Below are 115,343 nucleotides of genomic sequence, written 5' to 3' on the forward strand. Positions count from 1 at the left end.
ACCAACTGAGCTAAGGGGGAAGCGTGTCTCTCAACGGGGCGAAATATTAATGACCGCTAGGCAAGGTGTCAACAATAAAAATCATTGAATTGTAAAAAAGCAGCTCGTTCGTTGAATTAATGCTCGATTTGCGCCTTTTTTAGCTGCCTTTAAGCGACTTCGACACTATGTGATGAGGCAAGGGGAGTATGTCCCTAATAGTGTCAAAATCACGAAACGTATAATTTTTGATGCTTGTGTCGTTATTTTGTTCGAAGCGAACTTTTTTTGCACTTTAACAGAGATCCGATTTGTCGTCGGTTCGAGATCCCGTGAAGATCCTGAAAATGATCGAATAACAATCCAGTATAATTGGAATTTATTGCACAAAAATTACCCAATATATACAGATTTATTGCATATAAATGTTCTAAAATATATAAATTTCTTAATTATCAGTTGTTTACTTGTTTTTTGGGGTCGTTGCTCCGAATTTGCAATATTTTGATATTGGTCTAGTCGCGCTGGATCTTTCCTAGAAAAGCGACTCGATCCCGATCGAATAGTTAGATGATCAGGTGCAAGGGGGCGATCCTTCAATCGGATCGCAAGCTAGGCCTTTATTTTTAAAGGCTGTGATAAGTTATCCACGGAATCTGTGGATAACATTGTTTATTAAACTTTAAAAAGTGCTACAACGCCATATATTCCGCGGCATAGCGACGATGCAAGCGTTTTGATGAAAAATAATTAGTTATTATATTTCAATGAGTTGTGAAATTTGCACCATACTGGAACGAGAAATGCACAATATGACGGATTTATTTCGTCCTCGCCCCATTGATGTGCAAAAAGTGACCCGAATCAAGCTCTGTTTTTCTAAAAAACCAACTTTTTCCTAAAAATGTTTGAGTTGGAGTGAAATACCCCAATAAAACAATTTTTAATGTGCTGCCTAGCACCCGCGAACTTAACCGGTTCACTCGTTTGTCGTTAAAAAACGATATCGTCGTGTAAAGCGCCGCTTTGGGCTAAACCCAGGTGGCAGTACTAAACGTAATACATAACAGCTGTTTTATCCGTACAGGCTGGATGTTTAATTAAGTGCATCATCCAAAGTGATCCATTAGAATACTCGCTTCCAAATGAGGTAAAGCAAACTATGTCCGCAGTTCGTCAATCAAATCCCGGTAGTGATATTCTCAATGGGTCAATCGTGGAAACGCTCAGACGTATGACCGTTCCTATGATTTTTGGCATGATCACTCTGATGAGTTTTAACTTAATCGACACTTTTTTTATCAGCTTACTCGGTACTGAGCCTCTCGCGGCGGTGAGTTTTACTTTCCCTGTTACTTTTACTGTTATTAGTCTTGCCATCGGGCTGGGTATTGGCACATCTGCGGTCATTGCAAAAGCCTTAGGTGCTAACAACATGGAAGAAGCTAAATTCGATGGCTTTGTTGCACTGCTGGTATCCGCGGTGATGGTGGCAATTTTATCAGCCATCGGTTACGCATCAATAGAGCCTATTTTTACCTTGCTGGGTGCCAGTGCGCAAACCATGCCTTATATCTATGACTATATTTCAATCTGGTTTGCGGGCGCTGTGTTTCTGATTATGCCCATGATTGGTAACTCTATCCTCAGAGCCAGCGGTGATACTAAAACGCCCAGTCTGATTATGGGTCTGGGCGGACTGATCAATGCCATTTTGGATCCCTTGCTGATTTTTGGCTATGGTCCATTTCCTGAGTTAGGTGTCAAAGGGGCGGCGATTGCCAGCGTAATTGCCTGGAGCGTAGGCGTCGTATTTATTTTATATTTGCTGGCAGTTAAAAAGCGCTTACTACAAATTAGCAGTCCGCAGCAAAGCATCACCCAGGCGACCAGTAAAATATTGAAGATTGGATTGCCAGCTGCAGGGGCTAACATGCTCACGCCAATAGCGATGGCTGTCATGACGGCTATCATTGCTACCTATGGTGCAGAAGCTGTGGCCGCTTTTGGTGTTGGCAGCCGTATCGAATCCATCGCCAGTTTGGTGGTGCTAGCATTGTCTATGACTCTGCCTCCTTTTGTCAGTCAAAATTTCGGTGCACAGAAATATCAGCGAGTTGAAGACGCATACCGTACCACCCTGAAGTTTGTTATGGCCTGGCAATTTGGCATCTATGTACTGCTCATAGCGGCTGCTCATTGGATAAGTCAGGCCTTTGGTGATGAGCCACAAGTCGTCGAAATTATTAAGCTATTTATCTACACCTTACCCTTAAGTTACGGCTTGCAAGGGGTCATTATCCTGACCAACTCATCATTCAATGCATTGCACAAGCCAATGCGTGCACTGGTATTAAGTGTGGTTAGGTTGTTTGTCTTCTATATACCCTGTGCCTATCTGGGGTCTCACTTTGCAGGAATTCAGGGGCTTTTTATCGGTGCTGCATTTGGTAATCTATTTACTGCCATATTGGCGTATAAATGGTTCACCAGTACGCTTTCGGCAATGCAGCAGTGCACACGACAGGAGGAAGTGGTATGAGTGATGTGTTTGACCTGGTTTCGGACTTTTCACCCAGCGGTGATCAGCCGACGGCAATAGCTCAGCTCTGTGATGGGCTAGAAGCGGGTCTGGCCCACCAGACTCTGCTGGGGGCAACCGGGACTGGTAAAACGTTTACCATGGCTAATATTATCCATACCCTGAATCGGCCTACCATCATCATGGCCCATAATAAAACACTAGCGGCGCAGTTATATGGTGAGATGAAAGAATTTTTCCCTAATAACGCGGTTGAATATTTTGTCTCTTACTATGATTATTACCAGCCAGAAGCTTATGTGGTGGCCAGTGATACCTTTATAGAGAAAGATGCGTCAATCAATGAGCACATCGAGCAGATGCGCTTGTCAGCGACAAAAGCTCTGCTGGAGCGTCGGGATACGATAATTGTTGCATCTGTCTCTGCCATTTATGGTTTGGGCGATCCAGATTCATATATGAAGATGATGTTGTTGCTTAAAGTGGGCGAAACCATGGAACAGCGCGCAATGCTCAGGCGTTTGGCTGAACTTCAGTACACTCGAAACGATATGGATTTTAGCCGCGGCACATATCGGGTCAGAGGCGAGGTAATTGATATCTTCCCCGCAGAATCAGACACCTATGCTATCAGAGTGGAAATGTTCGATGAAGAGATCGAACGCATTAGCATGTTTGATCCCCTCACCGGCGCGGTAGAAAAGCACTTAGTGCGGGCCACCATTTATCCCAAAACCCACTATGTTACACCGCGCGAAAAAATCCTTGATGCGATTGAAAAAATCAAATTAGAGCTCAAAGAGCGTCGCAATAAGTTGTTGACAGATAATCGCTTGATAGAAGAGCAAAGAGTCGCGCAGCGCACGCAATATGATATCGAAATGATGACCGAGCTGGGTTATTGCTCAGGCATCGAAAACTACAGCCGATACTTATCCGGGCGTGCACCTGGCGAGCCACCCCCGACATTGCTGGACTATTTGCCAGATGATGCTCTGATGATCATCGACGAATCTCATGTCACCGTTTCACAGATTGGCGCCATGTATAAGGGAGATCGCAGCCGCAAAGAGAACTTAGTTGAGTACGGATTCAGGCTACCTTCTGCCATGGATAACCGTCCACTGAAGTTTGAAGAGTTTGAAGCGATTGCACCACAGACGATTTATGTTTCTGCTACGCCGGGAGATTATGAACTCACTAGGTCCAGTGGTGAAGTCGCCGAGCAGGTGATCCGTCCTACAGGGCTGTTAGACCCTGAACTGGAAGTGCGCCCCGTTGCGACTCAGGTTGATGATCTCTTATCTGAAATCTATCGACGAGTCGAGCTCAAGGAGCGTGTTCTGGTCACAACACTGACCAAGCGCATGGCAGAAGACCTTACCGATTACCTCAATGATCATGATGTCCGGGTTCGTTATTTACATTCTGACATTGATACTGTCGAACGGATGGAAATTATCCGGGACCTGCGTAAAGGTGTATTTGACGTATTAGTTGGTATTAACTTACTGCGTGAGGGTCTGGATATGCCAGAGGTTTCACTGGTCGCGATTTTGGATGCGGATAAAGAGGGCTTCTTGCGCTCAACACGGTCACTGATTCAGACAATTGGTCGGGCCGCGCGACACATCAATGGTAAAGCCATCTTATATGGGGATTCGATCACCAAATCTATGCGTCAGGCAATTGATGAAACGGAGCGACGTCGGGCCATTCAACATGCTTACAATGAAAAGCATGGTTTAAAACCACAAGCCTTGGTGAAGAAAATCACTGATGTGATGGATCTGGGTGAAGAAGTCTCGGCAGAGCAGTCTAAAGCAATGCCGAAAGTGTCGAAAAAGACAGCACCTTCTAAGCAAACACATAGTGTCGCTGAATTGACTGAGCAGATAAAACAGCTAGAGTCTCAGATGATGCAACACGCACGTGAGCTGGAGTTCGAGAAGGCCGCTGCGATACGGGATGAAGTCCACCTGTTGCAGCAACAGTTGCTGAAAAGCTAATACATTAAAGCGCAGCAAGTGCTGCGCTTTTAACTGTTTTATTTAGAAACGGTAGCTGACACCTAAACCTAAGTTTGTTGTGTCCAGGTCACCCATATCCAGGTATTGAATACTGGCGTTAACCGACATCCCATTATCCCAATCGTATTGCCAGCCGGCTTCTGTCAGGAAGCTTATGCCATCTTCTTCAACCATGGTTTTGCCTTTGTAGCCAATTTCATAGTCGTAATAATGCGCGCCGAGCTTCGCATACAGATAATTATTATCAGTAAGCTGGTACTGACCTTTCACAGCCAAGACAAAGTTGTCATAGTCTAACTCGTTTGCACCAAGGCCAAACAAGGCTTTATCGTTGCGTGTACAAGTGAACTTATCATCGCTATCGTCCTTACATTCCCATTCATCCGCTTCCATACCTGTGTTGTAAGCAGCTTCCAGCGCCCAGGTCGAATCATATTGATAGTTGTAGTAAAAGTATACATGTGTAACACCATCACCATCCTGATCTGAGCTATTGTAAGAGGCACTGCCGCCAAATAGTTGTGCACCTATGCGGTGCTGTTCATCATGCTGTGCAGCCTGTGATGCAAAAGAGGCTGAAACTGCAAAAACCAGTGAGAGGAGAGATAAAGATTTCATTGCTGTCATTCCGTTTGATTAACTTGCTGACAAGTTTATTCAGACTCCTTGTGAGAGTCTGTTTGTGGGGTGTCATAAAGTGTAAGCGCTTGTATGATAGCTGTACGTACATATGGATCGGTTAGTCGGCACGGTGAAAACCACGGCTGATTTGTTGCAGATCTGCCTCCTTAACAGGGTTTGAGGGCGTATTGCTTCTGATCAGAACAATGTCTATCGCAGGTAAGGGGGGTAAACCCTGAACATTCAGGAGCGGAAGGCCCTCTGCGCTACTATGGGCCAGTGCGCCAATTGCTAACCCGGCTTTAACCAGAGCGCGTAATGCTGAGGCACTTTGGCAGTTTGCAATGACCTTAAATGTGCGCTCCTGCTTCATTAAACCCTCGATGGCGGCCTGATGGAAGCGACAGTCTCGTTGAAATACGGCGAGCGAAAAAGATGTTTCTGGATGCCAAGTGCCAACCCATACCCCTTGATCATGGTATAGGAATAATCCTTCCTCGGAGTCAGGGCTTCGAGTGATCACACCCAAATCCAGTTCACCCTGATCCAGCGCGTCTTTTATCCGATTGCTGGACATGCAGTGAATATCAAGCTCGAGGTTCTGCCATAGTTGATGCAGCTGAGCGGTGAGTGAAGGCAAAATGGTGTCAGCATAATCGTCAGGGCAACCCAGTCTGATAAGTGTAGGTCGCTCACTTTGACGCATATATGCCAGAGTATCATCGTGCAATCTAACCAATTGTTTTGCGTAACGCATTAAGGTATGCCCATCCTGTGTCAGGTGCAGCTTACGGCCTGATTTTTCAAACAGAGGCTTACCTACATCTTCCTGAAGTTTTTTCATCTGCATACTAATGGCTGATTGAGTACGGTGTAGCTGGTTAGCTGCACGAGTAAAGCTGTCGTTTTCGACGCAAGCGATAAAGCTTCGCAATGATTCTATGTCCATACCCATAAGATTTCTTGATGTTTGATATTAGAATTATCCGTTGGTTTCGGTTAATAAAGCAACTTAAAGTGGAAGCTGCAAAAATTATCGCTATCGAAATAAGGAAGACTATGAAGCTTTATATCGGCAACAAAAATTACTCTACCTGGTCTTTGAGGGCTTGGTTATTACTTGAAAAATCGGGTTTAAATTTCCAGGAAACCTTGTTAAAACTAGAGACAGACGCGTTTTATCAGGCCTTGTCTGGTGTTAGCCCAACCAACAAAGTACCGCTTCTTATTGATGGAGATGTGGTTGTCTGGGAGTCTCTGGCAATCTGCGAATACATCAACGAGACTTATCTTTCGGGGAGGGCCTGGCCTGCGAATCCTGAGCTACGTGCCCGTGCACGTTCACTCAGTAGTGAAATGCACAGCGGCTTTTTGGCGCTCAGATCGGAAATGCCAATGAATATTCGGGCGAAACGTCATGTGAACTTATCTGCGGCAGCGCAAAAAGACATAGAAAGGATTACACAAATTTGGCGAGAACAATTGCAGGAATTTGGCCAGCAGGGGGGTTGGCTATTTGGTGACTGGAGTATTGTCGACGCAATGTTTGCACCGGTTGTAATGCGATTTCTAACTTATGGCATTGAGCCTGGACCAGAAGCAAGTGCGTATATGGAAAAAGTACTTACTTGCCCTGCCATTCAGAGGTGGCGCGCAGACGCGCTGCTTGAGCAGGATATAGTACCAAGTGATGAAGCTGGCATTCCAAGTGACTAATGTAAGGCGCAGGTATTAATATCGGGGTTATCTGCATACTGTGTCCTTATTTGGGTAATATACTTATTGTTGTATGTTGATCAATAATGGATATGTCTAATGCTGACCCCAGTTACCTCCCATAATCAAACCATCTATCATAATCTGGCGCAGGCTTATGAGGCTGAATTTTCTCCTCTTACAGATAAAAGCCCTGGCCCTGACGGCGTATTTGCATTAGATACTTTGCTGGACGATAACGTGAGGGGATATTTATGTTATGTCAACAAAACCCCGGTAGGATTGGCAGCGATAGCGCAGCATCAGGAAAGAGAGTTTGAAGTTTGTGAGTTTTATATAGTACCTCGTTTTCGCAAAGCTGGGCTCGGCGCTCGGTTTGCTCGCGCTATCTGGGCGAACTCTCCGGGTCTGTGGACCATTAAGCAGATTGCTGGTGCCGACTATGCAACGCAATTCTGGCGTCGTGCAATTGCTCAAGCCGGCATAGAAGAGATGGAAGAAGACACCTACCATGACCCATACTGGGGCACAGTGATGCGCCAGCGATTCAGATACGATATGTCATCGTCTAACTGAGTTAGGCTGTCAGGCGCGTATCTGTGTCAGGATGTGCTGGCAGTCTGGCAGCGCCATAAAGTGTGGCACTGGGTAATCTGGGTGTGCCTCTTCAAGTGCCAGGACTGCCAGTGACCTAATATCGTCACTGATTACTTCACTGAGGTGAGCCTGAATGTTGAGCTGCGCCAGCAATTGCGTGATGTGTGTGATGAGATCTTGCGCTTGTCGTTCAACAGGGTAATCCAAAGAAGTCAGATTACAATAACGGGCTATCGTGGCCAACTGATGGTGTATTCTGCTCCCATACCAATGCAGAACTGGTAACAGCAATACTGCGTTTGCCAGGCCGTGTGGGGTGCCATATTTAGCTGTGAGCTGGTGTGAAATAGCATGTACATAGCCCACCGATGTTCGTGTAAATGCTTGTCCCGCTAAGAAAGAGGCATAGAGCAGCTTTTCTCTTGCTTGCAAGTTTTGACCATCAGAGTAAGCAATGGGCAGGTGGCAGAAGATAAGCTCACATGCCTCGAGTGCTTTGTCATTCGTCAGCTTAGTCGCATTTATGCTTAAGATGGCTTCGATGGCGTGAGTCAATGCATCGATAGCGGTAGTTGCCGTTATTCCGGCCGGCAAACTGGTTGTGAGTTGACTCAGCAGAACAGCGCGCTGTGGAACCAGACAAAAGTCTGCGGCAGCGAGCTTCTTACCCCTTTTTTCGTCATTGAACACAGCTGCAACCGTTGTTTCAGACCCCGTGCCAGCTGTGGTTGGTATTGCAATGTTAGGGGGCAGTGGTTTAAGCACCTTAAACAAACCCGAAAAGGCGTCAACGGAGCGTTTTGGCCGAGCAGTCCGAGCACCAATGAGCTTTGCCGCATCCAGTACCGAGCCACCCCCGACACTGATAATCGCCTTGCACTTATTTGAAAGGTAGGTTTGATAGCCTTGTTCTATGTTTTCTACCGTGGGGTTAGCCTGAACTTGATCATAAACGACAGGGCGCAGGTTTTGAGCCTCCAGTGCGGTAATGACGGGTGAAATGACGCTTAGCTCATTCAGGACTTTGTCTGTTACCAGCAAGACCTGAGCGTCATGTGGTAAAGTCAGATCTTGAATCGCGCTGTTAAGCCCCGTTAACCCTTGGTAAAGCTTTGGTGCCGGAATACCAATAAATCTGACAATGCATTTCAGTAAAAAGTGATAGCAGCGATAGAGTAGGCGCATAACCCGGATGGCTCAAGTGGTTTTTTATTGCACAAAAGCATAGCTGAAAGTGCCTGTGTAAGGCAAAGTTTTAGTGTGGCAGGTAGTTGAAATCGCGTTGCTATAGAAGGAGGGTGAGCCAGCGTGAGTGCTGGCTCATATGCAGAGAATTAAACAACTCCGCGTGGTAGGCGGCAGTCATGGTCCTTTTCTGCCAGCTCAATGATCCAGGCTTCTTCTGCGGTGTAGCCATCTTCATTTGCTTTGACAACCGTGAACGGGGCTGCTTTTTTAACCGCTGGCGCTGCTGCCTTGGTTGTTGCTTTTTTCTTTGGCGCAGGTTGTTCTGTCGCGGCTGCTCCTGAAGTTAGCTCTTCGGTTAAAGCTGCTACATCTGCCAGACGCATATTTTTACCACCGTCAATGCTGTACCAGCCTGGTTTAGTGGTGATCTCTGGCTTTTTGCCGTTTGCGGCTTCATATGCGGCTTCAAATGCACTTAAAACTTCAGTTTTATCTAGTTTACTCATCGTAAATCCCAGTCGTGTTATACGCGGATACGCAGGTTAAGATTAAACGATATTTATACCTATTTTTGAGTAATTTTTCAATTTTTTGCGTTTTTAAGCTCTGATTCATCGCAAATCAGTCCCTACTCAAGGGGGATATATCCAACTTTTGGATTAATTTATACCAATTTGCTTAATTAAGTGTTCTGTTTTGAGGCGAGAAAATAGGGTCGATAACACCGCTCTCGCGTCCTGCTATCGCTGAGGCACCTACATCCATACAGGCGAGGTAAAAATTTTGCTATTTAGTTGTCCTAAATAAGAAACTTTTAACGCCGTTAGCGCCCTATTTGCTCCTTCAAATTGACCCGGTGTTAAGTGAACTTGGTATTACAAAGCTTGTGGGTCAATCATTCGGCGCAGCGCTATCCATTGTCGTCCTATCAATTCATGGGCATAAGTCGTTACTGCGTTTAATACGGATGCACTGGCGATAAAGCGCCGAAAGCCCTGCGCATTGCCGTAACTGTAAAATTGTACAGGTGCAGCTATGGTATCCACTCCCTGTGCAGAGAATAAATCTTGTGCACGAGTCATGTGGCTGGCTGAGGTGACCAGGGCAACTTTACTGTCAACAAGTCTGGTTGCAAGCAATAAAGCCTCTTCGGCTGTATCCCTGGCCTTTGAGTTTTGAATTATTTTGTGCACAGGAATGCCAAGGGCAACTGCGGTATTGGCCATCATGGCGCTGCTTGTTGCTTTACCATGTCCGGCACCCGACACAATAAGCTGCGCATTTGGGTAAGCATGAAGTAGTCTGAGCCCTTCGGTCAGGCGAGAGAGCGCACAGCCTGATAGTTGCAGGTTGGCCGGCAATCGAGAGGCTGGCCTCACGCCACATCCCAGTACGACGACATAGTCTACATTTTGGTGCTTGTTCGTTAAAAATGGAGCTAACCTTTTCTCTGAAGGCGTTATAAGTACGTCTGCAAAGAAAGGGGTACTGATTGCCCATAAGCTGACAACTAACAGCCAGCTTACGAGGTAAGATTTGACATTTATCCTGGCGATAAACAGCAAGCACAGAGCAACTAACAGCAGGGTGATAGGCAAGGGCATCAGCAAAGACCCAATCACCTTTTTTACCTCAAACATAAAAATAGTCCGTTTATATTAGTCTGCTTAGTTTACCTTTATTCTCTCTCAAATACGTGGGTAATTCTGCTGATTTCTTGTTTAGCGATTTACGGATTGTTTGCAGGTATTCAGGAAATGGCGGTAAACCGGGTTATCCTTCATATTCTTTTTCATTGCAAGATACATGGGGCGATTCAAGCCTAATGCACCTAACGGTATAGACTTGATCAATCCCTGACTTTCATAGGGAGTAACTAACCAATCGGGTAGCGCCGCAACGCCCATACCGGCACTGACCAACTGAAATATCAGTAGCCCCTGGTCCACGGTTTTCAAAGTGCCGTCAAATCGGGCATTCTGGATGAAGTGTTTGAAGATATCCTGGCGCTCTTTAGGGATGGGGTAAGAAATAATGGTTTCGTCTTTCAGGTCGAGTGCGGTGACATAGGCTTTTTTCGCGAGCTCGTGATCAGGTGCGACAATGAGCTTCAGTTTAAAGTCAAAAATATGTGCATACTCTACGTGCTCAGGCTCGCGAATATCCGAGGTCAGGACCAGGTCTAGTTCATCACTGAGTAGTTCGGGGATCGCGTCGTAGCTAAAGCCGCGTTCATAATCCACCTTTATGTCTGGCCAGAAGTTATTGAACTCTTTAATGGTCGGCAGCAACCAGTGAAAACAGGCATGGCATTCAACACTGAGCCTCAACTGTGAGATAGGTTGATTGAGACTTTCTTTGAGACGGCACTTGGTGGCTTCGACCTTAGGTAAAACGTCATTCGCAAGTTCTAGTAAAAGCATGCCCTGTGGGGTAAAGCGAACGGGCTGCGTCTTGCGCTCAAACAATTGGCAATCCAGTTTGTTTTCCAGATCTTTGATTTGGTGAGAAAGTGCTGACTGAGTGAGGAATAACTCACGCGCTGTATTGACCAGTGATCCGGTTTCTTTCAGGGTCGCTATGGTTTTTAAGTGCTTTATATCTATCATCATCAACAAATCTCATTCTAAACGTGAGTAAAACTCAGATTACACCCATACTACGCTGTGAATCCAAGCTATTCAACGTCTAGACGTCTATAAATCCAGCAGCGATTGACTAAATATTTACAAAATTACTATAGCATTATTTTTGACAGCGTTGTCATTCTTTATTTGACTTTTTTTTAAAAAATTACAATTTAATTTTACTCAAGTTGATTTTGAGAAAGAATCAGTTGTGAAAATGAGGGCTGAGATGTGGGTTTTAGTCATCTAGACTGTCAAACGGTGTTTGGTGTGCTGATACGACATATTCACAGGCCTACGTGTAGTTCAAGCCGTATTTACTCATATATTTAAAACTATTTAGCGGGCAATCATTACAACATGAGTTGCAGAGCCTTTATGGCAGCTAATCGAGGATAATGAAATGCATTTATTTTGATCAATGACTTAGCCTGGGTCCGCTCTCGGAGTAGAGTTTACAGGACCAGTCTTACTGGGCGGTGAGTCACATAATCGATTTAACATGGAGCAAAGCATTGAGAGCCACACTGGCTTAATGTGTGTAAGCCAGTTACCCGATGCCCCCTCAGGGGGCATTTTTCGTTTTGGCCTTAATCTGCTCTGTCTGTAAAAAAGCCAGTGCCTGCGAAGCTTTAAGGGGGTGAGAAATTAAAAACCCTTGCCCATACTGACATGATTTTGTGCTCAGCAGCTGAAACTGTTGCAGAGTTTCTATGCCTTCTGCTACTACTTCCAGGTCCAGTGACTTGGCGAGCGACAAAATCGCGTCAACCAGCGGGTTTTCTTCATCTGTGAGTTGATTAATAAAACTCTTGTCGATTTTAAGTACATGAATAGGCAACTGGTGAAGGTAACCAAGGGCCGAATATCCGGTACCAAAGTCGTCGAGATACAGCTTCACGCCAAAGGGTGACAGACCATTAATTACTTTAGTCGCCAGGCTGAGGTTTTCAATCAGCCCGGATTCCGTGATTTCAAGGCTGAGTGCCCCATTACTCAGTTGGTAGGTACGGTATAAAGCTGCGATCTGCTCTACAAATTCCAAACTGGCAAAGTGACGCGAAGAGACATTGACGGTCAGGCTGATGTCCTGAAACCCGGCGCTCTGCCATTTCGCGACTTGTTTTGCTGCCAATTCAAGTAAGTGTAAATCGAGCTCAATAATCTGGCCTGTCTGCTCGGCGATGGGAATAAAGTCATCAGGTGTGACCAGGCCATTTTTAGGGTGATGCCAGCGAACCAGAGATTCGAAACTGACGACCTTAGGATGAGTGAGAGTGAAAATGGGCTGATAATAAAGCTCAAATTCTCCGTTTTTAATCCCATTTTGTAGGTCATTTTCTATGTCGGCCTGCTGTTTTAGCTTTTTTCGCATCTCATTATTGAAATAGCGGATCTGACTGCGCCCCGCTGATTTAGCTTCGTACATAGCGGCATCAGCCTGTTGCAGCAGGGTTATGGCGTTGTCAGAGTCGCTGGAGGTAAAGGCGACACCAATGCTGCTTGAAGCTTGCAGCAGGTGACCGTCGATATGAATGGGTTTCGCGATGGCTCCTGTGATGCGTTCCAAGGCAAGTTCGACTTGGTGTTTGTCACTAATATTTTCCATGAAGATGGCGAATTCATCACCTCCCAGACGTGCAAAGGTGTCCGTTTTGCGAATGCAGCCACGGATAAGATCAACAATGGCCACTAAAAAGTGATCGCCGACATCGTGCCCCAGCGCGTCATTGATGCTTTTAAAGCGATCCAGGTCAAGATATAACAAACAATGCTGGAGTGCGGACTGACTTCGCCCTAAAGATAAAATGGCATGTTTGATACGCTCCAGCATTAGGTAACGATTCGCCAGCCCGGTCAAGTCATCGTGTAGTGCTCTGTGCTCCAGTGCCTGGCGGGCAAGGCGTCGGTCGATAGCCATGCTGAGCTGACGGCTGATGTAGGTTAAAATAGCTTTATGGTGTTGGCTAAATGCCTGGTCGTTGTCATAGCTTTGCAGGACAACGACGCCCTGATACTGGTCATTGACGACAAAAGGAACACCGAGCCAGGAGCGCGGTGAGCGACCGACCATCTTAAAATTCTGCTGCTTAATATGCGTTAAAAACTGCTGGTGGTCACACAACAAGGGTTTTTGTTGTTTGATGATGTAATAAGAGGCAGTGTGTTTGATCTGCTCTTTGGAGACTTTTTGATGGGCACTGCACTTTACGCCTGCCTCAATCAGATAGTCGATCTCCAGAACGTCAAGCTGGGTGTCATATAGCCCGATAAAGCAGTTTTCCGCCGGTAATTGTGAACAAATGATGCTGTACAGCTCATCATAAAAAGCGTCTAAGTTGCGTGACTGGTATGTGATATTCGCGATTTTTAGCAAGCACTTTTCCAGTTGTTGTGCCTGATGCAGCTGATCTACAGTGGCTGTGAGGTGGTCCAGTGTTCGAACCTGATGAATTTTAGCACTGAGTAAGTGAGCAACTGTGGAGAGGATCTGTAAATGTCCCTGTGTGAAATAGTCCGGCTCAGGGTGCTCACAGTCAATTACGCCTAGTAACGTGTTTTCATAAACCAATGGCACACATAGCTCCGACAGCGCAGGTCGGGCGTCGGCTATGTACATAGGTTCAAGGGCAACGTTACCAGAGAGAAAAGGTTGCTTAGTACGGGCAACATGCCCCGTGATCCCAGCAGCGATAGGGATACGTTGCTGGCGTACTTCATGGACAATGTCTTTGTGTGCAACCCCCATACTGGCGACGACGTCCAGAAATTGATTCGCAGGGTCGCTCAGATAAATAACGCAATCAACAAACCCTAGTCGGCTTACTACCTGACTGGTGACATACTCAAAGAGTTCATCCAGGTGTGTGATCTGCAATAGCGATAATGAAAACTGGTTAATGATGCTTAACTGTTCGGTTTTTGATTCTAGTTTTGTTTCTGACAGTATTGGCATAGCATAGGCCTGATTACTTAATCTTCTACCATGTTAACGCTCTTAAATCATGCGTTACAGTCAATGTTGCAATTAAATTGCTATTCGCTGTAAACCTGATGACACTTTTACGACATTGTGGCTCCAAAGCGTGTCGGGTTGGACTGAAAAACTTTACTAACCTGCTGGCTCGGCCTATGATCGGGCAAATTCAGTAGTGGGAAAGAGCAATGACAAGTAAACAGACCTTAACAATCACTCGTCCAGACGACTGGCATGTGCATCTTCGTGATGGTGCGGTACTCGTTGACACTGTGCGCGACATCAGTCGCTACATGGGGCGCGCTATCATTATGCCTAACCTGGTGCCTCCGGCGACTTGTACGCAAAGCGCACTGGCTTATCGGGAGCGTATTCTTGCAGCACAACCGAAAGCGCAATTTGAGCCGCTGATGGTGTTGTATCTGACGGATAATACCAGCGCTGAAGAGATCCGAGCTGCAAAAGCCAGTGGACATATAGTTGCCGCAAAGCTTTACCCTGCTGGTGCAACTACCAATTCAGACTCCGGTGTGACTGACGTTGAAAATATTTACCCTATCCTTGAAGTGATGCAAGAAGTGGGTATGTTATTGCTCGTGCACGGTGAAGTGACGGATTCTTCGATCGATATTTTTGATCGTGAAAAGGTGTTTATTGATACAAAACTTAAAAAAGTCGTCGATGCGTTTCCCAAACTAAAAATCGTGCTAGAGCATATTACCACTCAGGATGCGGTTGAGTTTGTTGAGTCGGCACCGGATAATGTCGCAGCGACAATTACTGCTCACCACTTGCTATATAACCGCAATCATATGCTAGCAGGCGGTATCCGTCCCCATTACTACTGTTTGCCGATACTGAAGCGAAATACACATCAGCAAGCGCTATTGCGTGCCGCGACCAGTGGCAGTAAAAAGTTCTTTTTGGGTACGGATTCTGCGCCTCATGCCAAAGATAAAAAGGAAGCGGCTTGTGGATGTGCTGGTGCTTATACTGCCCATGCAGCCATTGAGCTGTATGCAGAAGCATTCGAAGAGGCTGACGCGCTGGATAAGCTAGAAGGTTTTGCGAGTCACTTTGGCCCGGATTTTTATGGCTTACCACGCAATACAGATACTATCACACTGGAAAAAACCAGCTGGCAAGTACCAGAGTCTTATCCACTGGGCGATACTCAGGTTGTGCCAATTAAGGCGGGTGCAAGCGTAGACTGGTTGGTCGTCGCTGAATAAACACGAGATCATATATGACAAGGCAGCCTCGGCTGCCTTTTTTGTACAATTTGATGCCGTGCGATTTAATCAAAAGTCAGGGGGGCGTTGCTTTTTGTAAAACGGTGTTCAAGGCTTCATCCATTTTTGCGATAAAATCAGTTTTGAAGGGATATTTTCCTTCGTACCCTTTTAAGTAACCGATATGGGCACTGCGGCTCAGGACTACACGGTCTTCGATAAATGATTTTGCTGATAATCCGGGTAATTGTTCCTGAAGATCACTAATTCCAATTAAAGTTGAGAGCCTGTCGTTAATGTAGCAGTCGATCCTTTTTTTAAATAGCTTGATGATGTTAGCGCGGGTGTTCTTGTTTTCCCAAACAACAATATGTCCGGTTTCTCTTGCTTGTTTGAGTGCATCGTCCAGGATAAGAAAGCCTGCATTCAAGCCGATATTAATCGGTGCCTTATCGCTATCACGCTGAGTGATATTTTGTAAAGTGACACCGGGGTTGCAAAACGCCACAACTTCTTCTTGTTTCAGCGCGACAGAGTAGGGCCAGATATAGGGGCGTGTGTCTAGATGAATATAAGGTGGCATCAGAGCGAATGCTTCACCATGTTCGAGGGCCGCAACGCCTCTTTTCCATGGAATGGGACGTAACTCAACCAAATACTCCTCTTTTATGAGCTTCGCGGCCTCCTGAATTAGGGTCGGGTATATCCCGACCAGTTTTCCATCCTGAACATAAGAATAAGGGGGGTAGCTGTCGTCAGCTAAAATAGTGACTGGGATCGGGCTTGCGGCACGTGCAAGGGCACTGGCAAAAAAACCACATAACACGAGCAATCGCACCGCGTGTGTATATACTGAATACTCGCGATACAGGTTCCTGCATTGTCTCGCTTTAACTACTTCTGACACAGCTATATGTCCAGCGGGAAATCTTATTCTAACTTTAGATAATATCTGTCCATATGCCAGTATTGGATTTACATACAGAATTATTCATGCAAGCTTTACAAAGTGTAAGGCGGCGTAATGTCATCATTATGGAGTAACGATTACACTCTCATGCCCAGCAGTGGGGTATGCCTCCTTCCCAGGATACCCGCTGTTGTAAGATTCGACGTCAGGACACTCAGATAGGCACAGGCATGGCACATCTTTTATTAGCACAAACCAATGATCACATCCTTCTTAAACCTGAGCACCGTTTTGGTCGGGCAGAGAGTGAGGTTGATACTCAGGTGTTAGGAATCGAAATATCGCGTCACCATGCTGTTATTGCATGGACAGGTCAGCATTGGGCGCTCAGAGATATCAGTAAAAATGGTGTGTTTGTGAACCAGCTCAAGATATCGCCCGATACAGATAGAGTGCTTAACTTGGGTGATGTGATCACTTTTTCAGACTTGCACCCTCACAGCTTTATTGTGAGTTGCTTAGCCCCTCCCGATTAAATCAGGCTGACGTCCTAAAGCGCGCGGCCCATGACGACAAATTGAAGCTCGGGGAATAAAATGCCAGCCTGGGGTGGTAGCAGCACCTCAAAGCGATGTGACCGCATAGCTGCGACCCGTGAAACCGGGCAATCTAACACGATATTACGACAGCCCAGTTCGTTAGCATGCATCAGGCGCGATTTAATCAGTTGATTTGCCAACCCTTGATTACGCCACTGCGTAGCGACGGCGAGCCGTCCCCAGGTTGCCAGTGGCGTGGCCAGTTGGTGACCCAGCGATTGGTAAAGTTGTTTTTCAGGTAAATGTGTCAGGTCAGTGCAAAGGTTCATTCTGGCTGTGGCGATGATATTTCCCTGATGCTCTGCCAGCCAGATATATGCCTCAATATCTGCGCGCTCGAGCCAGGAATCGGATGTTGAACAGTGGCTGATGGTATGGCCTTGCTCGCGCCATACTTTACTGCGAAACCGGCCCAGTCTATGCCTGTCTGTATCGCTAAGTTTGCCCGGTGCATAGCACTGCAGTGAATAGGCTTGCGGTTGTGGTTGGATGAAAGCTGTCATTATGATCCTTTATTGAGAGCAATGACTGCTCAATATTAGCCCATAAATAAAAACACGCTAGATTTTCTTCCAGTTTGAATTGACGAGAAAGTGGGGGAATGCAGGCGCAGTGTGCACCTGCAATGAAGGCTTTAGCTATGGTAGTTTTCGCAGGCCTCAAGTGTGTTCTCAATCAAGCTTGCGACTGTCATAGGACCCACACCACCAGGCACTGGCGTGATGAAGCTGGCGCGTTGCTCGGCTACATCATATTGTACATCGCCAACTAGCTTGCCAGATTCTAAACGGTTGATACCTACATCAATGACCATGGCGCCTTCTTTAATCCACTCACCCGGAATAAACTCTGGCTTGCCCACGGCAACAACTAACAGGTCCGCGCGTCTCACATGTGCTTCCAGATCCTGGGTAAATTTATGACAAACAGTCGTCGTGCAGCCTGCCAGCAACAACTCTAATGACATTGGGCGACCGACAATGTTCGATGCACCAACCACGACAGCATGCATGCCTTTATACCTGACACCGGTAGAGTCCAGTAACGTAATGATCCCTTTTGGAGTACAGGGGCGTAGTGCTGGCATACGTTGCGCCAGTCGTCCGACATTATAAGGGTGAAAACCATCAACATCTTTGTGAGGGTGGATACGTTCCAGCACTTTCTCGGCATCTAATCCATCAGGCAATGGCAACTGAACAAGGATACCATCAACATTTGGATCCTGGTTAAGCGTGTCCACCAACTCCAGTAATTGCGCTTCACTTGTGTCTGCGGGAAGATCATATGACTTAGATACGAAGCCTACTTCTTCACACGCCTTGCGCTTTGAGCCTACGTATACCTGGCTGGCGGGGTCCTGGCCAACGAGTACAACTGCGAGTCCTGGTGCTCTGAGCCCCTGATTGATCCGCGCTGCAACGCGGTTGGCTACGGTACTGCGAACTTGTTTCGCAATGACTTTACCGTCGATGATGTTTGCCGTCATGACTGACCTTTAAATTTAAGGGTTAATTACTTGAACGATTATAGAGTGTATTAAAGGGGGTACTCTATTATTGGGGTTCACTGAGTCATCTGTATCAGCGTGAGGGCTTGCTCAGGACTGAGTACCGAAAAACTTAGGAAGCCGCTACTATTTTCGCAAAAATCCCCCAAATAGCCAAGCTGGATCCGACGCTGGGCAACTTTATTGTCTCGGTGAAAGGCAAAATTGCTGAAAAACCAGTCGCCTTGTTATATAAATTAAACGTTTTGCAGTAAAAATAGTCAGTTGGCATGATTTCTAAAAAAAATGTTTGACCTCACCCAGGCAAATCACTATTATGCACCCCGTTGTCAACGAGGGGCTCGCAAGAGAAACTCAGAAAATAACACAATCGGCGATTAGCGCAGCTTGGTAGCGCACTTGGTTTGGGTCCAAGGGGTCGCAGGTTCAAATCCTGCATCGCCGACCACTTTACTCTCTAAGGGTAAAGTAAATCAACGAAAGTTGGTGGTATGCACGAAGAAGCATTCTTTGCGCCGCGCCCGTAGCTCAGTTGGATAGAGCAACGGCCTTCTAAGCCGTCGGTCGAAGGTTCGAATCCTTCCGGGTGCGCCATTTTATATCCACATTGTAGTGGCGGCTGTAGCTCAGTTGGTAGAGCCCCGGATTGTGATTCCGGTTGTCGCGAGTTCAAGCCTCGTCAGTCGCCCCATCTACAAAATCTATATGTTCGGCGATTAGCGCAGCTTGGTAGCGCACTTGGTTTGGGTCCAAGGGGTCGCAGGTTCAAATCCTGCATCGCCGACCATCTTCAAAAAGTTAAAATTCGGCGATTAGCGCAGCTTGGTAGCGCACTTGGTTTGGGTCCAAGGGGTCGCAGGTTCAAATCCTGCATCGCCGACCATCTCTTCTCTTCTTAAATTCATCCAAATATTGTTTTATCTCTTTATTTTTGCCCTTTGCTATATCAATTATTTGCTGTGATTACTCGACTCTCCCGTTTTATAGGTTATAATGCCGCGTCTATTATTTAACATAGCGCCCTGTCTGGGCAGGCAGCAAGTCTGACGGGGATCAGCACTGATTCTAAACATCAAATGTAGGGGTGTTTTTTGCGGTGGTCTGCTCAATCGAGATTGCGTAGATATGATGCTCTGCTGTCATCTGATCTGATAAAAAGTCGGCTTGTTTGTAAGGAAGGCGCGTAGTCGCCAAAAATGAAAATTGAGGTTATATCATGCAAGTTTCTGTTGAGACGACTCAAGGTCTTGAGCGCCGTCTGACTATCACAGTTCCAGCTGAGAACGTTGAGACTGAAGTAAAAAAACGCTTACAACAACTGGCTAAAACACAGCGTATCGACGGCTTCCGTCCGGGTAAAGTACCAGTATCTGTTATCAAAAAGCGCTACGGTGCAGCGGTAATGCAAGAAGTTGCAGGTGAACTGATGCAGCGTAACTACATCGAGGCGATTGTTTCTGAGAAGATCAATCCTGCTGGTGCACCTACTTTTGCTCCTAAATCATTAGAAGCAGGTAAGGACCTTGAATTTGATGCGACTTTTGAAGTTTATCCAGAAGTTGAACTGAAAGACCTTGAAAAGATTTCAGTTGAGAAGCCTGTTGTTGACGTGACTGAAGATGACTTGGCTAACATGCTGGAAACGCTGCGTAAACAGCACGCAAGCTGGACTGAAAGCGATGCTGCAGCGGGTGAAAAAGACCGTGTAACAATCGACTTCCTGGGCACTGTTGAAGGTGAAGAGTTCGAAGGCGGTAAAGCTGAAGACTTCCCACTAGAGCTAGGCCAAGGCCGCATGATCCCTGGTTTCGAAGATGGCATCATCGGTAAGAAAGCAGGCGAAGAAGTGGTTGCTGACGTGACTTTCCCTGAAGAGTACCACGCTGAAAACCTGAAAGGCAAAGCAGCACAGTTTAAAATCACTGTGAAGAAAGTTGAAGTTCAGGAACTGCCTGAATTGACTGACGAGTTTGCAACTAAGTTCGGTGTAGCTGAAGGTGGCGTTGACGCACTGAAAGAAGAAGTGAAGAAAAACATGACGCGTGAACTTGGTCAGGCTGTAAAAGCTCAGATCAAAGATCAAGCTATCAAAGGTCTGCTAGAGACTAACGAAGTTGACGTGCCTAAAGCACTGATCGACCAAGAAATTGACGCGCTACGTCAGCAAGCTGCACAGCGTTTCGGTGGCGATGCTAAGAACATGCCAGAGCTTCCGGCTGAGCTGTTCCACGAACAAGCAGTAACACGCGTTAAAACGGGTCTTCTGCTAGGTGAAGTGATCAAGGCGAACGACATTAAAGTAGACGATGCAAAAGTTGAAGAGTTAATCGAGACAGTTGCTTCTGCTTATGAAGATCCAAGTGAAGTTGTTGCTTACTATAAAGGCAACGACCAGCTAATGCAGCAAATGCGTAACGTTGCAATGGAAGAGCAGGCAGTAGATGCGATTCTGGCAGCTGCTCAGGTTGCTGATGTTGAGAAGTCTTTTGACGACATCATGAACCCACAACAGGCGGCTCAGTAAGCCCTTTTGATCTCGTCAAAGACGAAATTATTGACTTACTGTTAAGCTAACGTTTAAATGGCTCGTATTGCTCTGTGTTTTGCAGTGCTGCGAGCCATTTTTGTTTATTTGCTCAAAGCAACACGGTGGTGTGTATACTTTTGTTTATCAGCATCTCATGTATAAACTTATGTCTATAAACTCCCAGTCAATTGAGTAAACGAATTTCGCTTGTCTTCCCGATGAGACTGACAGGTGGCCAGGTTTTGCAGTGCACTTCCCTGTTTATAAGGAATCTATAAAATGAATGACGGTATGTTTGATCCTCTAAACGCTTTAGTCCCGATGGTTGTTGAACAAACAGCAAAAGGTGAGCGTTCGTATGACATCTATTCTCGTTTGCTTAAAGAGCGGATCATTTTCTTGACCGGTCAGGTTGAGGACCATATGGCAAACTTGATCGTTGCTCAGCTGCTGTTCTTGGAATCAGAAAGCCCCGAAAAAGACATCTACCTTTACATTAACTCTCCGGGTGGCTCTGTTACTGCGGGTATGTCTATCTATGATACGATGAATTTTATTAAGCCAGACGTTAGCACTGTGTGTGTAGGGCAAGCCGCAAGTATGGGCGCATTTTTGCTGTCTGGTGGCGCGAAAGGCAAGCGTTACTGCTTGCCAAATTCACGTGTGATGATCCACCAACCTCTTGGTGGCTTTCAGGGCCAGGCGTCCGACTTTGAAATTCATGCGAAAGAAATCCTGACGATCAAAGAAAAGCTTAATCGTCTGATGGCTGAGCATACGGGTCAGCCCTATGAGGTGGTTGCGAATGATACCGATCGTGACAACTTTATGAATGCAGAACAAGCCGTAGATTATGGCCTGGTTGATGCCGTTCACAGCAGCAGAAACATCAAGTAATCTATTTGGGTCAGGGGCAATCTGAGATTCGTTAGATAAATGCAACTGGCCCGGCTATGCTAAAGACAAATTTCTTTGGTATAGTTAAAATATGTATTGTGTTATCTAAATTGATAACTGACCAAATTTAAGAGGTAGCTGAATGTCAGACACTCCTACAGACGGCGACAAGAATAGTAAGCTCTTATACTGCTCATTTTGTGGTAAGAGCCAACATGAAGTACGCAAGTTGATCGCTGGTCCGTCAGTGTACATTTGTGATGAATGCGTCGAACTGTGTAACGACATCATTAGAGAAGAAATCAAGGATATAGCGCCGCAACATGATTCGTCTGATAAATTGCCGGTACCTAGAGAGATCCGTAATCACCTTGATGACTATGTAATCGGCCAGGAGCATGCTAAGAAAGTGCTTTCGGTTGCGGTATACAATCATTACAAGCGTCTAAAAAATCAGGGGCTGAAAGGTGATGTTGAACTAGGCAAGAGTAACATTTTGCTGATCGGCCCAACAGGTAGTGGTAAAACGCTCCTTGCAGAAACATTAGCTCGCTTGCTAGACGTCCCCTTCACTATGGCAGACGCTACCACGTTGACTGAAGCTGGCTATGTGGGTGAGGATGTTGAAAATATTATCCAAAAGCTCTTACAGAAATGTGACTACGATGTAGAGAAAGCACAACGTGGTATTGTCTATATCGATGAAATAGACAAAATTTCACGTAAGTCAGATAACCCGTCGATCACACGTGATGTTTCTGGTGAGGGTGTGCAACAAGCATTACTAAAATTGATCGAAGGTACGGTTGCATCCGTTCCACCGCAAGGTGGACGCAAACACCCTCAGCAAGAGTTTTTGCAAGTCGACACATCAAAAATCTTATTTATCTGTGGTGGGGCATTTGCTGGCCTGGACAAGGTGATTGAACAGCGCAGTCACACTAACACAGGGATCGGATTTGGTGCTCAGGTTAAATCTTCGGACAGTGAACGATCTTTGAGTGAAACCTTCAAAGATGTAGAGCCTGAAGACTTGGTCAAGTATGGCCTAATCCCTGAGTTCATTGGTCGATTACCTGTAGTTGCTACTTTAGCTGAGCTGGATGAAGACGCTCTGATCCAAATCCTCAATGAACCTAAAAATGCATTAACTAAACAGTACGGTGCGTTGTTCAAGATGGAAGGGGTCGAGCTTGAGTTCCGCGAAGATGCGCTCAAAGCAATTGCGCATAAGGCCATGGAAAGAAAAACGGGTGCTCGTGGATTACGTTCCATCGTGGAAGGTGTGCTACTTGACACCATGTACGAACTACCTTCGATAGAAGATGTGAGTAAAGTTGTGGTAGACGAAACCGTCATTAAAGGTGAGTCAGACCCAATTTTAATATACGAAAATAACAATCAGGATAAAGCAGCGTCGGAGTAACGGCCTCGTTTTATCGCAAAAGGAGCCTCAGGCTCCTTTTTTTGTCTACAGTTTGTTAGTACCAGCAATCTATAATACCAATTTTACTTAATACCTGTTCAATTTGACGGAGCAAATATGACGCTAACAGCGTTAAAAATTTCTCATTTAGAACAACTAAATAGCAAAATTTTTGCCTTGTTACCGAGCCTATTTTCTCGCCTCAAAATAGAACACTTAATTAAGCAAATTGGTATAAACTCAAACTAGAAATCGATACGGGTTGGTAGATAGGTTGAACTTTTTGAAGACAATCCCCATATACCACCCTAATCCTTGAAATTAATGAAGTGCGAAGAGAATATAATGACGCTTGAGAGAATGGATCGAGTCGAAATACCCGTATTGGCACTGCGTGATGTGGTCGTATACCCTCATATGGTGATCCCGCTGTTTGTAGGCAGAGAAAAATCAATAAAATGCCTCGAAGCTGCGATGGAAAATGACAAGCAAATTTTTTTAGTGGCACAAAAAGAGGCATCTATTGATGATCCCGACACTGATGATATTTATCAGGTCGGTACTGTCGCCACTGTCTTGCAATTACTAAAGCTGCCTGACGGTACGGTCAAAGTACTGGTAGAAGGCACTCAGCGAGCGAAAATTGAAAAGTTTCTGGTCACTGACGATTACTTTTTAGCAGAAGCGCAGTTTATTGCCTCCGAAAACATTGAAGGCCCGGAGCAGGATATCTTTATTCGCAGTGCCATTAGTCAGTTTGAAGGGTATGTAAAGCTCAATAAGAAAATTCCGCCAGAAGTACTGACTTCTGTTTCTGGTATTGATGAAACGGCACGCCTAGCAGATACCATGGCGGCCCACATGCCGATTAAAGTGCCGGAGAAACAAAAAGTACTGGAGCTTTACAACGTCACTGAACGTCTAGAGTACCTGATGGCACTGATGGAAGGTGAGATTGACCTGCTGCAGGTTGAGAAAAAAATCCGTTCGCGCGTCAAAAAGCAGATGGAAAAGTCTCAACGTGAGTACTATCTCAATGAGCAAATGAAAGCCATCCAAAAAGAGCTGGGTGAGCTCGATGATGTGCCAGACGAGTTTGAAGCATTGAAAAAACGCATTGCTGAAGCTCAGATGCCTAAAGAAGCGGAAGAAAAAGCGACTTCGGAGCTAAACAAGCTTAAGATGATGTCGCCGATGTCGGCTGAGGCGACTGTGGTACGTTCCTACATTGATACTTTGATAGGGGTGCCGTGGAAAAAACGTTCAAAGGTCAAAAAGGACCTTGCGAATGCGCAAAAAATCCTCGACGCAGACCACTATGGACTTGAGAAAGTCAAAGAGCGCATTATCGAATATCTGGCGGTTCAACAGCGCACCAATAAGTTGAAAGGACCTATTCTATGTTTAGTCGGTCCGCCAGGGGTAGGTAAAACCAGTTTGGGACAATCTATTGCTCGTTCAACGGGCCGTAAGTATGTGCGCATGGCACTGGGGGGCGTGCGCGATGAGGCTGAGATCCGAGGCCACAGACGTACCTACATTGGCTCTATGCCAGGTAAGCTGATCCAGAGTATGACCAAAGTGGGTGTAAAGAATCCATTGTTCTTGCTGGATGAAATCGACAAAATGTCTTCTGATATGCGTGGCGATCCAGCTTCAGCATTGCTCGAAGTACTGGATCCTGAACAAAACAGCAGCTTTGCCGATCACTATCTGGAAGTAGAGTATGACCTGTCTGACGTCATGTTTGTTGCTACATCCAATAGCTTTAATATTCCGGGGCCACTGCTTGACCGAATGGAAGTGATCCGCTTGTCAGGCTACACCGAAGACGAAAAGCTCAACATCTCTAAGCAGCATTTGATCCCGAAGCAAATCAAGCGTAACGGATTGAAGGAGCACGAGATTGAGATTGAAGATAGTGCCATTATTGATACTATCCGCTACTACACACGTGAAGCAGGCGTACGTAACCTGGAGCGTGAAATGTCAAAGCTGTGTCGCAAAGCGGTTAAGAGTATTCTGCTAAGTAAGTCTAAAGACAAAGTGGTGATCAATGCCGACAACCTGGAAAGCTATTTGGGTGTTCAACGCTTTGATTACGGTAAAGCTGAAGATGGCGACCGCGTTGGATTAGTGACCGGTCTGGCTTGGACAGAAGTGGGTGGCGATTTACTGACTATCGAGTGTGCAGCGGTGCCAGGTAAAGGCAAACTTGCTTATACCGGCTCGTTGGGCGATGTTATGCAAGAGTCGATTCAGGCTGCAACGACGGTTGTACGCAACCGTGCTGACAAGCTCAGAATTAATGACGACTTTTACGAGAAGCGTGATATCCATGTGCATGTGCCTGAAGGTGCGACACCCAAAGACGGGCCAAGTGCGGGGATCGCAATGGTGACAGCCCTGGTCTCAAGCCTGACTGGCAATCCCGTGCGTAGCGATGTGGCGATGACTGGCGAAATCACGTTGCGTGGTGAAGTGTTACCAATTGGTGGGTTAAAAGAAAAACTGTTGGCGGCACACCGAGGTGGCATCAAAACCGTTGTCATTCCTAAAAAGAACGAGCGCGATCTCAAAGAGATCCCGCAAAATGTTCTGGAAGGTCTTGAAATTCATCCGGTGAGCTGGATTGATGACGTTTTATCACTGGCACTTGCTCATCCGGTAGACAGTTTTACCATTGAGTCGCAAAAGTCGGCTGGGTAAAACAGAAAAAGTACATAAAAGTGCGTAAAAAGGGTTTTCAAATCTAAATGGTATGCTAACTTAAGCACTGTATTTAGCCTGGTAGCTCACAAACCCCCGTAGTTACTAGGCTTTGAGACATTAGATGAAATAGAGAATCGTCAGATTTCTCTGAGTTAACTACAAAAGTGATGTTAGTGGTAAGCCCTCATCGCTCTTGATAATAACAATGTAAGAGGATGATATTGTGAATAAATCTCAATTAATCGATCAAATCGCAGCTGATGCTGATATTTCTAAAGCGGCTGCTGGTCGTGCTCTGGATTCATTCATTGAGTCAGTAACTGGTGCGCTAAAAGACGGTGACTCAGTTGCCCTAGTCGGTTTTGGTACTTTCTCAGTACGCGAGCGTGCAGCACGTACTGGTCGTAACCCACAAACTGGCGCTGCAATCGAAATCGCTGCAGCTAACATCCCTTCTTTCAAAGCCGGTAAAGCTCTGAAAGACGCGGTAAACTAAGCAGATTCAGCTCAATCTGTCGAACTACCTATGTTAAGATAGTGTAATTGGACGAGATAAGCTTCAAGATAAAAAGCGTATCTGCTAAGATACGCTTTTTTTATACCATCTGGATGATGCCGCATATTGGTTTGTTCCATTCTGGACTGAGCTAATCATACCGTAGTGTCAGTGGCTTGCTGACAGGCCGCATGAATAAGCTTGCAATCGCAGCACTAATCCATATAAATAGGTACAGAGACAAGACAAGTACTGATGTGACACGCACAACAGACTTGGATATGCGATAAACCCAAAGTACTGAACGTGCTTTGACTTAGATAAGAGATAGAATAAATGCTAGAAAAGATTAGAGAAGGCTCACAAGGCCTGGCAGCCAAAATTATTCTTGGTGTGGTGATCTTGTCTTTTGCGTTGGCAGGGATCGGTGGTTACCTAGGTCAAACCACAGAGCAGGCCGTAGCAGAAGTCAATGGGGTAAAGATCACACAAATGGAATTCTCACGTGCCTTTGAAAACGAACGTGCGCGTCTGGAACGTCAGTTTGGTGAATATTTTACGCAAATCTCTGCTGATCCGGCATACATGGCTCAGGTCCGCAGTGGGGTCGTTGACCGCCTGGTACAACAAGAATTACAAAACCAGTTGGCGGTAGAGCTGGGGCTCAGAGTAAGCGATGAGCAAGTGAAGCAGGCAATTTTTGAGCTGCCTTACTTCCAGCTTGGCGGTGAGTTTAGCAACGACAGATATCTACAGCTGATCCGTCAGATGAACTTCCAACCGGATACTTTCCGTGAATATATGCGCGAAGAGATGACCCGTAATCAATTGGTTTCAGCTGTGGCTGGTTCTGATTTTGTGCTGGACAACGAGCTTAAGCACACCTTGGCCTTGCAGCAGCAGACCCGTGACATTGACTACATGACGCTGAGCAAAGACTCTGTGAAGCAGGACGTTGCTGTTACTGAGGAAGAGATCTCAGACTACTATCAGCTGAACCAGGAGCAATTCCAGGCGCCTGAGCAAATTGCATTGCAATATCTCGAGCTTAAATCTGAAGATATTACTCTGGATAAACCTATCACTGACGAAGAAGTGCGTGCGTACTATGAAGAAAACCAGGCACAGTATTTGGAAGAAGAGCGTCGTCGTGTGTCACACATTCTGATTGAGAGTGCTGAAGACGCTGACGCGGCGAAACAAAAAGCGGAGTCGCTTTACCAGCAGTTGCAAGGTGGTAAAGACTTTGCGGAGCTTGCATCTACTGAGTCAGATGATATTGCGTCTGCTGAAGTGGGCGGCGATCTGGATTGGATCGAGCGTGATATGATGGAACCTGAGTTTGAAGAGGCAGCATTTGCACTCGCAAACGTCGGAGATATCTCTCCGGTAGTAGAAACTGAATTTGGTTTCCATATCATTAAGCTGACAGACCTTCAGGCGCAGCAGTCTAAAGCATTCGAAGATGTAGCAGCAGACTTACGGGCAGAGTTAGAAAGCACAGCGAAGGCAAATGCCTTTTATGAGAAGCAATCGCAGATCGCTGAAATCGCTTTTGAAGTTGCAGACTCTCTTGAAGATGCAGCAGCTGTGGCTGACATTGAGCTGAAAAGCACTGAGCTGGTATCGCGCATGGCGTTGCCTGCACCGCTTAACGACCCGACAGTCGCGAATGCAATTTTTACTCCTGAGCTGATCGAAGACCGAGTAAACTCAGAAGTATTAGAAGCGGGTAACGAGCACATTGTTGTCGTGCGTGTGTTGGACCACAAGCCTGCAACAGTAAAGCCGCTTGAGGAAGTGACCGCACAGATCAAAACGCGTCTGGAGAATGAAAAGGCTTCAGAGCTTATCAAAGAGAAAGCGAAAACTTTATTTGCACAGCTGGAAGACGGCAAAGCACTGAGCGATATCGCGGCTGCGGAGTCTGCCGAGGTTAAAAGCGAAGCTGCGCTGAAGAGACAAAGCTTTGCAGTTGCTCCTGAGATTGTCCAGCAGGCATTTAAATTGGCACACCCTGAGAGTGACCAGACACTGCCTGCACTAGTTGAGCTAAATAGCGGTGACGCGGCACTGTTGGTACTGAAAGGCGTAACTACCGCTGCTGTTACAGGTGATGTTGAACCGCAACAGAAGCAGAACATTACGATGTCGGTCGTGAATAAGAACTTCCTGGCGCTATTGAATGCGCTGGAGTCTGACGCTGATGTGGTTCGCCCGACGCTTCAGTTCAGCGACGAAGTTCAATAATACAAGGTATTGAATAAAAAACGCCGGCATTGTCCGGCGTTTTTTTATGTCTGGATAATGCGTTAGTTGGTTTATACAGCCAGAAGCTTTTGCATGACTTTAGATTTGGGCGCGCGAAAGATAGACTCGCTGTTACCATACTCTACGCTTCTACCCCGGCTCAGTACGAGTAACTTGTCACTCATATGGCGTACCAGACTCAGGTGGTGGGTGATCAAAATGTAGCTGAGCCCGGAATCACGTTGTAACTCCAGCAACAGGTTGACGGTCTGAGCACGGACTGAGGGGTCGAGCGATGACAGCGCTTCATCTAACACCACGACTTTGGGGTCCAGAATTAATGCTCTGGCGAGTGCGACCCGCTGCAATTGTCCGCCACTGAACATATGCGGATAATAGTCATAGTGCTCGGAGAGCAACCCAACCCGAGATAGCGTGGCGACGATTTTTTTGTCACGCTGGTGTTTGGTCAGCTGAGTGTTCAATCTCAGACAGTCGTCCAGCATATCGCCAATAGTCAGGCCGGGGTTGAGTGAGCGAGTTGGATCCTGAAAGATAAGGCGAATATGGCGACAGTCATGGTTTTGCTGGCCGTTGTCTTCAATCATTTCACCGTTTAGTAAGATCTGCCCTGAGTCAGCATGTTCGGCGCCTGCCAGCACACGAGCCAGAGTACTTTTGCCAGACCCCGTTTCACCAATAACCGCCAGCGTTTCACCAGGAGCAACTGCGAAGGAAACGTCTTTAAGTACTTTGACGCGCTTTCTTTTGAACAGGCCAGCGCGCGTGTTAAAAGTCTTATTCAGTGATTGCACCTTTAACACGGGTTGCATTTTTTCTTCTCCTGGAGCAATGGAAAGTGACAGGCATAAGCATGACCGTGCGACTTAACCTGATCTGGTGTAACGACACACTCACGCTGTGCTTGGGGGCAACGAGGCCCCAGCCGGCAACCAATTGGTAAGTGTTGTAACGGTGGTATGGTGCCTTTAAGTGCAAAGAAAGACGCTTTGTGGCCAATCCCGTGGGCGTAGTCAGGCAGTGATTTCACAAGCGCCTGTGTATAGGGATGGTAGGGGTGACAAAATACTTTGGTTGTGGGCCCTGCTTCGACCATCTGGCCACAGTACAGTACATGCATGGCATGCGACCAGTCCGCGATCTCCTCCAGCTCATGGGTGATCATCAAAATTGACATATTTTTAAGCTGATTAAGACTTTTTAATAAGCGAAAAACCTGCGCCCGGGTAGTGGTTTCCAGAGCTGTAGTCGGCTCGTCGGCAATTAAGAGTTTGGGACTTCTGGCGATGGCCATAGCGATCATCACCTTCTGACAAACACCCTCAGAAAGCTCGTGGGGATAGCTGCTCGATACACGGCGGTGATCCCGGATCCCGACTTTGTGCAGCAAGGCTTTTACTTTTTCCCTGCGTTCACTGCGGCGACTAAAAAAGCCGCCTTTAAAACAGCTATCGGGCAGTGATTCTGCCACTTGCTCAAAAATTTTGGCAGTTGGATCCAGACTTCGGCTTGGTTCCTGATAGATCATGGCAATATCCCGGCTCACCAGTTTACGGCGTTTTTCCGGGCTCAGGCGCATCAGGTCTACCCCTTGCCAGTGCATTCGGTCAGCAGTTACGCGCCAACGGTTATTTAGAACCCCAACAATGGCTTTTGCTATCAAACTTTTGCCAGATCCTGATTCACCGACCAGGGCATGTACCTCACCCTCCTTAAGGCTCAGGCTAACTCTGTCAACAGCACGGATCACGCCATTGTCAGTAGGTAACTCGATGGTGAGATTTTTAATATCAAGTAACTGCATTAATCTGCCTTTCTCGCCTGCAATGCGTCGCGTAGACCGTCACCGACAAGGTTAGTCGCAAGCACGGATAAAAACAACAGTGCTCCGGGCAGACCCACAGTCCAGGGGGCCAGATAAATCAGCCCCAAGTTCTCTGCGAGCATTGCTCCCCACTCAGTGGTGGGGGGTTGGGCTCCGAGCTTCAAGAACCCCAGGGCCGCGATATCCAGAATGGCAGTCGACAGTGCCAGGGTGAAAATAACCACGATATGCTCATAAATATTAGGCAGCACACCTCGAATGATTAATTGCCAGCGGCTTGCGCCATCCAGTCTGAACGCACTGATGTAATCTTTATTAAGTTCTTCAACCACCAGATTACGGATTGAATGAATATACTGAGGTAGCAGCGCGAAAATAATCGCCCATACAGTATTAAACAGGCCGGGACCTAAGATGGCGATAATGATGATAGCCAGTAGCAGTGACGGAATGGCCAGGGTAATATCCAGCAGGTGGTTGAGCAAGCTAGACTTAAAGCCCTGACTACATCCAGCTAAGGTGCCCAGGACAACGCCCATCAGAGTCGTTAACAGCGCTGCGACGATTGATAGACCAAAGGTATAAGTGGCACCTCGCATAAGGCGAGACAAAACATCACGCCCCAAATCATCAGTACCCAGAATAAAGTTAACATTCCCCTCATCGTGCCACGAGGGGGGAAGTAATAAGGCATCGGCATGCTGCTGGTCAATACCATAAGGGGCCAACAATGGTGCCAACAGAGCTAACAGCGTCAATGCAATAAATAGCCACAGCCCAACGAGTGCCGGGTGGTTCGCTTTAAACTTACGCCACAGCCGGGATAGCGGAGAGCGGTTAGACTCCTCTGTAAAGAGATTAAACTTTGCCATGAGCCTGATTCCTGGCTAGCGGGTCAAGGAGTGTGTGGATCACATCTGCCAGCATATTCGCGAAAATAACAAAAAAAGAGACTGCCAGCAGACCGCCTTGAATGGCCGGATAGTCTCGCTGATAAATGCTCTCTATCATCCAGCGACCGATCCCTGGCCAGGAAAAAATCACTTCAGTTACCATCGCCAGCGTGATCAGCGTACTAAATTGCAGGCCTACTTGCTTGATCACCGGTAATAAAGCGTTGCGTAATGCATGGTCAAGGATCAACTGCCGACGGTTAAGGCCTTTGGCCCGCGCTGTTTTAATATAGTTTTGCTCCAGTACAGTGAGCATCGAGTCGCGGGTAAAGCGCACCAGAACTGTGGTAGGGTACATGGCCAATACTACCGTCGGCAGCGTCAGGTGATGCAGCGCATCTGCAAAGGCTTGCCCGCCATAGGGAAAGTCGTGCAGCCAGATGTCCAACAATATAAAGTTAGTGACAGGCGGTATTTCGTAGAGCAGACCAATACGACCTGACATTGGAAACCAGCCAAAACTGAGACAAAAGATCATGATCAGTAACAGCGCCAGCCAGAAGACCGGTATTGAAAAGCCAAGCAAAGTCAGCGAGCTGATCACTTTATCTGGCCACTTATTGTGATAAGCACTGGCAATCACTCCCGCGGGAATACCAAGGCATAGCGCGACAATCAATGCGTAGACACACAATTCTATGGTGGCCGGAAACAGCTGTTTTACATGACCGAATACCTCCTGGCCGGAAGATAAAGACAACCCCCAATCACCTTGAAAGAGGCGGATCAGAAAGGCCTGGTACTGGACCAGAAGACTGTCATCGATATGGTATTTCTGCTGCAAAATTTGTGTCTGGCTAAAATTGGCATTCAGTTCACCACTGAAGTTGGTGAGCAGATCTCCCGGAAACAGATAATTCAGTGCAAAGGTAAACGCAGTAAGCGCAAACAGCATGAATAGCAACAGGCTGAGGCGGCGAAGCAAAAAGTCTGCAAACATAATCAGTTTTTCCTCGCGTTAGCCAAAGAAATACCACCAAAAGGACGTAGCTCTATGCCCATCACACTGGTATTACTTGCCTGAAAACGCATACCATGCGCAATCGGTACCACGGGCAGCTCTGTAATTAACATTTGCTGAGCTTGCTGATAAAACTGTTTACGCTCCTGCAGATCACTGGTATCGAGTGCCTGAGTCAGTAATAAGTCGAACTCCGGGTTACACCAGTTTGCGGGGTTTTTACCACTGAATGTTGCCGTGCAGCTTAACAAGGGGCTGAAAAAGTTGTCCGGATCTGGCGTATCTGCTGCCCAGCCGAGCAGTACACTGTCGTGTTCGTGTTGGCCAACCCGCTCCAAAAAGGTGTTCCACTCGTACTCAACTATGGTCGCACGGATGCCAATTTCGCGCAGATCGCTCTGAATAAGTTCGGCCATTTTTCGTGCATTGGGATTATAAATTCGAGAAACCGGCATTGCCCACAAATCCATTTCAAAGCCATCTGGATACCCAGCCTGTGTCAAAAACTCTCGGGCACGCTCCGGGTCATAGCTGGGCATAGCCTGAGTTTGAAAAGCCCAGGATGAAGGTGGCAAAATCGAGCGAGCCTGGATCCCGTTGCCATAGAATACTGCTTTCATGATTTTCTGAAAATCGATACTGTGCGCCAGTGCCTTACGCACCAGAACATTATCAAAAGGTGGTTTCTCGGTGTTAAACGCCCAGTAACCAACATTCAGGTTGACGGCTTTATCAACTCGGATGTCCTTGCGCGCTGCCAGGGTTTCAAGTTGAGTAGCACTGGGGTGGGCTGTAATATCACACTCTTTAGTCAGCATTTTAGCGATGCGACTGGTATTGTTGGTGGTGATATCATACACCAGCTGATCCATGGCCAAGTCGTGCTTCCAGTAGCCTGGATGCTTGTGGTAGCGGATCAGGTTGTCACGCAAAAAACCCTTGTATTTGTAGGGACCTGTACCCACAGGCAAGATATCGAAATCTTGTTTGCGTTCCAGTTCGACCAGCTGCATAGCATACTCATGCGAAAGGATCACAGCAAAGTCTGTGGCGATGTTTGATAAAAAGCTACTTTCACTGCTGAACAGCTCAAATCGCACAGTATAATCATCTACTTTGACTATCTGGCGGATCAGCTGATCCATGCCCACACTTTGAAAATAAGGGTAATTTGCATCGCCCACAAAGTGGAATGGATTGTACACATCGAACAGGCGGTTAAAAGAAAACACCACGTCATCAGCGGTCATAGTGCGGGTCGGGGTAAAATAGTCTGTGGTGTGAAAAGTGACGCCTTTGCGCAGCGTAAAGGTGATTTGCTTGCCATCCTCACTGATTTCCCAGCTGGTTGCAAGCTCAGGACGGAACTCAGCCGTTAGGGGATCAATACTAATTAGCGTGTTATATAACTGGTTGGCGATAATATCGATAGTCGATCCGGTCGTAGTCACCTGCGGATTGAATGACACCGGGTTGGCTTCGGCGCAATAAACTATCCCCTGGATTTTGCGTTGGGCCTGTGCTGTGTTGTCACTACAGCCAGCGAGCAGTGCACTAAGCAGGGCTGTCATGGGTAATAGCCAGTAACTAGCTAAGTACCTGTACTGTTGCAGGGCGCTGGGCGTCTGGGTGGGTGGTTTGTCAGTTGCTCTGTTAGCCACGGCTAAGCCTCTTGTTGCGAGTCCAGTAGGTTGTACTTCTTCAGGTAACCACGCAGCTGATGATAGGTCAGCCCCAGATTCTGAGCGGTTTTTTTCTGGTTAAACTGGCTATGCTCTAGCGCATTGCGCAGCAGGTCTATTTCAAATTCATTAGAGAGTGACTTCAGGTCGCACGGAAACGAGGAGACAGCTGGTTTAGTTTGCGGCGTTTCTGCCATGGCAATGGGAGCTGTCGTAGTGGCCTGAGCCGATATATCTGCGGCTTTTTTGATTCTTTGTGTAGGTCTGTAGGGGCTGGCAAACGGGTCGAATACAATCTGGTGTACTGCCAATTGTTCGCTGCCATGACGATACAAACTTCGTTCTACCACATTTTTTAGTTCACGAATGTTGCCCGGCCAGGGGTAATCAAGTAGCAACTCTGTGGCACTACGAGTAAAACCACTGAATAAAGACCAGCCTAAATCACGGGCCATGTTAATAGCAAAGTGTTCGGCCAGCAGCAGGATATCTTCTTTACGTTCGCGCAATGGCGGCAACGTAATAACGTCAAAAGCTAAACGGTCGAGCAAGTCGTGGCGAAACTCGCCATTATCAGCAAGGGTTGGTAAGTCTTCATTGGTCGCGCAGACAAGCCGGGTATCTACTTTGACCGTTTGTTTCCCGCCAACTCGCTCAAATTCGCCATACTCTATGACCCGCAGGAGTTTTTCCTGCACCATGGCCGAGGTATTGGCCAGCTCATCAAGGAACAGGGTGCCGCCGTTGGCACGCTCAAAGCGACCTTCATGCCGTTTACTGGCGCCGGTGAATGCGCCACTTTCGTGACCAAACAGTTCGCTTTCCAGCAGGTTTTCGTTTAGTGCAGCACAGTTGAGCTTGACATAATTCTGGTCCCATCGCTCGGATAAATAGTGTAAACGGGCCGCGATTAACTCTTTACCGGTTCCCCGCTCACCGATGATTAGCACCGGCTTTTCCAGCGGAGCAAGCTGAGATACCTGATCCAAGACAGCAAGGAAGCTATCCGACTGGCCGAGTAAATTATCCTGTTGGCGAAACTGACTCATATTGCCTAACTCTTAGTATTTTTGACTAACATCTAGTGTATTTTAAAAAAAGATGAAGCGAAAGTATTTTTCTATTATTATAACTTGTTGATTTAAATAAATTAAATTTATCGAAAAGTTGGCAAGCTAATTGATATATCTAATCAGCAAACTAAATTACTAACCAAAGAGGTAATAGATTATGGGAATCTTTTCACGTTTTGCTGATATTGTTAATTCTAATATCAATGCGATTCTGGATAAAGCGGAAGATCCAGAAAAAATGGTCCGTTTGATCATTCAGGAAATGGAAGACACCTTAGTGGAAGTGCGCTCGACGTCGGCAAAAACGCTGGCAGAGAAAAAGGAGCTGGAGCGTCGCGTTGAGCAGTTACGTACTCAGGCAGATGACTGGCAGCAAAAAGCAGAACTGGCACTGACTAAAGACCGTGAAGACCTGGCACGTGCGGCCTTGCTTGAAAAGCAAAAAGCCACCGATGCGGCAGACAGCGTGACACAAGAGTTGGCACATGTTGAGTCGCATATTGAGAAGCTGCAACAGGAAGTCACCACATTGCAGGAAAAGTTGGCTGATGCAAAAGCGCGTCAAAAAGCCATTGTATTACGCCAGCGGTCAGCCGAGTCTCGTCTGGATGTCAAGAAGGCACTGGATAGCAGTAAAGTTGAAGATGCTCTGAATCGCTTTGAGCGTTATGAGAGCAAAATCGATGGTCTGGAATCTCAGGTTGAGTCTTACGACTTAGGCAAAAAATCATTGGCAGATGAAATTGCCGATCTGCAGAAGAATGAGAAAGTGGATGACGAACTTGCGGCATTGAAGAAAAAATTAGCCGATAAGTGAATTTGACTGCACCTGCTGTTAAGGTAGGTGCAATAATGAAAAGAACAACGTGCCCAGGTTAGACAGGAGAGGAATATGTTTGATGCAGAGATTTTAGTCGCCCCGATCATCATCTTTATGATTGTTGTGGCACCGCTATGGTTGATCCTGCACTATCGTAGCAAAAAGCAGGTCAGTCAGGGGCTGAGCGAGCATGAACACCGCCAGCTGGTAGAGTTGGCACACAAAGCAGAGAAAATGGCGCAACGCGTTGAAACGCTGGAGGCCCTGCTTGATCAAGAGTCACCAGAGTGGAGACGCAAAGTATGAGTAAACGTAGACGAGAATTATACCGTGACCCAAAAAGGGGCAAATTAGCGGGCGTGTGTGCGGGGCTGAGCGACTACTTTGATATGGAGCTATGGCTGGTCAGGATCTTGTTTGTAACTGCGGTACTGTTATCCGGTGGGCCGCTGTTTATTGTAGTCTACATCGCCTGTTGGTTTATTCTTGATAAAAAAGCAGAGACACCACAGGCGCCAGGTGCAGACAGCAACTACTCAAGTAAAGACGAAGATCCTGTGTCGGTAAAGTTTAAAGTCTGGCAAAAAGGCGAGCCGCCACGTCAGGCGCTGTTTGACCTGAAAGAGCGCTTAACGCGTCTTGATGGTCGTATCCAGCACATGGAAACGTATGTGACGTCGAGCGAGTACACGGTAAAACGCGAAATCAATAAATTATAGTAACTGACAGATACGCAAAGGGGCGCTGCCCGGGCGTCGGCAGCTCAGCCACCTTTGCTCACAGAATAAGGAATGTGTGCCTTTATGAGTGTATCGGGCCTCACTGCCAGAGCGCTGCAAAAATTACAGCAAACTACCCATAAAACCCTTACCCGAAGTCTGGACAGACATGTCAAACTGGCTGTAACTGGTTTCAGTGGTAGCGGTAAAACCGCTTTCATCACGGCTTTGGTAAAACACTTAACCACTCAGGCTACGGCACAAAACCTGCCTTTTTTGGAGGTAGTGCGAGAACAGCGCCTGGTAGCCTGCAAACAGGTGCCACAAAGTGCGCTGGATATTCCCAGTTTTGAATACCATAATGCGGTAAGTCATTTATTAGCTGATCCCCCCAGCTGGCCGCCTTCAACACAGCGGATCAATACGCTCACACTGGCATTGAAATTTCGATCCGGAAAAGGCGTCAGGCAGCATCTGAGCGAAACCCACACCGTCTATCTTGAACTGATTGATTATCCGGGTGAATGGTTAATGGATTTACCTATGCTCAATCAAAGTTTTGCTCAGTGGAGCGAGCAACAGCTCAGGAGGCTGGCTCAACCTGATTACGCGCAGGCAAGCGCGCCTTTTTTACAGCTACTGGCTCAATTTGATGCGCACGCAACGGTCAACGAAAGCGAGCTGGCGGCAATGGCAAGCGTTTACGCGGATGTCTTAAAGCAGCTCAAGGCTCAGACCCGGCTGGCGCAGTTGCAGCCCGGGCGTATGCTGATCCCCGGAGAGCTTGATGGTGCGCCGATTTTACAGTTTTTCCCATTAACCGCCCCGGGTAATACGGCGGAGCAGACTCAGTATCATCACCTTGAACAGCGCTTCGAGGCGTACAAAAAACAAGTGATCACGCCTTTTTATCGAGAGCACTTTTGCCGCTTTGACCGCCAGCTTGTACTGGTGGACTTGCTCAGTGCACTTAACGATGGCTATACCACGCTGACGGAAACGCAAAGTGCATTAAGTGATACGCTGGCAATGTTTCGTCATGGTAAAAGTGGGATCTTGTCACGGCTATTTCGTCCCAGCATAGATAAGGTGTTGTTTGCGGCGAACAAATGCGACAGTGTGGCGCTGGCCGATCAGGATAAATTGACACGTTTATTGCATTCTTTGCTCTTACCCAGCGAAAACGAATTAAAATTCTCAGGCGTAGAAATCGATACTATGGCAATTTCGTCGGTGAAAAGCACGCAGCCAAAGCAGGTGACCGAACAGGGGGAAACTTTATCCTGTGTTTATGGCAAGCCAGTCGGCGAATCGAATTATATCAGCTACCTGCCGCCGATCCCGCCAGAACATTTGCCTGGCGTGCAGCACTGGCCAAAACAAGGATACGAATTTTTGTCTTTTGAACCTTTCCCTGCCTACCAGGGGCAAATTGAGCATATACGTCTCGATCATGTATTACAGTTTTTATTGGGAGATAAACTTCAATGAGTGAGCCTGCCCAGTCACATCGCGGACGACGGATCCATGTTGAAGCGGCCCCCGAGGCGCCACAATCAACGACAGCTCCACAGGCCGAACAACAGGCGCGGCGCGTTGAACAAGGCGCAGAGCAGGCTGATATGAGCAAGTCTGATGGGCGTGAGCAAGCGCTTGATACTGAGTTGCAAGCGATCCCCTTGGAGCCTGTTGTACAACCGGCCCAATCTGGGCTGACCTGGCGTAAGTTATTGCTGCTGGGCCTGGCTGTTCTGATCCCGGTAGAAATGACCTTGACATTGCTCGATGCACTTAACCGCAGCTGGGTTTTGGCCGGATTATATGGACTGGTGATTGTCAGCGCACTGGTTGTGCTGGCTAAGTTCGGCTGGTCTGAAGTCCGCGCCCTTGGCAGGTTAAAAAAGCTCGAGCAGCAACGCGTCGGGGCACAAAGGTTGTTGAGCAGCAACCAAATTGGAGAGGCACAAACCTGGTTAAAGCCACTTCTGAAGCAACACGACCAGCAGCAGGTCAGCCAGTTTATGGCCACTATACAGCCTCATTTTACTGATAGGGAAGTACTGGCACTGTACGACAAAACCTTACTTCAGGATGTAGATGAGCGTGCCCGGACACTCATTGCGCAATTTGCCAGTACATCTGCCTTGATGGTGGCGATAAGCCCGATGGCCATTACAGATATGCTGGCCGTGTTGTGGAGAGGCGTTGTTTTAATAGAGAAGATCAGCCAGTTATACGGAATTAAACTGGGTTATCGCAGCCGCATTGAACTTTACCGTTTGCTGCTCAAGCAGATCATCTTTGTCGGGGCCAGTGAATTACTGAGCGATCTGGCAGCCACCAGCCTGGGTGCCGAATTGTTGGGTAAACTGTCAGCGCGTTCTGCGCAGGGGCTCAGTGCTGGCGTTTTCACCGCTCGACTGGGATACAAAGCCATGGCCTTATGTCGACCTATTCCCGCCAGTGCGCCTGCTTCTGGCTACTTATCACAGACGGCACGTAAACTGGCGAACCTGTTAATCCGTCAGTCTACTGACAGGTCCGATGAGAAAGCTAGAAGGTAGCGTGTAAATACTTACTTTTGTTTTTGCTCCTGAATCGTCTGAGTTTTGACTTATATCCTTCTGCCCTTTGACAACTTATGTGTACACTCGGGTTAATTTAACCGGCCCGGGTTAGCCATCTGCGCGTCCGGCACGCTTGTACATTGCGGTGTCTTGGAATATCTAATTGGTATTCGTCCGAATAACAAAAATAGGCAAGCAATGAAGAAGTTACATGATCAGACCAATTGTATTCATGGTCCACACCACTTTGATGATCCACATGGTGCCCTGACAGCACCTCTGTATCAGAGTTCGACGTTTAAGTTTAAGGATGCGGCGCAAGGCGCTGCGCGTTTTGCTGGAGAAGAAGCCGGCTATATTTATACCCGCCTTGGCAACCCGACCACCCGTGAGTTGGAAGAAAAGCTGGCGCAGCTCGAAGAAATGGAAGATGCTGCCGCTACGGCGACAGGCATGGGTGCAGTATCTGCCTCCGTGCTGAGTTTTTTACAGCAGGGCGATCATTTAATAGCTTCTAAAGCCCTGTATGGGTGTAGCTTTGCTTTGTTTGCACATATGTTACCTAAGTTCGGCATTGAGGTGACTTTTGTCGACATGACGGACCCGCAAGCACTGGCCGATGCGCTGCAGCCTAACAGTAAGATGTTGTTTGCCGAAACACCGATCAACCCTAATATGACGGTACTGGATTTAGCCATGCTGGGACAGTTTGCTCAGCAACACAAGTTGATCAGCGTGGTCGACAACACCTTTATGACCCCCTTACTGCAAAAGCCCAAACACTTTGGTATCGATATCGTGATCCACAGTGCGACCAAGTACCTCAATGGCCATGGTGACGTCGTAGCCGGTATTGTCTGTGGCAGTGCTGAACATATAGAAACAATCAAGCTCACCGTACTAAAAGACATCGGCGCAACTATCAGCCCACACGATGCCTGGCTTATCAACCGAGGTCTTAAAACCTTACATGTGCGCGTTGCAAGGCACTGTGAAAATGCGCAGAAGGTGGCCGAGTTTCTCGATAATCATCCTAAGGTCGACACCGTTTACTACCCTGGTTTGCCATCTCACCCTGGCTACCGTTTCCTCGGAGAGCAGATGAAAGGCGCCGGTGGTGTGATTGCATTCGAAATTAAAGGCGGGGTCAGTGAAGGCGAAAAGTTCATTAATGCGACTGAGCTGTGCACCCTGGCAGTAAGTTTGGGCGATCCAGAAACACTGATCCAGCATCCGGCATCTATGACACATTCGCCTTATACGCCTGAAGAGCGTCAGGCAGCCGGGATCTCGGATGGCCTGATCCGTATATCCGTTGGGCTTGAGGCCGTCGAAGATATCATCGAAGACCTGGATAAAGCGTTTTTGTGTATTTAAATGTTTACACTGAGTGTCCGTGTAAGGCTTTATTTATATAGGGTGTGTTATTTAGTGGTCAATGGTGTAAATCATGTTGTACAAAATTGACCTTTCTGGCCAGGCCGATTTCAGGCCTGGCTATTAAACTTTTCCTCACTTTTACATAGTATCCGGATAACACTTTGACGCGTTGTTTTTGTTCAAATGCGACGCATTACCAAGAAGGTTACTATGGCTAAATCGAGTAAATACACGTCTAAACAGCCCAACGAGCAGGGCCTGATCGAATGGACAGAAGAAGAAAATCAGATCTGGTCTGAACTGGTTGCCAGACAGCTTGAGTGCATCAAAGGCAAAGCGTGTGATGAATATCTCGAAGGCCTGCAAAAAATCAATTTACCCCACGACCGTATCCCGCAGCTACACGAGCTGAATGAGGTACTGGAGCGTGAAACGGGCTGGCAGGTCGCGCCAGTACCGGCACTAATCGATTTTGATGAGTTTTTCCGCCTGCTGGCTAACAAGCAGTTCCCGGTTGCGACTTTTATCCGCAGTCGCGAGGAATTTGATTACCTGCAGGAGCCGGATATCTTCCACGAAATATTTGGTCACTGTGCGATGCTGACCAACCCTGCATTTGCGGAGTTTACGCACAAGTACGGTCAACTGGGCTATGCCGCAGAGAAAAAAGACCGCGTATACCTGGCCCGTTTGTACTGGTTTACCGTTGAGTTTGGCTTGATGCAAACCAAAGACGGCCTGCGCATTTATGGCGGCGGGATCTTATCAAGCCCGGGTGAAACTCAGTACGTTTACAGTGGTGAGCCAGAGATCAACCCGTTAGAAGTACTTGATGTGCTTCGCACACCGTATCGAATTGATATTATGCAGCCTTTGTACTACACCATTAACGCCATTGACGATTTGTTTGATATCTCACAAATGGATATTATGGCGCAGGTACGTAAGGCCAAAGAACTGGGTCTGTTTGAGCCTAAGTTCCCACCTAAAAACAAACTAGCAAGTTAAGGATTTATTGATGTCTGATTTAAGTGCACAAAAATGTGAAGCGTGTCGTGCGGATGCGCCTAAAGTGTCAGATGCCGAATTAGCTGAACTGATCAAGCTGATCCCGGATTGGGTGCCAGAAGTACGTGACGGTATTATGCAGCTTGAGCGTGTTTATAAGTTTAAAAACTTTAAGCAAGCCATTGCATTCACCAATAAAGTGGGCGACATGGCAGAAGATGAAGGCCACCACCCGGGTCTGTTGACCGAGTGGGGCAAAGTGACAGTAACCTGGTGGAGCCACTCTATCAAAGGCCTGCACAAAAATGACTTTATCTGCGCGGCGAAAACAGACGAGATCTTTGCCGCACTGTAAGAGCAAGTTAAATTAAAAAAAGGCGCATCAGCGCCTTTTTTAATGCCTGTAGGATTGTTGAACCATACGAACACCCTCTTTACGTTCGCTAATGCGTAAGCGCTGGTCCCGATACGACTTGTGAATCTCGCTCTAAATGTTGCAGCTCATCAATTAATTCGAGCAACTCCGGCTCAATATAATCAAAGTCACGGGATTGTTTTAAAGCCGTTTCCAGCGTTTCGGCCAGGTTTTTGAGCGTCGGCACACCGGTATAACAGCAGGCGCCATGAAACTTGTGGATCACCGTCAGCAGCGTTTGGGTATCTTCCTGTTGCGCCGACTCATTCAGCTGGCTGAGGGTTTCGGGAACGCTTTGCAACAACATATCTAACATCTCCAGGGCTAGCTCTGGCTTATTGCCTGCGCGTTGCAGCGCAAGTTCCCAATCCAGTAAGTGGCTTTCAAATGGGGCAATGCTGGCGACCTGAGGCTGTTGTGCTTTTTGTTTCTCCGGCGGTAATGACGGACTGTAGTCGCAAATAATCTGGCGTAGCATGTCTTCATCTATGGGTTTCGTCATATAGCCGTTGAAGCCATCTTTGATCAATTGCTCCTTCTCGCCTGTCAGTGCGTGAGCTGTGACCGCAATGATTGGGGTATCGTCATTTAAGGAAGACTCTTTAATCATTCTACATGCGGTGATGCCATCCATAATCGGCATCTGAATATCCATAAAGATCAGGTCATACTTTTGCGATTTACATAAGCTAACGGCTTGTGCACCATTGTGTGCAGTATCAATGGTATCGACCTGCTCTTCAAGCAATGTATAAAGCAGCTTTAAATTGGCATCATTATCATCGGCTATCAGCACTTTGAGTGGCAGATGTGCTAAGTCTGTGTCGTCAATCGAGACACTTGGGTGATCTAAACGGTAAGGCGCCGCCAGCATATCGCACAGTTTACGGTGGTGCATAGGTTTGCTAATACAGGCATCGGCCCCGCTACCAATCAAGGATTCGCGCATATTATGAGAGATGGTATTAACCATCAGATACAGGTAGTCTGCCATTTCTCTGGCTTGGGTAATATAGGCCTTAACCGTTTGCATATCGTCTACGGTTGCCATGTTACCGATCAGACAGATGTCGTACTTAAACTCCTGATCCAGAGCTTCGAAGAATGCTTCTTCGTTCTTACAGCAAGTTACCTGCATAGCCCAATCTTCCAGCTGAGCCTGAACCGCATTACGGGTGTGCTCTTGCGGCTCAAAGTAAAGTACGCGCTTGTTTTCCAGGGGTTTGGTAGGCAGGTCGTCGTCAAACAAGCGGCTTGGCAGATTAAAAATAGCATTAAAGGTAAAACACGAACCATTACCCGGCGCAGAGTTTAGCGTAATGCGGCCACTCATGGCTTCCACGATATGCTTGGTGATGATCAAACCCAGACCTGTACCACCAAACTTACGGGTTATGCTGGAATCAGCCTGAGCAAACGGGGTAAACAGGGTGTCCTGCTTTTCCTGTGCAATGCCCAGTCCGGTATCACTGACTGAAATAAGCAGTGATGTCTGACTATCACCTTTTAATCTGTGGCTGATATCGACTTTAACCGAGCCCTTTTCGGTGAACTTGATGGCGTTACTGATCAGGTTGATCAGCACTTGTTTAAAGCGGGTGGGGTCGCCAACCAGGTTATCCGGTACCTGACGATTAATAGCAATCGACAGCTCAAGTTGCTTCTCATAAGCACTCGGAGCAAGCAGAGTCATCACTTCATTTACCGCATCCCTGAGTTGGAACTGAATACTCTCAAGTTCCATGGCACCGGCTTCCAGTTTGGAGAAATCCAGTATGTCACTGATGATGGTCAGTAAGCTGTTGGCCGATAATTCAATGGTATCCAGATAATCTTTTTGGTGCTTGTTAAGGGGCGTTTTATAGAGCTGTCGGGTGAAACCAATGACGCCATTTAGCGGTGTTCTTAATTCATGACTCATTTTGGCAAGGAAGTCTGACTTAACCCGGTTGGCGACCTGGGCTTCTTTTTTGGCGATATTAAGCTGAATGTTCTGGGTTTCGTATTGTTCAAGGGTTTCACGGTAGTCGCAGGTGGCCTGATCTATGTGCTTTTGCATTTCGTCGCGTTGCAACACCATTTTTTTACTAATGGTGATCAGCCCCTCTCGGAGTAAGTCAAACTCCCCTTGCATGGGCTGATCTACGCCAATTTTGGTTTTGCCCTCGAGCAGTTTATCTGTAGCCAGTAACAGGTGAGACAGGGGAGTAGAGAACATGCGACTGAGTCGGGTCGAAACAAAGGCACTGAGCAACAATGCCACCATAATAATTGCACCACTGAACAGCAGGGCTTGTTGCTGTCCAATGATTGCCTGATCTTTGCTGAGCTCAATCATAAGTACTGCGGTGGTGCGGGTATGGGCATTTTGCCAGTCAGCGGCAGGTTGCTGCTGTAGCTTAACTGGCGCAAAAATGATGTATCTGTCGAGATACTGCACGATTTCTGTGGCGTGTAACTCTGTTACGTTGCCGCGATAATGCAGTTGGTCAAAATCGTTGTGATAATTGCTGGTCAGCAGCAGTTGATTATCTTCATTGAACAGCGCGATGCTATTGACGAAGTTGCCATGTTGATTGTGGGTGGTGGTGATCACCCGGTGCAACCTGGCTTTATCTCGTTCTGCCAGGGGCTGCTCCACCGTCATTGCCAGGGTGTTGGCCAGGCTGGTGCCTTGTTGCTTGAGGATTTGTTCAAGCTCAACGTAGCGATTTATAGTAAAATAGCCGCCAAGTACCAAGCCGATTAACACCGTTGGGATCAGGGTCAACACTAATACGCTGTCGCGCAAACTCAATTTAGACATAAATTGGATGTAAAACAGTAAGTAGTCTGAGTCCTAGAGTATCGAGTTAACAGGTGTTTAGCAATCTTATAGGGGCGGCAATATGGCACAAATATTTCGTGCTGGAAAATCTTCTAAACAACGCAGTAAACAAGCAGAAACAGTTGAGCTGACAATCGACTCGCTGGATCATCAGGGGCGGGGCGTGTGCAGGCATCAGGGTAAAGTCGGCTTTGTGGGCGGCGCACTGGCCTCAGAGCGGGTTAAAGCACGTATCAAGGCACAAAAAAGTCGTGTTTTCGAAGCGTATACCCTGACAGTGCTTGAACCAAGTGAGGAGCGGGTTACGCCGTTTTGTGAATACTATCAGCAATGTGGCGGCTGTGCTTTACAACACCTGAATGCCAGTGCTCAGTTGGTGCACAAACAGCAGGCGGTTTCGGCCTTATTTGACAAATTCGCCAAAGTAACTGAGTTGCCCTGGCTACCACCACTGACAGGGCCTGAACGCCACTATCGCCGCGCCGGGCGCATTGCCTGCATCTATGACAAACAAAATAACCAGCTCAAACTGGGATTTCGTGCTGCCGGGTCAAAGAAGATTGTAGAAATTGATCACTGCGGGGTCATGGTCGATGTCTTTGCTGGTGGCTTTGAAGCATTACGGCAGAGTTTAAATGCGCATCCGGAGCTGCGTAGTGTCAGCCATATCCAGTTTTGTGCAGCGGATAATGGCGCATTTGTGTTGTTGCGTCATACCCGTTCAATCAGCGCTCAGGTGAAAGCACAATTTGCAGAGCGCCTTGCTGCTCAGAACTGGGAGTTTGTCTGGGATGATGGAAAGTCGCAGCCTGAGTATGCGTTATTACCTGCCTATGAAAGTGCCGGGGTGACGTTTGAGTTTAAACTCGATAACTTTATTCAGGTTAACCGCGATATCAATGAGCAAATGCTTCACAGGGCGTTAGAGTGGCTTGAACTTACTGGCGACGAACAAGTGTTGGACCTGTTCTGTGGAATTGGCAATTTCTCTTTATTGCTGGCAAAACATGCAAACCAAGTGGTCGCAGTCGAAGGGGTCGCAGCCTCGGTTGCAATGGCACGCCAAAATGCGCACACTAACCACATCGACACGGTTAGCTTTCATCAGTTCGACCTCACCCAGCCACTGACTGAAGCCGACTGGCTTCACTCGTCGCTGGATGTTTTAGTGCTGGACCCTTCACGTACCGGGGCATATGAGATATTACGTCAGTTACCATTGACGCAATTTAAACAGATTTTATATGTGTCCTGCGATCCGGTGACTATGGCCAGAGATGCAGCGCTGTTACTGGAAGCTGGCTTTGTGATCGATAAAGTGTGTTTAATGAATATGTTCCCGCACACTGGACATATAGAAACCATGGCGTTGTTTCAAAGGAGGTAGTCATATGGTTGCGACTCGCCAGTCTCATCAATCCGGTCTTCCGGCAGACTTTCATGCCCGGCTTGCACTGCTCAACTTATCGCAGGAAAAGCGAGACAGGCTGGATCAGGTCTATGCCTTGTGTCCGGAAGAAGAAGCGACAACGACCCTGGCCAAAGCCATAGAGATGGTAGAGATCCTGGCGGAACTGAATTTCGATTCAGAGTCACTGGCCGGCGCATTCCTGACGCCCTACTTTTTATCCGGCCAGGTTGAAATAGATGCGATAGAACAAGCACAAGGCGAAAATGTTGCCTTATTGCTCAGAGGGGTTGAGCAGATGGCCTCAATCAGCACCCTGGCACATCAGGGCAAAGGCAGCCTGCAAATAGACAAAATCCGGCGCATGTTATTGGCCATGGTGGAAGATGTTCGTGCTGTGGTGATCAAGCTGGCAGAGCAGATCTGTTACCTGCGGGCCGTTAAAAATGCCTCTGAGGAAGAGCGGGTGGTGGCAGCTAAAGCTACGGCCAACATTTTTGCGCCACTGGCGAACCGGCTGGGGATCGGACAGCTTAAGTGGGAGCTCGAAGATCTCTCATTTCGCTATTTACACCCAAAAACCTATAAGAGCATCGCAAAGCAGCTGTCGGATAAACGTCTTGATCGTGAAGCCTATATGACCAATATGGTCGACCTGGTCCAGAGTAAGCTCAAGGAAGCGGGTATTGAGGCAGAAGTGTATGGCCGTCCCAAACACATCTACAGCATCTATAAAAAAATGATGCAGAAGAATTATGAATTCGATCAGCTCTTTGATATCCGCGCGATGCGGGTGGTGGTCAATGAAATTCAGGACTGTTACGGCGCGCTGGGCATAGTGCACACCAACTGGCGTCATCTGCATAAAGAATTTGATGACTATGTTGCCACACCAAAGCAAAATGGTTATCAGTCTATCCATACTGTGGTGTTTGGTCCTGAAGGCAAAACCGTTGAGATCCAAATTCGCACCCAGGCCATGCATCAGGATGCCGAGCTGGGCGTGGCGGCGCACTGGATGTACAAAGAAGGGGCTCTGCCGGGCCGTGGTTCAGGGTATGAGCAAAAGATCAGCTGGCTGAGAAAACTGCTGCAATGGCAAGAAGAAGTGGTCGATGGCAGCGAGCTGGCCGAAGAGCTGAAAAACCAGGTTGTAGAAGACAGAGTGTATGTCTTTACCCCCAAAGGCGATATTTTTGATTTGCCATTGGGTGCTACGCCACTGGATTTTGCCTACTACATTCATTCCAATGTTGGCCATCGCTGCATCGGTGCAAAGGTATTTGGCAAAATCGTGCCCTTTACCCATAAATTATCGACCGGCGATCAGGTTGAGATTCTGACCCAGAAAAATCCCTCACCAAGTCGAGACTGGCTCAGCCCGTCACTGGGCTATGTGCACTCATCCAGAGCGCGCAGCAAGATCCATCATTGGTTTAAGCAACAAGACAGAGATAAAAACCTGCAGGCGGGTAAAGAGATCCTCGATGGTCACTTACAAAAGCTGGATTTAACTTACAAAGATCTGGATTCAGCCATTGAACGCTTTAACTTTAAAGAGCTCGATGACTTGATGGTGGCTATTGGGGCGGGAGATATCCGTATCAATCAGTTCCTGAATTATGTTCAGGACAAGCCAGACCCTGTGCCTAAGCTTAAAATGAGCACGCCGAAAAAGCACAAAGGCGATAGCAATGGCATTGTGGTTGAAGGCGTTGGCAACCTGATGAGCCATGTTGCCAAGTGTTGTCAGCCGGTTCCGGGGGATGAGATTGTGGGTTATATTACACAAGGGCGGGGCATTGCTGTGCATCGCGCCGATTGTGATTCCTTCGCACATATATGCGAGCAGCATCCTGAGCGGGAAATTGCGGTTAGCTGGTCAGATGAAGTACGCGCCTGTTATGCCGTGACCTTGCATATTGAGGCCAATGACCGCCACGGCCTGATCCGCGATATCAGCTCGGTACTGGCCAACGAAAAACTCAATGTGATGAATATGAACGTCAATACGCAGGATGATAAGCACATTGCCATTTTCACCATGAAACTCGAAGTGGGCGACTTATCCGCCATGAACCGCTTACTGACCAAGCTGATGCAAATAGAAGGCGTATTTGAAGCCCGGAGACAACACTGATTATGAGCGCCTCGTTGCAGCAATTACTCGAGATTATGGCGACCCTGCGCGACCCGCAAAAGGGTTGCGCCTGGGATCAACAGCAAACCTTTGAAACTATAGTGCCGCATACACTGGAAGAAGCCTATGAAGTGGCCGACAGCATAGAGCAGAAGGATTTTGTCGGGCTCAAAGATGAACTGGGCGATTTATTATTTCAGGTAATATTTTACGCGCAATTAGGCAAAGAAGCCGGGCTCTTCGAGTTTGATGACATAGTACAGGGGCTTAATGATAAGCTGGTGCGCCGTCATCCGCATGTCTTTGAGACACCGACCAGTACTTTGAGCGATGCAGAATTACATGCGCAGTGGCAGGCCATCAAAGATCAGGAGCGCGGTGCAGAGTCAGCCCGATTTGGCGACGATGTGCCTTTGAACCTGCCCGCTTTATCCCGCGCTGCGAAAATTCAAAAGCGCGCTGCTTCTTTAGGATTTGACTGGCCAAGTTATCATGGCGCAATGGATAAAGTTGCAGAGGAAGTGACGGAGGTACAGGAAGCACTGAGTGAAGATCTTTACTCGGAGCACAGTGCCGAAGAGCTGGGAGATTTGTTGTTTGCCACCGTGAATGTGGCGCGCCATATTAAACGCGATCCGGAGCAGTTGCTACGCCGCGCCAGTGACAAATTTATCGCCCGCTTTAGCGCCATCGAGGGCATTCTGGCGGAGCGGGATATTGCCTTGTCGGATGCCAGCTTGGTGCAAATGGATGAGGCCTGGGAAGAAGTCAAACGACGTCAGCGTTCAGGTGAGAATAATTAAAGGGGGTGATTTTTCGCTGGATTGCCCCTTGCGCTTTTGCTATACTATTGCCCCGTCTTGATTCTTATTTAAATTCCATTTTTCCTGATATTCTAGGGTTCGCATGAGTACAAAATTTATCTTCGTAACGGGCGGAGTTGTTTCCTCCTTGGGTAAAGGTATTGCAGCTGCTTCATTGGCTGCGATATTAGAAGCGCGTGGTTTAAACGTCACTATCCTTAAGCTGGATCCTTATATCAATGTTGACCCTGGCACAATGAGCCCGATCCAACATGGTGAAGTCTTTGTGACGGAAGACGGCGCAGAGACTGATCTGGACTTAGGTCACTACGAGCGTTTCATCCGCACCAAAATGACCAGCCGCAACAACTTCACGCAGGGTCGTGTTTTTGAAGATGTATTGCGTCGCGAGCGTAAAGGTGAATACCTGGGCGCGACCATTCAGGTGATCCCACACATCACGAACGACATTAAACGTCGTGTACTGGAAGGTGCTGAAGGCCATGATATCGCTATTGTGGAGATCGGTGGTACTGTAGGTGACATTGAGTCACAACCTTTCCTTGAAGCCATCCGTCAGCTGGGTACAGAGCTGGGCCGTGAGCATGCCTTATTTATGCACCTGACCTTAGTACCTTTCCTGGGCGCTGCGGGCGAAGTAAAAACCAAGCCAACTCAGCATTCAGTGAAAGAGCTGCGTTCAATTGGTATTCAGCCAGATATCCTGGTGTGTCGTTCAAACTGCAAACTGCCAGCTAACGAGCGTGCCAAGATTGCACTGTTCACCAACGTAGAAGAAAAAGCCGTAATCTCATTGCAAGATGTAGACAGCATCTACAAAATCCCGGCACTGCTTAAGTCACAAGAACTGGATGACCTGGTTTGTCGTCGTTTCTACCTGGATGTACCAGAAGCAGACTTGGCTGAGTGGGAACAGGTGTTATATCAGGAATCAAACCCAACAGGTGAAGTGACCATTGGTATGGTTGGTAAGTACATTGAATTGCCAGACGCCTACAAGTCAGTCAACGAAGCCCTTAAGCACGCAGGTCTGAAGAATCGAGTGACTGTAAACATCGAGTATGTCGATTCACAGGATATCGAGAGTAAAGGTACTGAACTACTTGACCACCTGGATGCGATTTTGGTGCCGGGCGGCTTTGGTAACCGGGGTGTTGAAGGTAAGATTTTGGCTGCCAAGTACGCACGTGAAAATAAAGTGCCTTACCTGGGGATCTGTTTGGGCATGCAGGTTGCGCTGATTGAATACGCGCGCAACGTGGCGGGCCTGGAAGGTGCTAACTCAACTGAGTTCGATGCTAAATCGCCTCATCCGGTTGTTGGTCTGATCACAGAGTGGTTGGATGCTGATGGTAACGTTGAGACCCGTACTGAAGAGTCAGACCTGGGTGGTACGATGCGTCTGGGTGCTCAGCTGTGTCACCTTAAAGAAGGCTCAAAAGTACGAGACGTGTACGGCAATGCAGAGATCACCGAACGTCACCGTCACCGCTATGAGGTAAACAATCATTACGTTGAGCGCCTTGAGCAGGCGGGTCTTGCATTCACGGGTCTGTCGGAAGACAAGAAACTGGTTGAGATCATTGAAAATAAAGATCACCCCTGGTTTATTGCTGCTCAGTTCCACCCTGAGTTTACTTCAACGCCACGTGACGGCCACCCTTTATTTGAAGGGTTCGTTGCAGCTGCGTTCAGCTATCAAAAAGCTGACTCTTAATAATGAAAAGCCGTGCCTCAGTGCACGGCTTTTTTAATCACCGTAATAACACAGCGTATTGCTATGTATCTGCATCAGCGGGTATATAGCAATGCGAAAGCAGACACACAACATACTCACCACTTTGGGAAAAGAGGAATCAAGATGTCAAAAATCGTAAAAGTGATTGGCCGTGAAGTTATGGACTCACGTGGTAACCCTACCGTTGAAGCCGATGTTCATTTAGAGTCGGGCGCATGGGGCCGCGCATGTGCACCATCTGGTGCATCAACAGGAACTCGCGAAGCACTTGAATTACGTGACGGTGATAAAGCTCGTTACCTGGGTAAAGGTGTACTGACCGCGGTAAACTATGTTAACAACGAAATCGCAGCAGCCCTGAACGGACACAATGCCCTGGAACAACGCGCAATTGACCAGCTGATGCTGGATTTAGACGGCACTGAAAACAAAGAAAAGCTCGGTGCAAATGCGATTCTGGCTGTGTCTTTAGCAACGGCTAAAGCGGCAGCACAAGAAAAAGGCGTTGCACTGTACGAGCACATTGCTGACATCAATGGCACAGCAGGCCAGTACTCTATGCCAGTACCTATGATGAACATCCTGAACGGCGGCGAGCACGCTGACAACAACGTTGATATCCAGGAGTTCATGGTTCAGCCAGTGGGCGCGAAAAGCTTCCGTGAAGCACTGCGCATGGGTGCAGAAATCTTCCACAGCCTGAAGAAAGTATTGAAATCACGTGGTCTTAATACTGCAGTAGGTGATGAAGGTGGTTTTGCACCAGACCTTAAATCAAACGAAGAAGCACTGGAAGTGATCGTTGAAGCGGTTGCCGCTGCTGGCTACGAAATGAACAAAGACGTCACGCTGGCACTGGACTGTGCAGCGTCTGAGTTCTACAAAGACGGCAAATACGACCTGCAGGGTGAAGGCAAAGCATTCGATTCTGAAGGGTTCGCTGGTTTCCTGGCTGACTTGGCGGCACGTTACCCAATCGTGTCTATCGAAGACGGTCTGGACGAAAGTGACTGGGCTGGCTGGAAGATCCTGACAGATAAGATCGGTGACAAAGTACAGCTGGTGGGTGATGACCTGTTCGTTACTAACACTAAGATCCTTAAGCGTGGTATCGATGAGCAGATCGGTAACTCAATCCTGATCAAGTTCAACCAAATTGGTTCACTGTCTGAAACTCTGGACGCAATCAAGATGGCACAGGATGCAGGTTTCACTGCGGTTATCTCTCACCGTTCAGGTGAAACAGAAGACGCAACCATCGCTGATTTAGCAGTGGGTACTGCGGCTGGCCAAATCAAGACTGGCTCACTGTGCCGCTCTGACCGTGTTGCTAAGTACAACCAGTTGCTACGCATCGAAGAAGCGCTGGGCGACAAGGCTATCTATAAAGGTCGTAGTGAGATCAAAGGTCAGTAATCCCTAGTACCTGACTGAAAAAGCCGCGTAATTTACGCGGCTTTTTTTGTGCTTGTTATTGTTGGTTTATTTACCCGACAAACTGCTCAGCCAGAATACCCTGGGTAAACTGCATTTTCAGGTAAAAACCGCGGGGCAGGGTTTTGATTAATTTGCCCTGAGGACCAATGGCATCGGTCAGGGCTTTACTGTTGGCCGCTTTTGGTCGGATCTGCATGACCTCGCCTAGCTTGCCACTGATCTCATCGATGCGGCCAAGTGCGATCAATTCTATCTGTTCTTCCCAGTCTCGCTGCAACTGGTATTCCTGCACTTTATTTGGCTGCCACAGAAAGCCCGTGCCGATTGTTCTATTTACAGGGGGAATATCTCGCTCAGCTAAAATAGGTAGCCACAATACGTGATTCAGTTTTTTCTTAACGGTGCTGTCCTGCCAGCGTAATCCAGTCAGGTTGGTCAGTGGTACCACAGACACATAAGTGGTTTCGAGCGGTTTTCCATTATACCCAATGGGTAAGGTTTTTAGCTCGACACCGATAAATTCAAAGTCGGGCACAGGTTTCGAGCCCGCACTGGCGCCAAGCACATATTCAATCAGCTGGCCTGGCCAGCCTTTTTCGCGGTTAAGATCCTCTGGGGTCTTAAAATGAAACTGCGCGGCTAATTCTCCCAGAGTTTGTCCGGCAATGGCATCAACACGAGTCATGAGTTCAGCAATTGAGCGTGGGGGAGTCGGTTTTTGCACAGTCTGGCTCTCTTTGTTTTGGTGGGGGTGTATGGTACCAAAATCAAATCATCGATGTGGATTAAAATATCTTTGTGTGTTTTTTGAACGTCTTCGTTGTGGGTTACTCTTTAAGCTGTGGCTTTATCGATTTAACTTATTAATGTTATGATTTATATGGTTTTTTTTAAATTGAAACAATAAGTATATGTTTTAAAAACAGCCATGCTTTGGATAAATACAAGCATATAAACATAATTATCCACAGATTCTGTGGAGAAAATACTAAATTTACCATCATATTGTGGATTTGTTTGTAAAATCATCATGAATCATTAAACTTATGCACAAGTTGTGGGTAAGTTGCGTAAAAGCAGGAATTAAATTTGCCCAGTGCCCTGAGTTGTGGAACAATCAAATTCATATAAAAAAGTATACGAGGCACTTAAGGTGATTGATGCCGAAGGATTTCGTGCCAATGTAGGTATTGTTATTTGTAACAATCAGGGGCAGGTATTTTGGGCGCGCCGCTATGGTCAGCATTCATGGCAGTTTCCACAAGGTGGTGTGGATGAAGGAGAAACGCCAGAACAAACCATGTACCGAGAACTGCATGAGGAAGTTGGGTTACGGCCAGAAGATGTAGAAATCGTTGCAAGCTCAAAACATTGGTTACGCTATAAATTGCCAAAGCGACTGATCCGCAAAGATTCGAGCCCAGTCTGTATTGGCCAGAAGCAAAAGTGGTTTCTACTGAAACTCAAGTGCAAAGATGAAGATGTAGACTTGATGCGTACTCATCACCCCGAGTTTGATGATTGGCGCTGGGTTAGCTATTGGTACCCTGTACGTCAGGTGGTCTCATTTAAACGCGATGTGTATCGTCGGGTAATGAAAGAGTTTGCGCCGTTTGCAATGCCGTTCAATCGCAAAGAGCATTCGCATAAAGATCACTGGCGTCGCCGTTAACAATAAATGAGCAGCATGTACCCGGGCAGCACAAAGGTTCGAAAAAACAGAAAGAGTAAATGAGCAGTACAGAGCGATTTCTACCAATTTAGGAGTCAGGTGTGTTAGCAACATTACGGACTATCGCAGAGGTGGTCTCACAGCAGGATAACCTCGAAACAGCTTTATCCCGCTTTGTGATGATGGTAAAGGAAGCAATGCACACAGAGTGTTGTTCCGTTTATTTTGCCGATTATAGTCAGGATAACTTTGTACTGATGGCCAGCGATGGCCTCAACCCAGATGTCGTCGGGCAATTTAGGGTTGGCTTCACCGAGGGGCTGGTTGGGCTGGTTGCTCAGCGAGAAGAGCCCATCAATATTGCTCATGCGCAAAGCCACCCCAGGTTTAAGCTGCATGCAGAAGTGCACGAGGAAGGCTACAATGCCTTCTTGTCTGTGCCGGTTGTGCACCAGCGCAAAGTATTGGGCGTGATCGTTGTTCAACAGCGTGAGGAGCGGGTCTTTAGTCACGACGAAGAGTCTTTTTTAATTACGCTGTCCGCACAGCTGGCCTCACAGCTTGCACAGGTTGAGTTGCAGTCGGTGCTCAAGCAGGATGCATCCAGCCACAAAACATCGGTACTTAAAGGCGTTGCAAGTGCGCCAGGTATTGCACTGGGTGAAGCCTTTGTGGTGATCCCCAAACTCGACTTTGCCAGTATTGAATCTCAGCAATGTGAACAAGTCCATCAGCAACGGCAATTATTCCAACAAGCGGTGGCTGCTACCCGACAAGAGTTTCATGTCCTAAAAAATACCCTCAGTGATTCATTGCCCAAAGAAGCTCTGGCTGTCTTTGAAGTGTATCAGCAACTACTGGATGCACGAAGCCTGGGGCAGCGTGTAGAGCAACAGCTGGAGCAAGGCTGGAATGCAAAATCAGCGTTAAAGCACGTGATTGTTGAGCTAGTGACACAATTTGAAGCTATGTCTGATCCATATATTCGGGAGCGGGCGGTTGATGTCAGAGATTTGGGACTGAGGGTATTACACCATCTGGTTAGCACTGAGAGCATGGTAAAAAGCTATCCGGACAATACCATCTTAATCGCCAATGAGCTGACACCGGCAATGCTGGCCGAAGTACCGAAAGACAAGCTCAAAGGGGTCATCAGCGTTCATGGCTCAGCAAATTCTCATGCCTCGATTCTGACTCGGGCAATGGGGATCCCAGCCATCTGGGGGATTGAAGATATTCCCTTGCTGCAATTCGATGGCAAAGACATGATCCTCGACGCCTATGCCGGCCGAGTCTATATTTCGCCTTCGGATGTGCTGCGCAATGAATACGCTGCACTGAAGCTCAAAGAAGGCCAGTTACACGATAAATTTGAAGCCGAGCATCATTTGTCTTCCGTTACCGCAGATGGTGAACGGATAAGTTTGTTGCTGAACGCGGGCCTGGATTTATCTACTGAACACCTCAGTGCCAGATACTGTGATGGTGTGGGTTTGTATCGGACTGAAGCCTGGTTTATGCAGCGAGGACAATTTCCTTCGCAGGCGGAGCAGGAGAGTTGGTATCGGGACGTACTGGCGCGTTATCACCCTGAACCTGTGATTATGCGCACGCTGGATATTGGCGGTGATAAAGTACTGGATTACTTTAATATCAGTGAAGACAACCCATTTTTAGGCTGGCGAGGGATCAGAGTGACTCTGGACCATCCAGAGTTATTTTTAGATCAGCTCAAAGCTATGCTTAAAGCCAATGCGGGATTAGGTAATTTGCGAATTATGTTGCCTATGGTCAGCCACACTGAGGAGGTTGATGAAGCACTGGCGCTGCTGGAGCAGGCATACTTTGAATTACAGGAAGAGTGGGCGGATCAGTTTTATACCATAGACAAGCCCGATATTGGCGTGATGTTGGAAGTGCCATCGAGTATCTTTTTACTGCCAGAGTGGGCAGAAAAGGTCGATTTTTGCTCCGTGGGTAGCAACGACCTGACCCAATATCTGTTGGCTGTTGACCGCGCTAATGCGCAGGTAGCGGAACTGTTTGAGCCCTATCACCCGAGTGTCTTGCGCGTGCTAAAAAAAATAGCCGATGATTGTCAGCAGTTGGAGCTGCCCTTTAGTCTATGCGGGGAGCTTGGGGGAGAGCCGGAAGGTGCTATTTTACTTGTTGCGATGGGATTTCGCCGCCTCAGTATGAACATTTCATCTTTAAACAAAATAAAATGGACATTACGCCGTCTGGCCGTCAAAGATATGGAAGCTTTATTGAATCAATGCCTCATGGCATCCAGTGCCAAGCAGGTTCATCGCCTGTTGCGTGAGTTTCTGATAGCGCATGGGCTGAGCGAGCTACTTTATACCAAAAGTGATACAGCCTGAACCGCGACTGGAGGCGCGTACGCAGATACGCTACTATAACGCGCCCATAATAATAAGAGTGTCTTTATGACAATCAGTGTGTTACTCATTCTATGCTGTGCCTTACTTGGCTGCGTTGTTGGCTTTCTCGCCGGGTTACTCGGTATTGGCGGAGGGTTGATCATTGTACCTGTATTGTCGGCAATTCTGTTGTACTTCGATGTGCTGGCCAGTGACCATGTGATTGTTGTTGCGATAGCGACTTCGCTGGCTTCAATCTTGTTTACCTCAACTTCTTCTGCGCTAGCACATCATCGCAATCATAATGTGCCCTGGGATATTGCCCCCTGGATAATGGCAGGCGTCGCGGTAGGGGCTTTGATCAGTGGCTTTATGGTCGCCCTTATCCCGGTGCAGTGGGTAAAATGGACGTTTGTCATTTCTGTGTTGCTAATTGCCGCTAAAATGGTATTCAGTTCACAATCAAATACCCCAGAAAAGCCGCGCAGTTTGCCGTCCGGCCCTGTTTTGGCAAGCATCACGACCTTAATGGGCGCATTGTCTGCCATGATTGGCATCGGCGGGGGCGTGTTAATTGTGCCGCTGCTCAGTTATTTTTCTGTCGATATGCGAAAAGCAATTGGCTGTGCCGCAGTTGGTGGCATCGTGATTGCGCTGTTTGGCTCCGTAGGTTACGTGGTCTCGGGTGGTCAGACATTGAAATTGACCGATGGATTTGCCGGTTTTGTGTATTTGCCGGCGTTATTTGGTATTGTGCTGACTTCTTGGTTTGTCGCTCCTATCGGGGCCAAAGCAACGCACTATCTGCCAGTGCCAGTGATTAAGAAAGTGTTCGCGTTACTGCTCGTGGTGATTGCGGGAAAAATGTTATTTTATTGAGGGAAAGCGATGGCTTTGCAGTTTCCAGAAATCGATCCAATCATATTCTCGATTGGACCCCTAAGTGTGCGCTGGTATGGCGTGATGTATTTAATCGGTTTTGCGTTTGCTATGTGGTGGGCAAACAAAGAGGCTGATAAGCCCAATTCTGGCTGGACTAAAGATGAGGTCAGTGATCTGCTGTTTTACGGTATGCTCGGCGTGATCCTGGGCGGGCGAATTGGCTATGTGTTGTTTTATCAGTTCAGCCACTTCCTCGAGAACCCAATGTATCTGCTGCGTATCGATCAGGGTGGCATGTCATTCCATGGTGGTGCGCTTGGTGTGATCGCGGGCATCTTTATTTTTGCCTGGCGGTTTAAGAAATCTCCGCTGGCTGTGGGCGACTTCGTCGTGCCCATGGTACCGGTTGGTTTACTTGCAGGACGTATAGGTAACTTTATCAATGGAGAGTTATGGGGTCGAGCAACGGATGTCCCATGGGCGGTTGTTTTCCCGACGGGCGGCCCGGTTGCCCGTCACCCATCGCAACTTTATGAGGCATTCCTGGAAGGGCTAGTGTTGTTTATCATGCTGATCTGGTACAGAAAGCAGTCACGGCCGGCCGGCAGCGTAGCAGGTTTGTTCCTGCTTGGATATGGTACTTTCCGTTTCATCGTTGAGTATTTCCGTGAACCGGATGCCCATATCGGTTTGTATGCCGGGATGATTTCTCAGGGGCAGATTTTGTCTTTACCTATGGTCATCGGTGGCCTGGGCCTGATGATCTGGAGCCACAAACGCACTGTGACAGCACGCGCTTAAACCACACCGGGACCCTAATCTTGGGGTCCCGTTTTACTTGCCAATAAATCCTGCCTTGAATTAGTTACCCGAGCCTGCGAACGTAGTATACTTTCGTGCTATACAAAGCCCTTGAGCAGGGTCAATAGTGAGATCATTGTGAGGAGTAAAGCATGAAAGTGTATTTGGAGTTATTGCGAGATGTATTAGAAAACGGCACCCAGAAAGGGGACCGCACTGGTACAGGGACGCGCTCCGTGTTTGGCCGTCAAATCCGCCATAACCTCAAAGATGGCTTTCCTTTGCTGACCACCAAAAAGCTACACTTCAAGAGTATTGCTAATGAGTTGATCTGGTTTCTTAAAGGCGACACCAATAAAACCTGGCTCAATGAAAACGGCGTTAAAATCTGGGATGAGTGGGCGCTGGAAGATGGTGAACTGGGTCCAATATACGGTAAACAGTGGACGGCCTGGCCGACCAAAGACGGTGGTGAAATTAACCAGATCGACTATGTGGTTGATACGTTAAAAAACAACCCCAATAGTCGTCGTATTCTATTCCATGGCTGGAACGTTGAGTACCTGCCGGACGAGTCGATGAGCCCGCAAGAGAATGTTGAGGCTGGTCGCATGGCCTTACCTCCGTGTCACTTGCTGTATCAGTTTTATGTCGCAGACGGTAAGTTATCCGGACAGTTATATATTCGCAGCTCAGATATTTTCCTGGGGCTGCCGTATAACATCGCCAGTTTGTCTTTGCTGGTGCATATGTTGGCGCAACAATGCGACCTTGAACCTGGCGAAGTGATTGTCAGCTTTGGCGATTTACATGCTTATTCAAACCACATGGAACAGATTGAGCAGCAATTACAACGTGAACCTAAGGGCCTGCCCACGTTAAACATTTTACGCAAGCCAGAATCTATTTATGACTATCGCTTTGAAGATTTTGCCATCGAAGGCTACAACGCCGATCCCAATATCAAAGCGCCTGTTGCTATTTGATCATAGGCTGTTCCAGGTAGGTAGTAGGCGGCCAGTGAAGGCCGCTTGTTGTAGAAGGAGAAAGACATATGTCTATCCATTATGAAGTGACTCAGCTATTGTCTTATCAGCGCGTTGGTAAGTGGACCGCGCTACTGGCCGCAGTCGGACTGTTGTCCGCGTGCAGCTCAAAGCCATCAGTCGACGAGGAGGCGGAAGCGCTTGCCAGGGCTGAGTTGATCAAAACTTACAATGAGCACAAAGCAGGTATTGAGCGTGTTGCCGCGATGGAGCAGGACTTGTCACAGTTACTGGCCTTATTGTCTTCTGCCAGTGATATCAAACCGATTGAAGAGAAAATTGCTCAGCCAGAGAAAGAGGTTGTCACTCATCAAGTGACACCGGACTCCGCCAGCAAGCAGTTCAATACACCAAGCGAAGGTTCCATTGTCGTACAGTTTGGTCGCCACCTTTTGAATACTCGGGCTCAGGCACAAAATGAACGGATCAGAGCGTCTTTGTCTCTCATACAAAGTTACTATCCAGAGATGTTCAGCTCTGTATCTGTATATTTACAAACGCCGGCTGTGAATGGCACTCAGTTTTACCTTTCCCAGGCTTGGGGGTTCATGTCTGTGCAAGAAAGTGTCGTATTTTGCCGTCTTATTCAAGCCAGTGGTCAACCTTGTAAATTGGTTAACTAGCTAAAAAACATTGAAATAATATTAAAGATTTTGTATTTAGGTACGATATAAAAGAAGTCTGAGTAGTGTTTTTATTCAAATTGAGCACCTTTCTACCCAAGGGCACTCGAATGAATTGATAAAATCATTATAAAGTCTTAGTTTTGCGTTCAGTGCAAAGCGCTGCACGTGTGGTTTGGCCGGATATGGAAGCGGCTATTTAATGAAAAGGATTAGCTGATGGAAAAGTTAATGAACAAGTACTCTCTACTCTCAATTCTGGCTGCAATGCCTTTACTGGCTGCAGCGCAGCCTGCGGAATTCAAAGCATCCGTAACAGTAAGAAATATCTTCACCTTTGAAAATGCCGAGCCACTTAGCTTCGGTACGATACGTGCCAGTGGCGACACGGGTGGTGTAGAAACGGCGACTCTGATTATCGCTGCAAACCCCAATACTGCGCCTCGGGCTGACTCAACCGATGTGACAAAAGCAGAGATTGCAATTCTGGAACCCGGTACGCCAGCGAAATTTACCGTTGAGGGTATTTCACCCTATGCGACGCTGACGATTACCGATCCAACAGAAACCGATGTTTTACCGAAAGATTTGCCGCCAACAACTCCCGGCTTTAAGCTAGGTACTTTCACCTACTATGTGACTTCAGGCACATCGCCAGCCCCGGCAACAACTACCGTACAGGCTGATGCTGACGGTAAAATTGCGTTTAATGTAGGTGCAACACTGACAACAACCAGTGCCGCTGCAGGAAACTATATTGACGGTGAGTACGAAGGTACGTTCAGTGTTGAGCTGAGCTACTAATCGGCTATGGCGGGTGATTGAATAGCCCGCCAGTTTCATATGAAGGCGCTTTTATTACTCGTCAGTTTGATAGGCAGTATGTGCTGTCAGGCGAGTATTATACTCAATGCTGACCTTAATTTTGGTACTGTTATTGTAGCAGACCCCAGTGTGGTCGGCACTGTAACTGTGTCACGGGGCGGCGGAACAAGCTCCTCAGGCAGTATTCATGTGGTCGAAAAAGGGCATCCAGCTGAGCTGATACTGGAATCCTTTCCCATTGGTGTCTATCTGAATATATCAACAGACATACTCGATGATGAGCTGGCGCATACTCAACTTATCAGCCAGGGCAAATTACGTGTAATACAGCTCCATCATTCTGCCAGGGTCTTCACCGATCGATATGGTCGCGCCCGGCTTGTGATAGGTGGCACATTGCAGAGCATGCCCAATGCAGGCAGCTACCTGGATGGGCAGTATGAGACAACCATCAGCGTCGAAGTAAGCTATTAAGTTATTTAGTAAGCACAGACTCATATTCATCGCCGTTAGAAGTAGAATAGGCAAAATCCAATGAAATATATTACTCACATCGTGCTGTTGGTGCTGTTGTTTTGTGCCGCGCAGTCTCAGGCTAACCTACTGATTTCACCCACCCGTGTCGTGTTTGATGAGCGCCAGCGAAATGCCAAAGTATTTCTGATCAACAATAGTCAGGAGTACAAAACTTACCGCCTGAGTTTTAAAGAAAAGCTGGCGCTGCCAGAGGGGGGGTATAAAGATGTGTCCGAGCAGGAAAACCCGAAACGTTTAAGTGGCTTGCTCAGAATGACACCCAAGCAGGTGCGCCTTGCACCAGGTGAGCGTCAGGTCGTAAAACTCGCTTTGCGCCGAAAAAAAGACATGGCTGCGGGTGAGTACCGCTCACATCTGTTCTTTCAGGCATTGCCTGAGAAAAAAGACTCTGCACAACAGGGAGTTGGGATCAGGCTTAACATGATCATGAGTTACAGTATTCCCGTGATTTACCGCCAATCGGCATCTGTGCCTCGTGTGACCATTGATGATGCCAAGGTGAGCCGTGGAGAAAGCGGTCGTTACGACACTGTTAGCCTGGCGCTGTCACGTCAGGGTGATGCAAGTACGTTTGGCCAGGTCAGTGTATTTTGGCGCGGGCACAGTAAAGCTAAGTGGAAAGAAGCCGCCATAGTGAGCAGTTACAGCATTTATCCTGAGGTCAGTCAGTCGCACTTACAGTTAAAACTGATAGACCCGAGCATAGTGCAGGGGGGGCGCTCAGGGGAATTAAAAGTCGTGTACACCGGCAGTGGCGAATATCAGGGACTGTCATTCGCAGAGCGCACTTTCTCTGTCACTTTACGCTGATCTCTGGCAATTAAATGGTGAGATTTGTTCTGACTCTGTTACTTGGGCTGGTGTTGGGAAGCGCCATGCCTGTCTACGGCGCTCAGCAGCAGGATCTCTCCAAGGCGCTCAGTACGCTGCAACGTATACAAGCTAAGCTAACACAGTCTAAAGCCAGCCTGACGGTCAGCAATCAGCCAAAACAAACAGGTATCCCGGAAGGGGAAGATTTGTTTTTGTCTGTATATGCCGACAATGTCTATCTGGGTGAAGTGTTTGCGGTCAAAAGCCAGCGAGATGCCAAAATTGAATTGCGCAGCTTATTTGCCGTACTGGATTTTGCCATCAGTGATGATGAAAAAGCCGATCATTTCTCTGGCTGGTATCTTAGCCCGGAACGCACTTTTTCATTTGATAGTGCGCAAGGGATGGTGCTGGTCAACGAACAGCAGTACGCTGTTGTGCAACAGGATGTATTACATACGCAGGGAGAGGTGTTTGTCGAGTCAGCCTTAATTGCTGATTGGTTTGGGCTCGATTTACAGTTCAATTATACAGATCAAAGGCTCAGTGTGCAGAGTCCTGAGCCATTGCCAGCACTCGAGCGTCAGGCTCGGGCGAATCGCCGTTTGGCCCAGCATCAAGGTCATGCAGCCTCCAGACTAACCTGGAAACCGAATGCTTATCAGATGTTATCGTCACCACTGATGGATGTTCAGTTTGGCTATCGTCGCGACAACAAAGAGGATACTAATTACTACTCTATGCTTGGGGCACATGACCTGGCGTTCTGGAATGTCGAGTATTTTGTTTCAGGCACCGACGGCGATGTTGTCGATCAGGGACGCCTCAAAGGCAAGCGCGAAGATGGAAAAGGCCGCCTGTTAGGCGAGCTTAAAGCCACCCAGGTTGAGGTAGGCGATATTCTCGCGACACACATTGGCGCCGGGCAACCCTCAGGACAAGGTGTCGGGGTGCGTGTTGCCGATAAGCCTCTGCATAATGAAACTCAGGAGCAAAGTGTACAGATCAGTGGTTCAGTTCAAGCTGGCTGGGACGTTGAACTGTATCATAATGGCCTGTTAGTCGCACAGCAGCTTCAGATCCAAACGGGTCGCTATGATTTTGACCGTATCCCCCTGTATTTTGGCAGCAATCAGTTTGAGTTGGTCAAATATGGTCCCCAGGGGCAAGTCGAGCGTGAACAGCGCAGCTATTTTGTGGAAGGGACTGGACTGGACAGCGGCCAGGGTTATTTTGATGTGTCAGTAACCGATGTGGGTGGATCGGTGTTTAACAATGACTCCGCACCAACGTCTCGTTCTGGTTGGCAGTTTGATGGCCGTTACGATCTCGGTATTTCCGAAGTTATGTCGGTATATGCGGGTATCTCACAGGCTTTGACGAATGAGCCGCAGACAGAGCGCGTCCTGACGGCTGGTGGTACGTTGAGTCTGTGGAAAAAAATGCTGCTAAATCTGGACTTATCCCACGACAGTGACGCTCAGCACCAGGCGCAACTCAGTGCCAGAACAGAGTGGGCCGGGCAGGCCATTAGTGCCAGCTGGCAAACACAACGACGGCAGCTCACGAGTGGACAAACGGGCGAAGAATACCGTCATAGTCAGGGTATGAATATGGTGATGTCGGGGTCGGTTGATGTATTTGATAAGCCACTGTCTTATCAGAATCAGATACAGTGGAATCGTACCGATCAGGACAACGAATACACAGTATTGACCAATCGGGTGGGTATGTCGTTTGGCCGTGTGAACATCAGCAATCAGCTGCAACGTCAATCCAGCAGTTCTTCTACAGAGCATGCAACCGCTGGTCAGCTGCGATTTCAAACCCGTTTAGGCCGCGTCTTTGGCCGGCTGATTTTAGACTATGACTTACATCCATACAGCGAGCTAACGGCATATGAAACAAGGTTCTACCGTAGCCTGAACGAGCAGTTCAATGTTGAGCTGAGCTTTCGGGAAACACTTGATACCGACTACCAAAAGAGTGAATTAGGACTGAACTGGCTGGGTGATAAAATACGCCTTAACAGTCAGTTGAGCTACGACAGTGATGATGAGTGGGAGCTGGGAGTCAATGGTCAGTTCAGTTTCGGGTATCACAACGAGAGCGAACAATTGTTAGTGAGTCAGCGGCGACTGGCGAGCAATGGGGCTGTACTGGTTAAAGTCTATCTGGATCATAATGCCAATGGGGTATTTGATGCGGATGACGAAGTGGTGCCTGATGTGCGGATCCGGGCGCTGCAAAATTATATGCAGGGCAAAACCGATGAGCAGGGGCTGGTTTTGCTCAGTGGTATGCCTGTTAACCAAAAAACAGACATGGTGATTGATACTCAGAGTCTAGAAATGCCTTTTGTTGTTCCCGCAAGCGAAGGGGTTGCAATCACGCCACGGCAAGGCTTTGTGGAGTATCTTGAATTTCCCCTCGTGAACACCAGCGAAATAGAAGGGGTTGTGTACCAACAAACGGACACCGATAATGCGCCCCTGCCTTATGCAGAAGTGACTTTGATTGATGAGCATGGACAGGAGGCTGCCAGAACAGAGGCGGCATACGATGGGTACTATGTATTTACGGGCGTTAAGCCTGGCCGCTATCAGGCAAAAGTGACAAGTGCTGCAAGGCGTGGTCTGACACATAGCGATCAGGTTGAGGTGGTCCTGTCGGAGCAGGGGGATGTGCTGGTTGAAGTCGATTTGCAGTTGGCACCACAGTCAACTAAAGCCGTCACAGTTCTTTCTGCCGGGCGTTTTACATCACTGGCAGTCTTAAAAACTTATGCGCTGTTGCTCCGTCAACGTCATAGTAGCCTGATATCAGAGCCTCCATTTTATGTTTTTGATGAAAAAGCCAAGTCCTATGTGTTGGGGATTGCGTTCATTTACCAGGGTGCAGATACCACACAGCTGCAGCAACGTTGCGAGTCATTGCAAAGCGCTGGCGTTCCCTGTCAGCTTGAAGACACAGAACTGAAGTTATAAGAGGAGTGAGCGATGAAGTTATATTCTTATCTGGTATGGCCCTTGCTGGTTGTGCTCAGTGGCTGTGCCAGTACAGGCCAGGATGAGCAGCGTCTTGCCCAACTTGAGCAGCAACTGGCTCAGTTGCATACCGACGTTGAACAAATCAAGCGCAGTGTCGAGCAGTGGCAGCAGGTTGCGCCTCAGGTCAGTGAATTGCTAAGTATTGAGCAGGATCTGAATTTACTGACCACACAGTTACAGCTGGCATTGGCACCACCGGCTCAGCCCTCCGGGGATGTTATGGTTGCAACAGTGGCAAAGTCACCCAGTATTGTTGAACAACCGCAGAGCAGTTATGGCGGTCTTGCTGTACAACCTGCATTTGGCGAAAACAAAGAAGCGACGACAGAAGCGCGTGATGTGAAAACAGAGTTACCTGCCAAAACAGACAAAGCAGAGTTTGCAGTTCAGCTGGCATCAACCAGAAAGCAAAGTCAGCTTAAAACGGTTCATCAGCGGCTGATCAAAAGTTATCCGCCGTTACAGGAACAACCGGTGAACGTTGAGCAAGTCGAAATTCGAGGGCAACGATACTTTCGCCTGAAACTCGGTGCGTTTGAAAATAAAGCGCAGGGTCAGGCACTGTGCGACAAGCTAAAACCATTTCACCCCCAGTGTCTGCTGAGTCATTACACAGACAATCCAATCACGTTATAGTGGCTATTATTAGCATTGTGGATCGCTTTTTGCATTTGTTTCGACAAATAGAAAGAGGTGATCATTATGCAATTTCCTGCTGTGATAGCCGCACTGGCCCTGTCGGTGCTGCTCAGTGGCTGCGCCGGAATCATGAAGACGCAGCAACAAAAGAAGGTGGAACAAACGCCACCCTTGCCGACATTGCATCAATACATGGGGCAACTTGCTGCCGCACTGGGGGAGCATAGCCGCCCATTGAAGCCCGGTGCTACGGTTGCCGTCACGAGTTTTTATCTGGCGGATCAACTTGGCAATGCCGTAGCAAGCAATCAGGGCAGTGGTCTCAGTACTCAGGTACAGGAAAGCTTGATCAGTTATGTGACGCAAATGGGCCTGGAAGTGGTGGAGTTTCGGCTCCAGCGCACTTTAACTTTGTCGGATAGTGCCGATAACTTATTAAACCGCGATATTGCCCTGCTGCGCGAGCGTCATAAATTTGACCTGGCTTTGACGGGCACCATCAGCGAAAGCCATAACCATTACACGATCAATGCCAGATTGATCACTATGCTTGATAGTCGCACTGCATCCGCTGCGACCATATCTGTGCCCAAAGCAGTTTTGTGGGGCAATGAAAAAGCCCAAATGCGAGATGGCAAGTTGCATCGCGGCCAGTATTAGTGGAGACAAAGATGAAAAAATCTGTGATAGCGCTTATGTTACCAACCCTGTCCCTGTTTGGGTGCGCACAACTGGGTATGACAAAGCATCAGGAAACGACGTCAGCGCCAGGTCAGTTCAATGCGTCGGAGCAGTTTCAGGCCCATCCAAGAGGCGTGCAACAAATGACAGTCTCGCAGCGCATGGCGGCTAAAAATGTGACTCACTATGTGCAGAAGCTGATGCAGGACATGGTGAGCAATGTTAAATACATTAATGATCAGACGCCTGTAGCCGTATCCAGCTTTGTCTTTCTGGATGAAGACTTTAATCATGCTACGTTATTGGGCAACCAGATTGCCGAAAGCTTTATTCATGAGCTGCACAACTTTGGTGTGCCGGTGATCGATTTTAAGACGACGGACTTTATGCGCGTCACCAAGCACGGGGATTTTATCTTCAGTCGTGACTTTTTAGAGCTCTCTGATGAGCTGCCATTTAAATACGTATTGGCAGGTACCTTGACCCATCATCAGGGTGGGATCTTAGTAAATGCCCGAATCGTGGGTATGCAAAGTAAAGTTGTGGTGGGTACTGCACAAGGGTTCCTGCCTCAGGCCGTCGTGAATGCGCTCAGAGATGGCGCGATCCATGAAGGGATCCGGTTACAACGAGCGGGTGAGTGATCATGAAAACACACATTCTGAGCGGGTTAACGGTGTCGGTGTTGCTGATAAGTGGCTGTCAGATGATGGGATCACAACCAGCCCCGCAGACAGTGACCACAACACCTATGGCACCTAAAGTGGCCAAATTTCGTGAAATAGAAGTGCTGTATGAAGCATTGGAGGAGCAGGCGCCTGACGCCGAACACCCTGTTGACCCTGGGTTTGTGAGCGAACGTCATCGAAAACAGGTGGCAAACTATGCCTCTCAGATAGCGCTGGAGTTGTCTGATTCATTACTGGGGGTTCACCCCCATTCTGTGGCTGTCACCAGCTTTGTCAGCTTTGACGATACGCTCAGAAGTAGCAATCAGCTGGGTAATCAACTGGCTGAAAACCTGATACACGCATTTCAAAAACTGGGCTATGCAGCCCTTGATTTCAAATCACAGCAACAGATCCAGGTGACCCGAGGTGGGGACTTTGTGTTTTCTCGGGACAGCAGGGCCTTACCCGGTAAACCGGATCCGAGTCACGTGCTGTCTGGTACTATGATCTATCGTGATCGAGGTGTGGAAGTCAATGCACGGTTACTGGATTTTGAAAGCCGATTGGTGGTTGCCAGCTGTATGGTAACTATTCCGTATTTTGTCTTGGATCCCGGTGCAACCGCATCACGTTGATCGTTGAGCGGCAAAGTGCTGGCCCTTTGCCGTTTCTCTCCTAGTGAATCCACCGTTTAAATTTTATTAAGAATCAATTGGTTGACCAATTAGCCGAAAACGCTTAGTATTTTTCAAAGCGATACGGCCTCTTAGTTAAATGGATATAACAGTCCCCTCCTAAGGGATAGTTGCAGGTTCGATTCCTGCAGGGGCCGCCAGCGTTTTTCTCTTATAAATCAATTCTGATATAGCAATCACACCTCAGTAGAAACGACCAAAAATGGTATAGGTAACCCAAATTATTGGTGGGATTATTAATCCTCACTGTGTGTTTTGTCGAAGTAGAGCGCTTACAGCGCAAAGTCTTCTTGTTTCTGCACCATGACTTCGACTAAATCATTGATCTGAATATTATTCAGCGGCCGCTCTGAGATGTTTTCTGCAATGGCATTTTGCGCATTGACCTGAATGATACGCACCTGGTTGAGGGTTTTGATACTTTGTGGGAAAAACTGATTGGTCGTGCCCTGCATATCTCGTCGATGAGAAATGGTGAGCAGTTGTCCTGCTTCAATGCCGTGATTACGGCCAAGATTAATCACCAACTTGCCTTGCTCGCGATGTAATATTTTACCTCTGCTGGGCAAGCATGATAGTGCAGAGTCCAGATCCTGCGCTACGCTGTTAAAGACGCTCTGGATCTGCTTGGCATAGTTGGTACGCCAAAAGGTATCGCTGTAGACATCAACAATCTTGGTTTTTTCAAAAGGCCAGACACCACTGACGGCATAGTGTTTTTGCCAGACCTTGTCACGGGTCAGGGCATCAAATGCAACAAAGTCGATTTTAAAGCTGCGCACGTATTCTTCATCCTGCCAGAATGCGTAGTCATCGTTGGTTTTATCTCCCGCTGCAATGTCGGTGATCTGGCTCATTAGCACATACTGACTGTTGCTGAGCGAGGTCAAAGAGTCAATCAGCTGTCCATCGTATTCAAAACGTTGGGTAAAAAACGGCCGCGCATTGATTGCATGATCCAGGTAAGGAATTGGCTTTACGGTGAGATTACGCTCTGCCAGTGTGTGATAAAGCCGCTCACTACTGGCTTTGGCGATGTCAAAAATTTGACCCAGTCTGGCCTGATGAGGCTGGATCAGCTGGCTTTGTGTAATGGTGACTTGTTTTGCAACCGCAGCCTGTGCGCACTGCTCCAGCTTGGGAAAAATATCCAGATGCAGCGTGACACTGACGATCCCATCTTGCTTTTGTTCGGAAACCAGGTTGATTTGCTGGATCTCGCCATGGCTTTTTATTTTGATTTGATCTTGCGTCAATACCCCGTCGGCCAGTGTGGTGACGCTAGATACTGTGGCGCCAGAGAAGATCAACGCCTGAGTAATAGCATCCTGTACGGCTTCCTGGCGTGCTTCGGCCAGATCTTCTGTGTGTGCATTGGCGTAGCCCGTTACCTCAAACCACTCTGCACTGGCCCCAAAGCTGGCGGTGGCCAGTAACACACTCATAATACGCGACAATTTCATGACTTTATTACCGAACTTTTAGCAAATCTCTGAAATAGCTGAGCAAGTCCCGTGCCAATGGTTTTGGCAAGGTTTGTGCATAAAGATTTGATACTTAATGATATGGCAAATGGGCCACACAGAGGAGTTACCCTATGAATCAGTTTAGAGCGCTTTGGCATCAACGGGTAGTCAGCCTGCTCAAGTCCTGTGTTATTGCAACGGCACTGGGTCTGGCGGGATGTAGCTCTATCATAGATAAGCATGTTGAATACAGCTATGTCAAACCCGACTCTTATCCTGTACTTAAAGCGGTTGGCTATGCCCCATTGAGCTCTCAGCCAGGCAGCAGTGACAGTGAAAAAATGCTGATGGCCATTAAGGTCTCAAAGCTTGAAGCCTATCGTGAGCTTGCTGAGCAGGTGTACGGTCACAGATTGAGCGCCAGCACCACAGTGCAGGGCGCAGTGGCACAGAATGATGGGCTACGCAGCCAGGTGCAGGGCTTGATCCGCGGTGCCAAGGTAATGAAAAGCTATGCGGTTGGGGATATTTATACCACAGAGCTGGAGCTGGATATGAAGCGGGTTCACGATTTGTATATCGGTGAAGTTAAACCACGCAAAGTTGAACGCGTCACGTATTACTGAGCGAGCTGACGGGTTAGGGCGGTAAATTATGTCCTTTGCTTTCATTGAGCCTTCAATTTATACTGTTTAAATATACACGTCACTTCAGCGATATTGAGGTGCAGAGTAAGGTTAATGGGAGATTTGTCGGTGCTTGATCCGAGAAATGAAGCGCAAAAGGTGCTTAAACGTTTGTGGTGTGACAGTCAGTTTCCGGTTGATCCTGTGACTATTTGTAAGTCGCTTGGTCTGGACGTTGTAGAAATGGCGCTACCAGATAAGGTGTCGGGTGCGCTGATCAAAGAGGCGGGTGCCGATCCGGTTATCGTGTTACATCAGGACGACCACCTAAATCGCAAGCGTTTTAGCTGTGCCCATGAGCTTGGCCATTATATTTCCCGTATTGAGTCTGACAATACAGACAAAGAATACGAATATATCGACCTCAGAGGCCCCAGCGCGTCTACCGGCGAAGACGAGGAAGAAGTGTTCGCCAACCAGTTTGCTGCCAACTTATTAATGCCCAATGAAGAAGTGAAAAAGCTTCATCGTAAGAAAATGGCCCACTTTGAAATGGCGCTGCATTTTGGCGTGTCTGTTGAAGCCCTCAAATATAAGCTCAATGCGCTGGAGCTGTTGTAATGACGCAAAACAGGGAAGATAGTAAGGCCGAGCAGTCATCGTTTGTTGCGCAAATTAAACATAACGTCAAAGAGAACAAATTCACCAATGTTGACCCCATGCAGGCGCAGAAGGTCAAAGATGCCGAGTCAGACCGTGGCCTGAAACAACGTTATGCTTTGTGGTTTATCGTTATTCTTGCCGTACAACTTTTGATTATGAACTTAGTGCTCGTACTGGTGGGTATGGATAAGTTGCATTTTGAAGAATGGACACTGAACTTATACATGGCGGGAACGCTGGCTGAGGTGTTCGGTGTGATCCTGGTGATCACCAAAAACCTGTTTCCCACCAAAGCCGAGTAGATTTAGCCTGAGCACTCAGGCTTTAAGATTTTTAACCAACTCACCCATATTTGAAACAACACTGCCATCTTGCCCATAGGTCATAGAGGTCGGTGCACCAATCAAAATATCTTTGAGTTCACGCACCGTGAGTTGTGCCTGGTGTGCTGCCTGTGCGTTAACGTCATTTTGTTTCTTGCAGCGATACAACAGGTCTTTAACTTGCTCGGTTAACGGGGTGATCTCATCATTGCTGAAGGTGCTTTGCGGGTACTTAGACAGGTCTTTATCTAGCTTTTGAAGCTGGTTGAGTGTATTGAGCTTAGTGCGTGCAATCTCTTTGAGGTTGTCGCCATTGCGAGAGGCAAGCGCCTCTAATTCATCGTCCAGAAGCTGGGTCAGAGCTTCCAGAAGATTAATCTGCGCTGTTAGCTGATGGGCACACAGTGCCGTTTGGTCGTCCACTTATACTCTATCCAAATAAATCGAACTCAAAGGCGGCAATATTTTTTGCCAGCTTTTCACTATCAACCTGATATTTGCCTTCAGCAATGGCTTTTTTCAGTTCTTCGACTTTTTTACTGTCGAAAGAGGGCGCCTGTTGCGCTTTTTCCTGAAGCCCTTTCAGTTGCTGTGCTTGTGGTGTCAGGCTCACTGAATCCGCTGCGGCTTTGACCTGAGTTTGTGGTTTAGCAGCGGTATTACTTGCTTCATTTCTTTGTAATTCAGCACGTTGTTGCTTTGCATTTGTTGCAACATTGTTCGGCTGATTTTGACCGTTAATGTTGTTTACCATGATGATGACCCGTTAGTTAAATTGCTTCAGCCTTTATATCGGCAAGCCTTTCGCTTACTTTAGCAAAAAAATCAGATTTTGACTGCTACTGAATCAACATCTTTCACCCGTGCAAGCACCGTTTTACCTGACCTCGCATTTTTGACTCGGATTTGCTCTCCTAAGTTCCCGTCCTGCAAGGCAATACCACTTGTTTTAATCATTAGTGTGCCATCACTGGCCAGAATTGTCACGTTATCCCCCTTGCAAATCATGCAAATCTGAAACATGCTGATTGGTTTACCCTGTTGAATACGGCGTTTGGTTTTGCTGCCAACGAGTAGCCTCATGTTGTCGATATTAGCCGCACGAACAAAGTGTTTGGGGCGCATTTCGATTGTTAAATCATCTGCAGTTAACAAAACGCCCTTGTCTAACATTCGGGTGCTGACTATCACAGGTAACAGTGTTTCGATTTTCACATGAACAAACTGAACCCAGGATTCAAGGTCTTCGCAGCGCACCATCACAGTAACCTGGCGATTAAAAGGCGGGCTGGACTTACTACTGACTTGCAATGGTTGCTGACACTGGCGCTGAGGCAGGCGAGTATCTAATGGCAAAGCTGACACCTGTTGTTGCTCTTCTGCCTGGGTTGGGGCCGGGAGCTGTTCCGAGATGAAATCTATTGCTATTTTTTCAATATCTTTTGACTCATAGGTTTGACCATAAGCAAATGACGTGGCTAAAAAATATGCCACTATGGGAAAGAAATAAGCGGATAATGTAATTTTTAACAAACTCATGATGTTTCGACTATGCTTATGGGGTGAAACAAGGTATAAAGATTTTGCGTGATTTGCCTCACCGCTTCAAGGGCGACTTTGAATGGTAGAGTACAAGCAAACATTGTTCCGATAAGCAGTTTTATAGCAGGAGAATGACATGGCAGGTATTTTGGACTCAGTAAACCAACGAACGCAGTTGGTGGGTCAAAACCGACTTGAACTTTTACTATTTCGCCTCAGAGGGCGTCAACGCTTTGGGATCAATGTATTCAAAGTAAGAGAAGTACTTCAGTGTCCACCCCTAACGGCGATGCCTAAATCTAACGCCTTTATCAGAGGGGTCGCACACATTCGCGGGCAAACCATTTCCGTTATCGACATGTCTCTGGCTGTCGGTGGACCCCCTATCGAAAATATTAAAGACTGCTTTATTATTATTGCCGAGTATAACCGTTCAGTGCAGGGCTTTTTGGTTGGTGCGGTTGAACGAATAGTGAATATGAACTGGGAAAAAATCATGCCTCCGCCTTCAGGCGCAGGGCGGTATTCCTATTTAACTGCGGTGACAGAGATCGAAAATGAGTTGGTGGAGATCCTCGACGTAGAGAAGATCCTCAATGAGATCTGCCCAATTAATACTGAAGTAAGTCAGGAGATCGTCGCCGACGGTGAAATGCAACGCGATCTGGGAGAGCGTATTGTGTTTATCGCCGATGACTCTGCGGTTGCCCGTAATCAGGTAAAGCGTGCGCTTGAGCCACTTGGTGTGCAAACTGAACTTGCCAAAAATGGTAAAGAAGCACTGCTTCGCTTAAAAGAAATCGCGGAGATGGATTGTCAGAATGATGTCACTGAGCGCGTAGGCCTGCTGATCTCAGATGTTGAAATGCCAGAAATGGACGGCTACACACTCACCGCTGAGATTAAAGCAGATCCTAAGCTGGCGCCTTTGCACGTTATTTTACATACTTCATTGAGTGGCGTCTTTAATCACGCAATGATCGAAAAGGTCGGTGCTGATGATTTTATTGCTAAATTTAACCCCGATGAATTGGCAACAGCCGTGAAAAAATGGGTTCATTGCGATTAATTAGTGGCGGTAATACTTTGGAAAATAAACACTTAGAACAAAGCGAGTATGATCAGTTTCGCACTTTCTTAGAGCAGCAGTGCGGTATTGTGCTGGGTGATAACAAGTTATATCTGGTTAAAAGCCGGCTTGCGCCTCTGATGTCTCGTTTTGGCGTTGACTCCTTGTCTGCTTTGGTGAGCAAGACTTTGAGTCCACATGAGCGGCAATTGCGTGCCGCTGTAGTTGATGCGATGACAACCAATGAAACCTTGTGGTTTCGGGATCAGTATCCATTTGAACTACTCAAGACCAAGATCTTTCCGGAATTTAAAGATCTGCGCCGACCCGTTAAGATTTGGTCGGCAGCAAGCTCGTCGGGTCAAGAGCCCTATTCTATTGCGATGTCTGCTAATGAATATCAAACGTCAAGCCCTGGCGCATTGAAGATGGGCGCGCAGATCGTTGGTACAGACATTTCAAACACTATGCTGGATATGTGTAAGAATGCAGAGTATGACGCGTTGGCATTAGCCCGGGGTTTGTCGCCAGAACGTAAAAAGAAGTTCTTTACCGACAGCGGCAACGGCATGGCGAAAGTGAATGAACCTATCCGCAGAATGGTTAACTTTCGACACTTAAACTTATTGGACTCTTATGCCTTATTAGGAAAATTTGACGTCATTTTTTGTCGTAATGTGCTGATTTATTTTTCGCCGGATGTGAAAGCCAAGATCATTAGCCAGTTTGCACAGGCGCTCAACCCGAAGGGATACCTGTTTCTTGGTGCGTCTGAGTCTATGGCGGGCCTGAATAATGACTTTGACATGCTGCGCTGTAACCCCGGTATCATATATCAGAAAAAAGCTTAGTAGCTGTTCAGGCCGCAATTCGCGGCCTGATTACTTTTGTGTCCTGCAACTTGGCAGCAGACTCTTCTCTGACTGGCGTAATCCCATTACGGCAAACAAATAAATCATTGAGTACATACCTCGTCAAAATAGTGAAACGCCTCGCCACCTGGACAGGTGGCTTTACGATAATTTCATGTAACCTTTCAGCTACCGCTATTTTTAATTACTAATTGAATGAATTGCTTGACCTCAACCTAGGTTGGGGGTTTATCTTTTACAGGCAAGGTTTTAACATTAAGTTAACTTGAAGGACGAAGGAAAGAGTATGACCATCCAAGACTACATTCAGTCATTAGCGCTCACACACAATCAGGTATCGTTTGAGCAGCTCGCAGAATTTCAAACTAAGCATCTTGATTTGTATAGCTTTTCTAGCATTAATGCGATGGGCGAAGAGATTTTGTCTCTGGATGTGGAGGCACTGCTAACGCGATTAATTGAAAATAAGCAGGGAGGTTACTGCTTTGAACACAATAAACTGGCTTATCTTGCCCTTGCCGAGCTGGGGTATGAAGTGCAGCCTCTGTTGGCAAGAGTGTTGGTGAACGGCCTGGAAGACAACCCCAGAACCCATCGCATCACCTTGGTTCACCTTGGAGAAGAGAGCTATCTGGTTGATGTCGGTTTTGGTTCCAAGTCACTCAGTGCCCCACTGCCAGTGTCAAAGTCTGGTTATGTTGACGTAGAGAGTTATCGCTACAAAATTATCCGATCGGCAGATACCATCCGTGTCGAAATTGTGCATCCGGAAGAAGTGGGCCTTTACAGCGCCGATTTAAGCAGGGTGACTGAAAAAGACTTTGAAGTTGTGCACTACTATAGCCATCAGCACCCGGACTCGTATTTTGCGAATAACCTGGTGCTGGCACGCATTACCAATGGCAAACGGTACACGCTACGCAATTTACTTTATGGTGAGTTACATGAAGCGAGTCAGATCAGCACACACATTGACGTGACGTCTGCGTCGCAACTGCAATCGATATTACAGCAGAAGTTCTTGTTGAACATCGAGATGGCGAAAGCCGAGCATCTGTACACACTGGCACAAGATAAAATGGCCATGTAAACGGGTTTGCAGGCTGCGACGCGCAAAGGTGTCGCAGGCCTTGAAAAATTAGTGGTTAAAGTGAATCAGTAACTTTTTTAACAGGCCAGCCAATTGCGCCCGCTCTTCAGGTGCAAGCGGTGAAAGCAGCTCTTCGCCTTTGGCAACATGTTCCGAAATCACTTCGTCGATCAGTGTTAATCCCTGCTCGGTAATAGCCACCATGACGCCGCGCCTGTCGTTGGGGTCGGGGTTTCGGGTGACTAAGCCCTTATTTTCCAGTTTATCGATACGGTTAGTCATGGAGCCAGAAGTCAGCATCAGTGTTTGCAAGAGCTGATTGGGTGTTAACGTGTAAGGTTTGCCTGAACGTCGTAATGTAGCAAGTACGTCGAATTCACCGCCATTGAGTCCAAAGCGGCTGAATACTGTATGTAGTTCCTTACTAAAAATTGCATCTGTTCTAATCAAACGGCCCATGACGGCCATAGGAGCAGGGTCTATATCTGGCCTTTCTTTATGCCACTGCGCCAGCACAGTATCGACTAAATCTCGTTTTTGCATAACCTGTACACATCGTTTTTTGGAATCATAAAAATACGTGGAAAGAAACTTGAAAGCAAGAATATCTGTTTGCATAGTCTCTATATAAAGGTAAGTCTTGTTGAACAAGCTGGTTTTGGATTTATTGCCATGGTTATACGAATGTTTCCTGGCATTATTAGATGGGTAAATTGTTAAACCTGCAGTCTTTAGGAGCCTCAGGGCACCTTCAGTACGGATGATCGAGCCTCTCAAGAAACAAAGTGACAGAGAGGCTTACTTTGTTTTACATCATATTAGCTTGAGAGGCTTTGTCCATCACCTTTAGAGAGATATTGTAATTGAAGTGGTGGCCGACAATTCGTCTTACGGGAAGCTGCTTACTTCTTACAAAATCTATGAATACTCCGGTATGGGCGGGCAGCACCTTTGTTAGCGTATTGTCAAATGGGATCTGCAGGAAATCGGCTTGATATATGAGCCCGCTTTCGTTGAAAAAAGCAAAGCTCTGTCGTTTCGAATGCGCATTTTCCAGCACGTAAAAACTGACCCCATCAATCGATTGTTCATGCTTTATCGTGTGAAATTTGAACGTATGTATCTGGTCTGAAAAAGGAGGGTATTCTTTTATTGCTTCGATGGTGTATGCATCGGCACGGATCAAGGCGCCGATCTTGGCATAAGATCCCAGACCTGCAATGTGGTCACCATGTAGATGGGTGACATAAACAGAAGTAATTTTTTTATTCGGAAATTTTTCAGTAATATGCTGAATGGTTTTTTCAGACTGCTCAGAACTGGTTGGTGCACCAAATACCTGAACTTCATTGTTGTTGGTTCTAAATAGTATGTTGCGCCATGAACTTCTCAACCTCTGACGCTTGGGTTGAAATGCTGTTAAGCAGCACCAGGCTTAATAACGTAATCTTCACGGTATAATATGCCAAGTAGAACTTCATTGATGCTTCCTTTATCAGTAATGGAGAGAGTATTAACTTAACTAACAGCTCGGCCTTTAGCATGTAAACTTTTGTAAAACCGTGATTTCGAGTACTACCCATCTGCTTGAGTTGAGAGTTGTAGTTGCTTTAGCTGCGAATAATCTGATTAGTAGCAAGTAGAAGAAGCAAATTAAACTACAGCGCATCTATGTATCACGAAGGCTTAAACCCAGAGTTGACTTGTTTATCACCCAATCAGTATTAGATGTGGTCACTTAAACGTAAAAGTGGTGTGTCTGTGGTAGCTTTTATCACGTCAGAAAACCCTTTAAACTGCCGCATATTCGTTTGTCACGCACATCGTGCAGTAAACTCATGTGATTTAAGATGGCTAAACCCAACAAAAAAGGCCCCGTTAAAACCGTCGATATCTATTGTGCAAAATGCAAAACACCGCTATACAAATATCGCAAGGGCGGCAAAGGGGCACTCGTAAAATGCTTTAAAGAGCGGATCGTGACGGATTTTACCGCTCAAGAGGGCACCTGTCCTGGCTGTGGCACTGTATTCGCTCGAGATACTCTGATCAGAGGCACGCCTGCGTATAAAATAATAGGGGGAAAGGTGTGGGTGAAATAGTGGTAATGGGCTACAGAGGTCGATGACCACTGGTGCGTTTTCACAACTGACCGTTCTGCATGGGCACTACGAAAAAGAACTATCCCACCAGTGCTGCTAATATCTGTATCTTCAGTCAGAAGATGAATAACAGGGGGGCTTGCCAGGCTGAAATTGACCAACCATTTTAATGGGTAATATAGCCCAGATTTGCTCTACCTGAGTGTCCTGGCTCGGCTAAGTATGGGCGTTAGTCGTGTAAACAACCGATAAAAAGGACCAGATTGGTCGCCTGGTAAATTTGGTACAAGTAGCAAACGAACACACTTTTTATATCGCCAATATACTGAAAGAAAGCAGAATAAAGATAGGCGTCATAGGTACGAGCTCTATGGGTTAATGGGGTGCACAGCGTGCCCATTTAAATGCCGATGCAGTGTCACTCAGTGGTCGACATTTTATTGACATTTTGTGTGTCAGAGTGAGCCTAATCGACCGACAGGGTGACTGAACGATGAAACAACGCACCATTTTCCTTTTTTGTGCGTTATTTACGTTACCCGTGCTAGTTTTACGCTGTTTATCGTGCTGTTTTTCATGGTTTTTCATGGTTTTTCACCTCGTACTCAAACGCTCCATGGCACCCATGTTTACCTTGATTGAACAGGTGAAAAAAAATGGCGACGCACCCGGCGCGCGCTTTGTTAGTGACTACAAATATCAGGATGATGAAATTGGACTGCTTAACAAGACGTTGATTGAGCATGCACAACGAATTGAGGCCTTTGTTCAGTGAGAGTGCGAGTTTACGAGTTTTGCCAGTCACGAGTTGCGTACGCCTGTCACGGTGATTAAAGGCGTGAACGAACTACTGAAATTACACTGCGAGACTCACTCGGAAGATATGATAGCTGTGCTGCTTGAACTGGCAAGGGAGGGCAATGCGGGGGACACTGAGCAGGCGACCATAGCCCTGATTGTTGAGGAGATCATGCTGGCATTTCAAGAGCAGACTGAGAAAAACGGTAAAGCTTTATCACTGCATATGACATCACATAAGAGTGAGAAAATTTCACGTGTGAATGGTTTGATAGTCATGGGAAACCTGGTCAGAAATGCGATTCAGCACTCAACAGGTGCGGATATTGAGCTCTGTGTGGCAGATAACGCGTTCAGGATAACCAATACACTACAGGATACTCAACAGCACAGTGTCGAGCTTTTCTCTGGCGTTGAGCAGGGTTTTGGATTAGGGAAAATAATTGTTGAGCGCATTTGTCACCAGCAAAACTGGCATTACACTCTGCGGGTAGAGGCGGGCAAGATCACCGCAACAATCCGGTTTTTAAGTCATATTTAACGGAGCTTAAGCTAGTTCCACGAATTGAATCGCACTCACGACAAGGAGTGCGATAAGCAACGGGTTGTTTGAGCCAGAAACTCCAGTTATTGCATTGTCATGGAATATACTGACTGGAGTTTGTTCTGTCCTATAGACGTTATTTTTCAAAAAAGCCTAATTCGGTATTTTCGTATGTTTCAATTTTGCTCTTGATGATTTTACCTGTTTCTATTTCTTCTACCCAGACGGCAGAGTAGTCTGCGCCCAAAGTGCCTTTTACAACGTACCTGACGTCAGGGGCCGGTGTAAAAGTGAGGTCTCCCGTAATTTCATATACAGTTCCCGAGAGAGTTTGAACCGGGGCTGCATACACGGTTCTGCCCATAAGCGTTAAAGTAATCGGTTCAGAAGAGGGAACTGCGGTTGTGATATGAGAAGTAGTCAAGGAAAAACCTTGCCCATAAGTGGCTGAACGGCTTGCTCCCAGGCTATTGTCGATCAGTTTGCCGTTGACTTTATAGAGAAAAAACATGTCCGCTTTACTCGCAGAGTGTCGCTTATCTGTGCTTCCGATGGTGGACGTTGGGCCATTGTAGTTGTCGGGGATAGGTGAGTGAGTAGTCGCACAGCCGCTGAGTATCAAAATTGAAAGAAGCAACCAAACCTGTTTCATAAAGTTTCCTTATTATTATGTAGATTATAGAGTTTCCTGTTAAAGGGTCGCACAACCTTAGTTTTAAAATCCAGTCATTATTTAACATGCAGGCATTTTTGTGAGTGCACTTGTTTGAGGCTCAGTGGATATACCGGTATCCACACTCAGGCATAAAGCAAAAGTTGGTACTGTAGCTTTGCGCTTATAGTTTTGAAAAGAGTGTTTAATCTCAGATAAAAACGCATTTCGATGAGTCTTCAGAGTTTCGCAGCACTGTTTTCAGGTTGAGAAATTTTCACACTCAAGGTGCTGAAATCTGCAATTTACTGGCCTGATATCACCTAAAGGGTCTGCTCTCCATCACTTCAGGTCAAGTATGAATACAAAAAAGATCATCATTTTTACATTAAATATCAATATATATGTCATTTTTAACACTTGACCAAAAGAAATGTTATAACACTTTTATCATATTCATGTTGCAACTGGACCGTTCCAGTTGCTACCTTTGTTAACAGTTTTACAACACAATACTGATATGTTTATCGCGGTAGGCGACCTTGTTGTATAGGTACAAGTAGTTAAACCACTTGTACGCTTTGAGTTTCAAAGCGGCTGTTTAAGTGCATTGTCAGTTATAAAAAAGTGATAATACAACAAGGAGAAGACATGAGTACTAAGCGTTTTAAACTATCGGCTATTTCCACTTTAATGCTGTCAGCAATGAGTTTGCCAGCACTGGCTGAAGCCCCTGTTTATCAAGGGCAGACAGAAGATTATAAACTGGAAATTAAGTCCAAAAAGAGCGAAAAAAACCGCTACATCATTCGCTTTAATGAAGCATTGTCAGGCGGTAAAAACAGCTTTAATAATTTTATAGCACTCAACTATCTGTTTACTGCGGGTGCAGAGCCTCTGTTCGCACTTAACGGTCAACAATCGATGGTCGCGGAGCTGGATGATTACAGTCTTGAAACACTGCGTAGCTTTTCATCTGTTGAGTCAATTGAAATAGATCCCAAGCGTTATATTCTGCCTCTGGCAAAATCTAACAATCAAATTATGCCGTTTGCACAGAGTACACCATATGGTATTACCATGGTGCAGGGTCATTTGCTGCCACAATCTAACACTTCAGCGAGAAAAGCCTGTGTGATCGACACAGGCTACAACCTGGGCCACCCTGATTTACCCTACGGTAATGTAACGGGGATTGCGAATAACAGTGCTGTAGGTCAGTGGAACAATGATGGTAACGGCCATGGTACGCACGTTGCCGGCACCATAGCTGCTGAGGATAATAACCAGGGTGTAATTGGTGTTTATCCTGGTATGGACCTGCATATTGTTAAAATCTTTAACGATAACGGGCAGTGGACCTATGCATCTGATTTGGTCAAGGCAATCCAGCAATGTAAAGATGCCGGTGCGCATGTTGTTAATATGAGCCTGGGTGGAGGTAATTATTCCAACAGCGAAAATACCGCCATGCAAAACTTTGTTGATGGTGGCATGATGCTGGTGGCTGCGGCGGGTAATGATGGTAACAGCTCTAAGTCTTATCCGGCGTCCTATAATGCCGTTATTTCCGTCGCATCGGTAACATCGAGCGAAAGCCGCTCTTCATTTTCTCAGTATAATGATCAGGTTGAACTGGCAGGCCCGGGTTCTAGTGTTAACTCTACCTATCCAACCAATACTTATCGCAGCCTGAGTGGTACTTCAATGGCCTCGCCTCATGTGGCTGGTGTCGCTGCTTTGGTATGGAGCCATAATACCCAATGTAATAACCAGGAGATCCGGGCTGCATTGAACGCAACAGCCAAAGACAAAGGTGCCGCAGGTCGGGATAACTACTATGGTCATGGTATTGTTCAGGCCAAAGCTGCATCGGATTATATCGGTGCAAATGGTTGTCAGGGTGGCGGCGACCCGGGTGGCGTGACACCGGTTAACGGTTCTTTGCCAAACCTTCAGGGTAATCAAAGTGGCTGGACGCACTACACCTGGGATATTCCTCAGGGCGTAAAAGAGATGAACCTGAGTATCACAGGTGGCACGGGGGATGCGGATCTGTATGTGAGATACAATGCGCAACCAGATGCAAACAACTACACCTGTCGGCCATGGAAAGATGGTAACGAGGAGCAGTGTTCATTTACTAATCCAAGTGCCGGTACCTGGCATATTAGCTTGTATGGATATAACAGCTACAATGGGGTGACGTTAAATTATTCGTATAAGTAAATGTCAGCCGGGTTTACCCAGTAGAGTAAAAGGCGCTTGTTGAGCGCCTTTTTAAATGAGTTATATTATCGAGCCCACAATAGGCCCCAACGGGTGGCGTTACCTTTGAGCGTGCCACTGCATCGAGGTGAGCCTAGTGAATCTGGACTGTATACACCATGTGCTAACCAGCATGCGCTGTATCCAGGGTGTACATCACGTTGCCAGCCAACAACATTGGTATTGTTTCTATTCTGACCATCTTTTACATAAAGACAGTTTTCGATTGGTTCTTCATTCGTAACGTAAGCGGTACGACAGCTAGGTAGTGGTGTATCTTTCTGATGTGCCTGTTGATCTTCATATCCCCAGGTATAACGCACCATTTCCAGTTCAGCCTGGCTCATTGAACTTTGGTAAACCGTTCGGCAACTTGCGTAATCACAAGAAACTTGCTCGCGGACATCTCTGAATGCACTCAGCGGACCCTGGTAAAGCCCTGTTACCGTCGGACTTATGGCAGTCACATCCGGCTGCGGATTGTACTCACTGATATATTTCTTTCCGCCTGGCTCTGATTTGCTGTAAGTGCCAATCAGTGTCCAGCCACCTTCGTCAGTGTCCATATCACAATAAGCGTCAAAGCCTGGGTGTGAGCCACTGCCATCTGGATCTATGTTGTAAACCCCTGACTGGGCGTCCGGGTTTTCACTCAGGATCTGTGCACAGCTGGCGGGGAGTACTTCAATCGCTGTTTGAGTCGTCAGCGTAAAATCGCCAGAGTCATTATTTGGACCATACCAGGTTCCCTGATATCCATCTTGCTCAGAGCCCTGACCCAGGAAGTAAAAACGTGCCCCGTCTTTTGCAATGCTAAATTGCACACGTTGTTTCAGGCCCGAGCCAATTTCAAAGGTTTTTGGAAGTTCAAACTCACCCTGGATAAGGGAAGCTTCAGGTGCCTGAGCATCAGTTGCGTTGAATTTATTGGCGTGCATTTGCATCGTTAGCTGTTGCAGCTGGGTTCCGCTCGTTGCCAACACACCATCTAAATGTGAGTCTGTAACCAGGTCCCATTGTACATTTGCAGTAGCGTGGCCAGATAAGGCCGCCAGAAGTAGCGCTGTTATTTTAGACATGATGTCTATTCTCCTTGTTTACAAATAACGGCTGCATGATGACAGAGTTCTGCCTAAGTTCAATAATATTTTATTATTAAATCAGAGGTTTGCCTGATTTTTTTGAGGCTTTTGTATGGGTTTTGTTCATTTTAAACGGAGCGTATTTTTAGTGTGCAGATCAGGCCCTAAGTTAGCGTAACCAATGGGGTGGAAACTAAGCCTGTCAAAAGCCATTATGCTCAAATTTTCATTCTATATACCAGATACTTTGCCAGCACAGTGCCAGACAGAATGAAACCGTTGAACAGGAATGCAGTCACTATACTGGCAGTGAGCTGGTTGCACGCACTGTTGCATAAGGGCAGGGGAGAAACAGCAACACCCATTAAGCTAAGCAGTGTGGCAACACCAACGAACACCTTTGTGGATAACCAGGGATAAGTCCCCGAAAAATATACCAAAGGGATAATTATAAGGAATGGCATCATTGCCCATATTCCATTAATCAAAAACACCATAATGTCTCAAATTCGTTGCATCTTTTCATGCGCCCCAGCTTAGGGGAAATGCAGGTTTGCCATCTGTGGCCTTTAATTTTAAGCCAAATATATAACTTATGCAGCATAAAGCGGCATATCTGTCTGGTCTGAAACCAAGAGACAAGCCCATCAGCAGTGATGATAGCTGCTCTGAGGAGCTGTAAACAGAGTAACGCTCGGAGTACTTGCAGTGCAAACACGTATTTAATCATTTTAAACGGTTGGCACAGGCTAGCGCTGGGTGGTGGGGCTAAAATTCCAAAATACGTTTGAGCATACTTTGCTTGGATTTACAGATGAGCCATAGCTCGTGGCGCAATTGAAACCCTAGCTTCAAGTCCTGCTCTGAGGCACCAGTGAAGGCCAAACAGTCATTAATACTGCTCATGCCGCCATAGGCTCCAAGCGAGTGATAAATACTTTTTTGGGGCTGGCCTTTACTCAGAAATTCCGCAGACTTTTTAAAGTAATTAGCCCAGTGCAGCTCATTATGAGAGTACAGTAAATCAATCATACGCTCTAACTTTGCCTGATATTCGCCGTAGTCATGTTTCATATTAAGGCCATATGCACAGAGTTCAATCAAAGTAAAAAGCTACCACTAAAAAGTGTATTGCTCAATTGAGCGTGTTCCGCCTGTATTGGCTCCGTATACCGGCACTAGATCAAAGGAGAGAAACAGAGCGCACCCATGGTTATACGCTTCCAACCCCTACCTCCTTTGAGATCTAATACGCAGTTTCTTTCGTACAATTTTTCGACCTTTCAATTGGCTGTGAGGTAGATATGAAACAGCTTGCACTCAGAATATACGATTTTTACAAGTATATTTTCGACTCAACCAGAAATCCGCTTCGGCATATACCGGACCCTGTCAGTCGCTTCCACATAATGACCGTGCTCGCCTGCCTGTGGAGCTTTGCTTTTGCTACCTATCTAGGCAGTATGATCGTGTTTGGGATCAGCCTGGCTGCACACATTGTTCTTTTTCTGATGTTTTTCTTTACCATTGCGGTATTTTATGACGCAGAAAAAAACAAATCATCATGGTTAATGAAGTTGCGCAGGGACAGGCTGAAATAGAGTCTAATAACGCACATAGATTCTGTGGAGCAGACTTCATTGTTCAGTGAGCACGTGCCTGAATCTAAGCAGGTTCGGCACGTTTTTAGCTCACCCCGCTGTCTAATATGGCGGTGACAAAACCAGCGTAACACAAAAGCGGTGCGCGTCGTGGCGAAAGCTCAACTGCCAGCCCAGTTCGTCACATAGTTTTTGCGCCAGATCCAGACCTAAGCCGTAGCCCGCAGTATTGTGGAGTGCACCGTGCTCTGCGGGTGGCTCTGAGCCTATGTATTCGTGATTTTCAATTTCCAGTATATGCTGAGTCTGGTGTATAGATATGGCACCCTGATGGGTATGCTGAATGGCATTTCGCAACAGGTTGCCAATGACGATAGTGGCGCCGGAATGAGGCAACTCGCAGCGATAATCGTCGGTTTCAAGCCGTATGTCTATGTGTTTCCCCTGCTTCAGATAAGCCAGGTCCTGCATCAGTGACTCCACCATCCCGGCCAGTTTTACGGTCTTTAAATCTCTCAGTGGTTGTCCCTTGCGACTTAGCCACAACAGAGTTTCAGTTAATGCGACCATTGCCTGACTCGCGTGGTCAATGCGCTTTAATGCCTTGTCGCTTTTTTCACATTGCGCGTTGTCAAGGCGTTGTAGTAGTTCTACGCTGCTGCGGATCACGGCTATAGGTGTGCGTAGCTCGTGACTGGCGTAGCTGACAAACGCCTGCTCCCGGTCCAGGCTTTGTTTAACCTGCTGCAGGCTTTGCTGGATAAGTTCCGCCAGTGTGGTCAGCTCGCGATACCTGAATACCGGTGGCGGCTCGTCGAGCGAGTGATGATCCAGCTCGGCCGCCCATGCGTGCAGCTCTGCGACGGGCCGGGTCACGGTGCGCATCAGCATCACCAGGATCGCAGCAAACAATGCGAGCGTGCCCAGCGCAAAGAGTATTCCCAACATTTCAGGCCCCTGAAACCAGGCTTTGGGCGGTGTTTTTGGGGCGCTAAAATGATGTGCCACAAAGCCGGACTGGCCATCGGGCGTTTCAAAAAACATCACAAAGCGGGCTTCGCTGGGCCTGGTCAGCATATTATCCCGGGTAACCAGTTTGTGTAATGTATTGGTTTCTATATCCTGACGGGAAAACGCCGCGCGGATGGGTTCGGGTAAATCCTGCCATTGACTGGCCACCACAAAGTTGTGCGCCTGAACCGGCTTACCGGGCTTGGGATGGTGGGCCTGAGCCATATTCAGCATAGTGCCTTTCATCATGTCATCGAGCCCGGTAAAAAAGCTGTTGGTCCAGAGCACCGACAACAAGCTGATCACCAAAGTAGCCAGTACCAGCAATGCGGCAAGAATATAGCGGCGCAGGCTCATATGTATGGGGGCCATTAATTCTCCTCCTGAAGACAGTGCAGTTTAAAGCCTTGCCTGGGTATGGCATCAACTGTGATATGGGTTGTGCATACCGCCAACGCTTTACGCAGGTGGTGAATATGCACTTTAAGCGCGTTGCTGTCGGGTTGTTCATCGCCCCAGATGGCCTGTAGCAGCACCTGCCGGGTAACCAGGTTGGGGTGGGCGCGCAGCAGGGTTTCGAGTATTACCATGCCGGTTGGGCTGAGCTTAAGTCGGCTGCCATGATACGTGGCGTCACGGCCATCTATATCCAGGCATAATCCGGCCAGCTCCAGCCGTTTTATTTCGCCGCTTTTACGCTTGGCCAGGGTTTTTACCCTGACCACCAGCTCCGCCATGGCAAAAGGTTTGACCAGGTAATCGTCGCAGCCAGTGGCAAAACCGGCCAGTTTGTCTTCAAGCTGATCTCGTGCCGTGAGCATGATCACTGAGGTATCGTTGCCTTCGTCGCGCAGTGCCTGACAGATCTGCAGGCCATCCATTCGCGGCAGATTCAAATCCAGAATGATCACCTGATAGTGGTTGTTGCGGATCAGGTTGAGTGCGGCGACTCCGTTGGCTGCGTGGTCGCAGATGATGTTTTCCAGCTCAAAGTAATCAATGATGTTGCCGGCCAGTGCCAGGTCATCCTCAACTAAAATGACGTTGATCATGGGGGAGATGCTCCGTACGAATGGGGCTGAATCGGCTCATCAGGTTAGCAATATCGTGGCTGATCAGCAGCAAAACAGGAATTAAAAACAAGGTGATGGCAGTGGCAAACAAGATGCCATAGCCCAGCGATGCCGCGGCGGGGATCAGAAACTGTGCCTGCTGCGAGGTTTCGCCCAAAATAGGATACAGTCCGGCAAAGGTGGTCAGTGACGTCAGCAGTATTGCGCGCAGGCGACCCGTACAGGCTTCAAGTAGCGCATTTTGCATGGTTTTCCCCTCATTGCGATAGCGGTTAAACTGGCTGACCAGCAGCAGGCTGTCGTTGATCACCACGCCACTGAGCGCCAGTATGCCATTTAAGGATAGAATACTGAGCGTTAAACCTAAGCCCCAGTGTCCTAAAATCGCGCCCACAAAGCCAAACGGGATCACCGACATGATGATCAGCGGCTGCCAGTAGGACTTCAGAGGGATAGCCAGCAGCGCATAGATGGCCAGCAGTGCCAGCAGGTAAGCCGAGCTCATGGAGTCGGTGGCTTCTTTTTGGTGCTCGGCTTCTCCTGCAAAGTGCAGCGTCAGATCCGGGTACTGAGCACGCAGCGCTGGGACCACGTTTTGCTCCAGTTTGGCCACTAATTCAGTGGGGGTCAGCTGGGTTTTATTCACCGCAGCGGACACAGTGACCGCTCTGACGCCATTGATACGGGTAATGGACTGCACTTCGCTGGTGTAAATTACGTTAGCAACGTTGCCCAGCGGCACAGTTCGCCCGTCCGGGGCACGCACCCGGGCTGAAAGCACATCCCCTTGTTCGCTGCGCTCAGCCAGCGGGTAGCGAACCCTTACTTTCACTTCATCCTTATTGCGCATATAGCGTTGTACCACTTCTCCGCCAAAGGCTTGTAACAGCTGGCGTGCCAGTAACTGAGTGGTAAAGCCGCGCATTTCGCCCTCTTCGGTCACTTCAAAACGCATCGTCGCTTCGCCCGGAGCCAGCGAGCTGTCGATGCTGTGTACGCCACTGATTTCGCGCAGCGCCTGCTGCAAGGTCGCTTCGGCGGCCTCTAATGTTTCGTCGCTGGTACTTTTTAGCTCCACCTTAAAGTTGGAAACACGCGCCAGTTGCGCCTGAATGTGTAAGGTTTTACTGGCCTCCGGGGTGCCTGCGATGGCGCGCCAGCGTTTCGCCAGTTCGCTCAGGGTATAGGGCTGAGTACCGGCCAGCTCCACATTGAGTGTACCGCTCTGATCGCCGGTGGCACTGACTGACACACTGGCGATGTGGCTGATGTTTTGCTGTTCCAGCAATTGCTGCTCGGCCTGATATAGCTGGGCTTCGAGCTGATCCAGATTGCGGGCAGTCTGGCCAAAACTGGCGTCGTTATAGAGTGTCATGGTGGCGGTGATGGTATCCGCTGGCAGTCCGGGGAAAAAGCCCACTCTGACCATGCCTTGGGTGATCAGGCTGATGGCCAGAAAAAACAGCGCAACAAATCCCATCAGTGCGGCGTAGCGAAAGTGCATCACGCGCTCCAGTGCCGGCTTGTACAGGCGTTGATTAAAGCCGGTCAGTAAACCATCAGCCCCTTGTTGCACACGATGCCACAGTAGTGCGATACGGTTTGGCTGCTTTTGGGATTTTTGTCGGCTGCGAATGTGTGCCAGGTGCGCCGGTAAGATCAGTTTAGATTCCACCACAGACAGCAACAAACATAAGGTGACCACAGTGCCAAACTGCGCATACAGAACGCCCAGCCCGCCCGAGATATTGGCCAGTGCCGCAAAGGCTGCAACGGTCGTTAACACGCCAAACAGGGTAGGGACCGCGACCAGATGGGTGCCTTTGATGGTGTTACTGAGGGTGTCGCCAAGGCGTTTTCGGGTGGTGTAAATACTTTCACCCACCACCACGGCATCGTCCACGACTATGCCCAGCGCCATAATAAAACCAAAGGTGGTCATTTCGTTGAGGGTCATTCCCGTGTAGGGCTCAGTCATAAAATACAGGCTGCCAAAGAACACAAAAGGCAGGCCCGCAGCAACCCAGAAAGCCACTTTCAGGTTTAAAAATAGCGCCAGAACCATAAACACTAGGGCAATACCGCTCAGTGCGTTCAGGCTCAGCAGGCTCAGGCGCTCGGTGATCAGCTTAGAATTGTCGTACCAGGTGATAAGCGAAGCGCCTTCAGGCAGCTTGCTTTGCCACTTGGCCACCACGGCTTTGGCCTGCGTCACACTTTTACTCATGTCGCCGTATTCGTCCATCACTATGGTAATGCCGTAGGTGGGATGACCGTTAAACCGGGCCAGATGAAAGCTGTCGTCGGCAAAGGTGTCTTGTAATGTGGCAACGTCACTGAGTCGAATGCTTTTGCCCGCAGCGGTGGTCGCGACCACAATCGAGGCAAAGTCACTGGCATAAAGCGCCTGCTCGGCGGCTTTGAGGCGCAGTACCTTATCCGGGTTACGCAGGCTGGTGGTCAGTGCCGTGCCGGAGTACTGATTAATGGCCTCGGCCACGTCGCTGAAACTGAGCTGATAGGCCTGCAGGCGTGCCTCGTCGATTTCAATGGCCACCAGCGGATCGCGGTGATCGTTTTGGTTGAGTGTGGCGATATTGGGCTGAGCCAGTAGGTCGTCGGCAAGCTGGCTGCCGAGGGTTTGCAGTGTCTGAGTCGACAACTCGCCAAACAGTTGCACCCGAATCACTTCCTGCTCCCGCTGAGCCGTGGTGATCACGGGTTTCTCGGCGTCTTCTGGCAGGTTGTAGATGGCATCAACCTGGTTTTTTATGTCTCTTTGTAAGGTATCCAGGTCATGTTGCGAGGTTTTTTCTACCAATACCTGCACATTATTGGCGCTGGCTGTGGTGGTAACGCGTTTGATCCCTTTGACGGATTCCAGGGCATTTTCTATGGCGATTGCAATGCCCTGCTCAGCCTGAGCGGCACTGCCGCTAGGGTAGGCCACGCTGATCTGTACTGTGTCAGGGTCTTGTTGCGGAAAGCCTTCTTTGCGCAGACTACCGGCGCTGCTTAGCCCCAGCAGGATCACCGCCAGCATAAGCAGGTTGGCTGCGACCGGATTTTTGGCAAACCAGGCAATGATTGAAAAACGTTCAGTCATGGGCGCGCTCCTCTGTCACTGGGGTGACCTTCATGCCATCCAGGTAGGCACTGAGCGGGCGTAGCACGATATTGGCCTGGTGCATGTCTTCACGGGCCTTGATATAAACGGCGTCGTGCTGGCGAAACTGGATCTGCGGGGTAAAGTGCGCCAGGCGATTTTCCTCATCGACATACCAGATATGATTTTGCTGCGACAGGGCTGACGCGGGAATGCGCCACAGGTCGTTTTGCTCCGCGCCCTCAATGTGTACCTCCACATAGCTGCCAAAGTACAGCGGCTGAGCCTGATCTAGGGGGTTGTCTACACTGACAATGGCCAGGCGCTGGCGCGACTGAGGGTCAATATGCTGACTCAGGCGCGTCACCCGGCCGTGCCATTGTGTGTCTGCGGTATCGCGGGTGGCATCGTTGAGAGTAACCGACCAGCCACCTTCGGGCATTGCCTGAGTGGGCAGGTGCTGCCATTGCTCGGCGCTGAGTTCAACGGATACTTCGGCCTGCGCTGTGCTGTAAAGTGTGGCAATGGGGCTGCCCGGTTGGACATAACTGCCAGGCTGTACCGAGCGCGTGACTATGGTGGCATCAAAGGGCAGGGCAAACTGGCTGGCGGCCAGGTTATATCGGGCACTCTCTAGTTCCGCTTTCGCTAAACTTAGCTGCGTGGCCACCACGTCTTGCTGAGGAGCACGTAAAGGCGACAAGATCCCATTGCTATCGGTGCTGGCCAGCTGGCGCCACTGCGCCTTGTTTGGCGAGCTTTGTAGCTTTTCTTCTTCCGCATCCAGTTTGGCTTGTGCCAGCGATACTTCGGCACTGGCCAGCGCCTGTTGCAACTGGGTGTCGTCAATGCGTGCCAGTACAGCCCCAGCCGACAGGCGTGCGCCTTGCTTAAAGTCTGGGTGGAGCTGAGTCACCCGGCCGCCCACCTCGCTACTGAGCGTCAGTGCGTGGGTAGCCTTGACTGTGCCATGGGCGGTAATGACCCGAGTGTAACTGGCCGCCTGCACCGGGGTGACCGTAACCTGAGGCAGGCTGAGGGCTGTGCCCGTTTGTTTGCGTTGCTCAGAGCCAGGCTGAGGCTGGGCTTGTGCTTCGGCACCACCCAGAGAGGGGATTGCAAAGACAATGGCAGCACACAGGCCACAAAAAGCCAGCTGGGTAATGAGTAAACGGTTGTTGAGTAACGTCATGATGAATTCTCTGAATAAGCACTTAGGTTTGCCCGCCGATTTTCGTGCGGGTAAAAAGCAACCACCAGTCTAGTGAGCGTGTGGTTAAAGGCGGGTTAAAGAGGTTGTAGGTCACTACAAGTCTTTGATTAGACTGTGAAGAAGAAAAAAGCCGCAGGGTGTTTTCTGCGGCTTTGGGGGGTGATATCACGGTTTCTGATATCTTGTGGGCAAAACAGAGCGAGGACGCTAGTTTGGCTTGTGGTTCCGTTTGTGTTCTTTTGGGCGGTCAGGGCGAATGAAGTCGACCTGAATACTCACGCCCGCATTCTGGCCATCACCTGAGAGCAAAAAGTAGTACCAGCCGGGGGATGCGCCGTCGATGCGCAGAAACTCAGTGTTATCTGCTGAGCGTGAGGCAAAGGTATACATACTGGTACTGGGCCAGAAAGTACCAGCAAACAGATCGCTGTTGCCAGCGCCGTGCCGGGTGCGAATTTCCAGCGTGCTACCCGGTTCAGTCACTTTGACAAAAAAGTAACTATCACCATAGGATGCACATTGGGCGCGGCCAGGCATAAGCTCAGCATAGCCACTGGGCTGGCCCTGCTCACAGGCATTGACGATATCGCGGGGCTGCTCACCGGGCTCACGCAGGGCGCTGTCGATACCCGCTGCAATGGTCAGTCCTTCATAGCCCTGAGGAGCCAGTACAGAGACAAAGTGGCGGCCACGATTCACGGTCACTTTCAGCACCTGCTCGGTGCCTGTGCCACGCGATATTGCCTGAGCATTGGCCGGGTCGGCCCATTGGTCGGCGTTGTAAAACAGGCGAGGGCGTCCTGCGCCACCACGGCTGCTGAAGTATAAGGTGGTGTTATCCTGCGCGACATCCACATAAAAATAATGGGCTTTGCCCGAAATACACTCACCCTGCGCCGGCAACAAGCTGCTGCCAGTGACCGCCGTATCGCCCTGACGGCAGTCTGCGGGCAGATACAAGGGCACACCCTGATAGTTTTTGGCAAACAGTTGCAGGCCATCCGGATCGCCTTCCTGTGGTTGCGGCAGCCAGGCCATGAGGCACTCAGCTTGCTTTACACATGAATCGGTCAGGGCCTTCATAAAATTGACCAGATCCGCTTTTTCCTGGGTGCTCAGCTCGAGTTTACGCAGTACCGGGGCACCGTCGGCAATTTCATCGTCAATGATTTTAGCGGCGGCGTCGGTGTGCTGGCGAGTATCGGCGAACAAGTCGACACAATTTTCTATGTCTTTGAACTGTGGCTGTCTGCACCAGCCCTGATTGTCTATGTAGTTATCTAATACCGCATGGTAATCATCGTAATGCTCAACCACTTCTTCCAGCGTATCGTAGCTGCCCGCATGCCCATAGGGGCCGGTGACCTCGACGTTCAGCAGAGTCGTGGAGCGAAAGCTGTAGATGTCATCCAGGTTCTGGTTGCGCAGCATACGGCCGCGATCATTGCTTTCATCACCTGGCTCACCGATACCAGGCCCAATTTGTGGAAAAGCCAGGCGGTGGTGGTTGGTGCCTTTAGTCTGACTAAAGCTGTCGGTGTTGTGACAGCCAATGCACTGGGTGGGCAAAAAGTCAGGCTCGCTGCCACCATCTGATGGTGGGGGAGGCATGTAGAGATACAAGTAGGCCCCGCGTTTTTCGGATTCACTCAGCGCGTTTTTATCGCCCTGAACGTAGCGGTTCCAGGGGTTGTCGGTAAAGTTCATCGACTGCTGATAGGCCGCCAGAGCACGGGTGATATTATCAAAAGTCACGATTTCTTCAGCGCTTTTATCACCATAGACTGCGGCAAAATAATCCCGCCACTGGTTGCGAAACAGCTCGCCCCGGGCACTGCCATAGTTGCCGATACGCGCTGCCAGGTGGGCCCTGACGGCTTCATTGGGTGCGCCTTTCATAAACTCAAAGCCCTGCATTTCTGAGGGGGTTACGACCGGAAAGCGTGCTTGTGCCGCCAACAAAGAGTCACCCGCATTGGGGTCGGCTTCACCATGAGGTACATCCGGCGTGCTTATTCCCTGCTCGGGGTTCAGCCAGTCCAGAAACTCCACCCGGGCATCACGAAACAAACTGCGTTTATGTATCCAGGCATTGAAAATACTGGGCGAGTTGCGTGGCACATAAAATTGCCCTGTGGTGGTTTTACGGCCTGGCCCGAGTACATCCGGGTCTTGCGCGAGTGTACCCACGGGCAGGGAGAGACCATCACCGCCACCGAGATAGGGGTGATGACAGCTGGCGCAGGCGACTTGTTTATCGCCACTGAGTGCTTTGCTAAAAAACAGCAGCTTACCTAGTTTGACTTCTGGGTCATCGACGCCGGGTAACTCAAAGCCGGTATCGGGCTTGCCTGTCAGGCCATGCTGAGCAATGAGCTCAGTGAGTGCCTGATCTAAGTCATCAGGCATGGGCAGCGCGTACACATTAAACGCGCCGCCCAGCAAAAGTGCAGTGGCACCAGTTTTAACCTTTCTCATGTTGATCTTCCTTTCACTACAGTTGCTTATTTGTGCGGACGAAGCCGGTCAGGAATTAAGCTAACGTTTTGTGGGTTAAATAAAGGTTAAAGTTTAAGTGGGTATAAATGTTCCCAATTGGGAAATAATGCGCCCAGGAAAACGGTTTGATCAAAACATGAGCTATTTTTATAAAAGTTTTTTAATGAATGATTATTTATTAATCTTGGTTTGATTTAAATAAATATTTCATCTATTTGGGCTTTTTGCGACTATAAAAACCTGATACTGTTACTGCGACTTATGTAACTAACCAAAGGAAATTAAGATGTTACTTAAACTAAGCAAAAAGACCGTTAAAAACCTTAACACCTCTTCTGCTAAACTAAACCCACAGCAAACTCCACAGGTTGCCGGTGGTACTAACCTGGACACACTGATGTGTCTGAGAACCATGCAGTGCCCGCAAACCTGGCAGTGCGCTTAATTGCTATTTTATGACCGGATCGGGGCGACCTGAGAGGTTATATATTTAGTTTCTTGCTAGACAATGTTGTTGATCGTAGGCCAGTTTACTGGCCTGCTTTGTGTTTCTGAGCGCAGCGTAGTGATTCAGAAATGACGCTCCTCTATCTCATCCTGAGCAGCAAATTTTGGCCATGCCCTGCAATTGGGTTTGAGCATACTCTAAAACTCTCTCAAAAATCACTACCTCAGTGAGTGCAAAGGTATCACCTGCCAGATAATTTGACGTGTGTTATTTGGAAAGCTTACTCAGGGGCAGGCATTGAAAGCGCTGTGTATCAATGTACCGGGCTTAAAACTGGAGGTTTACGCATGCAGGGTAAACATCTTTCGCAAAATGCTCTGTGATATAGAAAATGACTGTGAAAACGATACAACGGAAGTATTTAATAAAGCCTTTAAGCCATTTGGTATGAAGATTGGTTAGATCCCAATGGCCCTGTTAGAAGAGGGAAGCATGTGAAGGCGGCTGACAAGAGTCGTATAGTTAGTCAAGGTAAACAGGGCACATCAATGACGTCCCCTGTTTACCTGCGATGTTGCTTAGTGCGCTACCACTATCAGGCGAATGGCGTCCAGTTTAACCTGTGCTTTGCTGATGTGCTCGCTCAGCGCACTGCGCTGTTTGTCGAATACCTGAATTTCTTCGTCGCGGATATTCGGGTTAACGGCTTTCAGAGCCTGCAGGCGTGTCTGTTCGTCACCCAGACGAGTTTCCATTTGTGCCTGCGCCGCCTGTTGCAGCTCAACCATCTGTGCTTTGGCCTGCTCTTCGGCTTTGCTGATCAGTGGGTGAATGCCAGATTGCAGGGCGTTGGCCAGCTTGCTGGCGGTCTGGCGACCAACCGCAGAAAGCTGGTTGTTAAAGGCGTCAAAGGCGACATTTTGCGCCAGATCGTTGCCGCTTTTGTCCATCAGTACTCGGATAGGCGTTGGTGGCAGGAAGCGTCCAATCTGCAAAGATTTAGGCGCTGAAGTTTCGGCCACAAAGATCAGCTCAACAAAGAAAGTACCCACCGGCAGCTTGTTGTTTTTCAACAAAGCAACGGATGCACAGCCAAAGTCGTCGTCACAGATCATGTCCATCACGCCTTCAACCATAGGGTGATCCCAGCTGATAAACTGTGCATCTTCCTGTGACAGCGAGGTGCCACGGTCAAAGGTCACGGTAATGCCATCGTCTTTCAGGCAGGGGAACGACGGGTTCAGCATATGCTCTGTGGGCTTCAGGATAATGGTGTTTTCGCCTTTGTCTTCCTGATTAACCCCAAAGATGTCGAATACATTGATCATGTAAGTTGGCAGTACCACGTCGTCATCCAGCGTTTCGATTTCTTCGACAATCGTGTCTGCTTTACCCATGCCGCTTGAGTGCAGCTCCAGCAGGCGGTCACGGCCTTGCTCCATTTTAGCGCGCAGCACAGTATTCTGTTTGGCGACTTGCTCAAGTAGCGGGTCCAGCTCTTCTTCGTCGCAGTTATGCGCTGCTACCAGTTCCAGCAAGTCATCTGAGAATTCTTTGTATAGTAACTGGCCGGTGGTGCTGGTGGTTTCGAACGCATCCAGTGCCTCGTCGTACCAACGCAGTAACACTTCCTGCGCAGTGTTGGCAAAGTAAGGCACATGAATATTCACATCCTGTTGCTGACCAATACGGTCCAGACGGCCAATACGTTGCTCCAGCAGATCCGGGTTGAGTGGCAAATCAAACAGCACCAGGTGATGAGCAAACTGGAAGTTACGACCTTCCGAACCAATCTCTGAACACAGTAGTACCTGAGCAGAGTCATATTCGTCAGCAAAGTAGGCTGCAGCGCGGTCACGTTCGATAATCGACATGCCCTCGTGGAATACCGCTGATTTAATACCTTCGCGCTCGCGCAGGGTTTGCTCCAGGCTGATGGCGGTTTGTGCTTCGGCACAGATCAGCAATACTTTTTGCTGTTTCAACTCTTTGAGCTTGTCGATCAGCCAGGCAACGCGCGGGTCAAACTGCGTCCAGCTGGCGCTTTCGCCTTCAAATTCCTGGAATATTTTTTCCGGGAACAGGGCGCGCAGTGCGCTCTTTTCGGCACTCTGAATACCGCCAATGTTGCCCATTACGGAGATAGCTGTTTTGTACTGCTTTGGCATGTCTACCGGGCAGGCATGTAATTTACGGCTTGGGTAGCCGTCGATACCACTGCGGCTGTTACGGAACAAAATGCGGCCCGTACCGTGTCTGTCTAACAGGTTGTTCAGCAGCGTCTGTTTTGCAGTCTCTTCGCCTTGTTCAACCTGACTCAGCAGGTCGCTGATATCGGTTTCTTTCAATAGTTCAGTCAGGGTTGCTTTGGCTTTATCGTCAAGCTGAGCATCCTGAAGCAGTTTATTGGCGGCATCAGCCACTTCTTTATAGTGGCTTTCTTCTTCTACGAAGGCGTCGTAATCGTAGAATCTGTCCGGGTCCAGCAATTGCAAACGGGCAAAGTGGCTGCGATGACCAAGCTGGTCTGGTGTGGCCGTAAGCAGGATAAGGCCAGCAATGTCCTGACTCAGTTCCGCGATGCGCTGGTATTCTGTGCTTGGCTTATCTTTTTCTACCGTCAGGTGGTGGGCTTCATCCACGACTAACAGATCCCAGTCTGCCAGTGTGGCCTGCTCAAACCAGCGGCGTTTCTTGGTGATAAATTCCAGGCTCACCAACACCAGCTGCTCGGTTTCAAACACGTTTGGCGAATCTGCAAAGGCTTCGTCACAACGGTCTTCATCAAAGATAGAGAAGTGCAGGTTAAAACGACGTAACATCTCAACCAGCCATTGGTGTTGCAGGCTTTCAGGTACCACAATCAACACGCGGCTGGCGCGACCGGTGAGGATCTGCTGATGTAAAATCATGCCCGCTTCAATGGTTTTACCCAGGCCCACTTCGTCTGACAGCAATACCCGTGGCGCGAAACGTTTACCCACTTCGTCGGCTATATAAAGCTGGTGTGGGATCAGGCTTGCGCGCTGACCTATTAACCCTTTTAAATGAGACTGCTGGCGACTGAACTGGTGCTGCCAGGTTTGGTAACGCAGGGTGTAGCGGTCGAAGCGGTCAACCTGGCCTGCAAACAGGCGGTCCTGCGGCTTATTAAACTTAATAAAGTGATCCAAAAAGGTTTCTTTCAGCGTGACGGGTTCTTCGTTATCCAGACGTTCGCCGTGGTAGCATAACAAGTCGCCCTGTTCTTCGACCTTCTCAACACGCATTTCCCATTCGTCAACACAGCGGATCACATCACCGGGATTAAAAATCACACGGGTAACCGGGGCTTCCTGCACAGAATACACGCGGTTTTCACCGCTGGCAGGAAACAATATGGTCACCTGGCGCCCTTCCAGTGCCACTATGGTGCCCAATCCTAAATCTGATTCAGTATCACTGATCCAGCGCTGACCTAAGGAAAAATTCATGCTTGTCTCGTCTCGCGGAAAAAAGGCGGCCATGGTACCGAGAAGCACCGCCTTGTTCAAGGTTGTGAGGCATGGATAAACGTACATAAACTGTGATTTTTTTCACTTTATGCTCTTGACCTGAGCCGTCGCAGGAGCTGGGACTATTTGTTGTCCTGTTTGGCGTTATTTCGGGCTGTGGCGTTTACGTCCTCACGACAAAAAATAAGCATAGCTCAGTTGCTCAAAATTGAGGTATTTAACCTGACTTGTTCCGCCCGGCACTTAACCTCGCTGTCATAAAAACGACTTTTGTGACAAATAGACTAAACTTAAGGTAAGGACACAGGCTTGCGTGGCGACCAAGTCTTTGTTCAGTAGTAGTTTTCACTAAATAGGAACGCACTATGGGAAATGATGACCTCGACCGGAAAATGTATGTGTTAGATACCAACGTACTCCTTCACGAACCCCTCGCTTTCTTTTCATTTCAGGAACACGACGTAGTAATCCCCATGACAGTTCTGGAAGAACTGGACCATATAAAAGACAGAAAACGCGATGTCAGCAGCGATGCCAGGGTGGCCATTCGTAGTCTTGACGACGTGTTACGCAATGCATCACCTGAGCAAATGCTCGAAGGTGTTGCCTTGCCCAAAGTGCAGCGCGACACCCATAAACCCGCCAGCAGTGGCAAGCTCATTGTCATCAATGATCACTTGTACCCGGACAGCATCTCTGGATTACCTGGCAACGAAAACGACCACCGCATTATTAACTGCGCCATTCAGTTACAAAAGCAATACTCAGACAAAAAAGTGGTGCTGGTCACCAAAGACATCAACATGCGCCTGAAGGCCAAAGGTGCCGGTCTCAAGTTTGTCGAAGATTACCGCACCGATCAGTTGATCGACGACATTAACCTGCTGACCTCAGGGTATAACAAGTTTAGCGGCGACTTTTGGGCCAATGTAGGCGAGTGTCAGACCGAGCAACAGGGGCGTTATACCTTGCACCAGGTGCCCGCAAAACTGATGCCCGAAGTATTTGTTAATGAATACCTGATAGACGAGGGAGAGCACTTTGCTGCTCGTGTGACTGGGTATGACTCCGAGCATGTCACACTAAAAGACATCAGTGTAGAGCGTCTGATGCACCAGCAGGCCTGGGGTGTTTCTCCTAAGAATGTGTATCAGGGCATGGCACTTGATGCGCTGCTGGACCCCAACATTGAACTGGTGATCCTGACCGGTCCGGCGGGCTGCGGTAAAACCTTGCTGGCGCTGGCCAGTGCACTGGAGATGATCATCGAGAAGGGCGTGTATGACAAAGTGATTGTGACGCGAAATACGCCGGAAATTGCGGAGAGCATCGGCTTTTTACCGGGCACGGAAGAAGAAAAAATGGCCCCATGGCTGGCTGCGATCACAGACACCCTGGAGGTACTGCACAAACACGACGAGAGCCCCATTTCGAGTCGTAACTACATCATGGAAAAGGCCAACATTCAGTTTAAGTCTGTCAACTTTATGCGCGGGCGCAGTATTCAGAATGCGGTGGTGATCCTGGACGAAAGCCAGAATCTGACAGCCTCGCAGCTGAAAACCATTATTACCCGCTGTGGTGAAGGTACTAAACTTATTTGTACCGGCAACCTGGCCCAGATTGACAGTAACTACCTTACCCCGGTTACCTCAGGGCTGACCTATATTGTGGAGCGCTTTAAGGACTTTGAAGGCTCCGCCACCATTAACCTCAATGGCGTGGTCAGAAGCCGTTTGGCCTCTTTTGCCGAGCAAAACTTATAGCTAAACCAACAGATCAGCCATGGATATGGCTGATCTTTTACCCCTCGCTATCTTGCTGATCTTTGGCTCGTCATGGTGTCGGTTCAATACCCGTTTCGCTATGTTTAACCCCGTTTCTTCGGTGAGACATGAGTCATGTTTGTATACAAAATTAACAATGATTACTGCTAAGATAAGGTGCCGAATTAAACATTAAAAAGGGTATAAGGACTTACTATGGAAATAGCAAACTGGCTTGCGTTTTTATCTATTGCAGTGGTTGCGACGATAACGCCCGGCCCAGCTGTATTTTTAGTGGTTAGTCATTCTGTGACAGCTGGCTGGCGTCAGGCCTCTTATACCATTGTGGGCAATGTCACCGGATTATTTGTGATGAGTTTGTGCTCCGTGTTGGGGGTTAGCGCGATCATTGTGAGTTCTTCATTGTTATTTTCCGTGGTAAAAGTATTAGGTGCTGCGTATTTACTGTATTTGGGTCTCAGACTTTGGCGCAAAGGGCTTGCCTATCCCAATGCTAAAAACACACAAAAGAGCGAAAAGAGCTATTTTGGACAGGGAATTCTCATTTCTCTGACTAACCCTAAAGCCATCGTATTCACAACGGCTTTGTTTCCTCAATTTGTGATGGCAGATCAGCCGCTGGCACCTCAGTTTATGATTCTGGTGTCCACTTTGCTGATCTGCTCGTTTATATGTCTCAGTTGTTATGCGAAGTGGGGAGAGAAGGTAACGAATAAGCTATCAGATAAAGTGTTGTCAGCTATGTCCCGGTGTATTGGCCTTACCTTTATCGGCGCAGCTGCAGCCATGTGTTTATCTGTCCAGCGCAAAGGCTATTAGACGCTGATAAAACGGTTAGAGGCGCCCGGCAGGCACCATATCCACTTGAAAGATTAGTATGTGCTAGTTACTCTTGCTAAAACAAGGAACTAACATCGAGCCGCCGCGTGCCGGAATTTCTCCCTCTTAAGAACTACCGTAAGGCTATCAGCATTGCTTTGCTGGTGCCTATGCTGCTGGCGGTGGTGCTCTGTTTTCATCTATATCAGATCAAACTTGAACGTCAATATCAGGTGTATCAGGCCCAGTTTTTTGTACTAGCAGGGCAAGTAGAGCAAGAAACGCTGGCCGCGCAAACCGTCATAACCAGTATCCGCCATAGCCTGGCTGAGCCTATTCGCTACCAGCTGGATGAAAACTGGCAACAAAATATTCGTCAGCAGGCGGGGTACTTTTATCGGCAGCTTCCCGACAACGGAGGCGAAGTTGTCGGGCTGGGTAGGTTTGTTCCCACAGGCGCTCTTATTGAACAGTGGCAACAAGTAATGGCTTTGGGTCCAAGTTTTGATACTGCATTGGCACTGATTGATGAGCTCGAAGCCGTCGTATTTATTCAGGACAATGGCTTTGCTTTTGTGAAACGACGCGATACCAGCCAGAGCAACCTATTGACAGCCATAGTGGAGTCGCGTTTTACACCACAATTCAGTCAGGGAATTACAGCCACCAGTATGCCAACTCGAGTATTTGGCAAGCATTATTTTGCGCTAGGGCAGCGCCTGGCGAGTGGTTCTCTGTCACAGATACTGTTGATTTACGATGTGGATAAACTGGCTGGGCGATTACAACAGATGACATTTGGTGGAGGGGAGCTGGCGTTAAAGGGCACTCAGCCCGGTATAACGCTGGCTACCAGCAAAGGGTATAGGGAGTCCGAAACGGGACCTTCACACAATGATAAGCTACCTTGGGAAGGTGGTGTGCGATTTAGTTATCAGCCCCCAGCTCAGCCTTTTACACTGCGTTTTGTTCAAAGTGAAGCAAGCTTTTCTGCACCGGCTCGATATGAAGCATTACTTGAATTAGGTTTCCTGATCTTGTTCATTGTATCCACCTTTGCCGCATATGTATGGCTTAACGCTCAGGTCTTTATTCGTCCTCTTAAACATTTTGTAAAGTATCTGACCTACCAGGAAAATACCCCGGAAACGACAATGAATTATGCGGTCCCGAAAGACTGGCAGCCATGGTTTATTGAAATCAAACGGGTTGTTACACAAAAGCGCAATGCGTTACAGCAGTTGCAAAAAAATAATTCAAAGCTTGATGAACAGGTCCAGCAGCAGAAAAAAGCACTCTCGCGAAGCCTCGAAGCTAAGGAGCGCCAGGCAGCCTTACTGAAAACCGTACTAAATTCAGTGCCTGATCTGGTTTATTACAAGAACATCGATGGCTCTTTTATTGGTTGTAATGAGGCGTTTGAGCGGTTTATCGGAGCAGAGCAGGTTGACTTGGTTGCGCGCGAACATCAGGAAGTGACCGAACGACATCTGGCCTTGCTGGACCTGGAACTTGCAATGAATCGCCAGGGGCAAAGCCTGACGGATACTTTGGTACTTGAGGGCAGCAGCTATTTAATCACGGTTTCTCCTTTGTATAACGATCTGCGCAAGCGGATCGGCACCTTAGGGGTTGCCCGGGACATCAGTGAACAACAGCAGGCGCTGACCGCACTCAGGGCATCGGAGCAAAATTTTAAAGCCGCAATTGAATATGCGCCAAATGGTGTGATCTTGTTGTCTATTGACCGGCTGGTGTTAGAGCTCAATCGGACAGCGCGCAAATTATTCGATCGGGTAGATATTGGCAGCAGTCTGTACAGTGTGTTTGAAGATGCAGACGTTGAAGCGTTAAATGATGTACTGGATCACTGTCTACATGAGCGTCAAGGAGCCAGTGAACTGAGTCTGGCTCAGCAAGATCCAAAACGCTGGCTGCACCTGAGTGTCTCTTTAGTCTGGGACAAGCAGAAAAACCCAAAATACTTCGTAATCCACGTGCAAAATGTCACGGCGCTTATTCGTGCCCGACTTGATGCTGAACGGGCCAATCACGCCAAAAGCCGTTTTATTGCCAATATCAGTCATGAGATCCGTACACCGATTAATGCCATTCTGGGGCTGGTAAGTATCCTTAAGCCTGCATTGGATGCAGGGGAGGAGCAACAGAAGCTGGCGCAAATTGAAAGTGCTGCCCAGCAGCTATTGGCGATGCTAAACGACATCCTCAATTTTGCCCGGCTTGAAAGTGGGCAGGGAAAATCAAACAACCAGCCGTTTTGTATTGTTGAGCTTATCACCAATTTGAGTAGCTTAATTACGCCTTTGAGCAGTGCCAAGCAGCTGGAATTTGAGGTAGAGGTTGATCCTTTTATCTGGCCCAGGTTAATTGGCGATGAGGCACGTATAAAGCTCGTGCTGATGAACCTGCTGGGGAACGCAGTGAAGTTTACTGAGCATGGTCGGGTCGGGTTGACTATGTCTCTTCAGCAGGACAGCCATGGTCCGGCACAGGCTGTAAGGTTTTGTGTGTGGGATACGGGTCCGGGAATTAGTGAAGAAGATCAGGCGCGATTGTTCGATGCTTTTACTCAGGGTAATGAAAGTAGCTCACGCCCACATGAGGGGATTGGACTGGGGCTGGCGATAGTGAAGCAGGTTATTCAATTACTTGGAGGAGAAGTCACGCTTTCGAGCAAGCCACAGGTAGGCAGCCGGTTTGAGTTTATTTTACGGTTAGAGCGAGCGGCACTCGATGATGATGACAATCGTAAATCTTTGTTTCTTATGTTGGAGCAGCAGGCACCTCTGCCTTACCTTGCTCATCAGGGCATACACCAGGGAGGCGAAGCAGAACTGAAGACACACTATACATCTGGCGCAGTGACATATCTGGCCTGTGACAACGCAGAGCGTTTTCGCATGTTGAGTCAGACGGAGCTTGGACAGAATGTACACTGGCTGGTGCCTGATACCGATGCATTTACCAAGATACTTCCGGCAGAGTCTGATGTCATCAGGCTATCTGCGCCATTGTTTTACCAGAGCCTGAGTGTGTGTTCACTGGAAAGGTCGGTCACAGCGTTATCAGACACCGATACCTTAACGCCTTTGCTGTGCGTCGTGGTGGATGATAATCCGGTCAATCTGGATATTAGCAGAACTGTATTGGAGCAGCGTGGGGCAACTGTAATTGCGCTAAACAATGCGGAGAATATAGTGACCATTTGTCAGAAGCTGCGCCCGGATGTGGTATTGATGGATCTTTATATGCCGAATATTGACGGCTATGAAGCCAGCAGGCAACTACGACGGCAGTTCAACAGTCAGGTACTGCCTATTGTTGCACTGACTGCGAACGCGCATGAGCAGGAAAAACAGCAAGCGATAGCGACTGGACTCAATGGGTTTTTAGTGAAGCCGATCACACCCGCGGATCTGTGTGCGGCACTGCTGGAGTATGTACCGACGGGCGAGGTTGTGTTTGATTATCCGTTCGCACTGACACAAATGATGAATAAAGTGGCGCTGCTACGCACTATGCTAGAAAAGTTTGCTAAGCTTTGTGAAGAGTATATGACGAGTTTGCAGGGTGTTGAAAGTGCTACGGAACTGGTGAGCCTGGCACATACTATTAAAGGATCGGCTGCAGGTCTTGGTTTACGCCGTCTGGCAGATCTGGCGCGGCAATGCGAAGCGCTGGCAAAGCAAACGGATGAAGTAACTTTTGATCAATTATCTGAGCAGCTATGTGAGCAACTCTATACGGCTGTAGAACAAACTTTGTGTTTTATTTCGTTATGGCTAAAAGGATAAGAAAATGCACAAATCGGCCCATATTCTGGTGTTAGACCCGGATCCCCTTAATCGGGTGGTACTACAAAATACTCTGGAAGAAACTTACTTCGTAACGCTGAGTTCATCTCAGGAGCAGGCGCTGGGGTTACTGAAAACAAGCGGTATTGATCTGATCATCATGGACAATCAACAATTCAACGGCGCTACAGAACCCTTTCTGCAAGCCTTGAAAGCAAATACAGAAACCGCACAGTTACCTGTTATTGTGATTTCCGCCAGTGCCAGTTTTTTGGATGAAGCAGACAGCCTTCAGCAAGGCGCGGTCGATTACATTACCAAGCCGTTTAACCCTAACATTGTGAAAGCCAGGGTAAAAATCCACCTCAGTAACAAACAGCGAAACGATCAACTGTCTCAACAGGTTCTAATCGATAGTATGACGTCGCTGCCCAATCGCCGTGCACTGAATGAAACTTTAACAACTTACTGGCGACAGTGTGCGTCGGGCGTGCGGCCTTTGGCGGTGTTTGTGTTGGGGATCGATCATTTTGAGCGTTACAACCAGTTATTTGGTCATGCGAGTGGCGATGAATGCCTCTGTAAAATTGCCCAAGTGGTCTCCGGTTTGATAACCAATATGGATGGGTTTACGGCGCGACACGATGGCGGACGTTTTGTTGCGTTACTGCGTGATATCAGCGAGGTGGAAGCGCTTGAAGTGTCCGAAGCGATGCACAAAGCAGTGGCAGCGTTAGCCATCCGGCATCCTGCGTCACCAACTTGCGCACATGTGACGGTGAGCGTGGGGATTTGTTATACCAAAGCCGATTTTACCAGAGACCACAACGAGCCGTTAGATCAGGCTGCCATGGCGCTTAATGATGCGCGTGAACGCCAGCAAAAAGCGGTATTGAATGTGGTGTAACGGGTCCAGAGCAGCATACTCTGATCCCGTCAGGCTACAATCTACAGCCTATAGCAGGTGTGCCAGAGCTGTGTCACCAAAACCGACCAACTTATTATCTTTGAAAAGCAAAGGTGTGCACTCGTCTTTTGTAACAACGCCGTCGGAATGCTTGCTGTTGGTTGCAAAGTACAGTATCTGATAAACCGTATCGTCTTTAGACACCATGTCTGTAAATTCAGGAGTCCCCAGTTTGCTCAGAACACGCTGATATTCAGTGCCCATTTTGAGTTGACTGATTTTTTCACGGTTCTGCTTTTGTTCTTTTTTCCAACTACTGTGACCATTGTATTCGCCATCCGTGACTGCGACTACACAGCCTGTCAGTGCGGTTGAACTTAATAACGCAGTAGCAATTAGTAATTTTTTCATTGTGATATCCCAGGCTTAGCCGTTTTTATTTTCTTTGATTTGAATACAGCAAAGAGTTTGCCAGTTTTTAAGTTATTATAAATCAATATCTTATGGTTTTCGATAAGGAGGTGATAATTATGAAATGCTATATTTTGAATGAATTAACCAATAGTTGGTTAAAAGCACGAACTTATCACCATACACCCATACACAGACTGTCATCCCGCACTTGATGCAGGAGATACTTAAAGGCGACTCAGGAGTGATGCCAATGACACCCATTCCCGCATACGCCGGCCATCATCCCGCACTTGATTCGGGAACAGCTTAGAGGCGAATCAGGAGCAACACTATTACACCAGTCGGTTGTGCTCACGCCCCTGTAAAAAGCTATCAATATTCTTGGCAATACCCTGGATCAGGCGAGTGATAGACTCCTGACTGGCCCAGGCCGTGTGTGGGGTCAGTAACAAGTTATTACCCTGATACTGCACCAGCGGGTTATCCGCTGCCGCCGGTTCTACGCTGAGTACATCCACCCCGGCTCCGAGTAGCTGCTGGTTAGCCAGCGCATCCGCCAGTGCCTGTTCATTGACAATGCCACCGCGTGCCGTATTCAGCAAGATGGCATGCGCCGGAAGCAGCGCCAGTGTGTCGGCATCGAATAAGTCGCGGGTGGTGTCGGTCAAAGGGCAATGAATAGAGACAATATCGGCACTACGCAGCGCTTGGGTAAATTCAACGCGTTCGGCACGTACCGTCTCTTGCCCCGGGCGCTCTGCAATCACGACTTCGGCCCCAAAGGCGCTGGCGACTTTAGCAACCGCCTGGCCAAGGTTACCATAGCCGACTATCACAAAGCGTTTGCCCGACAAATCATGGATAGGGTAGTCCAGACGGCAGAACAGTTCGCTGCGTTGCCAGGCACCATTGGCACAATCCTGTGCGTAGCGATGAATATTACTCATTAAATTGCCAAGCAGGGTAAAAGTGTGCAAAACCACAGATGGCGTAGAATAGCCAGCCACATTAGTCACTGCGATATTGTGGGCACGCGCCGCCTCCAGGTCGATATTATTGGTGCCGGTTGCGGCTACACAGATCAATCTGAGATTGGGCAGCTGGCTCAGTGTATCGGCATTGAGCACCACCTTGTTGGTCACCACCACCTCTGCGCTCTGTATACGTGACATCAGCTGTTCAGCTGAGGTGGTATCGTACTCTGTGACTGTGCCAAATTTTCTTAGCGGGTTCAGGTTAACACCCGCCAGCGTGGCGGCATCTAAAACAACAATATTCATGGTGAGCAAACATTCCTTACTAACAGATGGCGCCGAGTGTATCATTTTTATTGCCAAAGTTTATCTTTGTGCTTGACCTTGAACTCAACTCTAAGGTTTATACTGTGATCAGATTCACAAAGGACGGCAAAACTGACTATGTACAAGATTGGCCATATTGCAAAACAATTGAATGTGTCTACCGACACACTGCGTTATTATGAGCGTCAGGGTCTGTTGCAGGCCAGTGTTCGCAGCCCGGCAGGTTACCGGTTATATGACGATAGCGCGCTTGAGCAGATGCGTTTTATTGTGCGGGCAAAGGCGGTGGGCTTCAGTCTTAAAGATATTCAGGAACTGCTGACCATTAAAATTGATAAACACAATCACAGCTGTGAAGAAGTGAAATCACTGACGTTACAGAAGCTGACACAAACCCGGCAAAGAATTGAAGAGTTACTGAAATTCGAGCGCTCACTGAGCGTGCTGGCCGAACGGTGTTGTGGCGGCGAAGAAAGTGCTGATGATTGTTCCATTTTGACCGCGTTGGAGGATGTAGATGGCTCTGCTTGATAATTTTTGGCAACTCTTTTTGGTTTCAGCGCCCTGGCTGATGCTGGGCCTGTTACTTGCGGGGTTGCTTAACGTATTTATACCCAAAGATTTTTTACAAAAGCACCTGGGTAAAGAGGGGCTCTGGACGACCATTAAAGCGGCGCTGATAGGTGCGCCTATGCCGTTGTGTTCTTGTGGTGTAATCCCGGCCGCCATCGGGTTGCGTCGTGCCGGTGGGTCCAAAAGTGCCACTACGGCCTTTTTGGTATCCACACCTGAAACGGGGGTCGACTCTATCTCGGTTTCTTACGCACTGCTTGGACCCTTTATGGCCGTGATCCGGCCCATTGCCGCGGTTGCCAGTGCGATCACCGCCGGTGTGCTGGTTGGTAAAGACGAAAGCAACACACAGCCCATCAGGTCAGATGCGTCAGACAGTGGGTGCTGTGGCAGTAAAGTTAAAAAAGTAGCAGCGGAAAAAAGCAGTTGTTGTGCCACTGAGCCTAAACCGGCGCCGCAAAGCAGCTGTTGCGATAGTCAACCTGTGCAAAAGCCCACTGAAAAGGTCTCGTCTTGTTGTGCATCCAAACAGGCAAAGCCCGGGCTGTGGCAAAAGTTAATGTCTGCCGTACAATTTAGCTGTAACAAATTATTAGCCGATACTATGCAATGGCTACTGATTGGTCTATTCTTTGCGGCCTTAGTACAAACCTATGTTCCCGAAGCCTTTTTGGCTCAGTGGGGTAATGGCATTCTGGCCATGATAGTGGTTATTCTGGTCAGCATTCCAATGTACATTTGTGCCACAGCCTCAACGCCCATTGCGGCCGGCTTATTGTTGGCGGGTGTCTCTCCTGGTGCCGTGCTGGTCTTTATGCTGGCAGGTCCTGCCACCAACGTTGCCACCATAGGCGTGGTCGCTAAAGAGCTGGGCCGTCGCGCCGTATTTGCTTATCTGGGCGCGGTCATTGGTGTGGCAATTGTATTCGGGTTTTTAACCGACTGGCTGGTGGCTCAGTTTGGCTTTACGGTGGCGCCTATGATGGGGCACGACCATGAAGTGTTGCCTTACTGGCTGACGCTGGGGTCAGGCGTGGTACTGGCCCTGCTGATGGTAAGGTTGATGTTGTTGGGTATTAAACAACGCTTTGCACCAACTCAGGCTTCGGCTTAACCTCAGGTGCCCGCACGATGAAACAAGTAGTGCAGGCACTTCTGGTCAGACTTGATATTCTTAGCTTCCCATTTGGTGGCACGATAGAATAAGACGTTTTGATGACAACCACCAATAATAAAAGAGTAGTTTAGTGGATAAATACGCAGATATCAGACCTTACAATGACGATGAAGTCCCCGCAGCTTTGCAGCGTTTACTGGATGATGATCAGTTTATTGATGTGATTGCGGAGCATAACCTGCCGAAATGGCTGGCAGGATGGGACCTGATATCCCGGCCACTGGTGCGCAGCCGGTTGAAGAAAAAGTGGCAGTCAGTCACCAACGTTGAAGCGGTTCAGAATGAAGTAGCCGGTTATCTGTCTATGTTGATTGAACGTACCACCAGCAAAGTCACCTATTCTGGCCTGGACAAGCTCGACAAGCAGGGTGCCTATCTGTTTATCTCCAACCACAGAGACATAGTGCTGGACCCGGCACTGGTCAATTGGGGTTTGCACCAGCAAAAAATGCAAACTGTGCGCATCGCCATAGGCGATAACCTGCTTCAGGTGCCTTATATCACAGAGCTGATGCGTCTGAACAAGAGCTTTATAGTTAAGCGCTCAGCCAAGGCGCCAAAAGAAATGCTCCGAGCCTTATCTCAGCTGTCAGCGTATATTTATGATTCGCTGGATGAGGGCAATTCAATCTGGATTGCACAAAAAGAAGGCCGTGCCAAAGATGGCGTCGACTTTACCGATCCGGCATTGCTGAAAATGTTGCAGTTGAATGGGCGTAAGCTAAAACTGCCATTTGCGGAATATGTGCGCCAGCTCAAGATTGTCCCTGTGTCGATTTCTTATCAGTATGAGCCCTGCGCCGTGTCAAAAGCCCGCGAGCTTTACCATAAACAGCAGTTCGGTGAATATGTGAAAGCCGAAGGTGAAGACATCAGCAGCATCATCGAAGGGTTCAGCAGCGATAAGGGCCATGTACATGTGGCGTTTGGCTCCCCCATAGACGAAGAGTTTGAAACGCCAGAGCAGCTGGCCGAAATCATCGATCAGCAGATCGTCAGCAACTATTATCTGCATTCGAGCAATTACCTGGCCGCCGGCGATGAAAGTCAGAGCAGTGAGCTGGAGAAAAACCGTTTTATGGAAGCGCTGGAGCAAGTACCTGAAGAGTTACGCCAGCTGGTGCTATCCATCTACGCGCAGCCCGCCAAACGCAAGTTGTCTCAGTAATGATACCAATTTCACCTAATACCTGTTCAATTTGACGGAGCAAATATGACGCTAACGGCGTTAAAAATTTCTTATTTAGAATAACTAAATAGCAAAATTTTTGCCTTGTTATCGAACATATTTTCTCGCATCGAAATAGAACACTTAATTAAGCAAATTGGTATAATCTAAAGCGCCTTTCGGGGCGTTTTTTTATGCCTGGCTGTTTTAAAATTTGATTGATGGTGCAAGGAGTGGGGGTGCTTTTGCAGCAAAAGGAAAAGGTGTCCCCGGCAACGCGGATGCAGATGTCAGTCCTTGAACCCTAAGGTTCAAGGCGGAAAGCAACAGCCTACCGTAGGCTTCTCGGTACCTGCCGAGCCTGCGCAATAGTAAGCAAACTGCGTTCCTAAGAAAAAGTTATCGGCTCAGGGACATCATCCACTGTCCAACGTGCTAGGGAACGATTTCAGTATATAAGACCAAACCGCATCTAGAAACCTTTATCGGCAAATATCCGTAAAAAGTCGTCCGACTGGCGGTGATTTATGCACTTTTTGTATGGCTTCTGAACAACCCCAAAAAGTGTGTAGATTATTTATACTCAAACCGACAAGTCATTGCTGTTGCTATACTTCGGGTGGTAGCATTAACTAAGCAGAACAAAGCAAACGAGAACATTATCCATGAGTGAATTAAGAGATTATCAGCAAGCGCAGCTACTGCTGGAACAACACGATATCTACATTGCCCCGGCGGAGGTGCACGGTACCATCAGCGGTTTACTGGCATGTGGTCTGAATATCGAAGAGCAGGAGTACCTGGGGCTGCTGAGCGATGTCTTTAACGATGGTCAGAAGTTTGCGGCGCCACTGAAAGAATTTTTTGCCGAGCTATATAAACTGGTCGTTGCGCATTTTAATGATCCAGAGCATCTGTTTGAACTGTATTTACCCATGGAAGAAAGCCTGAGCGATCAGGCCAATGCCTTGGTGGCCTGGGTGTCTGGGTTTTTACTGGGCTTTGGCCTGAAGCAAAAAGACTATGGTAAGTTTTCGGCCGACGTAAAGGAAGTGATTGGTGACTTTAGCGAAATCACTAAACTAGATACCCATTTCGACGAAAGTGAAGAAGACAAACAGGCACTGCATGAGGTGATTGAATACATCCGTGTGTCGGCCCTGTTATGTTTTGCTGAGCTAGGCAAAGACGCCGCTTCACCGACCTCTAAAACAGTGCATTAATTATGATGATAGCCAACCAGGAATTTGTAGCGCGCCGCACCGAGCTGCTGGCGCAAATGGATAACAATGCGGTGGCGGTGATTCCTGCTGCCGTTGAATTGACCCGCAGCCGTGATACTGAGTATCCGTTTCGCCAGGACAGTGACTTTTTCTACCTGACCGGGTTTAAAGAGCCCGATGCGGTACTGGTGCTTTGTAAACACAAAGACGGCACCACACAGCAAACGCTGTTTTGTCGTAATAAAGACAAGCTGGCCGAGATCTGGCACGGCCGCCGTATGGGCCATGACAAAGCCAAAACCGCCTTAGAGCTGGACCAAACCTTTCCTCTGAGTGAACTGGATGAGGAATTGCTAAACCTGGTCAATGGCCGTAAGGCACTTTACTACGGTCAGGGCACATACACCGCGTTTGACGATAAAGTTTGGGCCCTACTGGGCACTTTGCGTGGCGCGCCGAAAAAAGGCTACCGGGCACCAGAAATCATCAAAGATGTGCGCCCGTTACTACACGAGATGCGTCTGTTCAAGTCAGACGCTGAAATTGCGGTGATGCGCAAAGCAGGTGAGATCAGTGCGGATGCCCACAAACGTGCCATGCAGTTTGCCAAGCCGGGTGCCACCGAATTCCAGCTGGAAGCCGAAATTCACCACCATTACGCCATGAATGGCGCCCGTCATCCGGCCTATGGCACCATAGTGGGCTCGGGTAATAACGCCAATATTTTGCACTATACCGACAATTGTGACGTATTAACCGATGGCGATTTGATCCTGATCGACTCAGGCTGTGAATTGGAAGGGTATGCTGCCGACATTACGCGTACTTTCCCGGTAAATGGTCGCTTTAGCGCGCCGCAAAAAGCCGTGTATGAGCTGGTACTGGCCTCTCAACAAGCCGCCTTTGAACAGGTTAAACCAGGCGGCACTTTGGTCAAAGCCAATGAAGCCGCAATGCGGGTGATGACTGAAGGGCTGATTGAGCTGGGTATTCTGGCCGGCGAAGTCGACGAGTTACTCGACAAGCAAGCCTGTAAAGCCTTTTATATGCATGGCCTGGGCCACTGGCTGGGGCTGGATGTGCACGATGTGGGCGAATACAAACTGGATGAAGCCGACAGACCCTTTGAGCCGGGCATGGTGCTGACCATAGAGCCGGGCTTGTACTTTGACGAAGATGCCGAAGTACCTGAACAATTTAAGGGCATTGGCGTGCGCATTGAAGATGACTTGCTGATCACCGCGGATGGCTTTGAAAACCTCACCGCTGGGGTGCCAAAAACCATTGCTGAGATTGAAGCCTTAATGCGCTCAGGCGAATAAATACAAGCAGGAGCAACACTTGCAACACTTTGATGTGTTAATCGTGGGGGGGGGCATGGCCGGTGCCACCGCTGCCGTCACGATCAAAAAACAGCTTCCCGACAGCCGCATCGCGGTGATTGAAGCCTTTGAGCCCAAAACAGCTCATCACCCCAGTTTTGACGACCGCAGTCTGGCACTGGCTGAGCAGTCGGTCTCTTACTTGCGTACACTCGGGTTGTTTGACCCGCACTGGGATTTTGCAGAGCCAATCACTCAGGTGCATGTTTCAGACCGCGGCCACTTTGGCAAAACCACCATCACCTGTGATGAGTTCGCGGTTGAGGCGCTGGGTTATGTGGTTGAAGTGAATCCTTACGGCGCGTATTTGCATCAGCAACTGAGCAAGCTGGATATTGCGCTGTATTGCCCGGCCAAAATTACCCGTTTGCATCAGCAGCAAACACAGGTCGATGTAGAGCTCGACAGCGGCGAAACCCTGTCGGGTAAACTGCTAGTGGTGGCTGACGGCGCGCAATCGCCGACTCGCAGCAAGCTGAATATTGGCTTTGACAGTGTGGCTTATGAACAGGGCGCCCTGATAGCCAATGTGCAGATAAGCGATAAGCATCAGGGGCAGGCGTTCGAGCGTTTTACCGAGCATGGTCCGATGGCCCTGCTGCCAATGAGCAACAACCGCTACTCTCTGGTGTGGTGTATGCCGCAGCAGGACCTTGATATGTTGCGAGAAAGCGATGAGGCGGAATTTCTGGCGCGTTTGCAAAGCGCGTTTGGCTATCGCGCCGGGATGTTTGAACGGGTTGGCAGGCGCACCAGTTATCCGCTGGTGTTAGGCCGCGTTGAGCAGCTGGTGCATCATCGCTGTGTGCTCATTGGCAATGCCGCGCATGCCATTCACCCTATTGCAGGTCAGGGCTTTAACCTGGGATTGCGCGACATTCAGGCGCTGGTTGCGCAGCTGCAACAGACAGACCGCGAGCAGTGGGGCAGTCATGCGTTCACACAGAGCTACAAAACCGCGCGCGAGTCAGACATAAACCGTGTCATGACGCTGACCGATTCTCTGGTCAGACTGTTTTCCAATGATTCCCGTATGCTGGCATTGGGGCGCAGTTGTGGCCTGCTGTCGATGAGCCTGTTCTCACAACTGAAAGCGCCATTGGCGCGACAACTCATGGGACGAACCCTGTAAGGAATAATCATGCAGCAAGTACAAGTGTGCATAGTCGGTGGTGGGTGTGTTGGTCTGGCTTTAGCGCTGGGCCTGGCAAAGAACAATATCTCGGTGATGGTGCTGGATGCCGGTCCTGAACCTCAAGCACTGAGCGAGGCCTATGGCGCGCGGGTCAGTGCCATCAGTTTGGCCAGCCAGAGCCTGTTTGAGTCGTTAGGCGTGTGGGATGCCATTAAGGCGCAGCGAGCCACGGCCTATCGTAAAATGTCGGTGTGCGACGCCGATAGCTTTGGCAGTATTCAGTTTAACGCACAGCAGCTGGCCTTGCCTGAACTGGGCCATATTATCGAAAACGACGCTATCCGTTTTGCCCTGTATCAGGCTTTACAACAGCACAGCCAGGCGAGTTTACTGTTTGGTAGTCGTTACCAGTCTATCCACCAGAGCGACAGCGATGTGCTGATCACCCTGGAGCAGGGCACGCCGGTGATGGCCAAATTACTGGTTGCCGCAGACGGTGCAAACTCAGGGGTACGCAGTCAGTTTAATCTGCCGATCAGCTTCTGGGATTACGATCACCACGCCATTGTCGCCACCATCAAAACCGAGCAACCGCACGATGCCACAGCGCGTCAGGTGTTTTTGCCGGATGGTCCGCTGGCATTGCTGCCTTTGTCTGACCCCCACACCCAATCTATCGTCTGGTCCACCGCACCTGAGCATGCCAGCGAGCTGATGGCCATGGACGAGCAAAGCTTCAATAAAGCCTTAAGCGCGGCCAGCGACCTGCAATGCGGTCTGTGTACTGTGCAGGGCGAGCGAGCGGTGTTCCCGCTTACCATGCGCTACGCACAGCAGTGGCTGACCGGCAAAGTGGTGTTAATGGGCGATGCCGCACACACCATCCACCCGCTTGCCGGACTGGGCATGAATTTGGGCCTAAAAGATGCTGCACATCTGATCAGCGCACTTAGCGAAGACAGTGAGGAGTTTGCCGCTCACCGTACACTGCGTGAGTACGAGCGCAGCCGCAAACTCGATGCACAAAAACACATTGCCATGATGCAGGGATTAAAAGAGCTGTTCAGCGGCAGTCACCCGCTGAAAAAATTAGTCCGTGGTGTGGGTCTGAATGTGGTAGACAACCTCGGCCCCATTAAAGACTTATTTGTACAGCAGGCCATCGGCGAATAGTGGTGGCGTAAGGGCTGCTTTGTGCCAAACAAGCAGCCGGCTTACACCTGCAGGGTAAGCATCAGGCGAGCAAGTCCAGTATGTTTTATCGTGTATTTATTCACCGTTATCCAGCACCCACCTCCAGTAATCCGGCATACACCTCCAGTCATCCAGCATACACTCCAGTCATCCCGCACTTGATGCGGGAACTACCAACAGGCGACTGGAGTTGGCATCAAACAGTCATCCCGCACTTGATGCGGGATTTACCAACAGGCGACCTGGTGACTAAAAATACGCTTACGCTGAATTCAAATAGTTCCCGGCTCGGGGGCCGGGATGACGGCGTGTAGGAATGTCGATTAGGAGTGATAATAGAGGGGGCAGGCGACTCAATACTGCCTGTAAGCACCAACTCTCGCACCTAAACCCTAGTCATCCCGCACTCGATGCGGGATCTACTAACAGGCGACTCAGGAGTGACACCAACAACACCCATCCCTGTCATCCCGCAGGTCTCAAAAGCAACGTCTACCCCAAGCGCAGTGCAATAAACTCGGCCAGCTTATTCACCGCGTGGGCAGATTCCTGAGTGTTTTTAACCAGGCTGATCCCAATCTGGCCCAGTTCGGGCAAAAAGGGCGTTTGTGCCTGGTAACTGAGCGTAGCCGGCACGGTGCTTTTGGCCAGTACTGTAATGCCCAGGCCTTCTTTAAGCGCGGCCGTCAGCCCCGTTAAATCGGCGTTACTATACACAATACGGTATTGCAGCCCGGCTTGTTGCAGAGCCTCGATGGCACGGCGACGATAAATACAGCCCTCCGGCGCGGTGACCAGAGTAACAATCTGCTGTTGTGCCAAAGACAGGTCGCCCACCCATACCAGCTGGTCCTGCATAAACACCGGATAGTTAGACGAATTCAAATCTTCGTTCAGTGCCAGCACCAAATCGAACTGATCCTGCCGAGAAACCGACAACAGATGTTTACTGAGCC

At 48.2% G+C, this 115,343-nt stretch carries 98 protein-coding genes, 6 tRNA genes, 1 other RNA gene and 1 pseudogene (1 of these 106 running past the window's edge); 68 read left to right on the forward strand and 38 right to left on the reverse strand.

Annotated elements, in window-relative coordinates:
• Positions 1-1,141 precede the first annotated feature (1,141 nt).
• Both CWB98_RS11695 and uvrB read left to right on the forward strand, forming a co-directional pair.
• On the forward strand, positions 1,142-2,521 hold the full coding sequence (locus CWB98_RS11695) for an MATE family efflux transporter (RefSeq protein ID WP_138545056.1): 1,380 nt from the start codon (positions 1,142-1,144) through the stop codon (positions 2,519-2,521).
• On the forward strand, positions 2,518-4,530 hold the full coding sequence (uvrB, locus tag CWB98_RS11700) for an excinuclease ABC subunit UvrB (RefSeq protein ID WP_138545057.1): 2,013 nt from the start codon (positions 2,518-2,520) through the stop codon (positions 4,528-4,530). The genes CWB98_RS11695 and uvrB overlap by 4 nt, the downstream gene beginning before the upstream one ends.
• Before the next feature lie 42 nt (positions 4,531-4,572).
• Here the strand turns inward: uvrB and CWB98_RS11705 are convergent, their stop codons facing one another.
• Both CWB98_RS11705 and CWB98_RS11710 read right to left on the reverse strand, forming a co-directional pair.
• Positions 4,573-5,169: a porin family protein gene (locus tag CWB98_RS11705; protein WP_138545058.1), complete on the reverse strand. Its 597-nt coding sequence runs from the start codon at positions 5,167-5,169 to the stop codon at positions 4,573-4,575.
• Between the two features lie 121 nt (positions 5,170-5,290).
• Positions 5,291-6,121: a LysR substrate-binding domain-containing protein gene (locus CWB98_RS11710; protein ID WP_249364669.1), complete on the reverse strand. Its 831-nt coding sequence runs from the start codon at positions 6,119-6,121 to the stop codon at positions 5,291-5,293.
• 110 nt (positions 6,122-6,231) lie between these two features.
• On the opposite strand from CWB98_RS11710, the gene CWB98_RS11715 reads away from it, so the two are divergent.
• Positions 6,232-6,888: a glutathione S-transferase family protein gene (locus tag CWB98_RS11715; RefSeq protein ID WP_138545060.1), complete on the forward strand. Its 657-nt coding sequence runs from the start codon at positions 6,232-6,234 to the stop codon at positions 6,886-6,888.
• 99 nt (positions 6,889-6,987) lie between these two features.
• Positions 6,988-7,464, forward strand: coding sequence for a GNAT family N-acetyltransferase (locus CWB98_RS11720; RefSeq protein ID WP_138545061.1), 477 nt, complete (start codon positions 6,988-6,990; stop codon positions 7,462-7,464).
• Positions 7,465-7,473: 9 nt separating this feature from the next.
• Here the strand turns inward: CWB98_RS11720 and CWB98_RS11725 are convergent, their stop codons facing one another.
• The 5 genes from CWB98_RS11725 to CWB98_RS11750 form a co-directional block, all read right to left on the reverse strand.
• Positions 7,474-8,670 (reverse strand): iron-containing alcohol dehydrogenase, encoded by a 1,197-nt coding sequence (locus CWB98_RS11725; protein WP_138545062.1) that lies wholly within the window; start codon positions 8,668-8,670, stop codon positions 7,474-7,476.
• 149 nt (positions 8,671-8,819) lie between these two features.
• Positions 8,820-9,179: a hypothetical protein gene (locus CWB98_RS11730; protein ID WP_138545063.1), complete on the reverse strand. Its 360-nt coding sequence runs from the start codon at positions 9,177-9,179 to the stop codon at positions 8,820-8,822.
• 369 nt (positions 9,180-9,548) lie between these two features.
• Positions 9,549-10,313: a YdcF family protein gene (locus tag CWB98_RS11740; protein ID WP_138545064.1), complete on the reverse strand. Its 765-nt coding sequence runs from the start codon at positions 10,311-10,313 to the stop codon at positions 9,549-9,551.
• Between the two features lie 81 nt (positions 10,314-10,394).
• On the reverse strand, positions 10,395-11,282 hold the full coding sequence (locus CWB98_RS11745) for a LysR family transcriptional regulator (RefSeq protein WP_054017350.1): 888 nt from the start codon (positions 11,280-11,282) through the stop codon (positions 10,395-10,397).
• Between the two features lie 583 nt (positions 11,283-11,865).
• Positions 11,866-14,256 carry an EAL domain-containing protein gene (locus CWB98_RS11750; RefSeq protein WP_171045638.1) on the reverse strand — a complete coding sequence of 797 codons (2,391 nt, stop codon included), beginning with the start codon at positions 14,254-14,256 and terminating at the stop codon, positions 11,866-11,868.
• A 209-nt stretch (positions 14,257-14,465) separates the two neighbouring features.
• Between CWB98_RS11750 and pyrC the strand changes: the two genes are divergently transcribed.
• Complete coding sequence (gene pyrC, locus CWB98_RS11755; RefSeq protein ID WP_138545065.1) at positions 14,466-15,509, forward strand: dihydroorotase; 1,044 nt, start codon at positions 14,466-14,468, stop codon at positions 15,507-15,509.
• A 76-nt stretch (positions 15,510-15,585) separates the two neighbouring features.
• Here the strand turns inward: pyrC and CWB98_RS11760 are convergent, their stop codons facing one another.
• Positions 15,586-16,416 (reverse strand): substrate-binding periplasmic protein, encoded by an 831-nt coding sequence (locus CWB98_RS11760; RefSeq protein ID WP_138545066.1) that lies wholly within the window; start codon positions 16,414-16,416, stop codon positions 15,586-15,588.
• A 233-nt stretch (positions 16,417-16,649) separates the two neighbouring features.
• On the opposite strand from CWB98_RS11760, the gene CWB98_RS11765 reads away from it, so the two are divergent.
• Positions 16,650-16,955 carry an FHA domain-containing protein gene (locus CWB98_RS11765; protein WP_171045639.1) on the forward strand — a complete coding sequence of 102 codons (306 nt, stop codon included), beginning with the start codon at positions 16,650-16,652 and terminating at the stop codon, positions 16,953-16,955.
• Between the two features lie 14 nt (positions 16,956-16,969).
• Here the strand turns inward: CWB98_RS11765 and CWB98_RS11770 are convergent, their stop codons facing one another.
• Together CWB98_RS11770 and folD are read right to left on the reverse strand one after the other, a co-directional pair.
• The gene (locus CWB98_RS11770; RefSeq protein ID WP_138545068.1) at positions 16,970-17,521 is read right to left on the reverse strand and encodes a GNAT family N-acetyltransferase; all 552 of its coding nucleotides are present in this window, start codon (positions 17,519-17,521) and stop codon (positions 16,970-16,972) included.
• Positions 17,522-17,652: 131 nt separating this feature from the next.
• Positions 17,653-18,507: a bifunctional methylenetetrahydrofolate dehydrogenase/methenyltetrahydrofolate cyclohydrolase FolD gene (gene folD / locus CWB98_RS11775; protein ID WP_138545069.1), complete on the reverse strand. Its 855-nt coding sequence runs from the start codon at positions 18,505-18,507 to the stop codon at positions 17,653-17,655.
• A 392-nt stretch (positions 18,508-18,899) separates the two neighbouring features.
• Here folD and CWB98_RS11780 point away from each other — a divergent pair.
• The 11 genes from CWB98_RS11780 (at position 18,900) to CWB98_RS11830 (ending at position 28,836) form a co-directional block, all read left to right on the forward strand.
• A tRNA-Pro gene (locus CWB98_RS11780) sits at positions 18,900-18,976 on the forward strand.
• A gap of 69 nt (positions 18,977-19,045) precedes the next feature.
• Positions 19,046-19,122 (forward strand) — tRNA-Arg (locus tag CWB98_RS11785).
• A 21-nt stretch (positions 19,123-19,143) separates the two neighbouring features.
• Positions 19,144-19,219 (forward strand) — tRNA-His (locus CWB98_RS11790).
• A 19-nt stretch (positions 19,220-19,238) separates the two neighbouring features.
• Positions 19,239-19,315, forward strand: a tRNA-Pro gene (locus CWB98_RS11795).
• 19 nt (positions 19,316-19,334) lie between these two features.
• A tRNA-Pro gene (locus CWB98_RS11800) sits at positions 19,335-19,411 on the forward strand.
• Between the two features lie 333 nt (positions 19,412-19,744).
• Positions 19,745-21,052, forward strand: coding sequence for a trigger factor (tig, locus tag CWB98_RS11805; protein ID WP_138545070.1), 1,308 nt, complete (start codon positions 19,745-19,747; stop codon positions 21,050-21,052).
• A gap of 282 nt (positions 21,053-21,334) precedes the next feature.
• Complete coding sequence (clpP, locus tag CWB98_RS11810) at positions 21,335-21,952, forward strand: ATP-dependent Clp endopeptidase proteolytic subunit ClpP (RefSeq protein ID WP_054017318.1); 618 nt, start codon at positions 21,335-21,337, stop codon at positions 21,950-21,952.
• A gap of 142 nt (positions 21,953-22,094) precedes the next feature.
• Positions 22,095-23,378: an ATP-dependent protease ATP-binding subunit ClpX gene (gene clpX, locus CWB98_RS11815; protein WP_054017319.1), complete on the forward strand. Its 1,284-nt coding sequence runs from the start codon at positions 22,095-22,097 to the stop codon at positions 23,376-23,378.
• Between the two features lie 345 nt (positions 23,379-23,723).
• Positions 23,724-26,087 (forward strand): endopeptidase La, encoded by a 2,364-nt coding sequence (gene lon / locus CWB98_RS11820; RefSeq protein ID WP_138545071.1) that lies wholly within the window; start codon positions 23,724-23,726, stop codon positions 26,085-26,087.
• A 226-nt stretch (positions 26,088-26,313) separates the two neighbouring features.
• A complete protein-coding gene (gene hupB, locus CWB98_RS11825; RefSeq protein WP_010386462.1) occupies positions 26,314-26,586 on the forward strand; it encodes a nucleoid-associated protein HU-beta in 273 nt (90 codons plus the stop codon).
• 336 nt (positions 26,587-26,922) lie between these two features.
• The gene (locus tag CWB98_RS11830) at positions 26,923-28,836 is read left to right on the forward strand and encodes a SurA N-terminal domain-containing protein (RefSeq protein ID WP_138545072.1); all 1,914 of its coding nucleotides are present in this window, start codon (positions 26,923-26,925) and stop codon (positions 28,834-28,836) included.
• 71 nt (positions 28,837-28,907) lie between these two features.
• On the opposite strand, the gene CWB98_RS11835 is transcribed toward CWB98_RS11830, so the two are convergent.
• From CWB98_RS11835 to pspF, 6 genes are all read right to left on the reverse strand, one after another.
• Positions 28,908-29,669 carry an ATP-binding cassette domain-containing protein gene (locus tag CWB98_RS11835; RefSeq protein ID WP_138545073.1) on the reverse strand — a complete coding sequence of 254 codons (762 nt, stop codon included), beginning with the start codon at positions 29,667-29,669 and terminating at the stop codon, positions 28,908-28,910.
• On the reverse strand, positions 29,654-30,661 hold the full coding sequence (locus CWB98_RS11840; protein WP_138545074.1) for a peptide ABC transporter ATP-binding protein: 1,008 nt from the start codon (positions 30,659-30,661) through the stop codon (positions 29,654-29,656). Before CWB98_RS11840 ends, CWB98_RS11835 begins: the two co-directional genes overlap by 16 nt.
• A complete protein-coding gene (locus CWB98_RS11845; RefSeq protein ID WP_049863397.1) occupies positions 30,661-31,554 on the reverse strand; it encodes an ABC transporter permease subunit in 894 nt (297 codons plus the stop codon). Before CWB98_RS11845 ends, CWB98_RS11840 begins: the two co-directional genes overlap by 1 nt.
• On the reverse strand, positions 31,541-32,575 hold the full coding sequence (locus CWB98_RS11850; RefSeq protein WP_138545075.1) for an ABC transporter permease: 1,035 nt from the start codon (positions 32,573-32,575) through the stop codon (positions 31,541-31,543). Before CWB98_RS11850 ends, CWB98_RS11845 begins: the two co-directional genes overlap by 14 nt.
• Before the next feature lie 2 nt (positions 32,576-32,577).
• Positions 32,578-34,167, reverse strand: a complete 1,590-nt coding sequence (locus CWB98_RS11855; protein WP_138545144.1) for an ABC transporter substrate-binding protein — start codon at positions 34,165-34,167, stop codon at positions 32,578-32,580.
• A 92-nt stretch (positions 34,168-34,259) separates the two neighbouring features.
• Entirely contained in the window at positions 34,260-35,327 is a 1,068-nt protein-coding gene (gene pspF / locus CWB98_RS11860) for a phage shock protein operon transcriptional activator (RefSeq protein ID WP_138545076.1), read from the reverse strand.
• A gap of 181 nt (positions 35,328-35,508) precedes the next feature.
• On the opposite strand from pspF, the gene pspA reads away from it, so the two are divergent.
• From pspA to CWB98_RS11900, 8 genes are all read left to right on the forward strand, one after another.
• Positions 35,509-36,168, forward strand: coding sequence for a phage shock protein PspA (gene pspA, locus CWB98_RS11865; RefSeq protein WP_054017327.1), 660 nt, complete (start codon positions 35,509-35,511; stop codon positions 36,166-36,168).
• 75 nt (positions 36,169-36,243) lie between these two features.
• Positions 36,244-36,477 (forward strand): envelope stress response membrane protein PspB, encoded by a 234-nt coding sequence (gene pspB, locus CWB98_RS11870; protein ID WP_010386732.1) that lies wholly within the window; start codon positions 36,244-36,246, stop codon positions 36,475-36,477.
• The gene (gene pspC, locus CWB98_RS11875; RefSeq protein WP_138545077.1) at positions 36,474-36,890 is read left to right on the forward strand and encodes an envelope stress response membrane protein PspC; all 417 of its coding nucleotides are present in this window, start codon (positions 36,474-36,476) and stop codon (positions 36,888-36,890) included. The genes pspB and pspC overlap by 4 nt, the downstream gene beginning before the upstream one ends.
• 84 nt (positions 36,891-36,974) lie before the next feature.
• Positions 36,975-38,381, forward strand: a complete 1,407-nt coding sequence (locus tag CWB98_RS11880; RefSeq protein ID WP_138545078.1) for a YcjX family protein — start codon at positions 36,975-36,977, stop codon at positions 38,379-38,381.
• A complete protein-coding gene (locus tag CWB98_RS11885) occupies positions 38,378-39,454 on the forward strand; it encodes a TIGR01620 family protein (protein ID WP_138545079.1) in 1,077 nt (358 codons plus the stop codon). Before CWB98_RS11880 ends, CWB98_RS11885 begins: the two co-directional genes overlap by 4 nt.
• A gap of 201 nt (positions 39,455-39,655) precedes the next feature.
• Positions 39,656-40,834: a trans-sulfuration enzyme family protein gene (locus CWB98_RS11890; protein WP_138545080.1), complete on the forward strand. Its 1,179-nt coding sequence runs from the start codon at positions 39,656-39,658 to the stop codon at positions 40,832-40,834.
• Between the two features lie 213 nt (positions 40,835-41,047).
• Positions 41,048-41,845 carry a phenylalanine 4-monooxygenase gene (gene phhA / locus CWB98_RS11895; RefSeq protein ID WP_138545081.1) on the forward strand — a complete coding sequence of 266 codons (798 nt, stop codon included), beginning with the start codon at positions 41,048-41,050 and terminating at the stop codon, positions 41,843-41,845.
• 10 nt (positions 41,846-41,855) lie between these two features.
• Positions 41,856-42,200, forward strand: coding sequence for a 4a-hydroxytetrahydrobiopterin dehydratase (locus tag CWB98_RS11900; RefSeq protein ID WP_010386740.1), 345 nt, complete (start codon positions 41,856-41,858; stop codon positions 42,198-42,200).
• 88 nt (positions 42,201-42,288) lie between these two features.
• Here CWB98_RS11900 and barA read toward each other — a convergent pair whose 3' ends face one another.
• A complete protein-coding gene (gene barA / locus CWB98_RS11905; protein ID WP_138545082.1) occupies positions 42,289-45,066 on the reverse strand; it encodes a two-component sensor histidine kinase BarA in 2,778 nt (925 codons plus the stop codon).
• Positions 45,067-45,148: 82 nt separating this feature from the next.
• On the opposite strand from barA, the gene rlmD reads away from it, so the two are divergent.
• From rlmD to eno, 5 genes are all read left to right on the forward strand, one after another.
• Positions 45,149-46,474, forward strand: a complete 1,326-nt coding sequence (gene rlmD / locus CWB98_RS11910) for a 23S rRNA (uracil(1939)-C(5))-methyltransferase RlmD (RefSeq protein ID WP_138545083.1) — start codon at positions 45,149-45,151, stop codon at positions 46,472-46,474.
• A gap of 4 nt (positions 46,475-46,478) precedes the next feature.
• A complete protein-coding gene (gene relA / locus CWB98_RS11915; RefSeq protein WP_138545084.1) occupies positions 46,479-48,635 on the forward strand; it encodes a GTP diphosphokinase in 2,157 nt (718 codons plus the stop codon).
• A 2-nt stretch (positions 48,636-48,637) separates the two neighbouring features.
• The gene (gene mazG / locus CWB98_RS11920) at positions 48,638-49,438 is read left to right on the forward strand and encodes a nucleoside triphosphate pyrophosphohydrolase (RefSeq protein ID WP_138545085.1); all 801 of its coding nucleotides are present in this window, start codon (positions 48,638-48,640) and stop codon (positions 49,436-49,438) included.
• A 103-nt stretch (positions 49,439-49,541) separates the two neighbouring features.
• On the forward strand, positions 49,542-51,176 hold the full coding sequence (locus CWB98_RS11925) for a CTP synthase (RefSeq protein WP_046003479.1): 1,635 nt from the start codon (positions 49,542-49,544) through the stop codon (positions 51,174-51,176).
• A gap of 144 nt (positions 51,177-51,320) precedes the next feature.
• Positions 51,321-52,613, forward strand: coding sequence for a phosphopyruvate hydratase (gene eno / locus CWB98_RS11930; protein WP_046003480.1), 1,293 nt, complete (start codon positions 51,321-51,323; stop codon positions 52,611-52,613).
• Positions 52,614-52,683: 70 nt separating this feature from the next.
• Here eno and mutH read toward each other — a convergent pair whose 3' ends face one another.
• Positions 52,684-53,358: a DNA mismatch repair endonuclease MutH gene (mutH, locus tag CWB98_RS11935; protein WP_138545086.1), complete on the reverse strand. Its 675-nt coding sequence runs from the start codon at positions 53,356-53,358 to the stop codon at positions 52,684-52,686.
• Positions 53,359-53,787: 429 nt separating this feature from the next.
• Here mutH and rppH point away from each other — a divergent pair, with 429 nt between their 5' ends.
• The 15 genes from rppH (at position 53,788) to CWB98_RS12010 (ending at position 68,090) form a co-directional block, all read left to right on the forward strand.
• Positions 53,788-54,306, forward strand: a complete 519-nt coding sequence (gene rppH, locus CWB98_RS11940) for an RNA pyrophosphohydrolase (protein ID WP_054017354.1) — start codon at positions 53,788-53,790, stop codon at positions 54,304-54,306.
• A 101-nt stretch (positions 54,307-54,407) separates the two neighbouring features.
• Entirely contained in the window at positions 54,408-56,687 is a 2,280-nt protein-coding gene (ptsP, locus tag CWB98_RS11945) for a phosphoenolpyruvate--protein phosphotransferase (RefSeq protein ID WP_138545087.1), read from the forward strand.
• A gap of 66 nt (positions 56,688-56,753) precedes the next feature.
• A complete protein-coding gene (locus CWB98_RS11950; RefSeq protein ID WP_138545088.1) occupies positions 56,754-57,566 on the forward strand; it encodes a sulfite exporter TauE/SafE family protein in 813 nt (270 codons plus the stop codon).
• A gap of 9 nt (positions 57,567-57,575) precedes the next feature.
• A complete protein-coding gene (lgt, locus tag CWB98_RS11955) occupies positions 57,576-58,370 on the forward strand; it encodes a prolipoprotein diacylglyceryl transferase (RefSeq protein ID WP_138545089.1) in 795 nt (264 codons plus the stop codon).
• Between the two features lie 152 nt (positions 58,371-58,522).
• Positions 58,523-59,356 (forward strand): thymidylate synthase, encoded by an 834-nt coding sequence (locus tag CWB98_RS11960; RefSeq protein ID WP_138545090.1) that lies wholly within the window; start codon positions 58,523-58,525, stop codon positions 59,354-59,356.
• A gap of 68 nt (positions 59,357-59,424) precedes the next feature.
• Entirely contained in the window at positions 59,425-60,039 is a 615-nt protein-coding gene (locus tag CWB98_RS11965; protein WP_138545091.1) for a hypothetical protein, read from the forward strand.
• Between the two features lie 219 nt (positions 60,040-60,258).
• Positions 60,259-60,843 (forward strand): DUF4402 domain-containing protein, encoded by a 585-nt coding sequence (locus CWB98_RS11970; protein ID WP_138545092.1) that lies wholly within the window; start codon positions 60,259-60,261, stop codon positions 60,841-60,843.
• Between the two features lie 39 nt (positions 60,844-60,882).
• Positions 60,883-61,338, forward strand: a complete 456-nt coding sequence (locus CWB98_RS11975; protein ID WP_138545093.1) for a DUF4402 domain-containing protein — start codon at positions 60,883-60,885, stop codon at positions 61,336-61,338.
• Between the two features lie 60 nt (positions 61,339-61,398).
• Positions 61,399-62,211: a fimbrial biogenesis chaperone gene (locus tag CWB98_RS11980; protein ID WP_138545094.1), complete on the forward strand. Its 813-nt coding sequence runs from the start codon at positions 61,399-61,401 to the stop codon at positions 62,209-62,211.
• Positions 62,212-62,225: 14 nt separating this feature from the next.
• Positions 62,226-65,201, forward strand: coding sequence for a carboxypeptidase regulatory-like domain-containing protein (locus CWB98_RS11985; RefSeq protein ID WP_138545095.1), 2,976 nt, complete (start codon positions 62,226-62,228; stop codon positions 65,199-65,201).
• Positions 65,202-65,213: 12 nt separating this feature from the next.
• A complete protein-coding gene (locus CWB98_RS11990; RefSeq protein ID WP_138545096.1) occupies positions 65,214-65,900 on the forward strand; it encodes an SPOR domain-containing protein in 687 nt (228 codons plus the stop codon).
• Positions 65,901-65,966: 66 nt separating this feature from the next.
• Positions 65,967-66,563, forward strand: coding sequence for a FlgO family outer membrane protein (locus CWB98_RS11995; protein ID WP_138545097.1), 597 nt, complete (start codon positions 65,967-65,969; stop codon positions 66,561-66,563).
• A gap of 11 nt (positions 66,564-66,574) precedes the next feature.
• Positions 66,575-67,228 (forward strand): FlgO family outer membrane protein, encoded by a 654-nt coding sequence (locus CWB98_RS12000; RefSeq protein ID WP_138545098.1) that lies wholly within the window; start codon positions 66,575-66,577, stop codon positions 67,226-67,228.
• A gap of 2 nt (positions 67,229-67,230) precedes the next feature.
• Positions 67,231-67,890 (forward strand): FlgO family outer membrane protein, encoded by a 660-nt coding sequence (locus CWB98_RS12005; RefSeq protein WP_138545099.1) that lies wholly within the window; start codon positions 67,231-67,233, stop codon positions 67,888-67,890.
• 125 nt (positions 67,891-68,015) lie between these two features.
• Positions 68,016-68,090, forward strand: a tRNA-Arg gene (locus CWB98_RS12010).
• 132 nt (positions 68,091-68,222) lie between these two features.
• Here the strand turns inward: CWB98_RS12010 and CWB98_RS12015 are convergent.
• On the reverse strand, positions 68,223-69,413 hold the full coding sequence (locus CWB98_RS12015) for a flagellar assembly protein T N-terminal domain-containing protein (RefSeq protein WP_138545100.1): 1,191 nt from the start codon (positions 69,411-69,413) through the stop codon (positions 68,223-68,225).
• A gap of 134 nt (positions 69,414-69,547) precedes the next feature.
• On the opposite strand from CWB98_RS12015, the gene CWB98_RS12020 reads away from it, so the two are divergent.
• The 3 genes from CWB98_RS12020 to CWB98_RS12030 all read left to right on the forward strand — a co-directional run bounded on the left by CWB98_RS12020 (position 69,548) and on the right by CWB98_RS12030 (position 71,007).
• Complete coding sequence (locus CWB98_RS12020; protein ID WP_138545101.1) at positions 69,548-70,042, forward strand: LPP20 family lipoprotein; 495 nt, start codon at positions 69,548-69,550, stop codon at positions 70,040-70,042.
• A 129-nt stretch (positions 70,043-70,171) separates the two neighbouring features.
• The gene (locus tag CWB98_RS12025; RefSeq protein ID WP_082078806.1) at positions 70,172-70,663 is read left to right on the forward strand and encodes an ImmA/IrrE family metallo-endopeptidase; all 492 of its coding nucleotides are present in this window, start codon (positions 70,172-70,174) and stop codon (positions 70,661-70,663) included.
• Positions 70,663-71,007, forward strand: a complete 345-nt coding sequence (locus CWB98_RS12030) for a hypothetical protein (protein WP_052713011.1) — start codon at positions 70,663-70,665, stop codon at positions 71,005-71,007. The genes CWB98_RS12025 and CWB98_RS12030 overlap by 1 nt, the downstream gene beginning before the upstream one ends.
• 15 nt (positions 71,008-71,022) lie before the next feature.
• Here CWB98_RS12030 and flgN read toward each other — a convergent pair whose 3' ends face one another.
• The 3 genes from flgN to flgA form a co-directional block, all read right to left on the reverse strand.
• Complete coding sequence (gene flgN / locus CWB98_RS12035; RefSeq protein ID WP_138545102.1) at positions 71,023-71,451, reverse strand: flagellar protein FlgN; 429 nt, start codon at positions 71,449-71,451, stop codon at positions 71,023-71,025.
• Positions 71,452-71,458: 7 nt separating this feature from the next.
• A complete protein-coding gene (gene flgM / locus CWB98_RS12040; RefSeq protein WP_138545103.1) occupies positions 71,459-71,782 on the reverse strand; it encodes a flagellar biosynthesis anti-sigma factor FlgM in 324 nt (107 codons plus the stop codon).
• Positions 71,783-71,853: 71 nt separating this feature from the next.
• Positions 71,854-72,567, reverse strand: coding sequence for a flagellar basal body P-ring formation chaperone FlgA (flgA, locus tag CWB98_RS12045; RefSeq protein WP_138545104.1), 714 nt, complete (start codon positions 72,565-72,567; stop codon positions 71,854-71,856).
• A 139-nt stretch (positions 72,568-72,706) separates the two neighbouring features.
• Here flgA and CWB98_RS12050 point away from each other — a divergent pair, with 139 nt between their 5' ends.
• From CWB98_RS12050 to CWB98_RS12060, 3 genes are all read left to right on the forward strand, one after another.
• Positions 72,707-73,639 (forward strand): chemotaxis protein CheV, encoded by a 933-nt coding sequence (locus tag CWB98_RS12050; RefSeq protein ID WP_138545105.1) that lies wholly within the window; start codon positions 72,707-72,709, stop codon positions 73,637-73,639.
• 17 nt (positions 73,640-73,656) lie between these two features.
• Entirely contained in the window at positions 73,657-74,490 is an 834-nt protein-coding gene (locus CWB98_RS12055) for a CheR family methyltransferase (protein ID WP_054016567.1), read from the forward strand.
• 307 nt (positions 74,491-74,797) lie between these two features.
• On the forward strand, positions 74,798-75,601 hold the full coding sequence (locus CWB98_RS12060) for an arylamine N-acetyltransferase family protein (RefSeq protein ID WP_138545106.1): 804 nt from the start codon (positions 74,798-74,800) through the stop codon (positions 75,599-75,601).
• Between the two features lie 48 nt (positions 75,602-75,649).
• Here the strand turns inward: CWB98_RS12060 and CWB98_RS12065 are convergent, their stop codons facing one another.
• Both CWB98_RS12065 and CWB98_RS12070 read right to left on the reverse strand, forming a co-directional pair.
• Positions 75,650-76,144 carry a MarR family winged helix-turn-helix transcriptional regulator gene (locus CWB98_RS12065; protein WP_138545107.1) on the reverse strand — a complete coding sequence of 165 codons (495 nt, stop codon included), beginning with the start codon at positions 76,142-76,144 and terminating at the stop codon, positions 75,650-75,652.
• 265 nt (positions 76,145-76,409) lie between these two features.
• A complete protein-coding gene (locus tag CWB98_RS12070; RefSeq protein WP_138545108.1) occupies positions 76,410-76,994 on the reverse strand; it encodes a hypothetical protein in 585 nt (194 codons plus the stop codon).
• Between the two features lie 457 nt (positions 76,995-77,451).
• On the opposite strand from CWB98_RS12070, the gene CWB98_RS24410 reads away from it, so the two are divergent.
• From CWB98_RS24410 to CWB98_RS12085, 3 genes and pseudogenes are all read left to right on the forward strand, one after another.
• Positions 77,452-77,703 (forward strand): hypothetical protein, encoded by a 252-nt coding sequence (locus CWB98_RS24410; RefSeq protein ID WP_138545109.1) that lies wholly within the window; start codon positions 77,452-77,454, stop codon positions 77,701-77,703.
• 586 nt (positions 77,704-78,289) lie between these two features.
• Positions 78,290-78,478 carry a hypothetical protein gene (locus CWB98_RS12080; RefSeq protein WP_138545110.1) on the forward strand — a complete coding sequence of 63 codons (189 nt, stop codon included), beginning with the start codon at positions 78,290-78,292 and terminating at the stop codon, positions 78,476-78,478.
• Between the two features lie 18 nt (positions 78,479-78,496).
• A pseudogene (locus CWB98_RS12085) lies at positions 78,497-79,042 on the forward strand (sensor histidine kinase); the annotation flags it as partial.
• 139 nt (positions 79,043-79,181) lie between these two features.
• Here the strand turns inward: CWB98_RS12085 and CWB98_RS12090 are convergent.
• The gene (locus tag CWB98_RS12090; protein WP_138545112.1) at positions 79,182-79,697 is read right to left on the reverse strand and encodes a hypothetical protein; all 516 of its coding nucleotides are present in this window, start codon (positions 79,695-79,697) and stop codon (positions 79,182-79,184) included.
• A gap of 651 nt (positions 79,698-80,348) precedes the next feature.
• Between CWB98_RS12090 and CWB98_RS12095 the strand changes: the two genes are divergently transcribed.
• Positions 80,349-81,926, forward strand: a complete 1,578-nt coding sequence (locus CWB98_RS12095; protein ID WP_138545113.1) for a S8 family serine peptidase — start codon at positions 80,349-80,351, stop codon at positions 81,924-81,926.
• Positions 81,927-81,991: 65 nt separating this feature from the next.
• Here CWB98_RS12095 and CWB98_RS12100 read toward each other — a convergent pair whose 3' ends face one another.
• The 3 genes from CWB98_RS12100 to CWB98_RS12110 all read right to left on the reverse strand — a co-directional run bounded on the left by CWB98_RS12100 (position 81,992) and on the right by CWB98_RS12110 (position 84,121).
• The gene (locus tag CWB98_RS12100) at positions 81,992-83,044 is read right to left on the reverse strand and encodes a fibrinogen-like YCDxxxxGGGW domain-containing protein (protein WP_138545114.1); all 1,053 of its coding nucleotides are present in this window, start codon (positions 83,042-83,044) and stop codon (positions 81,992-81,994) included.
• A 221-nt stretch (positions 83,045-83,265) separates the two neighbouring features.
• Positions 83,266-83,514, reverse strand: a complete 249-nt coding sequence (locus CWB98_RS12105; protein ID WP_138545115.1) for a hypothetical protein — start codon at positions 83,512-83,514, stop codon at positions 83,266-83,268.
• Between the two features lie 301 nt (positions 83,515-83,815).
• The gene (locus CWB98_RS12110; RefSeq protein ID WP_054016443.1) at positions 83,816-84,121 is read right to left on the reverse strand and encodes a DUF6966 domain-containing protein; all 306 of its coding nucleotides are present in this window, start codon (positions 84,119-84,121) and stop codon (positions 83,816-83,818) included.
• Positions 84,122-84,351: 230 nt separating this feature from the next.
• Here CWB98_RS12110 and CWB98_RS12115 point away from each other — a divergent pair, with 230 nt between their 5' ends.
• Positions 84,352-84,648, forward strand: coding sequence for a hypothetical protein (locus CWB98_RS12115; RefSeq protein ID WP_138545116.1), 297 nt, complete (start codon positions 84,352-84,354; stop codon positions 84,646-84,648).
• A gap of 102 nt (positions 84,649-84,750) precedes the next feature.
• Here the strand turns inward: CWB98_RS12115 and CWB98_RS12120 are convergent, their stop codons facing one another.
• From CWB98_RS12120 to CWB98_RS12140, 5 genes are all read right to left on the reverse strand, one after another.
• Positions 84,751-86,031 carry a sensor histidine kinase gene (locus CWB98_RS12120; protein ID WP_138545117.1) on the reverse strand — a complete coding sequence of 427 codons (1,281 nt, stop codon included), beginning with the start codon at positions 86,029-86,031 and terminating at the stop codon, positions 84,751-84,753.
• Complete coding sequence (locus CWB98_RS12125) at positions 86,031-86,711, reverse strand: response regulator transcription factor (RefSeq protein WP_138545118.1); 681 nt, start codon at positions 86,709-86,711, stop codon at positions 86,031-86,033. Before CWB98_RS12125 ends, CWB98_RS12120 begins: the two co-directional genes overlap by 1 nt.
• Positions 86,689-89,838, reverse strand: a complete 3,150-nt coding sequence (locus CWB98_RS12130; protein WP_138545119.1) for an efflux RND transporter permease subunit — start codon at positions 89,836-89,838, stop codon at positions 86,689-86,691. The genes CWB98_RS12125 and CWB98_RS12130 overlap by 23 nt, the downstream gene beginning before the upstream one ends.
• Positions 89,831-91,030, reverse strand: a complete 1,200-nt coding sequence (locus tag CWB98_RS12135) for an efflux RND transporter periplasmic adaptor subunit (RefSeq protein ID WP_138545120.1) — start codon at positions 91,028-91,030, stop codon at positions 89,831-89,833. Before CWB98_RS12135 ends, CWB98_RS12130 begins: the two co-directional genes overlap by 8 nt.
• 228 nt (positions 91,031-91,258) lie before the next feature.
• The gene (locus CWB98_RS12140; protein ID WP_138545121.1) at positions 91,259-93,529 is read right to left on the reverse strand and encodes a cytochrome c peroxidase; all 2,271 of its coding nucleotides are present in this window, start codon (positions 93,527-93,529) and stop codon (positions 91,259-91,261) included.
• Between the two features lie 307 nt (positions 93,530-93,836).
• Between CWB98_RS12140 and CWB98_RS23960 the strand changes: the two genes are divergently transcribed.
• The gene (locus CWB98_RS23960) at positions 93,837-93,995 is read left to right on the forward strand and encodes a hypothetical protein (RefSeq protein ID WP_171045641.1); all 159 of its coding nucleotides are present in this window, start codon (positions 93,837-93,839) and stop codon (positions 93,993-93,995) included.
• A 581-nt stretch (positions 93,996-94,576) separates the two neighbouring features.
• On the opposite strand, the gene rapA is transcribed toward CWB98_RS23960, so the two are convergent.
• Entirely contained in the window at positions 94,577-97,471 is a 2,895-nt protein-coding gene (gene rapA / locus CWB98_RS12145; RefSeq protein WP_138545122.1) for an RNA polymerase-associated protein RapA, read from the reverse strand.
• Between the two features lie 386 nt (positions 97,472-97,857).
• Here rapA and CWB98_RS12150 point away from each other — a divergent pair, with 386 nt between their 5' ends.
• From CWB98_RS12150 to CWB98_RS12165, 4 genes are all read left to right on the forward strand, one after another.
• Positions 97,858-99,258: a PhoH family protein gene (locus tag CWB98_RS12150; protein ID WP_138545123.1), complete on the forward strand. Its 1,401-nt coding sequence runs from the start codon at positions 97,858-97,860 to the stop codon at positions 99,256-99,258.
• A 216-nt stretch (positions 99,259-99,474) separates the two neighbouring features.
• On the forward strand, positions 99,475-100,098 hold the full coding sequence (locus CWB98_RS12155) for a LysE family translocator (RefSeq protein ID WP_138545124.1): 624 nt from the start codon (positions 99,475-99,477) through the stop codon (positions 100,096-100,098).
• A gap of 107 nt (positions 100,099-100,205) precedes the next feature.
• On the forward strand, positions 100,206-103,913 hold the full coding sequence (locus tag CWB98_RS12160; RefSeq protein WP_138545125.1) for a PAS domain-containing hybrid sensor histidine kinase/response regulator: 3,708 nt from the start codon (positions 100,206-100,208) through the stop codon (positions 103,911-103,913).
• Between the two features lie 4 nt (positions 103,914-103,917).
• Positions 103,918-104,820 carry a GGDEF domain-containing response regulator gene (locus CWB98_RS12165; protein ID WP_138545126.1) on the forward strand — a complete coding sequence of 301 codons (903 nt, stop codon included), beginning with the start codon at positions 103,918-103,920 and terminating at the stop codon, positions 104,818-104,820.
• 48 nt (positions 104,821-104,868) lie between these two features.
• Here the strand turns inward: CWB98_RS12165 and CWB98_RS12170 are convergent, their stop codons facing one another.
• Complete coding sequence (locus CWB98_RS12170; protein WP_138545127.1) at positions 104,869-105,231, reverse strand: DUF3192 domain-containing protein; 363 nt, start codon at positions 105,229-105,231, stop codon at positions 104,869-104,871.
• Between the two features lie 335 nt (positions 105,232-105,566).
• Positions 105,567-106,514, reverse strand: coding sequence for a D-2-hydroxyacid dehydrogenase (locus CWB98_RS12175; RefSeq protein ID WP_138545128.1), 948 nt, complete (start codon positions 106,512-106,514; stop codon positions 105,567-105,569).
• 138 nt (positions 106,515-106,652) lie between these two features.
• Between CWB98_RS12175 and zntR the strand changes: the two genes are divergently transcribed.
• The 3 genes from zntR to CWB98_RS12190 all read left to right on the forward strand — a co-directional run bounded on the left by zntR (position 106,653) and on the right by CWB98_RS12190 (position 109,453).
• Positions 106,653-107,066 (forward strand): Zn(2+)-responsive transcriptional regulator, encoded by a 414-nt coding sequence (zntR, locus tag CWB98_RS12180; RefSeq protein ID WP_054016471.1) that lies wholly within the window; start codon positions 106,653-106,655, stop codon positions 107,064-107,066.
• Positions 107,053-108,222 carry an SO_0444 family Cu/Zn efflux transporter gene (locus CWB98_RS12185; RefSeq protein WP_138545129.1) on the forward strand — a complete coding sequence of 390 codons (1,170 nt, stop codon included), beginning with the start codon at positions 107,053-107,055 and terminating at the stop codon, positions 108,220-108,222. The genes zntR and CWB98_RS12185 overlap by 14 nt, the downstream gene beginning before the upstream one ends.
• 133 nt (positions 108,223-108,355) lie before the next feature.
• Positions 108,356-109,453 carry a lysophospholipid acyltransferase family protein gene (locus CWB98_RS12190; RefSeq protein ID WP_130244322.1) on the forward strand — a complete coding sequence of 366 codons (1,098 nt, stop codon included), beginning with the start codon at positions 108,356-108,358 and terminating at the stop codon, positions 109,451-109,453.
• Between the two features lie 262 nt (positions 109,454-109,715).
• Here CWB98_RS12190 and ssrS read toward each other — a convergent pair.
• Positions 109,716-109,898, reverse strand: a non-coding RNA gene (gene ssrS, locus CWB98_RS12195) — 6S RNA.
• Between the two features lie 220 nt (positions 109,899-110,118).
• Between ssrS and CWB98_RS12200 the strand changes: the two genes are divergently transcribed.
• The 4 genes from CWB98_RS12200 to CWB98_RS12215 are packed head-to-tail and all read left to right on the forward strand — an operon-like array spanning position 110,119 to position 114,366.
• A complete protein-coding gene (locus tag CWB98_RS12200; RefSeq protein WP_046005547.1) occupies positions 110,119-110,676 on the forward strand; it encodes a UPF0149 family protein in 558 nt (185 codons plus the stop codon).
• Between the two features lie 5 nt (positions 110,677-110,681).
• A complete protein-coding gene (pepP, locus tag CWB98_RS12205; protein WP_138545145.1) occupies positions 110,682-111,998 on the forward strand; it encodes a Xaa-Pro aminopeptidase in 1,317 nt (438 codons plus the stop codon).
• A 19-nt stretch (positions 111,999-112,017) separates the two neighbouring features.
• Positions 112,018-113,190, forward strand: coding sequence for a 2-octaprenyl-6-methoxyphenyl hydroxylase (gene ubiH / locus CWB98_RS12210; RefSeq protein ID WP_138545130.1), 1,173 nt, complete (start codon positions 112,018-112,020; stop codon positions 113,188-113,190).
• A gap of 9 nt (positions 113,191-113,199) precedes the next feature.
• Complete coding sequence (locus CWB98_RS12215; RefSeq protein WP_138545131.1) at positions 113,200-114,366, forward strand: FAD-dependent oxidoreductase; 1,167 nt, start codon at positions 113,200-113,202, stop codon at positions 114,364-114,366.
• Positions 114,367-114,879: 513 nt separating this feature from the next.
• Here the strand turns inward: CWB98_RS12215 and CWB98_RS12220 are convergent.
• A protein-coding gene (locus CWB98_RS12220; protein WP_010385250.1) for a LysR family transcriptional regulator crosses the window boundary here: on the reverse strand, positions 114,880-115,343 show its 3' portion. It continues 382 nt past the right edge of the window; 464 of the gene's 846 nt are visible here — the last part of the coding sequence; the start codon falls outside the window, past its right edge; the stop codon is at positions 114,880-114,882.

This window comes from Pseudoalteromonas rubra (assembly GCF_005887115.1).
GTDB classification, from domain to species: Bacteria; Pseudomonadota; Gammaproteobacteria; order Enterobacterales; family Alteromonadaceae; genus Pseudoalteromonas; species Pseudoalteromonas rubra_F.

Bases quoted from the DNA above. Each gene is read 5' to 3' on its own strand.
- CWB98_RS11695 (WP_138545056.1), top strand. From the start codon at position 1,142: ATGTCCGCAGTTCGTCAATCAAATCCCGGTAGTGATATTCTCAATGGG.
- uvrB (WP_138545057.1), top strand. From the start codon at position 2,518: ATGAGTGATGTGTTTGACCTGGTTTCGGACTTTTCACCCAGCGGTGAT.
- CWB98_RS11705 (WP_138545058.1), bottom strand. From the start codon at position 5,169: ATGAAATCTTTATCTCTCCTCTCACTGGTTTTTGCAGTTTCAGCCTCT.
- CWB98_RS11710 (WP_249364669.1), bottom strand. From the start codon at position 6,121: ATGGACATAGAATCATTGCGAAGCTTTATCGCTTGCGTCGAAAACGAC.
- CWB98_RS11715 (WP_138545060.1), top strand. From the start codon at position 6,232: ATGAAGCTTTATATCGGCAACAAAAATTACTCTACCTGGTCTTTGAGG.
- CWB98_RS11720 (WP_138545061.1), top strand. From the start codon at position 6,988: ATGCTGACCCCAGTTACCTCCCATAATCAAACCATCTATCATAATCTG.
- CWB98_RS11725 (WP_138545062.1), bottom strand. From the start codon at position 8,670: ATGCGCCTACTCTATCGCTGCTATCACTTTTTACTGAAATGCATTGTC.
- CWB98_RS11730 (WP_138545063.1), bottom strand. From the start codon at position 9,179: ATGAGTAAACTAGATAAAACTGAAGTTTTAAGTGCATTTGAAGCCGCA.
- CWB98_RS11740 (WP_138545064.1), bottom strand. From the start codon at position 10,313: ATGTTTGAGGTAAAAAAGGTGATTGGGTCTTTGCTGATGCCCTTGCCT.
- CWB98_RS11745 (WP_054017350.1), bottom strand. From the start codon at position 11,282: ATGATAGATATAAAGCACTTAAAAACCATAGCGACCCTGAAAGAAACC.
- CWB98_RS11750 (WP_171045638.1), bottom strand. From the start codon at position 14,256: ATGCCAATACTGTCAGAAACAAAACTAGAATCAAAAACCGAACAGTTA.
- pyrC (WP_138545065.1), top strand. From the start codon at position 14,466: ATGACAAGTAAACAGACCTTAACAATCACTCGTCCAGACGACTGGCAT.
- CWB98_RS11765 (WP_171045639.1), top strand. From the start codon at position 16,650: ATGGCACATCTTTTATTAGCACAAACCAATGATCACATCCTTCTTAAA.
- CWB98_RS11770 (WP_138545068.1), bottom strand. From the start codon at position 17,521: ATGACAGCTTTCATCCAACCACAACCGCAAGCCTATTCACTGCAGTGC.
- folD (WP_138545069.1), bottom strand. From the start codon at position 18,507: ATGACGGCAAACATCATCGACGGTAAAGTCATTGCGAAACAAGTTCGC.
- tig (WP_138545070.1), top strand. From the start codon at position 19,745: ATGCAAGTTTCTGTTGAGACGACTCAAGGTCTTGAGCGCCGTCTGACT.
- clpP (WP_054017318.1), top strand. From the start codon at position 21,335: ATGAATGACGGTATGTTTGATCCTCTAAACGCTTTAGTCCCGATGGTT.
- clpX (WP_054017319.1), top strand. From the start codon at position 22,095: ATGTCAGACACTCCTACAGACGGCGACAAGAATAGTAAGCTCTTATAC.
- lon (WP_138545071.1), top strand. From the start codon at position 23,724: ATGACGCTTGAGAGAATGGATCGAGTCGAAATACCCGTATTGGCACTG.
- CWB98_RS11830 (WP_138545072.1), top strand. From the start codon at position 26,923: ATGCTAGAAAAGATTAGAGAAGGCTCACAAGGCCTGGCAGCCAAAATT.
- CWB98_RS11835 (WP_138545073.1), bottom strand. From the start codon at position 29,669: ATGCAACCCGTGTTAAAGGTGCAATCACTGAATAAGACTTTTAACACG.
- CWB98_RS11840 (WP_138545074.1), bottom strand. From the start codon at position 30,661: ATGCAGTTACTTGATATTAAAAATCTCACCATCGAGTTACCTACTGAC.
- CWB98_RS11845 (WP_049863397.1), bottom strand. From the start codon at position 31,554: ATGGCAAAGTTTAATCTCTTTACAGAGGAGTCTAACCGCTCTCCGCTA.
- CWB98_RS11850 (WP_138545075.1), bottom strand. From the start codon at position 32,575: ATGTTTGCAGACTTTTTGCTTCGCCGCCTCAGCCTGTTGCTATTCATG.
- CWB98_RS11855 (WP_138545144.1), bottom strand. From the start codon at position 34,167: ATGACAGCCCTGCTTAGTGCACTGCTCGCTGGCTGTAGTGACAACACA.
- pspF (WP_138545076.1), bottom strand. From the start codon at position 35,327: ATGAGTCAGTTTCGCCAACAGGATAATTTACTCGGCCAGTCGGATAGC.
- pspA (WP_054017327.1), top strand. From the start codon at position 35,509: ATGGGAATCTTTTCACGTTTTGCTGATATTGTTAATTCTAATATCAAT.
- pspB (WP_010386732.1), top strand. From the start codon at position 36,244: ATGTTTGATGCAGAGATTTTAGTCGCCCCGATCATCATCTTTATGATT.
- pspC (WP_138545077.1), top strand. From the start codon at position 36,474: ATGAGTAAACGTAGACGAGAATTATACCGTGACCCAAAAAGGGGCAAA.
- CWB98_RS11880 (WP_138545078.1), top strand. From the start codon at position 36,975: ATGAGTGTATCGGGCCTCACTGCCAGAGCGCTGCAAAAATTACAGCAA.
- CWB98_RS11885 (WP_138545079.1), top strand. From the start codon at position 38,378: ATGAGTGAGCCTGCCCAGTCACATCGCGGACGACGGATCCATGTTGAA.
- CWB98_RS11890 (WP_138545080.1), top strand. From the start codon at position 39,656: ATGAAGAAGTTACATGATCAGACCAATTGTATTCATGGTCCACACCAC.
- phhA (WP_138545081.1), top strand. From the start codon at position 41,048: ATGGCTAAATCGAGTAAATACACGTCTAAACAGCCCAACGAGCAGGGC.
- CWB98_RS11900 (WP_010386740.1), top strand. From the start codon at position 41,856: ATGTCTGATTTAAGTGCACAAAAATGTGAAGCGTGTCGTGCGGATGCG.
- barA (WP_138545082.1), bottom strand. From the start codon at position 45,066: ATGTCTAAATTGAGTTTGCGCGACAGCGTATTAGTGTTGACCCTGATC.
- rlmD (WP_138545083.1), top strand. From the start codon at position 45,149: ATGGCACAAATATTTCGTGCTGGAAAATCTTCTAAACAACGCAGTAAA.
- relA (WP_138545084.1), top strand. From the start codon at position 46,479: ATGGTTGCGACTCGCCAGTCTCATCAATCCGGTCTTCCGGCAGACTTT.
- mazG (WP_138545085.1), top strand. From the start codon at position 48,638: ATGAGCGCCTCGTTGCAGCAATTACTCGAGATTATGGCGACCCTGCGC.
- CWB98_RS11925 (WP_046003479.1), top strand. From the start codon at position 49,542: ATGAGTACAAAATTTATCTTCGTAACGGGCGGAGTTGTTTCCTCCTTG.
- eno (WP_046003480.1), top strand. From the start codon at position 51,321: ATGTCAAAAATCGTAAAAGTGATTGGCCGTGAAGTTATGGACTCACGT.
- CWB98_RS11950 (WP_138545088.1), top strand. From the start codon at position 56,754: ATGACAATCAGTGTGTTACTCATTCTATGCTGTGCCTTACTTGGCTGC.
- lgt (WP_138545089.1), top strand. From the start codon at position 57,576: ATGGCTTTGCAGTTTCCAGAAATCGATCCAATCATATTCTCGATTGGA.
- CWB98_RS11960 (WP_138545090.1), top strand. From the start codon at position 58,523: ATGAAAGTGTATTTGGAGTTATTGCGAGATGTATTAGAAAACGGCACC.
- CWB98_RS11965 (WP_138545091.1), top strand. From the start codon at position 59,425: ATGTCTATCCATTATGAAGTGACTCAGCTATTGTCTTATCAGCGCGTT.
- CWB98_RS11970 (WP_138545092.1), top strand. From the start codon at position 60,259: ATGGAAAAGTTAATGAACAAGTACTCTCTACTCTCAATTCTGGCTGCA.
- CWB98_RS11975 (WP_138545093.1), top strand. From the start codon at position 60,883: ATGAAGGCGCTTTTATTACTCGTCAGTTTGATAGGCAGTATGTGCTGT.
- CWB98_RS11980 (WP_138545094.1), top strand. From the start codon at position 61,399: ATGAAATATATTACTCACATCGTGCTGTTGGTGCTGTTGTTTTGTGCC.
- CWB98_RS11985 (WP_138545095.1), top strand. From the start codon at position 62,226: ATGGTGAGATTTGTTCTGACTCTGTTACTTGGGCTGGTGTTGGGAAGC.
- CWB98_RS11990 (WP_138545096.1), top strand. From the start codon at position 65,214: ATGAAGTTATATTCTTATCTGGTATGGCCCTTGCTGGTTGTGCTCAGT.
- CWB98_RS11995 (WP_138545097.1), top strand. From the start codon at position 65,967: ATGCAATTTCCTGCTGTGATAGCCGCACTGGCCCTGTCGGTGCTGCTC.
- CWB98_RS12000 (WP_138545098.1), top strand. From the start codon at position 66,575: ATGAAAAAATCTGTGATAGCGCTTATGTTACCAACCCTGTCCCTGTTT.
- CWB98_RS12005 (WP_138545099.1), top strand. From the start codon at position 67,231: ATGAAAACACACATTCTGAGCGGGTTAACGGTGTCGGTGTTGCTGATA.
- CWB98_RS12015 (WP_138545100.1), bottom strand. From the start codon at position 69,413: ATGAAATTGTCGCGTATTATGAGTGTGTTACTGGCCACCGCCAGCTTT.
- CWB98_RS12020 (WP_138545101.1), top strand. From the start codon at position 69,548: ATGAATCAGTTTAGAGCGCTTTGGCATCAACGGGTAGTCAGCCTGCTC.
- CWB98_RS12030 (WP_052713011.1), top strand. From the start codon at position 70,663: ATGACGCAAAACAGGGAAGATAGTAAGGCCGAGCAGTCATCGTTTGTT.
- flgM (WP_138545103.1), bottom strand. From the start codon at position 71,782: ATGGTAAACAACATTAACGGTCAAAATCAGCCGAACAATGTTGCAACA.
- flgA (WP_138545104.1), bottom strand. From the start codon at position 72,567: ATGAGTTTGTTAAAAATTACATTATCCGCTTATTTCTTTCCCATAGTG.
- CWB98_RS12050 (WP_138545105.1), top strand. From the start codon at position 72,707: ATGGCAGGTATTTTGGACTCAGTAAACCAACGAACGCAGTTGGTGGGT.
- CWB98_RS12060 (WP_138545106.1), top strand. From the start codon at position 74,798: ATGACCATCCAAGACTACATTCAGTCATTAGCGCTCACACACAATCAG.
- CWB98_RS12065 (WP_138545107.1), bottom strand. From the start codon at position 76,144: ATGCAAAAACGAGATTTAGTCGATACTGTGCTGGCGCAGTGGCATAAA.
- CWB98_RS24410 (WP_138545109.1), top strand. From the start codon at position 77,452: ATGGCTAAACCCAACAAAAAAGGCCCCGTTAAAACCGTCGATATCTAT.
- CWB98_RS12080 (WP_138545110.1), top strand. From the start codon at position 78,290: ATGGTTTTTCACCTCGTACTCAAACGCTCCATGGCACCCATGTTTACC.
- CWB98_RS12090 (WP_138545112.1), bottom strand. From the start codon at position 79,697: ATGAAACAGGTTTGGTTGCTTCTTTCAATTTTGATACTCAGCGGCTGT.
- CWB98_RS12095 (WP_138545113.1), top strand. From the start codon at position 80,349: ATGAGTACTAAGCGTTTTAAACTATCGGCTATTTCCACTTTAATGCTG.
- CWB98_RS12100 (WP_138545114.1), bottom strand. From the start codon at position 83,044: ATGTCTAAAATAACAGCGCTACTTCTGGCGGCCTTATCTGGCCACGCT.
- CWB98_RS12105 (WP_138545115.1), bottom strand. From the start codon at position 83,514: ATGATGCCATTCCTTATAATTATCCCTTTGGTATATTTTTCGGGGACT.
- CWB98_RS12110 (WP_054016443.1), bottom strand. From the start codon at position 84,121: ATGAAACATGACTACGGCGAATATCAGGCAAAGTTAGAGCGTATGATT.
- CWB98_RS12115 (WP_138545116.1), top strand. From the start codon at position 84,352: ATGAAACAGCTTGCACTCAGAATATACGATTTTTACAAGTATATTTTC.
- CWB98_RS12120 (WP_138545117.1), bottom strand. From the start codon at position 86,031: ATGGCCCCCATACATATGAGCCTGCGCCGCTATATTCTTGCCGCATTG.
- CWB98_RS12125 (WP_138545118.1), bottom strand. From the start codon at position 86,711: ATGATCAACGTCATTTTAGTTGAGGATGACCTGGCACTGGCCGGCAAC.
- CWB98_RS12130 (WP_138545119.1), bottom strand. From the start codon at position 89,838: ATGACTGAACGTTTTTCAATCATTGCCTGGTTTGCCAAAAATCCGGTC.
- CWB98_RS12135 (WP_138545120.1), bottom strand. From the start codon at position 91,030: ATGACGTTACTCAACAACCGTTTACTCATTACCCAGCTGGCTTTTTGT.
- CWB98_RS12140 (WP_138545121.1), bottom strand. From the start codon at position 93,529: ATGAGAAAGGTTAAAACTGGTGCCACTGCACTTTTGCTGGGCGGCGCG.
- CWB98_RS23960 (WP_171045641.1), top strand. From the start codon at position 93,837: ATGTTACTTAAACTAAGCAAAAAGACCGTTAAAAACCTTAACACCTCT.
- rapA (WP_138545122.1), bottom strand. From the start codon at position 97,471: ATGAATTTTTCCTTAGGTCAGCGCTGGATCAGTGATACTGAATCAGAT.
- CWB98_RS12150 (WP_138545123.1), top strand. From the start codon at position 97,858: ATGGGAAATGATGACCTCGACCGGAAAATGTATGTGTTAGATACCAAC.
- CWB98_RS12155 (WP_138545124.1), top strand. From the start codon at position 99,475: ATGGAAATAGCAAACTGGCTTGCGTTTTTATCTATTGCAGTGGTTGCG.
- CWB98_RS12165 (WP_138545126.1), top strand. From the start codon at position 103,918: ATGCACAAATCGGCCCATATTCTGGTGTTAGACCCGGATCCCCTTAAT.
- CWB98_RS12170 (WP_138545127.1), bottom strand. From the start codon at position 105,231: ATGAAAAAATTACTAATTGCTACTGCGTTATTAAGTTCAACCGCACTG.
- CWB98_RS12175 (WP_138545128.1), bottom strand. From the start codon at position 106,514: ATGAATATTGTTGTTTTAGATGCCGCCACGCTGGCGGGTGTTAACCTG.
- zntR (WP_054016471.1), top strand. From the start codon at position 106,653: ATGTACAAGATTGGCCATATTGCAAAACAATTGAATGTGTCTACCGAC.
- CWB98_RS12185 (WP_138545129.1), top strand. From the start codon at position 107,053: ATGGCTCTGCTTGATAATTTTTGGCAACTCTTTTTGGTTTCAGCGCCC.
- CWB98_RS12200 (WP_046005547.1), top strand. From the start codon at position 110,119: ATGAGTGAATTAAGAGATTATCAGCAAGCGCAGCTACTGCTGGAACAA.
- pepP (WP_138545145.1), top strand. From the start codon at position 110,682: ATGATAGCCAACCAGGAATTTGTAGCGCGCCGCACCGAGCTGCTGGCG.
- CWB98_RS12215 (WP_138545131.1), top strand. From the start codon at position 113,200: ATGCAGCAAGTACAAGTGTGCATAGTCGGTGGTGGGTGTGTTGGTCTG.